The 115,266-nt window shown below is 60.6% G+C and carries 105 protein-coding genes, 1 tRNA gene and 1 pseudogene (1 of these 107 only partly in view); 45 read left to right on the forward strand and 62 right to left on the reverse strand.

Translation table 11 applies throughout. The annotated features are described in order from the left end of the window. Positions 1-1,613, reverse strand: partial view of an aminotransferase gene (locus F475_RS11830; RefSeq protein WP_111453958.1) — the 5' portion only. 1,300 nt of this gene lie to the left of the window's left edge; the window shows 1,613 of its 2,913 coding nt (coding positions 1-1,613); its start codon is at positions 1,611-1,613; its stop codon lies beyond the left edge, outside the window. Positions 1,614-1,793: 180 nt separating this feature from the next. On the opposite strand from F475_RS11830, the gene rfbC reads away from it, so the two are divergent. From rfbC to F475_RS11850, 4 genes are all read left to right on the forward strand, one after another. Next, positions 1,794-2,339: a dTDP-4-dehydrorhamnose 3,5-epimerase gene (gene rfbC, locus F475_RS11835; RefSeq protein ID WP_064615862.1), complete on the forward strand. Its 546-nt coding sequence runs from the start codon at positions 1,794-1,796 to the stop codon at positions 2,337-2,339. A gap of 162 nt (positions 2,340-2,501) precedes the next feature. Continuing rightward, on the forward strand, positions 2,502-4,310 hold the full coding sequence (locus F475_RS11840) for an ATP-binding protein (protein ID WP_018929294.1): 1,809 nt from the start codon (positions 2,502-2,504) through the stop codon (positions 4,308-4,310). Next, positions 4,307-5,701 (forward strand): sigma-54 dependent transcriptional regulator, encoded by a 1,395-nt coding sequence (locus F475_RS11845; RefSeq protein WP_064615860.1) that lies wholly within the window; start codon positions 4,307-4,309, stop codon positions 5,699-5,701. The genes F475_RS11840 and F475_RS11845 overlap by 4 nt, the downstream gene beginning before the upstream one ends. A gap of 40 nt (positions 5,702-5,741) precedes the next feature. Then, positions 5,742-6,197 carry a YiiD C-terminal domain-containing protein gene (locus F475_RS11850; protein ID WP_111453959.1) on the forward strand — a complete coding sequence of 152 codons (456 nt, stop codon included), beginning with the start codon at positions 5,742-5,744 and terminating at the stop codon, positions 6,195-6,197. 109 nt (positions 6,198-6,306) lie between these two features. Here F475_RS11850 and cysQ read toward each other — a convergent pair whose 3' ends face one another. Both cysQ and nudE read right to left on the reverse strand, forming a co-directional pair. Next, positions 6,307-7,134 carry a 3'(2'),5'-bisphosphate nucleotidase CysQ gene (cysQ, locus tag F475_RS11855; protein WP_111453960.1) on the reverse strand — a complete coding sequence of 276 codons (828 nt, stop codon included), beginning with the start codon at positions 7,132-7,134 and terminating at the stop codon, positions 6,307-6,309. A gap of 11 nt (positions 7,135-7,145) precedes the next feature. Then, positions 7,146-7,712 (reverse strand): ADP compounds hydrolase NudE, encoded by a 567-nt coding sequence (gene nudE / locus F475_RS11860; protein WP_111453961.1) that lies wholly within the window; start codon positions 7,710-7,712, stop codon positions 7,146-7,148. A gap of 90 nt (positions 7,713-7,802) precedes the next feature. Here nudE and yrfG point away from each other — a divergent pair, with 90 nt between their 5' ends. Next, entirely contained in the window at positions 7,803-8,465 is a 663-nt protein-coding gene (gene yrfG, locus F475_RS11865) for a GMP/IMP nucleotidase (protein WP_111453962.1), read from the forward strand. A gap of 55 nt (positions 8,466-8,520) precedes the next feature. On the opposite strand, the gene lysM is transcribed toward yrfG, so the two are convergent. Further along, complete coding sequence (gene lysM, locus F475_RS11870; protein WP_111453963.1) at positions 8,521-8,961, reverse strand: peptidoglycan-binding protein LysM; 441 nt, start codon at positions 8,959-8,961, stop codon at positions 8,521-8,523. 138 nt (positions 8,962-9,099) lie between these two features. Here lysM and F475_RS11875 point away from each other — a divergent pair, with 138 nt between their 5' ends. The 4 genes from F475_RS11875 (at position 9,100) to F475_RS11890 (ending at position 14,010) form a co-directional block, all read left to right on the forward strand. Beyond that, positions 9,100-9,987, forward strand: a complete 888-nt coding sequence (locus tag F475_RS11875; RefSeq protein ID WP_111453964.1) for a LysR family transcriptional regulator — start codon at positions 9,100-9,102, stop codon at positions 9,985-9,987. A gap of 94 nt (positions 9,988-10,081) precedes the next feature. Continuing rightward, complete coding sequence (gene fdhD, locus F475_RS11880; protein WP_111453965.1) at positions 10,082-10,921, forward strand: formate dehydrogenase accessory sulfurtransferase FdhD; 840 nt, start codon at positions 10,082-10,084, stop codon at positions 10,919-10,921. Further along, a complete protein-coding gene (locus F475_RS11885) occupies positions 10,918-13,266 on the forward strand; it encodes an FdhF/YdeP family oxidoreductase (RefSeq protein ID WP_111453966.1) in 2,349 nt (782 codons plus the stop codon). The genes fdhD and F475_RS11885 overlap by 4 nt, the downstream gene beginning before the upstream one ends. 249 nt (positions 13,267-13,515) lie before the next feature. Next, positions 13,516-14,010 carry a glycine zipper domain-containing protein gene (locus F475_RS11890; protein WP_018929304.1) on the forward strand — a complete coding sequence of 165 codons (495 nt, stop codon included), beginning with the start codon at positions 13,516-13,518 and terminating at the stop codon, positions 14,008-14,010. A 68-nt stretch (positions 14,011-14,078) separates the two neighbouring features. On the opposite strand, the gene F475_RS11895 is transcribed toward F475_RS11890, so the two are convergent. The 4 genes from F475_RS11895 to F475_RS11910 form a co-directional block, all read right to left on the reverse strand. Next, on the reverse strand, positions 14,079-14,510 hold the full coding sequence (locus F475_RS11895; RefSeq protein ID WP_018929305.1) for a thioesterase family protein: 432 nt from the start codon (positions 14,508-14,510) through the stop codon (positions 14,079-14,081). Positions 14,511-14,584: 74 nt separating this feature from the next. Next, on the reverse strand, positions 14,585-15,811 hold the full coding sequence (locus F475_RS11900) for a 3-hydroxyacyl-CoA dehydrogenase (protein WP_111453967.1): 1,227 nt from the start codon (positions 15,809-15,811) through the stop codon (positions 14,585-14,587). 128 nt (positions 15,812-15,939) lie between these two features. After that, entirely contained in the window at positions 15,940-17,868 is a 1,929-nt protein-coding gene (locus F475_RS11905; RefSeq protein WP_111453968.1) for an ATP-dependent DNA helicase RecQ, read from the reverse strand. Between the two features lie 420 nt (positions 17,869-18,288). After that, a complete protein-coding gene (locus F475_RS11910) occupies positions 18,289-18,792 on the reverse strand; it encodes a polysaccharide deacetylase (RefSeq protein WP_111453969.1) in 504 nt (167 codons plus the stop codon). A gap of 310 nt (positions 18,793-19,102) precedes the next feature. Between F475_RS11910 and F475_RS11915 the strand changes: the two genes are divergently transcribed. The 4 genes from F475_RS11915 (at position 19,103) to F475_RS11925 (ending at position 20,802) form a co-directional block, all read left to right on the forward strand. Further along, a complete protein-coding gene (locus F475_RS11915) occupies positions 19,103-19,396 on the forward strand; it encodes a hypothetical protein (protein ID WP_111453970.1) in 294 nt (97 codons plus the stop codon). 93 nt (positions 19,397-19,489) lie between these two features. Next, positions 19,490-19,645, forward strand: a complete 156-nt coding sequence (locus tag F475_RS30460; RefSeq protein ID WP_168206150.1) for a hypothetical protein — start codon at positions 19,490-19,492, stop codon at positions 19,643-19,645. Between the two features lie 334 nt (positions 19,646-19,979). After that, complete coding sequence (locus F475_RS11920; RefSeq protein ID WP_111453971.1) at positions 19,980-20,279, forward strand: hypothetical protein; 300 nt, start codon at positions 19,980-19,982, stop codon at positions 20,277-20,279. 160 nt (positions 20,280-20,439) lie between these two features. Then, on the forward strand, positions 20,440-20,802 hold the full coding sequence (locus F475_RS11925; protein ID WP_086944160.1) for a DUF1493 family protein: 363 nt from the start codon (positions 20,440-20,442) through the stop codon (positions 20,800-20,802). Positions 20,803-20,940: 138 nt separating this feature from the next. Here F475_RS11925 and F475_RS11930 read toward each other — a convergent pair whose 3' ends face one another. The 3 genes from F475_RS11930 to F475_RS11945 form a co-directional block, all read right to left on the reverse strand. After that, entirely contained in the window at positions 20,941-22,482 is a 1,542-nt protein-coding gene (locus F475_RS11930; protein WP_018929314.1) for a phosphoenolpyruvate carboxykinase, read from the reverse strand. A gap of 179 nt (positions 22,483-22,661) precedes the next feature. Beyond that, positions 22,662-23,564, reverse strand: a complete 903-nt coding sequence (gene hslO / locus F475_RS11940) for an Hsp33 family molecular chaperone HslO (RefSeq protein ID WP_018929315.1) — start codon at positions 23,562-23,564, stop codon at positions 22,662-22,664. Between the two features lie 241 nt (positions 23,565-23,805). Beyond that, a complete protein-coding gene (locus F475_RS11945; RefSeq protein ID WP_018929316.1) occupies positions 23,806-24,213 on the reverse strand; it encodes an RNA-binding S4 domain-containing protein in 408 nt (135 codons plus the stop codon). Between the two features lie 232 nt (positions 24,214-24,445). Between F475_RS11945 and F475_RS11950 the strand changes: the two genes are divergently transcribed. Together F475_RS11950 and rimK are read left to right on the forward strand one after the other, a co-directional pair. Then, positions 24,446-24,907, forward strand: coding sequence for an ATP-dependent zinc protease (locus tag F475_RS11950; RefSeq protein WP_172901254.1), 462 nt, complete (start codon positions 24,446-24,448; stop codon positions 24,905-24,907). After that, positions 24,904-25,809 (forward strand): 30S ribosomal protein S6--L-glutamate ligase, encoded by a 906-nt coding sequence (gene rimK, locus F475_RS11955; protein ID WP_018929318.1) that lies wholly within the window; start codon positions 24,904-24,906, stop codon positions 25,807-25,809. The genes F475_RS11950 and rimK overlap by 4 nt, the downstream gene beginning before the upstream one ends. 181 nt (positions 25,810-25,990) lie before the next feature. On the opposite strand, the gene F475_RS11960 is transcribed toward rimK, so the two are convergent. Then, complete coding sequence (locus F475_RS11960) at positions 25,991-27,304, reverse strand: ATP-binding protein (RefSeq protein ID WP_007939543.1); 1,314 nt, start codon at positions 27,302-27,304, stop codon at positions 25,991-25,993. Positions 27,305-27,419: 115 nt separating this feature from the next. Continuing rightward, entirely contained in the window at positions 27,420-28,160 is a 741-nt protein-coding gene (gene ompR, locus F475_RS11965; protein ID WP_007939544.1) for a two-component system response regulator OmpR, read from the reverse strand. A 362-nt stretch (positions 28,161-28,522) separates the two neighbouring features. Between ompR and F475_RS11970 the strand changes: the two genes are divergently transcribed. The 7 genes from F475_RS11970 (at position 28,523) to tauD (ending at position 36,840) form a co-directional block, all read left to right on the forward strand. Beyond that, positions 28,523-30,847, forward strand: a complete 2,325-nt coding sequence (locus F475_RS11970) for a Tex family protein (protein WP_111453972.1) — start codon at positions 28,523-28,525, stop codon at positions 30,845-30,847. After that, positions 30,847-31,230, forward strand: a complete 384-nt coding sequence (locus F475_RS11975) for a PaaI family thioesterase (RefSeq protein ID WP_018929320.1) — start codon at positions 30,847-30,849, stop codon at positions 31,228-31,230. Before F475_RS11970 ends, F475_RS11975 begins: the two co-directional genes overlap by 1 nt. Positions 31,231-31,444: 214 nt before the next feature. Then, on the forward strand, positions 31,445-33,028 hold the full coding sequence (gshA, locus tag F475_RS11980) for a glutamate--cysteine ligase (RefSeq protein ID WP_019581741.1): 1,584 nt from the start codon (positions 31,445-31,447) through the stop codon (positions 33,026-33,028). A 296-nt stretch (positions 33,029-33,324) separates the two neighbouring features. Further along, positions 33,325-34,302 (forward strand): taurine ABC transporter substrate-binding protein, encoded by a 978-nt coding sequence (tauA, locus tag F475_RS11985; protein ID WP_018929322.1) that lies wholly within the window; start codon positions 33,325-33,327, stop codon positions 34,300-34,302. A gap of 16 nt (positions 34,303-34,318) precedes the next feature. Further along, entirely contained in the window at positions 34,319-35,113 is a 795-nt protein-coding gene (gene tauB, locus F475_RS11990) for a taurine ABC transporter ATP-binding subunit (RefSeq protein WP_018929323.1), read from the forward strand. Then, entirely contained in the window at positions 35,110-35,958 is an 849-nt protein-coding gene (gene tauC, locus F475_RS11995) for a taurine ABC transporter permease TauC (protein WP_018929324.1), read from the forward strand. The genes tauB and tauC overlap by 4 nt, the downstream gene beginning before the upstream one ends. Before the next feature lie 39 nt (positions 35,959-35,997). Beyond that, complete coding sequence (tauD, locus tag F475_RS12000) at positions 35,998-36,840, forward strand: taurine dioxygenase (RefSeq protein WP_111453973.1); 843 nt, start codon at positions 35,998-36,000, stop codon at positions 36,838-36,840. 53 nt (positions 36,841-36,893) lie between these two features. On the opposite strand, the gene mgrA is transcribed toward tauD, so the two are convergent. Continuing rightward, positions 36,894-37,931, reverse strand: a complete 1,038-nt coding sequence (gene mgrA / locus F475_RS12005; RefSeq protein WP_018929326.1) for an L-glyceraldehyde 3-phosphate reductase — start codon at positions 37,929-37,931, stop codon at positions 36,894-36,896. A 180-nt stretch (positions 37,932-38,111) separates the two neighbouring features. Then, entirely contained in the window at positions 38,112-39,002 is an 891-nt protein-coding gene (locus tag F475_RS12010; protein WP_111453974.1) for a LysR family transcriptional regulator, read from the reverse strand. A 125-nt stretch (positions 39,003-39,127) separates the two neighbouring features. Between F475_RS12010 and F475_RS12015 the strand changes: the two genes are divergently transcribed. Both F475_RS12015 and F475_RS12020 read left to right on the forward strand, forming a co-directional pair. After that, positions 39,128-39,868, forward strand: coding sequence for an SDR family oxidoreductase (locus F475_RS12015; protein WP_111453975.1), 741 nt, complete (start codon positions 39,128-39,130; stop codon positions 39,866-39,868). Between the two features lie 56 nt (positions 39,869-39,924). Beyond that, complete coding sequence (locus tag F475_RS12020) at positions 39,925-40,185, forward strand: hypothetical protein (protein ID WP_086944167.1); 261 nt, start codon at positions 39,925-39,927, stop codon at positions 40,183-40,185. Between the two features lie 14 nt (positions 40,186-40,199). Here F475_RS12020 and betT read toward each other — a convergent pair whose 3' ends face one another. After that, positions 40,200-42,155 (reverse strand): choline transporter BetT, encoded by a 1,956-nt coding sequence (gene betT, locus F475_RS12025; RefSeq protein ID WP_018929331.1) that lies wholly within the window; start codon positions 42,153-42,155, stop codon positions 40,200-40,202. A 427-nt stretch (positions 42,156-42,582) separates the two neighbouring features. Then, on the reverse strand, positions 42,583-43,509 hold the full coding sequence (epsC, locus tag F475_RS12030; protein WP_018929332.1) for a serine O-acetyltransferase EpsC: 927 nt from the start codon (positions 43,507-43,509) through the stop codon (positions 42,583-42,585). A 190-nt stretch (positions 43,510-43,699) separates the two neighbouring features. On the opposite strand from epsC, the gene F475_RS12035 reads away from it, so the two are divergent. From F475_RS12035 to F475_RS12095, 12 genes are all read left to right on the forward strand, one after another. Then, entirely contained in the window at positions 43,700-44,692 is a 993-nt protein-coding gene (locus F475_RS12035) for a D-cysteine desulfhydrase (RefSeq protein WP_018929333.1), read from the forward strand. A gap of 342 nt (positions 44,693-45,034) precedes the next feature. Continuing rightward, positions 45,035-45,829, forward strand: coding sequence for a cystine ABC transporter substrate-binding protein (tcyJ, locus tag F475_RS12045; RefSeq protein WP_019581730.1), 795 nt, complete (start codon positions 45,035-45,037; stop codon positions 45,827-45,829). Continuing rightward, complete coding sequence (gene tcyL / locus F475_RS12050) at positions 45,829-46,494, forward strand: cystine ABC transporter permease (protein WP_007939566.1); 666 nt, start codon at positions 45,829-45,831, stop codon at positions 46,492-46,494. The genes tcyJ and tcyL overlap by 1 nt, the downstream gene beginning before the upstream one ends. 4 nt (positions 46,495-46,498) lie before the next feature. Continuing rightward, complete coding sequence (gene tcyN / locus F475_RS12055; protein WP_007939567.1) at positions 46,499-47,248, forward strand: L-cystine ABC transporter ATP-binding protein TcyN; 750 nt, start codon at positions 46,499-46,501, stop codon at positions 47,246-47,248. A 506-nt stretch (positions 47,249-47,754) separates the two neighbouring features. Continuing rightward, positions 47,755-48,519: a hypothetical protein gene (locus F475_RS12060; protein ID WP_111453976.1), complete on the forward strand. Its 765-nt coding sequence runs from the start codon at positions 47,755-47,757 to the stop codon at positions 48,517-48,519. 252 nt (positions 48,520-48,771) lie between these two features. Continuing rightward, positions 48,772-50,013, forward strand: a complete 1,242-nt coding sequence (locus tag F475_RS12065; RefSeq protein WP_111453977.1) for an SfnB family sulfur acquisition oxidoreductase — start codon at positions 48,772-48,774, stop codon at positions 50,011-50,013. Positions 50,014-50,036: 23 nt separating this feature from the next. Next, complete coding sequence (locus F475_RS12070; RefSeq protein WP_111453978.1) at positions 50,037-51,230, forward strand: SfnB family sulfur acquisition oxidoreductase; 1,194 nt, start codon at positions 50,037-50,039, stop codon at positions 51,228-51,230. Then, positions 51,230-52,582: an LLM class flavin-dependent oxidoreductase gene (locus F475_RS12075; protein WP_111453979.1), complete on the forward strand. Its 1,353-nt coding sequence runs from the start codon at positions 51,230-51,232 to the stop codon at positions 52,580-52,582. The genes F475_RS12070 and F475_RS12075 overlap by 1 nt, the downstream gene beginning before the upstream one ends. A gap of 174 nt (positions 52,583-52,756) precedes the next feature. After that, complete coding sequence (locus F475_RS12080; RefSeq protein ID WP_018929340.1) at positions 52,757-53,566, forward strand: MetQ/NlpA family ABC transporter substrate-binding protein; 810 nt, start codon at positions 52,757-52,759, stop codon at positions 53,564-53,566. 2 nt (positions 53,567-53,568) lie between these two features. Beyond that, positions 53,569-54,690, forward strand: coding sequence for a methionine ABC transporter ATP-binding protein (locus F475_RS12085; protein WP_111453980.1), 1,122 nt, complete (start codon positions 53,569-53,571; stop codon positions 54,688-54,690). Beyond that, on the forward strand, positions 54,680-55,324 hold the full coding sequence (locus tag F475_RS12090; RefSeq protein ID WP_019581723.1) for a methionine ABC transporter permease: 645 nt from the start codon (positions 54,680-54,682) through the stop codon (positions 55,322-55,324). Before F475_RS12085 ends, F475_RS12090 begins: the two co-directional genes overlap by 11 nt. A 64-nt stretch (positions 55,325-55,388) precedes the next feature. Next, complete coding sequence (locus tag F475_RS12095) at positions 55,389-56,018, forward strand: bifunctional 2-polyprenyl-6-hydroxyphenol methylase/3-demethylubiquinol 3-O-methyltransferase UbiG (RefSeq protein WP_111453981.1); 630 nt, start codon at positions 55,389-55,391, stop codon at positions 56,016-56,018. A 3-nt stretch (positions 56,019-56,021) separates the two neighbouring features. Here the strand turns inward: F475_RS12095 and F475_RS12100 are convergent, their stop codons facing one another. Genes F475_RS12100 through F475_RS12110 form a run of 3 tightly spaced genes read right to left on the reverse strand, consistent with a single transcriptional unit; the run spans position 56,022 to position 61,239 of the window. Beyond that, a complete protein-coding gene (locus F475_RS12100; RefSeq protein ID WP_018929344.1) occupies positions 56,022-59,075 on the reverse strand; it encodes an efflux RND transporter permease subunit in 3,054 nt (1,017 codons plus the stop codon). Beyond that, positions 59,072-60,139 (reverse strand): efflux RND transporter periplasmic adaptor subunit, encoded by a 1,068-nt coding sequence (locus F475_RS12105; protein ID WP_111453982.1) that lies wholly within the window; start codon positions 60,137-60,139, stop codon positions 59,072-59,074. The genes F475_RS12100 and F475_RS12105 overlap by 4 nt, the downstream gene beginning before the upstream one ends. Next, a complete protein-coding gene (locus F475_RS12110; protein WP_111453983.1) occupies positions 60,136-61,239 on the reverse strand; it encodes an efflux RND transporter periplasmic adaptor subunit in 1,104 nt (367 codons plus the stop codon). The genes F475_RS12105 and F475_RS12110 overlap by 4 nt, the downstream gene beginning before the upstream one ends. Positions 61,240-61,541: 302 nt before the next feature. Between F475_RS12110 and F475_RS12115 the strand changes: the two genes are divergently transcribed. After that, positions 61,542-62,702, forward strand: coding sequence for an AAA family ATPase (locus F475_RS12115; RefSeq protein ID WP_111453984.1), 1,161 nt, complete (start codon positions 61,542-61,544; stop codon positions 62,700-62,702). Positions 62,703-62,781: 79 nt separating this feature from the next. Here the strand turns inward: F475_RS12115 and F475_RS12120 are convergent, their stop codons facing one another. The 8 genes from F475_RS12120 to F475_RS12155 all read right to left on the reverse strand — a co-directional run bounded on the left by F475_RS12120 (position 62,782) and on the right by F475_RS12155 (position 70,291). Beyond that, positions 62,782-63,663: a transporter substrate-binding domain-containing protein gene (locus F475_RS12120; protein WP_086944175.1), complete on the reverse strand. Its 882-nt coding sequence runs from the start codon at positions 63,661-63,663 to the stop codon at positions 62,782-62,784. Beyond that, positions 63,660-64,442: an amino acid ABC transporter ATP-binding protein gene (locus F475_RS12125; RefSeq protein WP_111453985.1), complete on the reverse strand. Its 783-nt coding sequence runs from the start codon at positions 64,440-64,442 to the stop codon at positions 63,660-63,662. Before F475_RS12125 ends, F475_RS12120 begins: the two co-directional genes overlap by 4 nt. Next, positions 64,439-65,098: an amino acid ABC transporter permease gene (locus tag F475_RS12130; RefSeq protein WP_018929350.1), complete on the reverse strand. Its 660-nt coding sequence runs from the start codon at positions 65,096-65,098 to the stop codon at positions 64,439-64,441. The genes F475_RS12125 and F475_RS12130 overlap by 4 nt, the downstream gene beginning before the upstream one ends. Further along, a complete protein-coding gene (locus F475_RS12135; protein ID WP_007941049.1) occupies positions 65,079-65,744 on the reverse strand; it encodes an amino acid ABC transporter permease in 666 nt (221 codons plus the stop codon). Before F475_RS12135 ends, F475_RS12130 begins: the two co-directional genes overlap by 20 nt. Before the next feature lie 466 nt (positions 65,745-66,210). Continuing rightward, positions 66,211-66,993 (reverse strand): MetQ/NlpA family ABC transporter substrate-binding protein, encoded by a 783-nt coding sequence (locus F475_RS12140; RefSeq protein ID WP_007941045.1) that lies wholly within the window; start codon positions 66,991-66,993, stop codon positions 66,211-66,213. 263 nt (positions 66,994-67,256) lie between these two features. Continuing rightward, entirely contained in the window at positions 67,257-68,189 is a 933-nt protein-coding gene (locus tag F475_RS12145) for a sigma 54-interacting transcriptional regulator (protein ID WP_111453986.1), read from the reverse strand. 68 nt (positions 68,190-68,257) lie between these two features. Further along, positions 68,258-68,839, reverse strand: coding sequence for an alpha/beta hydrolase (locus tag F475_RS12150; RefSeq protein WP_064615794.1), 582 nt, complete (start codon positions 68,837-68,839; stop codon positions 68,258-68,260). A 378-nt stretch (positions 68,840-69,217) separates the two neighbouring features. Continuing rightward, positions 69,218-70,291 carry a fatty acid desaturase gene (locus F475_RS12155; RefSeq protein ID WP_086944179.1) on the reverse strand — a complete coding sequence of 358 codons (1,074 nt, stop codon included), beginning with the start codon at positions 70,289-70,291 and terminating at the stop codon, positions 69,218-69,220. A 100-nt stretch (positions 70,292-70,391) separates the two neighbouring features. On the opposite strand from F475_RS12155, the gene F475_RS12160 reads away from it, so the two are divergent. After that, positions 70,392-71,396 (forward strand): AraC family transcriptional regulator, encoded by a 1,005-nt coding sequence (locus F475_RS12160; RefSeq protein ID WP_019581709.1) that lies wholly within the window; start codon positions 70,392-70,394, stop codon positions 71,394-71,396. Between the two features lie 71 nt (positions 71,397-71,467). On the opposite strand, the gene F475_RS12165 is transcribed toward F475_RS12160, so the two are convergent. Continuing rightward, positions 71,468-71,833, reverse strand: a complete 366-nt coding sequence (locus F475_RS12165) for a response regulator (protein ID WP_019581708.1) — start codon at positions 71,831-71,833, stop codon at positions 71,468-71,470. An 86-nt stretch (positions 71,834-71,919) separates the two neighbouring features. Then, the gene (locus tag F475_RS12170; RefSeq protein ID WP_111453987.1) at positions 71,920-72,606 is read right to left on the reverse strand and encodes a Crp/Fnr family transcriptional regulator; all 687 of its coding nucleotides are present in this window, start codon (positions 72,604-72,606) and stop codon (positions 71,920-71,922) included. Positions 72,607-72,690: 84 nt separating this feature from the next. Here F475_RS12170 and F475_RS12175 point away from each other — a divergent pair, with 84 nt between their 5' ends. After that, entirely contained in the window at positions 72,691-73,209 is a 519-nt protein-coding gene (locus F475_RS12175) for a DUF962 domain-containing protein (RefSeq protein ID WP_111453988.1), read from the forward strand. A 112-nt stretch (positions 73,210-73,321) separates the two neighbouring features. Here the strand turns inward: F475_RS12175 and F475_RS12180 are convergent, their stop codons facing one another. From F475_RS12180 to dibA, 6 genes are all read right to left on the reverse strand, one after another. Then, positions 73,322-74,311 (reverse strand): sulfate/molybdate ABC transporter ATP-binding protein, encoded by a 990-nt coding sequence (locus F475_RS12180; RefSeq protein WP_028939547.1) that lies wholly within the window; start codon positions 74,309-74,311, stop codon positions 73,322-73,324. Positions 74,312-74,314: 3 nt separating this feature from the next. Beyond that, positions 74,315-75,184 carry a sulfate ABC transporter permease subunit CysW gene (gene cysW / locus F475_RS12185; protein WP_007941037.1) on the reverse strand — a complete coding sequence of 290 codons (870 nt, stop codon included), beginning with the start codon at positions 75,182-75,184 and terminating at the stop codon, positions 74,315-74,317. A 13-nt stretch (positions 75,185-75,197) separates the two neighbouring features. Further along, positions 75,198-76,016: a sulfate ABC transporter permease subunit CysT gene (gene cysT, locus F475_RS12190; RefSeq protein ID WP_018929362.1), complete on the reverse strand. Its 819-nt coding sequence runs from the start codon at positions 76,014-76,016 to the stop codon at positions 75,198-75,200. Between the two features lie 71 nt (positions 76,017-76,087). Beyond that, on the reverse strand, positions 76,088-77,101 hold the full coding sequence (locus tag F475_RS12195; RefSeq protein ID WP_111453989.1) for a sulfate ABC transporter substrate-binding protein: 1,014 nt from the start codon (positions 77,099-77,101) through the stop codon (positions 76,088-76,090). A gap of 131 nt (positions 77,102-77,232) precedes the next feature. After that, on the reverse strand, positions 77,233-77,415 hold the full coding sequence (gene oscA / locus F475_RS12200) for a sulfur starvation response protein OscA (RefSeq protein ID WP_018929364.1): 183 nt from the start codon (positions 77,413-77,415) through the stop codon (positions 77,233-77,235). Between the two features lie 311 nt (positions 77,416-77,726). Further along, positions 77,727-79,646: a phosphodiesterase DibA gene (dibA, locus tag F475_RS12205; RefSeq protein ID WP_111453990.1), complete on the reverse strand. Its 1,920-nt coding sequence runs from the start codon at positions 79,644-79,646 to the stop codon at positions 77,727-77,729. A gap of 148 nt (positions 79,647-79,794) precedes the next feature. Between dibA and desA the strand changes: the two genes are divergently transcribed. Both desA and F475_RS12215 read left to right on the forward strand, forming a co-directional pair. Next, positions 79,795-80,979 carry a delta-9 fatty acid desaturase DesA gene (gene desA, locus F475_RS12210; RefSeq protein ID WP_018929366.1) on the forward strand — a complete coding sequence of 395 codons (1,185 nt, stop codon included), beginning with the start codon at positions 79,795-79,797 and terminating at the stop codon, positions 80,977-80,979. Positions 80,980-81,228: 249 nt separating this feature from the next. After that, positions 81,229-82,218, forward strand: coding sequence for a sensor domain-containing diguanylate cyclase (locus F475_RS12215; RefSeq protein ID WP_018929367.1), 990 nt, complete (start codon positions 81,229-81,231; stop codon positions 82,216-82,218). Between the two features lie 131 nt (positions 82,219-82,349). On the opposite strand, the gene F475_RS12220 is transcribed toward F475_RS12215, so the two are convergent. From F475_RS12220 to gabD, 3 genes are all read right to left on the reverse strand, one after another. Then, positions 82,350-83,564: a response regulator gene (locus tag F475_RS12220; RefSeq protein ID WP_111453991.1), complete on the reverse strand. Its 1,215-nt coding sequence runs from the start codon at positions 83,562-83,564 to the stop codon at positions 82,350-82,352. A 136-nt stretch (positions 83,565-83,700) separates the two neighbouring features. Further along, positions 83,701-84,978, reverse strand: a complete 1,278-nt coding sequence (gabT, locus tag F475_RS12225) for a 4-aminobutyrate--2-oxoglutarate transaminase (RefSeq protein WP_111453992.1) — start codon at positions 84,976-84,978, stop codon at positions 83,701-83,703. A gap of 197 nt (positions 84,979-85,175) precedes the next feature. After that, on the reverse strand, positions 85,176-86,618 hold the full coding sequence (gene gabD / locus F475_RS12230) for an NADP-dependent succinate-semialdehyde dehydrogenase (protein WP_018929370.1): 1,443 nt from the start codon (positions 86,616-86,618) through the stop codon (positions 85,176-85,178). Between the two features lie 349 nt (positions 86,619-86,967). Between gabD and F475_RS12235 the strand changes: the two genes are divergently transcribed. Further along, a tRNA-Arg gene (locus F475_RS12235) sits at positions 86,968-87,044 on the forward strand. Positions 87,045-87,123: 79 nt separating this feature from the next. Here the strand turns inward: F475_RS12235 and F475_RS12240 are convergent. The 5 genes from F475_RS12240 to F475_RS12260 all read right to left on the reverse strand — a co-directional run bounded on the left by F475_RS12240 (position 87,124) and on the right by F475_RS12260 (position 91,002). Continuing rightward, the gene (locus F475_RS12240) at positions 87,124-87,393 is read right to left on the reverse strand and encodes a hypothetical protein (RefSeq protein ID WP_256597102.1); all 270 of its coding nucleotides are present in this window, start codon (positions 87,391-87,393) and stop codon (positions 87,124-87,126) included. A gap of 20 nt (positions 87,394-87,413) precedes the next feature. Continuing rightward, complete coding sequence (locus F475_RS12245; RefSeq protein WP_111453993.1) at positions 87,414-88,034, reverse strand: hypothetical protein; 621 nt, start codon at positions 88,032-88,034, stop codon at positions 87,414-87,416. Next, positions 88,031-88,612, reverse strand: coding sequence for an RNA polymerase sigma factor (locus F475_RS12250; protein WP_111453994.1), 582 nt, complete (start codon positions 88,610-88,612; stop codon positions 88,031-88,033). The genes F475_RS12245 and F475_RS12250 overlap by 4 nt, the downstream gene beginning before the upstream one ends. Before the next feature lie 8 nt (positions 88,613-88,620). Beyond that, positions 88,621-90,354: a VWA domain-containing protein gene (locus tag F475_RS12255; RefSeq protein ID WP_111453995.1), complete on the reverse strand. Its 1,734-nt coding sequence runs from the start codon at positions 90,352-90,354 to the stop codon at positions 88,621-88,623. An 87-nt stretch (positions 90,355-90,441) separates the two neighbouring features. After that, positions 90,442-91,002: a YbhB/YbcL family Raf kinase inhibitor-like protein gene (locus F475_RS12260; RefSeq protein ID WP_018929375.1), complete on the reverse strand. Its 561-nt coding sequence runs from the start codon at positions 91,000-91,002 to the stop codon at positions 90,442-90,444. Between the two features lie 140 nt (positions 91,003-91,142). Between F475_RS12260 and F475_RS12265 the strand changes: the two genes are divergently transcribed. Beyond that, positions 91,143-92,672 carry an apoptosis inducing factor family protein gene (locus tag F475_RS12265; protein WP_111453996.1) on the forward strand — a complete coding sequence of 510 codons (1,530 nt, stop codon included), beginning with the start codon at positions 91,143-91,145 and terminating at the stop codon, positions 92,670-92,672. 23 nt (positions 92,673-92,695) lie between these two features. Here the strand turns inward: F475_RS12265 and pgaD are convergent, their stop codons facing one another. The 13 genes from pgaD to F475_RS12330 form a co-directional block, all read right to left on the reverse strand. Next, positions 92,696-93,223 (reverse strand): poly-beta-1,6-N-acetyl-D-glucosamine biosynthesis protein PgaD, encoded by a 528-nt coding sequence (gene pgaD, locus F475_RS12270; protein WP_111453997.1) that lies wholly within the window; start codon positions 93,221-93,223, stop codon positions 92,696-92,698. Next, positions 93,220-94,575: a poly-beta-1,6-N-acetyl-D-glucosamine synthase gene (gene pgaC / locus F475_RS12275; RefSeq protein ID WP_018929378.1), complete on the reverse strand. Its 1,356-nt coding sequence runs from the start codon at positions 94,573-94,575 to the stop codon at positions 93,220-93,222. Before pgaC ends, pgaD begins: the two co-directional genes overlap by 4 nt. Before the next feature lies 1 nt (position 94,576). After that, positions 94,577-96,574 carry a poly-beta-1,6-N-acetyl-D-glucosamine N-deacetylase PgaB gene (gene pgaB / locus F475_RS12280; protein ID WP_111453998.1) on the reverse strand — a complete coding sequence of 666 codons (1,998 nt, stop codon included), beginning with the start codon at positions 96,572-96,574 and terminating at the stop codon, positions 94,577-94,579. A gap of 12 nt (positions 96,575-96,586) precedes the next feature. Continuing rightward, the gene (pgaA, locus tag F475_RS12285; protein WP_111453999.1) at positions 96,587-99,067 is read right to left on the reverse strand and encodes a poly-beta-1,6 N-acetyl-D-glucosamine export porin PgaA; all 2,481 of its coding nucleotides are present in this window, start codon (positions 99,065-99,067) and stop codon (positions 96,587-96,589) included. A gap of 250 nt (positions 99,068-99,317) precedes the next feature. Then, complete coding sequence (locus F475_RS12290; protein WP_064615766.1) at positions 99,318-100,829, reverse strand: YdgA family protein; 1,512 nt, start codon at positions 100,827-100,829, stop codon at positions 99,318-99,320. A 236-nt stretch (positions 100,830-101,065) separates the two neighbouring features. Next, positions 101,066-101,701 carry a hypothetical protein gene (locus F475_RS12295; RefSeq protein WP_019651562.1) on the reverse strand — a complete coding sequence of 212 codons (636 nt, stop codon included), beginning with the start codon at positions 101,699-101,701 and terminating at the stop codon, positions 101,066-101,068. 81 nt (positions 101,702-101,782) lie between these two features. Next, on the reverse strand, positions 101,783-103,231 hold the full coding sequence (locus F475_RS12300; protein ID WP_111454000.1) for an efflux transporter outer membrane subunit: 1,449 nt from the start codon (positions 103,229-103,231) through the stop codon (positions 101,783-101,785). Beyond that, positions 103,228-104,115, reverse strand: coding sequence for an HlyD family secretion protein (locus F475_RS12305; protein WP_064615762.1), 888 nt, complete (start codon positions 104,113-104,115; stop codon positions 103,228-103,230). The genes F475_RS12300 and F475_RS12305 overlap by 4 nt, the downstream gene beginning before the upstream one ends. Continuing rightward, complete coding sequence (locus F475_RS12310; RefSeq protein ID WP_018929385.1) at positions 104,112-104,321, reverse strand: DUF1656 domain-containing protein; 210 nt, start codon at positions 104,319-104,321, stop codon at positions 104,112-104,114. Before F475_RS12310 ends, F475_RS12305 begins: the two co-directional genes overlap by 4 nt. Then, the gene (locus F475_RS12315; protein ID WP_111454001.1) at positions 104,318-106,390 is read right to left on the reverse strand and encodes an FUSC family protein; all 2,073 of its coding nucleotides are present in this window, start codon (positions 106,388-106,390) and stop codon (positions 104,318-104,320) included. Before F475_RS12315 ends, F475_RS12310 begins: the two co-directional genes overlap by 4 nt. Further along, a complete protein-coding gene (locus tag F475_RS12320) occupies positions 106,387-106,815 on the reverse strand; it encodes a MarR family winged helix-turn-helix transcriptional regulator (RefSeq protein WP_111454002.1) in 429 nt (142 codons plus the stop codon). The genes F475_RS12315 and F475_RS12320 overlap by 4 nt, the downstream gene beginning before the upstream one ends. 215 nt (positions 106,816-107,030) lie before the next feature. Next, on the reverse strand, positions 107,031-107,276 hold the full coding sequence (locus F475_RS12325) for a DUF2789 domain-containing protein (protein WP_007940999.1): 246 nt from the start codon (positions 107,274-107,276) through the stop codon (positions 107,031-107,033). A gap of 120 nt (positions 107,277-107,396) precedes the next feature. Next, a complete protein-coding gene (locus tag F475_RS12330) occupies positions 107,397-107,864 on the reverse strand; it encodes an aminoacyl-tRNA deacylase (protein ID WP_111454003.1) in 468 nt (155 codons plus the stop codon). Positions 107,865-108,078: 214 nt separating this feature from the next. Between F475_RS12330 and F475_RS12335 the strand changes: the two genes are divergently transcribed. Both F475_RS12335 and F475_RS12340 read left to right on the forward strand, forming a co-directional pair. Beyond that, positions 108,079-108,612 (forward strand): NfeD family protein, encoded by a 534-nt coding sequence (locus F475_RS12335; protein WP_111454004.1) that lies wholly within the window; start codon positions 108,079-108,081, stop codon positions 108,610-108,612. 2 nt (positions 108,613-108,614) lie between these two features. Then, a complete protein-coding gene (locus F475_RS12340) occupies positions 108,615-109,373 on the forward strand; it encodes a slipin family protein (protein WP_111454005.1) in 759 nt (252 codons plus the stop codon). Between the two features lie 113 nt (positions 109,374-109,486). Here the strand turns inward: F475_RS12340 and F475_RS12350 are convergent, their stop codons facing one another. The 5 genes and pseudogenes from F475_RS12350 to F475_RS12370 all read right to left on the reverse strand — a co-directional run. Further along, on the reverse strand, positions 109,487-110,431 hold the full coding sequence (locus F475_RS12350; RefSeq protein ID WP_111454006.1) for a sulfotransferase family protein: 945 nt from the start codon (positions 110,429-110,431) through the stop codon (positions 109,487-109,489). Next, positions 110,419-111,211, reverse strand: a pseudogene (locus F475_RS12355) (aspartyl/asparaginyl beta-hydroxylase domain-containing protein). The gene F475_RS12350 and the pseudogene F475_RS12355 overlap by 13 nt, the downstream one beginning before the upstream one ends. Beyond that, the gene (cysC, locus tag F475_RS12360; RefSeq protein WP_111454007.1) at positions 111,208-111,813 is read right to left on the reverse strand and encodes an adenylyl-sulfate kinase; all 606 of its coding nucleotides are present in this window, start codon (positions 111,811-111,813) and stop codon (positions 111,208-111,210) included. The pseudogene F475_RS12355 and the gene cysC overlap by 4 nt, the downstream one beginning before the upstream one ends. After that, the gene (locus F475_RS12365; protein WP_111454008.1) at positions 111,797-113,314 is read right to left on the reverse strand and encodes a TolC family protein; all 1,518 of its coding nucleotides are present in this window, start codon (positions 113,312-113,314) and stop codon (positions 111,797-111,799) included. Before F475_RS12365 ends, cysC begins: the two co-directional genes overlap by 17 nt. Positions 113,315-113,355: 41 nt before the next feature. Then, positions 113,356-115,266 (reverse strand): Ig-like domain-containing protein (locus F475_RS12370; RefSeq protein WP_256597107.1); only part of this gene is annotated, 1,911 nt, incomplete at its 5' end.

Raw genomic sequence — 115,266 nt, forward strand, 5'->3', positions numbered from 1 at the left:
GCATCGCAGGCCAGCCCCAGCAACGCCGCCGGTGACGGGCACAACGCTTGCCAGGCGGCGGCGCGCGAAGGTGTGCAAAACAACGGCGCGTCGAGCTGAGCGCTTCGACACAATTGCACGATCAACGGCCCGCTGACCGAACCCAGCACCTGACCTTTGACCAATGCTGCGCCCGCGTGCAACGACGGTGTCACACCCCACAGCCGTAAACTCAGTTGTGGACCATCCAGTTGCAGCACACCCACTGCCGGCTGGTGAACCGTTCCGGCAAACGGCGATTCGACCGCCGTGCCATGGGGCACTCGCAACTCGACATGCAGAGGGCAAGTGGCCGGTTCAGTGGCGCTGTCCGGTTGGGTGCGAGACAGACGATATTGCCCATAACGACTGGCCGCCAGACCATGAGCCGCAGCAGCTTCGGTCAACAGACGCTGGTCGATCCCCTCTTGCTCCCAGTTACCCGCTTCGAAATGCGGGCTGAGCACGCCCAGATCGATCAACGCAAACTCACGCCCCACCAGACTCGGCAACAAGGGCGCAAAGCTTTCGCTGCCGATGCTCGGCAGGCCTTGACCAACCTCAGCAAGAATCGCCGCCTCCATCAACGCCAGCGGCACCGATGTGGCCACGCGGAAAATTTCCCACTCATGGGTCAGGTTGTCGCGACTGTACTCATTGCCCGGATCAATGGTGACCTGCTGTTCGCCACTCAGCACCAACACCGCCGAACGCGCAACGATCAGCGGCCAGAGCGCCAGCAGTTCTTCATGTTGCAGCGGATTGATCGCGTGATAGGCCCGAACCGCCGGCAAGATGTAGAACGGATCGCCATCGGCATGGTGCAGCAGCGCGGCACAGGTCACCGACAGATCGGTGATCCGCCAGGTTCGGACCAGGTCGCCGAAATCGATGACACCCTGCAACTGCCATTGGCGCTGCGCATCTCGCTGCCAGACCACGTTGTCGTCGGTGATGTCCATGTGAATCGCCTGCACCGGCAGCTTATCCACCAAGGGCTGCAAATGGCGCTCGGCCTGCTCGGCCGCTTCAGCAATCAGCTTGCGTTGCTGATCATCCTTGATCACCGGCAGCAAATGCGCGATCAACGCGTTGGCGTGGCGGGCGTCCCATTGAAGGGTGCGCTCAAGGCCAGGATGGTCGAAGCCGGCCAGCGCCAGGTCCATCTCGCCGCAGAGCCGACCGAAACCGGCGACCACGGCCTGGCTCAGATGGTCGAGGTGCGTCAGGGACTGGCCGTCGATGTAATCGAGCAGACGTACATGCACTGCTTGACCGCCGACCTCCAGGGAGAGCAGGTCTTTACCATTTTTGGCCGGGATCACTCGCGGCACCTTCACGCCGGGATGTTCGACCAAGCGCTTGAGCCCTGCGTGCTGGGCTTGCAGCTCCAGCACCGAATAATCACCACGGCAGATTTTCAGGACGAAACGCCCCTGCTCGCTGTCGACGCGGTAGTTGAGATCCTGCTGGCTTCCAAGAGCCTGCAACCGTCCGCTCAGCCCGTAATGTTCTTCCAGCAACTCAAGCGCTTGCGCCGCGGACACTTGCGGGCTGGGCAGACTGGCGCGGTGAATCAACGTGGCGAGCGGCATACAACGACCCCTGAAATTTTATTAGGCGCTTATATCGCCACTGCCGGGTGCGATACGCAACCCCCCTTCCCTGATTGGCCCGAATCAATGCGTGAGCAACTCTCTTCACCGTCCCACTCGCGCCTGCCGGCACTTTGCGTAAGAATGTCGCCCATCAACGCCTATTGCTGGAGAAACACCATGAATGTAGTCACCACCGACCTGCCAGGTGTTCTGATCATCGAGCCCAAGGTATTTGGTGATGAGCGCGGCTTCTTCTATGAAAGCTTCAACGCCAAGGCTTTCGAAGAAGCAACCGGCCTGAACACCCGATTCGTGCAGGACAACCATTCCCGCTCGCAAAAAGGCGTACTGCGCGGCTTGCACTACCAGCTGGAAAACACTCAGGGCAAACTGGTCCGCGTCACCGCCGGTGAAGTGCTGGACGTGGCCGTGGACATTCGCCGCAGCTCGCCGCATTTCGGCAAATGGGTCGCGGTGCGCCTGTCCGCCGACAACCATCGCCAGCTCTGGGTACCAGAAGGTTTTGCCCATGGTTTCGTGGTGCTGAGCGATTTCGCTGAATTCCTCTACAAAACCACCGACTACTACACCCCGTCGGCTGAACGCAGCATTCGCTGGGACGACCCGGACTTGGGCATCGACTGGCAGCTGGACGAGGCACCGCAGCTGTCCGCCAAGGATCAGGCCGCCGCGTTCTTCAAGGACGCTGAAGTCTTCTCCTGAATTGCCGTCTGAATTTTCAGCGCCAGCATGCACTTGATCCAGGGTGCGCAGACTGCGCCCGCAAGCCTAGGGTCTGTTGAGGTTTGGTAGCGAACCGCGTTGCTACCAAACGTCAACAGACCCTAGGCATAATGCGTCTGTCCCCACAGGCGCTTGATGCTCATGACACCGACCCTCCCCCGCAGACCCCGCTGGCGCAGCCTGGCACTGCTTGCGTTGTGCCTGGCACCCTTGCTGTGGCCGCTGGAGCATCTGGCCGAGCGTTATTACCGCAGCGAGCTGGCCGGGCAGAACCGTCAGACCCTCGACCTCTACGTCGCCAACCTGTTGGGTACCCTGCACCGCTATGAAGTGCTGCCGCAGATTCTCGGCGACCTGCCCGCCCTGCGTGCGACGTTGGGCGCCCCCGACGAGGGCGTGATTCAAGGCAATGCCAATCGTCTGTTGAAACACATCAGTGCCCAGACCGGCGCCGAAGTCATGTACCTGATGGACACCACCGGCAAGACACTGGCGGCCTCCAACTGGGACAAACACGACAGCTTCGTCGGCCGCAATTTCTCTTTCCGTCCATATTTCAGTGAAGCCATGGCCGGGCGCCTGGGGCGCTTCTTTGGCCTGGGCACCACCTCGGCCAAGCGCGGTTACTTCTTCGCCGCGGCGGTACACGATCGTGAAAAAATCATCGGCGTGTTGGTGGTCAAGGTTGACCTCGATCACACCGAAAGCCTCTGGGGCAAAACCCCGGAACAACTGCTGGTCACCGACCACAACGGTGTGGTCATCCTCACATCGCGGCCAGAATGGCGTTTCCGCTCGACCCGTCCATTGAGTGATGAGGAGAACAAGGCCGTCGCCGCGATTCAACCCTATCCGACCCGCGATCCAAAGCCGTTGAGTCTCGACCCCAATGCCTGGCTGACCCAAACCCGGCAGATCGAAGAAACCGGCTGGAGTGTCAGTATCCTTGCTCCACGCACCCTGATCGACCGCCCCGTGCGCACAGTCGTGGCCATCGGCGGCGCAACGCTGCTGGTATTGATGCTGCTGCTTGGCCTGATGATGCAACGCCGACGCCATTACCTGGAGCGGATCGCCTTCGAAGCCAAGACCCGCCAGGAACTCGAAGGCCGGGTCGCCGAACGGACCAGCGACCTTGAGGGCCTCAACCGTCGACTGAAACAGGAAGTGCTGGAGCGCGAACACGCCCAGCAAGAACTGGTACGCGCTCAGGATGATCTGGTACAGGCCGGCAAGCTCTCGGCGCTGGGAACAATGTCGGCGAGTATCAGCCATGAACTCAACCAACCGCTGGCGGCCATCCGCAGCTACGCGGAAAACGCCGAAGTGCTGCTCGATCATCAGCGCACCGAGGATGCTCGCGGCAACCTCAAGCTGATCAGCGAGCTGACCGGGCGCATGGCGTCGATCATCGCCCACCTGCGCGCCTTCGCCCGACGTGATCGCCATGCCCCGGAAAGCGTGGCCCTGCAACCGGCGCTGGACGACGCCCTGGCGTTACTGGCCAAGCGTCGGCGCAGCATGGAAGTCGAGCTGATCCGCGACTTGCCGGCCGCCACCCTGTGGGTCGAGGCTGGAGAAACCCGTCTGCGCCAGGTACTCGGCAATCTGCTGGCCAATGCGCTCGATGCCCTGACGGAAAAAGGCCCGCCGCGTAAACTCTGGTTGAGTGCCCAATCCACCGCCGACGGCGTCACTCTGTACATTCGCGATAACGGCCCCGGGTTCTGCCTGGAAGCGCTGGGTCGTGCCGGCGAGCCCTTCTACACCACCAAGACCCGCACTCAGGGACTTGGGCTGGGGCTGGCGATCTGCGACACCCTGATGCGCGCCTTCGGTGGTGAACTGTCGTTCTCCAACCATAAGGAAGGCGGCGCCCTGATTACCCTGAAGCTGCGCGCAGGCGCGCCGGGTGTGAGCCTGCAACCGTCCGAGGACCGAAGTGCATGACCATCGACAACCGCATCCAGGTCGTGTTGATCGACGACGATCCCCACCTGCGCCAGGCCCTGAGCCAGACCCTGGACCTGGCCGGCCTGAAGATCCTGCCGCTTGCTGAAGCCAAGGGCCTGGCCGGGCAACTGGAACGCGACTGGCCAGGCGTGGTGGTCAGTGACATCCGCATGCCGGGCATGGACGGCCTCGAACTGCTGACCGAACTCCACGCCCAGGATCCGGAGCTGCCCGTGCTGCTGATCACCGGCCACGGCGATGTCCCCCTGGCGGTGCAAGCCATGCGCGCCGGGGCTTATGACTTTCTGGAAAAACCGTTCGCCAGCGACGCCCTGCTCGACAGCGTACGTCGCGCCCTGGCCCTGCGCCGTCTGGTGCTGGACAACCGCAGCCTGCGGCTGGCCCTGAGCGATCGCAACGAACTGAGCGCCCGACTGGTCGGGCAATCGGCGCCGATGCTGCGCCTGCGCGAGCAGATCGGGGCACTGGCGGCGACCAAGGCTGACGTGCTGATTCTCGGTGAAACCGGTGCAGGCAAAGAAGTGGTGGCCCGCGCGCTGCACGACTTGTCGAGTCGGCGTAACGGCCCGTTCGTGGCAATCAACGCCGGGGCCCTGGCCGAGTCGGTGGTGGAAAGCGAGCTGTTCGGTCACGAACCCGGCGCGTTTACCGGCGCGCAAAAGCGTCGTATCGGCAAGTTCGAATTCGCCAACGGCGGCACGTTGTTCCTCGATGAAATCGAAAGCATGAGCCTGGACGTGCAGGTGAAATTGCTGCGCTTGCTGCAAGAGCGAGTCGTCGAACGCCTGGGCGGCAATCAGTTGATCCCGCTGGACATCCGCATCATCGCCGCGACCAAGGAAGACCTGCGGCAATCCGCCGATCAGGGGCGCTTCCGTGCCGACTTGTATTACCGCCTGAACGTTGCGCCGTTGCGCATTCCGCCGCTGCGCGAACGGGGCGAAGATGCGCTGGTGCTATTCCAGCATTTCGCCGACGAAGCCAGCGCCCGCCACGGCTTGCCGCCCCACGAACTGCAACCGGGGCAACGGGCGCTGCTGCTGCGTCACAGCTGGCCAGGTAACGTGCGGGAACTGCAGAACGCCGCCGAGCGCTTTGCCCTGGGCCTGGAGCTGGCACTGGACAGCAGCGCACCGGATGGCGGTGTCGGCACCACGGTTGAAGTGGTCAGCGGCGGCTTGAGCGAGCAAGTCGAGAACTTCGAGAAGAGCCTGATTGCCGCCGAACTGGCGCGCTCGCACAGCTCCGTGCGCAGCCTCGCCGAAGCGCTCGGCATTCCGCGCAAAACCCTGCACGACAAGCTGCGCAAGCATGGCCTGAACTTCGCCGATGGCGGCACCAGCAGCCATACCGACGACCTCGATTGAGCTACCGTAAAATCATCCCTATCAAACAAAAGGCCCGCGAATGAACCGCGACAGTCGTCACCTGGAATCGATCCTCTATCGCGACATCCCCCTCACGCGGGACATGGGCCTCAAAGTGCTCGACTGGCATGACCAACAACTGCGCCTGCATCTACCGCTGGAGCCCAACGTCAATCACAAGAGCACCATGTTCGGTGGCAGCCTGTATTGCGGCGCGGTGCTCGCCGGCTGGGGCTGGCTGCATTTGCGTTTGCGCGAAGAAGGCATCGAAGACGGGCACATCGTGATTCAGGAAGGGCAGATCAACTACCCGCTGCCGGTCACCATGGACGCGACAGCGATTTGCCAGGCACCGAGTGCGACGGTGTGGAGGAAGTTCCTGGCGATGTATCGACGCTATGGGCGGGCGCGGTTGGCGCTGCATTCGCGGATCGTGAATGCCGGGAGTGATGAGGATGCGGTGAGGTTTACCGGGCAATACGTCCTTCACCGGTAAAGCAAACGATCTTAAAAGATCGCAGCCTCGTTGCACTCGACAGCTCCTACAGAGAAGCGCGCCCCCTGTAGGAGCTGTCGAGTGAAACGAGGCTGCGATCTCTTGATCTTTACGCCCGAGCGAGCGCCAATAGTTTCTCCCGCCAAGCCGCTTTAGCCGGCAGCGCCAGGAAGAACTCATTCAGCAACGATTCCCGCGCCGGATAACAGAACGGCGCGCCGCTCAAATCCAGCACCTCACCGCCGGCGCCTTCCAGCACACCTTGAGCCGCGGCCGTGTCCCACTGCGAAGTCGGCGCCAATCGCGGATAACAATCCGCCGCCCCTTCCGCCAGCAGGCAAAACTTCAGTGAGCTGCCGATATTCGCCAGTTGCAGCTCGCCCAGACTGTCACTCAACCCCGCCAGTAAGCGCTCCTGTTCAGGGCTTGAATGCCGACGACTGGCGACCACCGTGAAGGCTTCACCCGCCGCCGGCACCTCGCGAACCTGAATTGGCAACGGCTCGGCGCCTTTATCGCCACGCCAGGCACCCAGCCCGGCACCGCCTACATAAAAACGCCCGCTGGTCGGCATCGACACCACGCCAAACACCACACGCCCCTGCTCGATCAGCGCAATGTTCACGGTGAACTCTTCGCTGCCGGAGATGAACTCCTTAGTGCCGTCCAGGGGGTCGACCAACCACCAACGCTGCCAGCCGGCACGCACGCTCTGGGGGATGTTGGCATCCTCTTCGGACAGCACCGGAATAGTCGGGTCCAGCGCCGTCAACCCGGCCAGAATCACATGGTGAGCGGCCATGTCGGCAGCTGTGACCGGGGAATCATCGGACTTTGCCGTCACAGCAACGTTGACGCGCCAGAACGGCAGGATCGCCTCGCCAGCCTTCAATGCCAGCTCGACCACCGGCGCCATCAACGGATGGGGGAAACTCATGAACGTCTCACTCATAATTGAAAAATACCGCGCTGGATCAACAAGTCCCGGGCCAGATACAGCGCCGCCAAGGCACGGCCCTCGGTGAATCGCGGGTTTTGCGCCAACGCCGACAATTCCCGCAGGTTGATCTTGTCCATCCCCATCGGCTCGGGCTCGTCACCCTCCAGGCGTTCTTCGTACAAATCGGTGGCCAGCACCACTTGGATCTTCTGGCTCATGTAGCCGGGTGACAACGACAACTCGGTCAGGTGCTCCAGTTGCCGCGCGCCATACCCGGCCTCTTCCTTGAGCTCCCGCTCGGCCGCCGCCAACACGTCTTCGCCCGGCTCGATCAAGCCTTTGGGCAGGGACAATTCGTAGGCATCGGTGCCACCGCAGTATTCCTCCACCAACACGGCGTGGTCCGCGTCGAGCATCGCCACGATCATCACCGCACCATAACCAGCGCCTTTACCGACCAATCGCTCGTAAGTGCGTTCCACGCCATTGGAAAAGCGCAGTTTCAGCTCTTCGACACAGAATAATCGGCTGGTGGCGACGATCTCGCGGGCGAGTATGGTGGGTTTCTGGCGCATGAGAAGCTCCTTGGCGTGAACGCGTTACTATACCCGGCCTATCCTGATTGTTTACCTCGGATATCTTTTTTACCGCTGGAGAAGTTTTTTATGTCCCTGCTGCCCTGGCGCGACATCGATACCGTTCTGCTGGATATGGACGGCACGCTGCTGGACCTGCACTACGACAACCATTTCTGGCTGGAACACCTGCCAAAGCGTTATGCCGAGTTGCACGGGGTGAGCCTGGCCATGGCGGAGCTGGAATTGCAGCCACTGTTCGAGCGCCATGCCGGTCAGTTGCAGTGGTATTGCCTGGACTTCTGGAGCGCCGAACTGAAGTTGTCGGTGCGCGAACTGAAACTGGAAACCGCGCACCTGATCGCCTTGCGTCCGGATGCGGACACTTTTCTGGCCGCGATCAAACAGGCCGGCAAGCGCGTGGTACTGATCACCAACGCCCACCGCGACTCGTTGTCATTGAAACTGGAAAGAATTGAACTGGCGCCGTATTTCGAGCGCTTGATCAGCTCTCACGATTACGGTTTCGCCAAAGAAGACCCGCAGTTCTGGGATGCCTTGCAGGCCGATATCGGCTTCGACCCGGCACGCTGTCTCTTCATCGACGACACCCTGCCGATCCTGCGCAGCGCACGCAATTTCGGGGTGGCGCACTTGCTGGCCGTGAGCGAGCCGGACAGCCGCAAAGGGCCGAAGGACACGGCAGAGTTTGCGGCCGTTGGGGATTATCGGGACTTGATTGCAGGGCTCTAGAGTCTGACGTGGTCGTTGTGGCGAGGGAGCAAGCTCCCTCGCCACAGGTTCTGTGTTATTCAGGAATCCGCAACACCTGCCCCGGATAGATCTTGTCCGGGTGCGAAAGCATTGGTTTGTTGGCTTCAAAGATTTTGTTGTACTTGTTCGCGTCGCCGTATGCCGCCTTGGAAATCGCGCTGAGGGTGTCGCCCTTTTTAACGGTGACGAACTGCGCTGCCTTGGCAACCGGCCCCGTTACGGTGATCTGGTCATCGACACTACCGACACCGGCAATATTGCCCACGGCCAACAGAATTTTCTCCTTCTCTTCCTGGCTTGCCACTTCACCGGTGACGGTGACTTTGTCGCCATCGATGGTCGCCTGAACATTCGGGCTACCCAAGCCGACCTTGCTGATGTGTGCCTTCAGCTGCTCGCTGGCGTTGGCATTGCCGGGTGTCAGCAGATCAATAAGTTTTTCACCTGCTTCTTTCACAAAGCTAAAAATACTCATGGTGCACGCTCCTTAGGGATTTGGGTTCCAGACGCCCAAGACTAGACCAGTCGTTTGAAGACCGGCTCCCAGCCGACCAATGACCCAACCCCGCGCAGGCGGTAGAATCGCAAACCTTGCCGGCGCCCTGGAGCGAAGATGGACATCAAGCAGCTGAAATTCCTCATCGCTCTCGACGAAACCCGACACTTCGGCCAGGCCGCCGCGCGCTGTCACATCACTCAGCCGACCTTGTCCATGCGCCTGCGCAGCCTTGAGGAAGAACTCGAGCTGCCGCTGGTCAATCGCGGCCAACGCTTCGAAGGTTTCACGGCGCCGGGTGAGCGCGTGCTGGCATGGGCGCGTACGGTGCTGGCGGCCTACGACGGTTTGCAGGCCGAAGCGGCGGCCTGTCGCGGCAACCTCGTGGGTACGTTGCGTCTGGGGGTGGTGCCGCTGTCGAGTTTCGACCCGGTGCCGCTGATGCAACGCCTGCATGCCGCACACCCGAACCTGCGCTTCGAACTCTCGGCCCTGAGTTCCGAACAGATCCTTGAACAACTGGCGAATAACCGTCTCGACCTCGGCGTATCCTACCTGGAGCATCTGGACGGCGAGCGCTTCGACTCCCTGGCGTTCAGCGAAACCCGCATGGGCCTGCTCTACGATCAACGCTTCTTCAGTTTCGGCGAGGCGCCGCTGAGCTGGGAGTCGCTGATCGAACTGCCCATGGGCATGCTCACCAGCGGCATGCATTTTCGCCAGTCCATCGACCATAATTTCCACAGCCGTGGCCTGACTCCACAGCCGTTGCTGCAAACCGATGCAGTCCACCAATTGTTACAAGCGGTACACGGTGGCCTGTGCTGCGCGGTGATGCCGCTGAACAGCGGCCTCGAAAACCTCACCGATCACTTGCGCCTGCAACCCATCGAAAGCGCCCAGACCCTCGCCCGGCTGGGGCTGATCATGCGTCGCAGCGCTCCGCGTTCGGCCTTGGCAGAAGCCTGTTTTGCGATCTATCAGAAATCACTGACAGACGATTGATCGACGCCATCTATCGGTAGATCAGTAATAGCGATTAGACGCGACATGTTGACGCGCCTAGGCTTAAAGCTGACCAACCCGTCGGTGATGCCTAATGAACGCCAAGCGCCCCGGCTGCGCGGCGCCCGCTCTCGAAACGCCCGCGCCCGCCGCAAGCCAGACATACAGTTACTGCAACCTTGAAGACTCCGAATCATCCAGCACCGCGCTGGCTGAGGAAGTCGCGCTGGCGATCGCCTACAACGGCATCAGCCAGGCCGTCATGCTGGTGACGCCGACGGACCTTGAAGACTTCATTGTCGGCTTCAGCCTCGGCAGCGGCATCATCGAAGACGCTTCAGACATCTATGACCTGCAACTCAGCGGCTCGGGGTCGGCGCAATACGCACAGGTGACCATCGCCAACCGCGCCTTCTGGAACCTCAAGCAGCAGCGCCGCCAACTGGCCGGCACCAGCGGTTGCGGGCTCTGTGGCGTTGAAGCGGTGGAGCAAGCGCTGCCCGATCTCAAGGTGCTGCCCGGCGCCCCGCTGCCCCCGGCCGAATGGCTGGACGGCCTGCGCCATCGCATCGGTGAATTCCAGCCTTTGGGCCAGCATTGCGGCGCGGTGCATGCGGCGGTGTTCATGAATGGCAAAGGCGAATTGCTGCTGGGCCGTGAAGACATCGGCCGACACAACGCTCTCGACAAGCTGATTGGCGGGTTGATCCGCCAGAAAATCCCGACCACCGATGGTCTGGCGATTGTCACCAGCCGTTGCAGCCTCGAATTGATCCAGAAAGTTTTACGCGCCGGCATCCAGACCCTGGTCAGCCTGTCATCGCCCACGGGCCTGGCCGTGCAATGGGCCCGTCGACACAACCTCAATCTCATCCACCTACCTCAGAAAAGTGCACCAAGGGTCTACAGCCCTGCGTTGGAGAATCAAGCGTGAGTCAACACCAACAAGCCGACCAGAAACCTGTTCCACGTTACAAGCCCTATAAGGGTGCGGCCGGTGGCTGGGGCGCGCTGGCCAGCGTCGCCCGGGCCTGGCTGACCAGCGACAACGCGTTGAAAAATCTGCGCATGATGCTCAAGACCAACAAGAACGGCGGGTTCGACTGCCCCGGTTGCGCCTGGGGCGATTCCCAGGAAGGCGGCATGGTGATGTTCTGCGAGAACGGCGCCAAAGCAGTGAACTGGGAAGCGACCAAACGGCGTGTCGATGGCGCGTTTTTCGCCAAGCACAGCGTTAGCTCGTTGCTGGAACAAAGTGATTATTGGCTCGAGTACCAGGGCCGTCTGACCGAGCCGCTGAGCTACGACGCCGAAACCGATCGTTACAAACCGATCAGCTGGGAAGCCGCATTCGCCCTGATCGGCAAACACCTGCAAGGGCTGTCGAGCCCGAATCAGGCCGAGTTCTACACCTCGGGCCGTGCCAGCAACGAAGCGGCGTTCCTCTATCAATTGTTCGTGCGCGCCTATGGCACCAACAATTTCCCCGACTGCTCGAACATGTGCCACGAAGCCAGCGGTGTGGCATTGGCCCAAAGCGTCGGAGTCGGCAAAGGCACGGTGACCTTCGACGATTTCGAACATGCAGATGCAATTTTTGTCTGGGGCCAAAACCCTGGCACCAACCACCCGCGGATGCTCGAGCCACTGCGCGAAGCGGTGAAACGCGGTGCGCAGGTGGTGTGCATCAACCCGCTGAAAGAGCGCGGCCTGGAACGCTTCCAGCACCCGCAACACCCGATCGAAATGCTCACCAACGGCGACAAACCGACCAACACCGCGTACTTCCGTCCGGCATTGGGCGGCGACATGGCGATCATGCGCGGCATGGCCAAGTTCCTGCTGCAATGGGAGCGCGATGCGCAGAAGGCGGGTGAGCCTGCGGTATTCGACCACGACTTCCTCAATGAACACAGCGTCAATGTTCTGGAATACCTCGGCATCGTCGACGACACCCCGTGGGAGCAGATCGTCGAGCAATCCGGCCTGCCCCTGGTGGAAATCGAGCAAGCGGCGCGCATGTACGCCAAAGGCAAGAACGTGATCATGTGCTGGGCGATGGGCATCACCCAGCATCGCCATTCGGTGGCGACCATCCAGGAAATCGCCAACCTGATGCTGCTGCGCGGCAACATCGGCCGGCCGGGTGCCGGTCTGTGCCCGGTGCGCGGCCACAGTAACGTGCAGGGCGACCGGACAATGGGCATCAACGAACGCCCGCCGGCGGCGTTCCTCGACTCCCTGGAGCGGCGCTTCCAGTTCAAGGTGCCACGCGAAAACGGCCACAACGTGATCGAGGCGATTCACGCGATGGCCGAAGGCCGTTCGAAAGTCTTCATCGGCCTGGGCGGCAACTTTGCCCAAGCCACCCCGGACAGCCCACGGACCTTCCAGGCCCTGAGCAACTGCGACCTGACCGTGCAGATCAGCACCAAGCTCAACCGCAGCCATTTGATCCACGGTAAAGACGCGCTGATCCTGCCGTGCCTGGGCCGCACCGATATCGATATCCAGACCGAAGGCGCCCAAGCGGTGACCGTGGAAGACTCCTTCAGCATGGTCCACGCCTCCAACGGTCAGTTGCAACCGTTGTCGAATCTGATGCGCTCGGAGCCTGCAATCATCGCTGGTATCGCCGCCGCGACCCTGGGCAGCAAACCGGTGGACTGGAACTGGCTGGTGGCTGATTACAGCCGCATCCGCGACCTGATCGCCGACACCATCCCGGGCTTTCGGGACTTCAACGAGAAAGTCCAGAACCCCGGCGGTTTCTACTTGGGCAGCAGTGCCGGCGCACGTCGCTGGAATACTCCATCGGGTCGGGCCAACTTCCGTCCGAACATCCTGCCCAAACACCTGGTGCACGAACGCACCCGCGCCACCGGAGTACTGCCGGACCTGATCATGCAGTCGATGCGCTCCCACGATCAGTACAACACCACCATTTATGGTCTTGATGATCGTTATCGCGGGGTGAAAGGTCAGCGGGATGTGTTGTTCGTCAATGAAGCCGACATCATTCGCCTGGGCTTCAAACCGGGGCAAAAGGCTGACATCGTATCGATCTGGGATGATGGCCGTGAGCGGCGGGTCAAGGGTTTTACCCTGCTGGCGTTTGATATTCCTGCCGGGCAAGCGGCTGCGTACTATCCGGAAGTGAACCCGCTGGTGCCGTTGGAAAGCACTGGCGATGGCAGCCATACGCCGACGTCGAAGTTTGTGGCGATCCGGCTGGAAGCGGCGAGTGAAACCGGGTTGATCATGGCCAAGTCAGCTTGACGCAGCGATGGCGGTAGCCCACTCAACAAATTTTTCCGATCCGTACTTTCCAATCGCCCACAAAAAAGGCCGTTTTCATATGAAAACGGCCTTTGAGAAGTAGCTAAAGACTGGCGAAAAACACTTAAGTTCCGCCCAAAAAACAGCAACTTATAGAAATGTGCTCAAGTCGTGTTATTCGTCGGATTTCTATTGTCACAACCATGACACAGCCTCAGGATCGCGCCGTCATCCCCTTGAGGTTCCTCTATGAAGTTCTCCTCGATTCTCTTGTTGTCCCTTGGCCTGGTCAGTGGCTTCGCGTCTGCTGGCGGCACCACCGAAGCAGGTGTGGGCGGCGCATTGGGCGGGGTTCTTGGCTCGGTCGTCGGTCAATCACTAGGCGGCAGTACAGGTTCAACCATTGGCGCGGCCCTGGGCGGCGCGGGTGGTAGCGCAGTTGGCGCAGACAGACGCAGCCGTGGCGAAGCCGCCATTGGCGGTGCGTTGGGCGCAGCTGGCGGTAACGTGGTCGGCCGCAGCATGGGCGGCACCACCGGTAGCCTGATCGGCTCCGCAGCAGGCGGCGGCCTCGGTGGCGCGCTGGGTAACCATATGGGCAACAGCAGCAATGACGACGATGATCGTCGTTCCTATCGTCGTGGTTATGACGATGATGATCGTCGCTACTACCGTGGTCACCCGGGTCGCGGCCATGCGTACGGGCATCGCAAGCATCACCATCGCTATCACGATGACGACTGAGGCTTGAATCGCCTCGTCGACCGTTAGATCCAAAAATCGCAGCCCTCGGGCTGCGATTTTTTTTGCCCTCAGATCGCCAGTCGCTCCAACGCCCCGCGCAACCCGGCAGGAATCGCCACCGGCTGATTCGACAGCCGATCGACGAATACATGCACGAAGCGCCCTGCCGCGCAGGCCTCATCTTCTCCAGCCTTGAACACCGCCAGCTCATACTGCACCGAACTGCTGCCCAACTTGCCGACCCGCAGGCCAATCTCGATCCGATCCGGGAAGGCGATAGACGCGAAGTAATCGCAGGCCGAACTCACCACAAAACCCACCACCTCACCGTCATGGATATCCAGGCCGCCGACTTCGATCAGGTAGGTGTTCACCGCCGTATCGAAAAAACTGTAGTAGGTGACGTTATTGACATGACCGTAGGCGTCATTGTCATGCCAGCGGGTGGTGATGGGCTGGAAATGGGGGTAGTCGGTGCGATGGGGCATCGGGTTGGACATCAGCGTCGGTTCCTGGAGTTGGATGGCCAGTTTAAGGTGAAACTGCGAAGGCGCTGTCACAGGCACTACCTAAATCACATGTCGGTAAACCCTCTGCCCTGCGCCGCCAACTCCCCAATCAACCGTGCCGGGGCCCAGTGATCCCCCTGTTTGGTCTCAAGCTGCAACAACCGCAGATGAATATCGTCCAGCCCTTGCTGATCCGCCCAGGCCATCGGCCCGCCCTTGTCCGCCGGGAAACCATAACCGTTGAGGTACACCAGATCGATGTCGTGCGCCGACGCCGCAATGCCTTCCTGAAGGATCTTCGCCCCTTCATTGACCAGTGCCAGCAAGCTGCGCTCAAGAATCTCCTCTGGCCCTATCTCACGCCGCTGGAACCCCAACCCTTCGCTGATTTCCAGCACCAGCGCATCGACTTCCACATCGTGCTCAGCCTGACGACTGCCCGGTTCGTAATGGTAATACCCGTCGCCGCTCTTCTGACCGAAACGCCCGAGCTCGCACAAACGATTGTCCACCTGAACCTCCGGCGCATCCTGGCCCTTGCCAGCCAGCTCCCGCGCGCGCCACTCCAGGTCAATGCCGACCACGTCATACATGCGGAACGGCCCCATGGCGAAACCAAAACCTTGCAGCGCTGCATCCACCTGATAAGGCAACGCCCCCTCCAGCAGCATCTTGCGCGCTTCGAACACGTACGGATGCAGCATGCGGTTGCCGATGAAACCGTGACAGTTGCCCGAGACCACGCTGACCTTGTCCATGCGCTGGCCCAGTGCCAGGGCTGCATCAAGCACCGCCGGAGCGGTCTGGGCGCCGCGTACGATCTCCAGCAATTTCATGATGTGCGCCGGGCTGAAGAAGTGCAGGCCCAGGACCTGCTGCGGGCGGCGAGTGGCGGCGGCGATGGCGTCGATATCCAGCGCCGAGGTATTGCTGGCCAGAATCGCTTCAGGCTTGAGCAGGCCGTCGAGTTCGCGGAAGATTTTCTGCTTCAGCTCGAGGTTTTCGTAGACCGCTTCGATCACCAGATCAACATCGCGGATCGCCGCGTAATCGGCAGCCGCCGTTACCCGTGCAATGCGCGCATCCGCCTCGGCCTGATCGATCCGCCCCTGACGCACGCTGTGGGCGTAAGTGTCAGCCACGCTGGTCAGCGCCTGCTCAAGCATCTGCGGATTGTTATCGACCCACTGCACCGGCACCCCGGCGTTGGCCAGGCACATAACAATGCCCCGGCCCATGGTGCCCGCGCCAATCACGGCGGCGCGCTGAATATCGAACGATGTCTGGCTCATGGTTGTTGTTCTCTTATTGGCGATCCAAAGACAGTCCTCACCATAGTCAGCCGATGGGTGTTTTTGAAGTTTATTCCCGTGATGGGTGACATTCAGCTGATGGATGCGCCCCAGAAAATCCCTACAGATTAGAGGTTCGCCTCAGCCCACGTCCGGACCTCGCCATACGGATACTCCTCCAGCGCCGCAAACCCCGGAATCGACCGCGCCTTGAGCTTGGTAAACAACGGCACGCTGATCCCGCACAGAAACCGCGTCACGCGCTCCGCCGATGGAGCACTTCCCGTGTGCTGCTGGTGCCTGTGGATAAAATCACCGCACAGCGCCTCGAAATTTTTATCCACAAGCGCCGGCAATTCCGGTGGTTCGGGTAACCGCGCTACGTGGCCGTGACACACCGAACAATGCCCGCATCGCCGTGGCGCGTTTTCATCGCCGAAGTACTCGGCCAGGCGATATCCCAGGCAGTGGTCGGTGGCGAACAGATCCAGCATGGCGTGAATCCGCGAAATCTCGGTGCGTTCGTGCCGGGTGAAGTAGGTGTGCAATTCGGCGCTCAAGGCCTGGGAATCGAAGTCGGCTTGCAGCAGGCTATAGACCTCCGTCATCTGCTTGCTTTCAAGCTCCACCCAGCCCTTTTCCTGGAAGTAATCCAGCGCCTTGACCACTCGACTGCGCTCGGCGGAATGCTGCTGATACAGTGCGTCGAAATTAACCGTGGCCCAGGTCCGTGCGCGACTGGAAGTCTGGATGATCGCCGAGACGAAGTCCCTGCGCTCACCCTCGAAACGGGCCAGCAACGCTTCCGGCTCCTGCAAATACTTGAAGCGGTATTCGGCGTAATAGGCATAGCGTGGAGCGATCAGCCCGCGCAACTCCAGCTGTACCAGCAAGGTCTTGAGCGGTAACTGGCGAATGTTGCTCTGATCGGCCAAAGGCCCCAGCAGAAACTCCCACTGCCCCTCGGGCGCTGCGGCTTGCAACTCGTCGAGCACACAACGAATGCCGTCCCGCTCCGGTGTGTCGCCGTAGACGAAATTCTCCAGCACGTTGAGGCTGTCGCGGTTGGCCAGCACCAGGCAATCGGACGGCTGCCCGTCACGCCCGGCGCGGCCGATTTCCTGGCTGTAGTTTTCGATGGATTTTGGCAGGTCGAAATGCACCACGTTGCGGATATCGCTTTTGTCGATGCCCATGCCGAAGGCAATGGTGGCGACGATGCAATTGGACTGCCCACCCATGAACCGGCGCTGAATCGCTTCCCGTTGCTCGTGGGGTAAACCGGCGTGATAGGCCTCTGCCTGTATACCGTTGCGCCCCAGGTGTTCGGCGATGTGCTCAGCGGTCTTCTGCAGAGTGACGTAGACAATGCTGGGCTGGCCGGGACGCTGGCTCATCCACTCGACCAGGCGGCGGCGCTTGTCCTGGCCACGCACTGGTTCCACCAACAGATTGAGATTGGGCCGGTAGAAACCGGTGGTCACCACATCCTCAGGCGCAATGGCGAACCGGGCCTCCATGTCGGCGATCACCTTGGGTGTCGCGGTGGCCGTCAGCAGCAACGCCTGGGGGATGTTGAACTGGCGCTGATAGTCCGGGAGCTTGAGGTAGTCGGGGCGGAAGTTGTGGCCCCATTCCGAGATGCAGTGGGCCTCGTCCACCACCAGCAGCGAGATCGGTACCTGCTGCAAAAAATGGCGGAAGCGCTCGTTCTTCAGGCGCTCCACGGAAATCATCAGAATCTTCAATTCGCCGGACTTTGCCCGGGCCATCACATCGCTGGCGTCATCGCGACTCTGGGCCGAATCGATACTGCCCGCCGCAATCCCATGGCGCTGCAAGAACGCTAACTGATCCTGCATCAACGCCAGCAGAGGCGAGACCACCAGCGTCAGGTGCGGCAGCAGGATGGCCGGTAACTGATAGCACAGGGATTTGCCCGATCCGGTAGGGAAAATCGCCGCCGCCGAGCGCCCGGCCAACACCGCGCTGACCGCCGCCTCCTGGCCGGGCCGAAACTGTGGATAACCGAAAACCTGTTCCAGGGTGTTGTGCATAAGCTGTCACTCCGTTGACCGCTGCGAAGCCCAAAGCCTAGCCGGCGAACGCAGCGAGTCGAGAAAAGGTCGGGGGCAAAAACGATACGGGATGATACAGCGTCGGCCCATCGATTCCTTCGCCACAGATTGAAACAAACGAGGCACTTTGCCCCCTGACATCAGCCCCCTGTCAGCCGGTAAGGTGCGCCCCGAGAAAAACCATTATCCGCGAAGTTTTCATCAAGGCAGGACGCCTGCACGCGGATCCTCACAAAGGAACAATCATGCCTGACACTCTGTTTTTTCCAGTCGCTCTTTTCTTTGCATCCCTGCTGCTGAACGGGTGCATGAAGCTCCCTGACGACCCCCTCTACGCTGCGCCCACAACGCTGGACAGTGCCTCACAGACTTAGTCGTCGATCGACTGACCTCGGGTAGCTACGGCACCAATACCGCCACCCGCAACTGCTCATCCAGCGCCTGTTCATGAAATACCCGGCTCTTGCTCGCCCACGCCGCATAAGCCGGGCTTATTTCGCCTGTAAACGCCGCCGCCAGCTGACGCAAATCGGCGACCCTGCGCACACGAGGACAGAAGAGTTGGTCCTCGCAGTTCTGACTGGCACTGCGATAGGTGATCAGCAACCGATCCCACAACCCGTCACGCACTTGCCTGACCGACTTGAGCTTCACAGCCCGCACGCCCAGTCGCTGTTTCAGCCCCTGCTCATCCAGCGCTTCGCTGGCCAGCAATGCCTTGCCCACCATTAACACCTCGGCGCGAGATGCGGTGTCGATGTCCGCTTGGGTGGTCAGCGCACCCGGCCAACCGGTTCGCTCCATGTTGGCCAGGACGAGCGAATGACCGACGTCAGCAGCACCCGCTACCCGACAAACACCGGCCCACAACAATAAAATCGAGGCCACACGCAGCCACTGCATACCTAATTCCCTTTAAGAGTCGACTCAGACGCTTCGAAACGTCCTACACATTCTGGCGCGCACCCTCCAGAGGCTGGATGCGTTAAGCCTGACAATCCCGTAGGAATATCGACCACCAAGGGAAAAGCTTAAAAAATAGTCGAGGGATGCGTAGGCAAAGGGCGATAACACCGCTAAATCCCCTACAAAACCTGTCCACTTGCACCACCTTGCGACGCCTCGCTGCGGCCCTCTATAGTTTTCGACGCGGCTGAAAACACTGTGTCGGCCCGCCGGCGAGACTGCCCGACTTCCCACAGGACTGACTTCGATGAACACGCGCCACTCGTTAACAGACCGCTATCGCCCGCTCAAAACCAGCTACAGCAATACCCCCGTGTTGGTCATCGACACCGAGGCCGATCCCCACGAAATCCTCGATGCCGCCCGACAACGCATCCGCGCCGCTGGCGACCTGCTCGAAACACTCTATTGCCTGTGCTTCAAACAGGCCGACGTGAAAGACATTCCCAATATCGTCAACGCGTTGTACCTGCTGACCCAGGACGGCAACGAACTGCTAGAAATCGCCCGGCAACGCCTGCCGAAAACCACGGCAGTCTGATGGCTGAAACAAATTCAAACTTAAACGAAGATCCCTGCGGGAGCCGGGCTTGCCCGCGATGATCGATAACGCGGTGTACCTGACGAAAACAAAATGCCCGACACTCAACAACGACTCGACAAAGCGGCCTACGACGCATGGTTCAAAGCACAAGTACAAACCAGCCTCGACGCCCCTCGCCCCAGCATTTCAGATGAAGAAGTCAAACACCTGATGGCAATCAAACGAGACAAACTGCAAAAGAGATAAGTCCGTAGGCAACGCCCTATCAACGCTTCGTCCCGGTCCTACAACCGAAGACACCTTGTCGCCTATCGCTGCCCGGCGGCTCAAACCTATAGTCGTGACTGTCGCTGCCAAATCAGCGACTCGGGCTTGGTCACCCGAATGGCTCATATCTACGCGTCCGTTGTATGCTGCCGGCACTTCAAGTGCCTGCACGCTATATGGTGGCTGTGTTTGGGACGCCCTCGGGCGTGCCGGGATGTGAGCCTCATCGGTTGACCAACCCGAACACAGTCCGCCTCCCATCGCTTGGTCACGGTGACGGCGGTTCTTCCTGATGCATTTGAGGCTAAAACCAATGAAGACATGGAATCCGCTCTCCAGCGATCGTTACCTTTCACTCCAATCCAACCTCACCGACACCCCGCCCCTGATCATCGACACAGAGGCCAACCCGCAAGACATCCTCGAAGCCGCCCTCCAGCGCATCCGAGCCTCCAGTGATCTCCTCAAAACCCTGCACTGCGTTTGCTTCAAACACGCTGATGTCGAAGACATCCCCCACATCACTCACGCGCTCTTCTTGCTGACCCAGGATGGCTGCGACCTACTGAAAGTCGCCCAACAACGCATGATGGGCTGGAAAGCGCCAGCCTGACCACGCGCTAACAGGCAAGCCGCGCCCCTGTGGGAGCTGGCTTGCCTGGGTAGTAACCGGAGACATCCTTTACGTTTTAACCGCTGCCATCGGGCTTGCGCCCTTCCCCACGAATCCGACGCCCAATAAGATCCTCCAAAGCCCAACCGGATGCCCCGTAATGATCCTCGCCCCCAACTTCCCCGACGACCACGCCATGCACCTGCTCATGCAGTTGCTGCACGAAGAACTCGGCCTGCCCGAACGCAAAACCATCAGTCTCACCACCTCGATCAACTTTGACCTGGGTTGCGATGGCGCTGATGCGCGGCAGCTGATGGAAGCGCTGGAGGAACAGTTCGCCATCGATTTCGTCGACTACGACGCATATCGGTATTTTCAACCGGAAGGGTTTGATGTGTTTCTCAAGCGCCGAGCGAAGGGTCGTGGCGACAAAGTGCCGCTGACTATTGGGATGCTCTACAAAGCAGTCAAGAAACAACGGTGGGATACGCAGGAAGTGGAAGGGGTCGAGGGGATCTGATCAACAGAAGTGGAATTATTCTGGCTGTTTAGCGTGTTTACTGCGGGAATATTGCCAGTTTTGCTTCAAGGAAAATGAATCAGCGCCCACAAAAAAGCCGCCCCAAAGGGCGGCTTTCTCATTACATCAAACCAACTCTTACAACTTCGGCCCAGCAGCCTTGATCGCGTCGCTCACGTCGAACTTCTTGAAGTTCTCGACAAACAACCCGGCCAGTGCTTTAGCAGCTTCATCGTAAGCAGCCTTGTCAGCCCAGGTGTTACGTGGGTTCAACAGGCCAGTCTCAACGCCCGGCACAGCCAATGGCACGTCAAGGTTGATGGTGTCCAGGTGCTCAGTCTCGGCACCGATCAACGCGCCGCTCTGGATCGCTGCGATCACGCCGCGGGTGGTCGGGATGTTGAAGCGTTTGCCGACGCCGTAGCCGCCGCCGGTCCAGCCGGTGTTGACCAGGTAGACCTTGGAGCCGAAGCCGCGGATGCGTTTGATCAGCAGTTCTGCGTATTCGCCAGCCGGACGCGGGAAGAACGGTGCGCCGAAGCAGGTGGAGAAGGTCGACTTGATGCCGCTGCCGGAACCCATTTCGGTCGAGCCCACCAGTGCGGTGTAGCCGGACAGGAAGTGGTAGGCCGCTTGTTCTTCATTGAGGATCGACACTGGCGGCAGCACGCCGGTCAGGTCGCAGGTCAGGAAGATCACCGCGTTTGGCTCACCACCGAGGTTCTTCTCGGAACGCTTGGCTACGTGCTCCAGCGGGTAGGCGGCGCGGCTGTTCTGGGTCAGGCTGACATCGGTGTAGTCGGCGTGCTTGGCGTCGTCGATAACAACGTTTTCCAGGACTGCGCCGTGTTTGATGGCTTTCCAGATGACCGGCTCGTTCTTCTCGGACAGGTCGATGCACTTGGCATAGCAACCGCCTTCGATGTTGAACACCACGCCTTCGCCCCAGCCGTGTTCGTCGTCACCGATCAGGTAACGGCTTTCGTCGGCGGACAGGGTGGTCTTGCCGGTGCCGGACAGACCGAAGAACAGGGTCACGTCGCCCGCTTCGCCGATGTTGGCGGCGCAGTGCATTGGCAGCACGTCGGCGGCCGGCAGCAGGAAGTTCTGCACCGAGAACATGGCTTTCTTCATTTCACCGGCGTAGCGCATGCCGGCGAGCAGCACTTTTTTCTGCGCGAAGTTGATGATCACGCAACCGTCGGAGTTGGTGCCGTCACGCTCTGGCACGCACTCGAAGTTGGCGACGTTCAGAACTTGCCACTCTTCACGACCGGCCGGGTTGTACTGGGCCGGGTTGATGAACAGGCAACGACCGAACAGGTTCTGCCAGGCAGTCTGGGTAGTCATTTTCACGGCCAGGTAGTGCTCTTCAGCCGAACCTACGTGCACGTGGGAAACGAAATGCTCTTGCGCGTTGTTGAACGCCTCGACGCGAGCCCACAGGGCATCGAACTTGTCGGCCGGGAACTTGCGGTTGATCGGGCCCCAGGCAATGGCGTCCTGAGTAGTCGGCTCTTCAACGATGAAACGATCGACTGGCGAACGGCCGGTACGGTGACCGGTGCGAACAACCAGCGCGCCGGTATCGGCAAGCTCGCCTTCACCGCGATTCAGGGCTTGTTTAACCAGATCATCAACACTCAGATCGGTGTACACGGCGTTATTGGCTTGCGTCATGAGGTTCCCCGTCGGCCAGTGGCCGAGTGCTCCAAACGTTTTGTAGTAGAAAGTCGTGCACTACTACCGCGAAAAAAGTGGGCCGGATTATGCCAGAAAAGCCCAAAAAGTGTAGGGCCCTCCCGTCAGAACGGCGTTATTCCGGCGCTAAGCAGTGAATTTACCTGCGCTGAAGCGTTTTAGTGACGAGTATCTGACGGCGTATCAACCCCTGCACCGGCGAATAATTGGGTGATATCGGCCGCGTCGAACAGGTAGCGCTCGTTGCAAAACTGGCAATCGACCTCGATGCTGCCGCCATGCTCGACGACCAGCTGCTGCGCATCTTCCAGTCCCAGACTGACCAGCGCATTGCCCGAGCGTTCCCGGGAGCAACTGCAATGGAAGCGCAGTTTCTGCACATCGAACAGACGCACTTGTTCTTCGTGGTACAGGCGATGGAGCACGGTTTCGTTGTCCAGGCTCAGCAATTCGTCGGCGGTCAGGGTGCTGGCCAGGGCGGTGATGTGCTGCCAACTGGCGGCGCGATCTTCTTCATCTTTCAGACGGTCGGCAGGCAATTGCTGCAACAGCAGGCCACGGGCACGACGGCCGTCGGCGTACAGCTTGAAGCGGGTGCCAACCTGCTGCGACATGACGAAATAGTTGGTGAAGCAATCGGACAGGGTTTCACCGTCGAGATCGACGATACCCTGATAGCGCTGGCCTTGAGTCGGGTCGACAGTCAGCGCCAACACGCCATTGGGCATCAGGTCGGCGAGCGTCGCATCGGGCGCGATCTGCTCGGCGTCGTAGCGGGCCAGGCCGCGAATTTCGCGCTCGCTGGAGCACTCGATCATCAGCATCGGCACCGGGCCTTCGGAACGGGCCTGAAGAATCAGCAAGCCATCGAACTTCAAGGTGCCTACCAGCAACGCTGCAGCCGCCATCAGCTCGCCCAGCAGTTGCGCGACCGGCTCCGGATAGGTGTGTTTGGCGAGGACTTCGGCATAGCTACGCTCCAATGCCACCAGTTCGCCGCGGGTGTCGCTGTCATCGAAGATGAAGCGTTGGGTGTAGTCGGTATCCGGTAGATCGGTCATAGGTCTGGGTATCTGAAGTGGTGACAAAAAAGGTTACAAAAAATGAAACACGCCGTAGCAGCACTTTTGGGGGTGAGCTTAGCCATAGCGGCATTTTATGAACAATTCGGGGTTGTTCCAAGCAAGGTCAAACCTCGGTTTTCGACGAGCGGTGCTTTCACCTGCGAAATGCGCCGTTGGCGAATATCCCCCATATGGCTGCACAGGCAGGCGATTACAAGTCTGCGCCCGACGGCCGTCACTACTCGTCGTTGCTGCTGCCGCGAAACTTGAACAAATCCCGGCGCTGTTTCTTGCTCGGTTTGCCGTCGGTGCTCACGCCCAACGCCCCGGCCTTGCGCATGGCCGCCGCCGCTTCGCGCTTGGCAATGCTGGCTTCGGTTTCGGCATACAGAGCCTGGGCTTCCGGCGCGCCACGACGCACGATCGACAACGCCTGGACCACCACCGTGCGCTCCTCGAAGCCGGTGCGAATCTGAAACTCGTCGCCGATCCTCGGCTCCTTGCCTGGCTTGCAGCGCTCGCCCCGGCAATGCACCTTGCCGCTTTCAATCGCGGCCTTGGCCAAGGCACGTGTTTTATAAAAACGCGCAGCCCACAACCATTTATCGAGACGGACCTTGTCGTCCTCTTCGCTTTTTTGTGCCATTGGATGTCCTCATTCTGAAATATCGATGAACTGTACTACCGTTTCTGTCGTGCCATGAATCACAACGCCGTGGATTAGAATGCAGGCATTCCCCCCCTGTTTGAGGGATGAAAATCCGGGCCGTAGATATCTGTCGCCTTTTACCCATTATTCTGCGTGAATACCGCGAATTCGGCCGCACACGGCCTGAGCGGTTTTTGCCGGTTGAGCACTTTTGAAGACATTTGACCATTTGACCGTTGTCGGTCTGCGCGAGTGGGTGGCGCTCCCGGATTTGGGAGTCGCGGGCCTTCGGGCAAAAATCGACACCGGCGCCAGTACCTCCAGCCTGCATGCCACCGACATCGAGCCGTTCGAGCGCGACGGCGAACAGTGGGTGCGCTTCACCGCGCACCTGGGCACGGTGGTGCAATTGCGGCACCGGCGCTGCGAAGCACCGCTGGTGACGATGAAAACCATTAAAAGCTCCAACGGCCACGCGCAGATGCGCTATGTGGTCAGTACCACCCTGGCCCTCGGTGATCGGGTCTGGCGGGTCGAGTTCACCCTCGCCTGCCGCAAGTCCATGCGTTATCGCCTGTTACTCGGTTCCAAAGCCCTGATCGACGGCCAGTTGGTGGTCAATCCGGGCATCAAATATGTACAAGACAAGCCGGTGTTCCCGGTATCTACCCTCTCCACAGGTGTTGCATGAAGATCGCTGTGCTGTCGCGGAATCCGCGTCTGTATTCCACCCGTCGTCTGGTCGAAGCCGGTGTAGAGCGTGGCCATGAAATGGTGGTGATCGACACCCTGCGCGCCTACATGAACATTGCCAGCCACAAGCCGCAAATCCACTACCGTGGCAAACCGCTGGAGGGTTTCGATGCGGTGATCCCGCGGATCGGCGCATCGGTCACATTTTATGGCTGCGCGGTGCTGCGCCAGTTCGAAATGATGGGGGTGTTTCCGCTCAACGAGTCGGTGGCCATCGCCCGTTCCCGAGACAAACTGCGTTCCCTGCAATTGCTGTCGCGCCGGGGGATTGGTTTGCCGGTCACCGGTTTTGCGCACTCCCCGGATGACATTCCCGACTTGATCGAGATGGTCAACGGCGCACCGCTGGTGATCAAAGTGCTGGAAGGCACCCAGGGCATCGGCGTGGTGCTGTGTGAAACGGCGACGGCGGCGGAGTCGGTGATCGAGGCCTTCATGGGCTTGAAGCAGAACATCATGGTTCAGGAGTACATCAAGGAAGCCGGCGGCGCGGACATTCGCTGTTTCGTGGTCGGTGACAAGGTGATCGCGGCGATGAAGCGCCAGGCCAAGCCGGGGGAATTTCGCTCCAACCTGCATCGCGGCGGTAGCGCGAGCCTGATCAAGATCACCCCGGAAGAGCGCATGACCGCGTTGCGTGCAGCGAAGGTCATGGGTTTGGCAGTGGCGGGTGTGGATATCCTGCGTTCCAATCACGGCCCGTTGGTGATGGAAGTGAACTCGTCGCCGGGTCTGGAAGGGATTGAAACCACCACCGGGAAGAACGTGGCGGGGATCATCATCGAGCATCTGGAGAAGAATGGCGGGCCAAATATGACGCGGACCAAAGGTAAAGGGTGAAGCTTACTCAGGCCCTGTGGCGAGGGAGCTTGCTCCCGCTGAACCGGGCTGGAGGTCCAGGCCGAAGGACTCCCGAAACCGGCAACCGTGTTTTTTCATTGAAATACGGTTGCCTGATTTCACGGTCGCTGCGCAACCGAGCGGGAGCAAGCTCCCTCGCCACAGAGGTTGTGTACGACGCTTAAACCGCATCCCGCGGCAACATCAACCCAAGCGGCAACCGAACCCGCGCTTCCAGCCCACCACCGGAGCGGTTGCGCAGCTCGACATTCCCGCCATGCATCGAGGCGATCCGTTTCACGATCGCCAGCCCCAACCCCGTCCCCTTTCCGCCCCGGGCCCGATCGCCACGGGTGAACGGGTTGAAAATCGCTTCCAGCTCCGACGGATCAATCCCCGCGCCACGGTCCATGACACTCAGCACCACATACGGCGCGCTGGTATCCCCGGACACATAAGCCGCCACTTCCACTCCACTGCCTGCGTGATGCAGCGCATTGCCGATCAGGTTGTTCAGCAGCCGCTTCATCGACACCCGACGCAACGGGAACGGCTGGATCGGCTCCAGGCGCAAGTGCACTTTTTCTTCGTTCTGGTTGTACGGTGCCGCGACTTCGCGAACCAGATCGCTCAGGTCCACTTCTTCCACCAACTCGTCACGACCGTCGCGAATGAAGGCCAGGAACTGGTCAAGAATCGCGTCCATGTCTTCGATGTCGCGGATCATGTCGTCCGTCAGGTCGCTGTGATCGCCCATCAGTTCCAGGGACAGTCGCAAACGGGTCAGCGGCGTGCGCAGGTCGTGAGACACCCCGGCCAGCATCAGCTCGCGCTCACGCCCCGCCTGTTCGACATCTTCGGCCATCTGATTGAAGGCGCGATAGACCTCGGTCATTTCACTCGGCGTGTCGCTGATCGGCAGACGCACGCTGCGGCCCTGACCGAGTTGCCGCGCGGCATAGACCAGACGTTTCAACGGTTGATTGAGCTGGCTGACGAAAATCCACGCCGAAGCGGTCGACAACAAGCCGATGGCGAGGAACCAGCCGAGCACGTTCCAGATTTTCTGGCCGCGCAACGGATGCGGATACAGCGGCACTTTCAGCCAGCCATCGCCCAGGCTGGGCGCCCGGACCCACAGCGCCGGTGGCGAGTGCATGCGTAATCGTACTTCGGTGTCGGCACCCAGTTCGGCCTGCATCTGTCGCTGGTAGATCTCGCTGTACGGCCAGTGCTGCTCGCCTTCGGGCACACCGGCCCCTACCACCCGGATCAGGGTCGCGGCATCGGCAATCTTCGCGCGGTTCTCTTCATCGGCGGCCCAATAGGCGCGCAGCGTCAGGGCGACGCCGTGGCTGTATTGGCGATCCACCAGCACGTCTTCGTTCATCAACAGATAAACCAGGGTCAGCGCCTTGGAGAACAGGACGACGATCAGCACCAGCCACAGGGTGCGGGAGAAGAAGCTCTGGGGGAACCAAACAGGGGTTTTCATGGGTAACCGCTACACACTTGCAGGAGCGAGCGATGCTCGCATATTGCGGATCGCGAGTCTGCGGGAAAGGTCATCCGACCCGTTGCCCGCAGGACCCGCTCCTACAAATCACCGATCACTTCGTGGCGGCGCCATCCGGAACGAACACGTAGCCCACGCCCCAGACGGTCTGGATGTAGCGCGGTTTGGACGGATCGGGCTCGATCATCCGGCGCAGACGGGATATCTGCACGTCGATGGAACGCTCCAGGGCATCCCACTCGCGGCCACGGGCCAGGTTCATCAGCTTGTCGCGGGTCAGCGGTTGACGGGCGTTCATGACCAGGGCCTTGAGCACCGCGAACTCACCGGTGGTGAGCATATGCACTTTGTCGCCACGCTTGAGTTCGCGAGTGGCCAGGGACAGCTCGTAGTCACCGAAGGTCACGCTTTCGTCTTCGCTGCCCGGCGCACCCGGCACCGGTGCTGCCTGGCGCCGCAGCACCGCTTTGACCCGGGCCATCAGCTCGTCCGGGTTGAACGGCTTGGCCAGGTAATCGTCGGCGCCCAGTTCCAGGCCCTTGATGCGGCTCAGCTCGTCGCCCTTGGCGGTGAGCATGATGATTGGAATCTGATTGTTCGCCGTGCGCAGGCGGCGGCAGGCGGTCAGGCCGTCTTCGCCGGGCAGCATCAGGTCGAGGACGACCAGGTTGAACACTTCACGCGCCAGCAGGCGGTCCATTTGTTCAGTGTTCGGGACGGCGCGGGCACGGTAGCCCTTGCTGACGAAAAAGCGTTCCAGCAGGCTGCTCAGCCCTGGATCGTCGTCAACGATAAGAATTTTTTCGCCTTCAGCAGTTTGTGCAGTGCTGCTCATTAGATGCTCCTTTGATCTCGGCGCGCATTATGGCGTAGCTGCCGTTATACGCACCGAGTGCATTGTTAGCAGATTTTTCCTTCACCGCCAGAAAACCAGTCTTTTCGCCTACAGCCTGCAATGCCCCCGAATGACAGAACGCTGGTTATAATGCGCGGCCTTTTGTGTCAGGCAACGTCTGATCGTTATTGCCGGTAACCACTTTTTATTTTCATGGCGCTGGCAGTAATTGTTCGATTTCACGGGTCAACGGCAATGCCTGTTGATCCAGGTAGCGGCGCTCGCCAGGCCGCTCAACCAGACTCGCGAAGGCCCTATTTCCGCGCCTGCGAGCCTGCTTTCACAATTTGTCAGGTGGTTTTATGGACAGCATCAACAGCCGCATCGCCGAGGAACTCGGCGTCCGCCCACAACAGGTCGAAGCGGCCGTCGCGCTACTCGATGAAGGCTCCACGGTGCCCTTCATCGCCCGCTACCGGAAAGAAGTGACCGGCAGCCTCGATGACACGCAACTGCGTCATCTGGAAGAGCGTCTGCGCTACCTGCGAGAACTCGACGAACGGCGTATCAGCATCCTCGCCAGCATCGAGGAGCAAGGCAAGCTGACCCCTGCACTTGAGCGCGACATCAAGCTCGCCGACACCAAGACCCGCCTCGAAGACTTGTACCTGCCGTACAAGCAGAAGCGCCGCACCAAGGGCCAGATCGCCCTGGAAGCCGGCCTCGGCGAACTGGCCGAAGGCCTGTTCAACGATCCAACCCTGAATCCGGAAACCGAAGCGGCGCGCTTCATCGACGCCGAAAAAGGCGTGGCCGATGTGAAGGCCGCGCTCGAAGGCGCCAAGTACATCCTCATGGAGCGCTTCGCCGAAGACGCCGGTCTGCTGGACAAGCTGCGCAATTACCTCAAGCAGGAAGCCACCCTCAGTGCCCGCGTGATCGCCGGCAAGGAAGAGGAAGGCGCCAAGTTCCGCGACTACTTCGAACACGACGAACCGCTGAAAAGCATGCCGTCCCACCGCGCACTGGCGATTTTCCGTGGCCGCAACGAAGGCATTCTCAGCTCCGCGCTGAAAGTCGGTGACGAACTGCCGGGCACCATGCACCCGTGCGAAGGCATGATCGGCCAGCAATTCGGCATCCAGAACCAGAACCGCGCCGCCGACAAATGGCTGGGCGAAGTGGTGCGCTGGACCTGGAAGGTCAAGCTCTACACCCACCTGGAAACCGATCTGCTGGGCGAGCTGCGCGACGGCGCGGAAACCGAAGCGATCAACGTGTTCGCCCACAACCTGCACGACCTGCTGCTGGCCGCGCCGGCCGGCCCGCGTGCCACCCTGGGCCTCGATCCGGGCCTGCGCACCGGCTGCAAGGTCGCCGTGGTCGACGCCACCGGCAAGCTGCTGGACCACGCCACGGTTTACCCGCACGTGCCGCACAACAAGTGGGACCAGACCCTCGCCGTGCTCGCCGCCCTGTGCGCCAAGCATTCGGTGGACCTGATCGCCATCGGCAACGGCACCGCCAGCCGCGAAACCGACAAGCTGGCGGCTGAACTGATCAAAAAATACCCAGCCATGAAGATGACCAAAGTCATGGTCTCCGAGGCCGGTGCATCGGTGTACTCGGCTTCGGAACTGGCTTCCAAGGAATTCCCGGACCTGGACGTGTCGATCCGTGGCGCGGTGTCCATCGCTCGTCGCTTGCAGGACCCGCTGGCCGAGCTGGTGAAAATCGATCCGAAATCCATCGGCGTTGGCCAATACCAGCACGACGTGTCGCAGCTGAAACTGGCGCGCGGCCTGGACGCAGTGGTCGAAGACTGCGTGAACGCCGTGGGCGTGGACGTGAATACCGCCTCCGTGGCGCTGCTGGCGCGCATCTCCGGCCTCAACGCGACCCTGGCGCAGAACATTGTTGCCCACCGTGACGAACACGGCGCGTTCAAAACCCGTGCGGCATTGAAGAAAGTCGCCCGACTGGGTGAAAAAACCTTCGAACAGGCCGCCGGCTTCCTGCGCGTAATGAATGGCGACAACCCGCTGGATTCGTCGGCGGTTCACCCGGAAGCCTATCCGCTGGTGCAGCGCATTGCCGCTGAAACCGACCGCGACATTCGCTCGCTGATCGGCGACGCCGCGTTCCTCAAGCGCCTGGACCCGAAGAAGTACACCGACGAAACGTTCGGCCTGCCGACGGTCACCGACATTCTGCAAGAGCTGGAAAAACCTGGCCGCGACCCGCGTCCCGAGTTCAAGACCGCTGAGTTCCAGGACGGCGTCGAAGACCTCAAGGACCTGCAACTGGGCATGATCCTCGAAGGCGTGGTCACCAACGTGACCAACTTCGGTGCCTTCGTCGACATCGGCGTGCATCAGGACGGTCTGGTGCACATTTCCGCGCTGTCGGAGAAGTTCATCAAGGATCCACGCGAAGCGGTGAAGGCCGGTGATGTGGTCAAGGTGAAGGTCATGGAAGTCGATATCCCGCGCAAACGCGTCGGCCTGTCGATGCGCATGAGCGACACCCCGGGCGAGAAGATCGACGGTGCCCGTGGTGCACGTCCGGGGTCGGCTCCGCGCCAATCCCAGAACACCGCGCCGCGCAAGGAAACCCCGGCAGCGGCTCCGACCAACAACGCCATGGCGTCGCTGTTCGCCAACGCCAAGCAGTTGAAGAAACGTTGATGGAGATCCCGGCCGGCTTGACCGAAAGCGCATTTTTCAAGCTGCTGGGGTGTCGCTTGCACAGCCTGGACACCGGGGTGGCGCAAGTCGCCCTGGCGCTGGAGCCACAGTTGCGCAATCGCGGCGGCAAGCTGCACGGCGGGGCTTTGTTCAGTCTGGTGGACATTGCCATGGGGCTGGCCTGCTCCAGCACCCACGGCTTTGACCAGCAAAGCGCGACCATCGAGTGCAAGATCAACTACATCCGCGCCGTCGCCGACGGTGAAGTGATGTGCACGGCCAGGGTGATCCACCCGGGCCGTCGCACGCTTGTCGTCGAGGCCGATGTGATGCAAGGCGACAAACTGGTCGCAAAAGCACAAGGCACGTTCGCTGTCCTGTAGCCCCCAATCATCAATTTGAGTTAATTTCGGCGCTGTGACTACAGCGTCGGAGTTTCCTTCGCTCGTGTCTGCCAGATTCAAGGATTGAAGTTGGCCTTTCAATACGGGCCTGTATGGCTCAAGAACCAGGCGAAAACGCCAGTTTCAACTTCACCCTTGTAGACCGTCTTGCCCACCCCCATATTGGGGCGACTGACGCGTGAAGGAATCCAACTTGAGCGAACTTCTCAACCGCCGCCTGGCTCTGCTCGGCGAGCGCGCTAACCTCTCTCTGCTCGAACAGTGCCTTCACGGCATCGAACGTGAATGCCTGCGCGTGACAGGCGAAGGGCGTCTGGCGCAAACGCCGCACCCCGAAGCATTGGGTTCCGCGCTGACCAACGAACAAATCACCACTGACTACTCCGAGTCGCTGCTGGAGTTCATCACGCCGGCCCTGCCAGACCCGGCGGATACGCTGGCGAGCCTGGACAAGATTCACCGGTTTGCCTACAGCAAACTCGGCGACGAGTACCTGTGGAGTCCGTCGATGCCGTGCCCGTTGCCGGCCGAGGAAGACATCCCGATCGCCTATTACGGCACCTCCAACATCGGTCAGCTCAAGTACGTCTATCGCAAGGGCCTGGCCCTGCGTTACGGCAAGACCATGCAGTGCATCGCCGGGATCCACTACAACTTTTCCCTGCCGGAAAAGCTCTGGCCGCTGCTTAAAGAGGCCGAAGGCTTTGTCGGCACCGACCGCGATTATCAGTCGTCAGCCTACATCGCGCTGATCCGCAACTTCCGTCGCTACAGCTGGCTGCTGATGTACCTGTTCGGCGCCTCGCCGGCGCTGGACGCCGGTTTCCTGCGCGGTCGCTCGCATCAACTGGAACAACTGGATCCGGACACCTTGTACCTGCCGTACGCCACCAGCCTGCGCATGAGCGATCTGGGTTACCAGAGCAACGCCCAAGCCGGCCTGACGCCGTGCTACAACGATCTGACCAGCTACACCGACAGCCTGCGCAAAGCGGTAGCTACGCCGTATCCAGCGTACGTCGAGGTGGGTACGCACAAGGACGGTGAGTGGGTTCAGCTCAACACCAACATCCTGCAGATCGAAAACGAGTACTACTCCAACATCCGCCCCAAGCGTGTGACCTACACCGGCGAACGGCCGATTCAGGCGCTGGTGGCCCGTGGCATCCAGTACGTCGAAGTCCGCTGCCTGGACATCAACCCGTTCCTGCCGATGGGCATCGACCTCACCGAATCACGGTTCCTCGACGCATTCCTGCTGTACTGCGCGCTGAACGACAGCCCGCTGTTGACCAGTACCAGCTGCGGTAACGCAACGTCGAACTTCCTCAGCGTGGTCAAGGAAGGTCGTCGTCCGGGCCTACAACTGCAACGCGACGGGCAAGCGGTGGACATGAAGGAATGGGCCGGCGAATTGCTGGAGAAGATTGCGCCACTGGCGGCGCTGCTGGATCAGAGCCATGGCGGCGATGCCCACAGCAAGGCGCTGGACGCCCAAATGGCCAAGGTCCAGGACTCGTCCCTGACGCCATCGGCCCAGGTGCTGGCAGCGATGGCCGAGCACAAGGAAAGCTTCGCCCAGTTCTCCTTGCGCCAAAGCCAGGTGCATGCGGAGTTTTTCCGCAGCGAGCCGCTTTCAGGCGAAGAACAGGCCAGGTTTGAAGAGTTGGCGCGTTCGTCGTTGGCTCAACAGGCTGAACTTGAACAGAATGAAGTCGGCGATTTCGATGTGTTTGTCGGAGCGTATCAGGCGAGCATTCTGGCGATCAGCAATTAGACGTAAACCTCTGTGGCGAGGGAGCTTGCTCCCGCTCGGCTGCGCAGCAGCCGTAAAATCTGCGACGGTGTTTAATCTGGCACAACACCTTCGCTTTTTTTGAGAGTCCTTCGGCCTGGAGCGCCAGCCCGGTCCAGCGGGAGCAAGCTCCCTCGCCACAAGAGCAATACACGACTATTCTCCCTTAGAATTTTCCGCTCATATGCTAATTCTAAAAAGTTATTTATTTTAAGTTTCTTATATCATTTAGTCTCTTTTTCACGCCGACTCCCGGTCGTCTGAAAAGGAGCTTCCCCATGAAACTGATTTCCCCCCTTCGCCTCCTGGTGGCCGCGTCGTTGGCTGCGGCGAGCTTCCTGGCTCAGGCGGCAGACGTGACCGTCGCCTACCAGACCACCGTTGACCCGGCCAAAGTCGCCCAAGCCGACGGCGCCTACGAAAAAGCCACCAAAGCCAGTATCGACTGGCGCAAATTCGATAGCGGCGCCGACATCATCGCCGCCATCGCTTCCGGCGATGTGCAGATCGGCTATCTCGGCTCCAGCCCCCTGACGGCGGCAATCACCCGCAAAGTCCCGGTGGAAACCTTCCTCATCGCCACCCAGATCGGCGCCGCCGAAGCCTTGGTCGCGCGCGACGGGTCCGGGATCAAGACCCCGCAAGACCTGATCGGCAAGAAAGTCGCCGTACCGTTCGTCTCCACCGGCCACTACAGCCTGCTTGCAGCGCTGAAACACTGGAACATCGACCCGTCGAAAGTCACCGTGCTCAACCTCGCGCCGCCAGCGATCATCGCGGCATGGAAACGCGGTGACATCGACGCCACCTACGTGTGGGACCCGGCGCTCGGTGTGGCCAAGGAAAACGGCAAAGTGCTGATCACTTCCGGCGAACTGGCCAAGTTCGGCGCGCCGACCTTCGATGCCTGGATCGTGCGCAAGGACTTCGCCGAGAAGCATCCGGAGATCGTCACCGCATTCGCCAAAGTGACCCTCGATGCCTACGCCGACTACCGCAAGGATCCGCAAGCCTGGCTAGCCAACCAAAGCAACGTCGACAAACTGGTGAAACTCTCCGGTGCCAAGGCCAGCGATATTCCGCTGCTGCTGCAAGGCAACGTGTATCCGCTGGCGGCTGATCAGGTGATCACCCTCGGCGCGCCGACCACCAAGGCCATTACCGACACCGCGGCGTTCCTCAAGGAACAGGGCAAGGTCGAGGCTGTGCTGCCGGACTACGCGCCGTACGTCAGCGCCAAGTACATCACCAACTGATCGGGAGTTAACCGCGATGGCTTTGCTACAGCTGGAGCGCATCAGCGCACAGTACCCCGGTGCAGCGGAACCTGTGCTGGCGGATATTTCCCTGAGCCTTGGGCCCCGGCAGTTGCTGGTCGCCCTCGGCCCTTCCGGCAGTGGCAAGACTTCGCTGTTGAACCTGATTGCCGGTTTCGTCGAGCCCAGCGCCGGGCGCATCACCCTTGACGGCGTGCCGGTCAAAGGCCCGAGCGCCGAGCGCGGCGTGGTGTTTCAGGACGACGCCCTGCTGCCTTGGCAGGACGTGCTGGCCAACGTCGGCTTCGGCCTGGAACTGGCCGGCGCCGCGCGGGAAAAACGTGAACAGCGCGCCCGGGAAATGCTCGCGCTGGTAGACCTTTCCGGTTTCGAAAACCGCCGCATCTGGCAACTCTCGGGCGGGCAGAAACAACGTGTCGGCCTGGCCCGCGCCCTCGCCGCCGACCCTCGGGTGTTGCTGATGGACGAACCCTTCGGCGCCCTGGATGCCTTCACCCGCGAACAGATGCAGGAGCTGCTGCTGCAAGTCTGGCAACGCACCGCCAAACCGGTGTTCCTGATTACCCACGATATTGAAGAAGCGGTGTTCCTCGCCACCGACCTGATTCTGCTGGCGCCGAATCCCGGGCAAATCGTCGAGCGCCTGAGCCTGGATTTTGGCCAACGTTACGCCGCAGGTGAATCGGCGCGCTCGATCAAGTCCGACCCGCGTTTTATCGAAACCCGCGAACACGTGCTCGCCAAAGTGTTCTCCCAACGCAGTGCCGTCCAGCGGCAGGAGCACGCATGAGCAGCTATGGAATTCCCGCCGCAACGGTAAAACCCGGTTCAAAGGTGAAGGGCTCGGCGGTGATCGCGCTACGCCGCCGTATCAGCACCCGCTGGATCAGCGTGCTGACACTGATCGCGCTGTTGGCGATCTGGTGGGCCGTCACCGCCACCGGTTTGATCGAACCACTGTTCCTGCCGCCCCCCTCCGCCGTGCTGCAAAAAGGCTGGTTGCTGGTGACCAGCGGTTACATGGATTCGACCTTGTGGCAGCACTTGGGCGCGAGCCTCAGCCGCATCGGTTTGGGCCTGGGCTTCGCAGTGCTGACCGCAGTGCCGATCGGCATTGCCATCGGCCACAACCGCATTGCTCGCGGCATTCTCGATCCGCTGATCGAGTTTTACCGCCCGATTCCGCCCCTGGCCTATTTGCCGCTGATCGTGATCTGGTGCGGCATCGGTGAGCTGTCGAAAGTGTTGCTGATCTACCTGGCGATCTTCGCCCCGATAGCCATCGCCACCGCCACCGGCGTGCGCACCGTCGACCCGGCGAAATTGCGCGCCGCGCAGTCGTTGGGTGCGACTCGGGCGCAGTTGATTCGCCATGTGATTCTGCCCAGTGCCTTGCCGGACATTTTGACCGGCGTGCGCATTGGCTTGGGGGTAGGTTGGTCGACGCTGGTGGCTGCCGAGTTGATCGCTGCCACCAGCGGTTTGGGCTTCATGGTGCAGTCGGCGGCGCAGTTCCTGGTCACCGATGTGGTGGTGCTGGGGATTCTGGTGATCGCGCTGATCGCCTTCGCCATGGAGATGGGCCTGCGCGCCCTGCAGCGCAAACTGGTGCCGTGGCATGGCCAGGCTCACTGAATATTCATGTGTCGACACCCCGGATTGAAGAGAACCACCATGAGCCACCTGACTATCGTCCCTTTAAGCTGCGCCCTCGGCGCGCAAATCAGCGGCGTCGACATCAGTCAGCCGCTGAACGCGGAACAACGCGCCGCCATCGAGCAGGCGCTGCTCAAGTATCAGGTGCTGTTCTTCCGCAACCAGCCGATCGAGCCACAGCAACAGGCGCGATTCGCCGCCTATTTCGGCGACCTGCATATTCATCCGATCTACCCGAACGTGCCGGAACAACCGGAAGTACTGATCCTCGACACCGCCGTCACCGACGTGCGGGACAACGCGATCTGGCACACCGATGTGACGTTCCTGCCGACCCCGGCGATGGGCGCGGTGCTCAGCGCCAAGTTGCTGCCGGAGTTTGGCGGCGACACCCTGTGGGCCAGCGGCATTGCGGCGTATGAAGCGTTGTCCGCGCCGATGAAAACCTTGCTCGAGGGGCTGACCGCCACTCACGATTTCACCCGCTCGTTTCCACTGGAGCGCTATGGCAACACGCCGGAGGCGCTGGCCCAGTGGGAAGAAGCCCGGCGCAAGAGCCCGCCACTGTCACACCCGGTAATTCGTACACACCCGGTGAGCGGGCGCCGGTCGTTATTCGTCAATGAGGGCTTCACATCGAAGATCAATGAGTTGTCGGAAACCGAGAGCGAAGCAGTTCTGAAGTTCTTGTTCGCCCACACCACACGGCCGGACTTCACCATCCGCTGGCGCTGGCAAAAAGACGACATCGCGTTTTGGGATAACCGCGTGACCCAGCATTACGCGGTGGATGATTACCGCCCGGCACGGCGGGTGATGCAGCGGGCGACGGTGTTGGGGGATGTGCCGTTTTTTCGTTGAGCCGCCAGTTCCCGATCGTTCCCACGCTCTGCATGGGAACGATCAGTACTCAGTTACTCAGCCATCGAAGGCTTCTCCCACAGATTGATCCCGCCCTCCTGGGCAAATCGATCAATCTCCGCCAGTTCTTCCACGCTAAAACTCAGGTTCTTCAGCGCCCCGACGTTCTCGATGATCTGCTCCGGCCGGCTCGCGCCGATCAGCGCCGAGGTCACCCGTGGATCGCGCAGGGTCCAGGCCAACGCCAGTTGCGCCAGGCTCTGACCACGACGCTTGGCGATCTCATTGAGCGCCCGCACTTGGGCGATGTTGGCTTCGGACAGGTGAGAGGACTGCAATGAATCACCGCCCGGGCGATTGACCCGCGCATCCTTCGGAATGCCATTGAGGTATTTGTCGGTCAACAGGCCCTGCGCCAACGGCGTGAAGGCGATCACGCCGGTACCGAGTTCGTCGGTGACATCCAGCAGGTCCTTTTCCACCCAGCGATTGAGCAGGTTGTAGGCCGGCTGGTGGATCAGCAGCGGGACTTTCCACTCCTTGAGCAACGCGGCCATTTCCCGGGTTTTCACCCCGGAGTAAGACGAGATGCCAATGTACAAGGCCTTGCCCTGTTGCACGGCGGTGGCCAGTGCGCTGGCAGTTTCTTCCAGCGGGGTGTCCGGGTCAAAACGGTGGGAATAGAAGATGTCCACGTAATCGAGGCCCAGGCGTTGCAGGCTCTGGTCGAGACTGGCCAGCACATACTTGCGCGATCCGCCGCCCTGGCCGTAAGGGCCGGGCCACATGTCCCAACCGGCCTTGCTGGAGATGATCAGCTCATCGCGGTACTGCTTGAAGTCTTCGCGCAGCAAACGACCGAAGTTGATCTCGGCGCTGCCGTACGGCGGGCCATAGTTGTTGGCCAGGTCGAAGTGGTTGATGCCCAGATCGAACGCCGTGCGCAGCAGCGAGCGCTGGGTGTCGATCGGCGTGCTGTCGCCGAAGTTGTGCCACAGGCCCAGCGACAGTGCCGGCAGCACCAGTCCGCTGCGACCTACGCGGCGGTAAGGGATGGAATCGTAGCGGTTTTCGGCAGCGGTGTAGGTCATCGAATCCTCTCTTGTGGGTCTTGAATGGGGTATCGACTGCTTTGCAAGCTGCCCAGCATACGCCCAGACAAACGCCAGGAAACCCCGGATTCGACTAATTGCTGAAACGTTTCATAGATTTTCGGTCTTGAGAGTGATCGTTCCCACGCAGGAGCGTGGGAACGATCGGTAGGCCGGCAGTTATTGAGCCCCTGCAAACACCTCCCCCAACCAATCCACAAACACCCGAACCCGTGGCGACATGTGTCGGTTATGCGGATACAACACCGAAACCGGCATCGATGGCGGCGGTGTTTCGGTGAGGATTTCCTGCACCAACCCTTGGGCAATCTGCGTTTCCATTCGGTAATGCGGGCACTGAATCAGCCCCAATCCGGCAATTGCCGAGGCCGCATAAATCTCCGCGCCGAACACCGACAACGCGCCATCGATGGCCACTTCTTTCAGCTCGCCATCCACCATGAACTCGAATGGAAACAGCTTGGCCGTGGTGCGCGAAACGTAGTTCACCGCGCGGTGGTTTTTCAGGTCTTCGAGGTTTTTCGGTTCGCCGTACTTACGCAAGTATGCCGGGCTGGCGCAGGTGATCTGGCGCAGGTTGGCGACACGTTTACCGATTAGCGCCGAGTCGCCCAAGGTGCCGGCGCGCAACACGCAATCAACGCCTTCGGCGATCAGGTCGACGAAGCGATCGGCTTCGCTGATGGATAGTTCGATGTCCGGGTAGCGCGCCATGAATTGCGGCAACGCCGGGATGACAAAGTGCTTGGCCAACGTGCCATGCAGATCCACCCGTAATCGGCCTTTCGGCGCAACGCCGCGAAATGCCAGTTCGGCTTCTTCCAGTTCTGCCAACAACTGCACGCAACGCAAGTAGTACGCCTCGCCATCCAGCGTAGGACGGACCTTGCGCGTGCTGCGCTCCAGTAAACGGGTACCGAGCCAGGCTTCGAACTGATTCAGCGTATGGGTCAGGGTGGCACGCGGCAGGTTCAGGTCATCGGCCGCCAGCGTGAAGCTGCTGCGCTCGTAGATCCGCACGAAAACCTTCATCGCCTTGACTTGATCCATACGGCGCTCCTGACGATCGATTGTTGGCGATTATTGAACAGTAAAGGCAACTCTCGTGCATCTATCACCCTGAGTAAACATGTGAATCTGGCTCCACACCCCAGCCACTCCAAGGAATCAACGCCATGACTACTCAAACTTCGAAAGTTGCCATCGTGACCGGCGCCTCCCGCGGCATTGGTGCCGTGATCGCCCAGCAACTGGCCGCCCAGGGTTTCGCCGTCGCCATCAACTACGCTAACAGCGCCACCGTGGCGTCGGCACTGGTGGTAAAACTGCGGCAGGCCGGTCACCGGGCCATAGCGATCAAGGCTGATGTGGGCAACGCCGACGATGTACGCCGGCTGTTCGACGAAGCCGAAACCCAACTGGGCAAGGTCGACGTGCTGGTCAATAACGCCGGCATCCTCAAAGTGCTGCCGCTGGCGCAACACAGCGACGAACTGTTCGACCAGAACTTCAACATCCACGCTCGCGGCACTTTCAACACTCTGCGTGAAGCGGCAACGCGCCTGAACAGTGGTGGCCGGATCATCAACTTCTCCAGCAGCACCGTCGGCATGAACCTGCCGGGCTATGCGGTGTACATCGCCAGCAAGGCGGCAGTGGAATCCCTGACCCAAGTGTTCGCCAAGGAAATGCGCGGTCGCAACATCACCGTCAACGCCGTGGCCCCGGGCCCGGTCGCCACCGACCTGTTCCTGCACGGCAAGAGCGAAGAACAGATCCAGACCTTCGCCAAGATGCCACCGCTGGAACGCCTGGCTCAGCCAGAAGACATCTCCCGCGTCGTGTCCTTCCTGGTCGGCCCGGATTCGGCCTGGGTCAACGGGCAAATCCTGCGCGTTAACGGCGGGTTGGTTTAACTATGCTCGATGTATTGGGCCGTAAGGCAGCACACATCTGAAGGACGGAACGCATCATGCACACCACGATCATCATCTTCTTCGGCCTGATCCTGCTGGCACTGATGCTGTTCATCGGCGAGAAAATCGGTTTCTCTCGTCAGACCCTGGCCTACAGCTTTGTCGTGCTGTGGCTGGCGTTGACCTTGATCAACGGCGCAGTCGGAATGGTCAACGCTGGCCAACCGTTGAGCGCGGAACTGGTGGTGGGCAGCGCGGTGTTCGGCATACCGGTGGCGGCACTGGTGCTGTTCATGGTGTTGAGCAGCGAGACCTGAGCGCCACCGGTCGATCAACGCACCAAATGCAAAAACTGCATGTGCCGTTCGTACTGGTCGAGGATGTCGTTGATCACCTGATCCTTGGTGTAACCCACCAGATCGTAGTCCTGACTGCCCTCGCGCAAATGCACTTCGGCACGGTGGTAGCGACGGTTGTTGAGTTGCTTGGAACCCATGCCGCCACGGGCGAAGGACGGTGTGAAGTAGCCGCGCATTTGCACCTGATAGATGAACGGATGCAGTTCGCCGTGACCGATTTCCAGGCTAACGTTGTCGTTGGCCGGATCGGGCTGAGTGACCACGTGCAATCCCTTCTCGACAAACACGGCGGTCACTTCCTCGATCGCCGGGCGCACCGTCGTATCAAGGAAGCGATAGACCTCATCCCGAGACGGAAAATGCACCGCCTGACTCAAGCGCTGACGCCATCCACCGCGTCGCGAACCGGCCACCGGCGCGAGGGAATGCAATTGCGCGATCTGCTTCTGCGACTCCAGATAAAACGCCTTGTGCAGGCCCCACATCATCAGCAGCAAAATCATCGAGAACGGTAACGAGGTCAGCACCACCGCCGACTTCAAGGCATCGATGCTGCCGGAGAACAGCAGTGCGCTGGTCACCAGTGCCGTCATCGCGCCCCAGAACACTCGCAGCCATTTCGGCCCGTCCTCATCGGGATTGCCACCCTTGGCGGACAAGGTCGACAACACCACGGTGCCGGAGTCGGCGGAGGTGACGAAGAACACAAAGCTGATGAACACCGTGACCGCGATCACAGTTTTGCTCCACGGGTAGGTCTCCAGCAACAGGTAAAGCGTCATCGACGGGTTGTCGATGGCCGACATGCCGAGCGCGCTCATGCCGTGATTGAGAACTTGATCGATGGCGCTGTTGCCGAAGATCGACATCCACGCCAGGGTGAAACCGAGCGGGATCAACAGCACGCCGAAGACGAATTCGCGGATGGTCCGGCCACGGGAAATCCGCGCAATGAACAAGCCCACGAACGGCGACCATGCAATCCACCAGGCCCAGTAGAACACCGTCCAACCGCCCAGCCAGTCGCTGGGTTTGTCATAGGCATAGAGGTCGAAACTCTTCATCGGCAAGGCGCCGAGGTAATCGCCAAGGTTCTGGATCAGGGTATTGAGCAAGTGCTGGGTAGGACCGGCGAACAACACGAACAGCAGCAGCGCACAGGCCAGCAGCATGTTGATGTCGGACATCACCCGCACGCCTTTATCGACGCCAGACACCGCGACGATGATCGCCGCGCCCATCATCAGCGTGATCAGGCCGACCTGAATCCACTGGGTGTGGGCGATGCCGAACAGGTAGTCCAGGCCGGAGTTGAGGTGCAATACGCCAAAGCCCATGTCGGCACCGAGGCCGAACACCGTGGCGATGATGCCGAAGCCGTCCACCGCGTAACCGATGGGCCCGTTGATGCGCTTGCCGATCAGCGGGTACAGCGCCGAACGCAGGGCCAGCGGCAGGTTATGCCGATAGGCGAAATAGGCCAGCGCCATGCCGACGAAGGCGAACACGCCCCAGCCGTGCAGGCCCCAGTGCAGAAACAGAATCTGCATCGCCTGACGCGCCGCCTCCGCCGTACCGGCCTCGCCTTGCGGTGGTTGCACCAAATGCGTAAGTGGTTCGGACACGCAAAAGAAAAACAGCGTGATGCTGATCCCGGCGGCGAACAGCATGCCGGCCCAGGACAAGTAACTGAATTCGGGCTCGTCGTGGTCGGCACCGAGCTTGATCTTGCCGTAGCCGGACAAGGCGGTGACCACCACGAAGACCAGATACAGCGTCATCGCGAGCATGTAGTACCAGCCGACCGTATTGGCCGCCCAGTTTTGCGCTTGCAACAGCCAGGCACCGGCCTGTTCGGGGATTGCCATGACCACGACGGCGAACAACAAAATGAAGGTCGCCGCGAAATAGAACACCGGCGGATTCATGCGGACCTGGCCGCTTGCGGGGATGGACGATGCACTCACGAAAGGTGCACCTCGAGGGGGGAAAACGTGGCTGTAAAAATCGGACTCAGCAAAGGCAAGCCTCCTGTTGTGAGCGGGCGGCGAACCACCGGTTTAACTTGAATGAACGTTCAAGTTAAACATGAATAGGGTGCTAAGGACTAATCGCAGGGCTCGGCGGTAGCTTTTCTGCGCGAGTGCAAGGAAGGGTATGACGCGGGGTTTACGGGATTTGTTCTGTGGAAAATTAGCTGGATGCCATTATCTCGGTTTGGCTTGAAACCATTCGCGGGCAAGCCTCGCTCCTACAGATTTTGTGTCGGTCGCCAAGTCCCCGATCGACACTGATTCTGTAGGAGCGAGGCTTGCCCGCGAAGACTGCATGTCAGTCAGCAAATATCAGGGTGCCTTACTTCTGCGTCCCGTCATCATGCTGCAGATTCGCCTGGGTCAGGTTGCACCCCGCTGGCACGCTGCGGGTCAGCCAGACGTTGCCACCAATTGTCGAGCCCTTGCCGATGGTGATCCGTCCCAGAATCGTCGCGCCGGCATAGATCACCACGTCGTCCTCGACGATCGGATGCCGCGGATGGCCCTTCTGCAACTGGCCGTCTTCGTCCGCCGGGAAGCGCTTGGCGCCCAACGTCACGGCCTGATAAATCCGCACCCGCTCACCAATGATCGCGGTTTCGCCGATCACCACACCCGTACCGTGGTCGATGAAGAAACTGCGACCGATCTGCGCGCCAGGATGGATGTCGATACCGGTGGCCGAGTGGGCGATTTCCGCGCTGATCCGCGCCAGCAACGGCAACCCGGCGCGGTACAAATGGTGGGCCAGGCGATGGTGAATCACCGCCAGGATTCCCGGGTAGCACAGCAACACTTCATCGACACTGCGAGCCGCCGGATCGCCGTGATAGGCCGCCAGCACGTCGGTGTCCAACAGGCTGCGCAATTCCGGCAGAGCGAGGGCGAAGTCCTGAATGATCCGGATGGCCTTGGCTTCGACTTCAGAATCGACCCCGGCACTGTGGCGAGCGACGTAACGCAATTCGAGCCGCGCCTGAGCCAGCAATGCATTCAACGCCACGTCGAGTGTGTGGCCGACGTAGAAGTCCTCACTCTCCTCGCGCAAATCCACCGGCCCCAGACGCATCGGAAACAACGCACCGCACAAGGCTTCGAGAATGTCCGCCATGGCCGCTCGGGACGGCAACTCGCGACCGCCCTGCTCGGTGCTGGCGCGGCCGTTTTGTGCGCGCCATTGGTCGCGCGCCGTACGCAGTTGGCTGACGATGGTCTGCAATTGCCAATGGCTGGAACGCTCGCTCACGGTAAAAACTCCTCACGGGCGGCCGGACTGTCTGGCCGCGCTGACGGCGATTACTTTACGGCAACGACTTGCAGCCGAATTAAGAACCAATAGTGCTGGGATCAATACTTTTGGCTATAAGCGATTGGCAGTTGCCCCGCTAAATACCCGTGCCTATAGTCCTGACATCTTTCTCCGCCAGTACGGACCCATGATCAAACAACAGCTTGCCCGTTTTAACCGCCTCGACCTGCTCGGTCACCCTACCCCGTTGGAAAAACTCGAACGTCTGTCGACCTGGCTGGGCCGCGATGTGTACGTCAAACGCGATGACCTGACGCCATTGGCACTGGGCGGCAACAAGCTGCGCAAACTCGAATACCTCGCCGCCGATGCCCTGGCCCAGGGCGCCGATACACTGATCACCGCTGGCGCGATCCAGTCCAACCACGTGCGCCAAACCGCCGCCATTGCGGCCAAGCTTGGCCTGGGCTGCGTGGCGCTGCTGGAGAACCCGCTCGGCACTGACGATAGCAACTACCTCGGCAATGGCAATCGGCTGTTGCTGGACCTGTTCGATGCCAAGGTCGAACTGGTGGAAAACCTCGACAACGCTGACGAGCAATTGCAAGCGCTGGCCGCACGTCTGCGCAGCAATGGCAAGAAACCCTATCTAGTGCCGATTGGTGGCTCCAATGCGGTGGGCGCTTTGGGTTATGTCCGTGCGGGTCTGGAACTGGCCGAGCAGATCAAGGACACCGGGCTGCAATTCGCCGCCGTAGTCCTGGCTTCCGGCAGTGCCGGCACCCATAGCGGCCTGGCGCTGGCATTGAGCGAAGTACTGCCGGATTTGCCAGTCATCGGCGTGACCGTTTCCCGTAGCGATGAAGCTCAACGACCGAAAGTCCAGGGCCTCGCCGAACGCACTGCCGAGCTGTTGGGCGTGGGCCTGCCGGCGAGTTTCAAAGTCGAACTGTGGGACGAATATTTCGGCCCGCGTTATGGCGAGCCGAATGCCGGGACGCTGGCGGCGGTGAAGCTGTTGGCGAGCCAGGAAGGGTTGTTGCTGGACCCGGTGTATACCGGTAAGGCCATGGCTGGTTTGCTCGACGGCATCGGGCGCCAGCGCTTCGATGCGGGCCCGATCATCTTCCTGCACACCGGTGGAGCGCCGGCGTTGTTTGCCTACAAAGATTTTCTGTAACCGATAGATAGTCCTGTGGCGAGGGGGCTTGCCCCCGTTGGGTCGCGCAGCGGCCCCTTGTGTCCGGCAGTCATATCGAGTCAGCAGACATTACGACTGCTTCGCAGCCGAACGGGGGCAAGCCCCCTCGCCACAGGAATGCATTCTTCCAATATTCAATTAAAGAATAACAAACTTAATATTTATTATTTTCCTATCTAAAGACGACATCATATAGTCGCGCCGCAGGCGAATTTGCAGCGAGACGCATAAGCTGCTTTAGGGCAGGATATCGCAGTCGTTCAAATCCCGAATTTGCCAACTTTCCTTAAGCGTCTTCATAAGAAAACACAGGGGCTTGTCATGAATTTTTCCGCACTACGTAGAAATCTGCTGGTGGGCTCGTTGGGCCTGGCGCTGAGCGCCGGCCTGCTCGGGCAAGCGGTTGCCGGAGAGCAACTGCAAAAGATCAAGGACGCGGGCGTGATCAACGTCGGCCTGGAAGGCACTTATCCACCGTTCAGCTTCGTCGACGAGGCCGGCAAACTGAGCGGCTTCGAAGTCGAGTTCTCCGAAGCCTTGGCCAAAGAGCTGGGCGTGAAGGTCAAACTGCAGCCGACCAAATGGGAAGGCATCCTCGCGGCCCTGGAATCCAAGCGTCTGGACGCGGTGATCAACCAGGTGACCATCACCGAAGAGCGCAAGAAGAAGTACGACTTCTCCGAGCCGTACACCGTTTCCGGGATTCAGGCGCTGACCCTGACCAAAAACAAAGACACCATCAAGACCGCCGCCGATCTGGCCGGCAAGAAAGTCGGCGTAGGCCTGGGCACCAACTACGAGCAGTGGGTGAAAGAGAATGTGCCTAAGGCTGACGTCCGCACCTACGAAGATGACCCGAGCAAGTTCCAGGATCTGCGCGTCGGCCGCATCGACGCCATTCTGATCGACCGCCTGGCCGCGCTGGAATACGCCAGGAAGGCCAAGGACACTGCCGCCGCCGGCGAAGCGTTCTCTCGTCAGGAAGCCGGTATTGCCCTGCGCAAAGGCGAGCCTGAACTGCTGGCCGCGGTAAACAAAGCCATCGACAAGCTGCGTGCCGACGGTACGCTGAAAAAGCTTTCGGAAAAATACTTCAGCGCTGACGTCACTCAATAATGGGAGAAGCTTTCCAACTCGCGCTGGACTCCGCGCCCTTCCTGCTCAAGGGCGCGTATTACACGGTCATCCTGAGCCTGGGCGGAATGTTCTTCGGCCTGCTGATGGGCTTCGGCCTGGCGTTGATGCGCCTGTCGCGCTTCAAACTGGTGAGCTGGATTTCCCGCATCTACGTGTCGTTCTTTCGCGGCACGCCGTTGCTGGTGCAACTGTTCGTGATCTATTACGGCTTGCCGCAATTGGGCATCGAACTTGATCCGCTGCCGGCAGCCCTGATCGGCTTCTCGCTGAACATGGCGGCCTACGCCTGCGAAATCCTGCGTGCCGCGATCAGCTCCATCGAGCGCGGCCAATGGGAAGCTGCGGCCAGTATCGGCATGACCCGCGCGCAAACCCTGCGCCGGGCCATTCTGCCGCAAGCGATGCGCACGGCCCTGCCACCGTTGGGCAACAGCTTCATCTCGCTGGTCAAGGACACCGCGCTGGCGGCCACCATTCAGGTGCCGGAGCTGTTCCGCCAGGCGCAGCTGATCACCGCCCGTACCTTCGAAATTTTCACCATGTATCTTGCCGCCGCGCTGATCTACTGGGTTCTGGCCACGGTGCTTTCGCACCTGCAGAACAAGTTGGAAGAGCGGGTCAATCGGCACGACCAGGAGTCCTGACCCCATGATTGTCGTGGAAAAGCTGACAAAGCAGTTCAAGGGTCAGGTGGTGCTCAACGGCATCGATCTGCAGGTGAAGGAAGGCGAGGTGGTGGCAATCATCGGCCCCAGCGGCTCTGGCAAGACCACGTTCCTGCGTTGCCTGAATTTTCTGGAAGAACCCACCAGCGGCCGGATCAAGGTCGGTGACATCGAGATCGATGGCAGCCGCCCCCTGAACCAGCAGCAGAGCCTGGTACGACGCCTTCGCCAGCACGTGGGTTTTGTGTTCCAGAACTTCAATCTGTTTCCCCATCGCACAGCCTTGGAAAACGTTATCGAAGGCCCGATCGTGGTGAAAAAGATTCCACGAGCCGACGCCGTTGCCTTGGGTAAAAAGCTGTTGGCCAAGGTCGGCCTGGCGGGCAAGGAAGACGCTTACCCGCGACGCCTCTCCGGCGGTCAGCAACAGCGTGTGGCGATTGCCCGGGCGCTGGCGATGGAACCGGAAGTAATCCTGTTCGATGAACCGACCTCGGCGCTGGACCCGGAATTGGTGGGCGAAGTATTGGCGACCATCCGCGGCCTGGCCGAGGAGAAACGCACCATGGTGATCGTCACCCACGAGATGGGTTTTGCTCGGGACGTGGCCAACCGTGTGGTGTTTTTCGACAAGGGTGTGATTGTCGAACAGGGCGAAGCCAAGGCACTCTTTGCCAACCCGAAAGAAGAACGGACGAAGCAGTTTCTCAGTAAATTCCTTAACAACGCTTAGTTGCATCCTTTCAAAAAAACGTCAACTTCCATGGATGGAAGTGACACCCCCCTTCTTCTAAAAACCTCATGCCCCTCCTCCCCCTGACCTCTTTGATTCACCCAAATCATAAACAACTTCCAGCCCTCCCGTGCGGTACATATATATGTCCTGCAACAGATTCACTTCCCTTAAAATCCATGAAATCCCTCACCACCCTCACTCAACGGGCTGCTGCTCCCAAGGCGTAAAACCCACGAAATATTGGACTAAATTCGACACCACGATGCGGTTTACTAACTACACTGCGTAGGAAATTTCTGAATAACCCAAGAACCAACCTTTAGCCAATCAGTTCTATTGACACCTATTCGAACGCACTCTTATCTAGTCTCCAACAGGCGACTACCACCACACTCGATCATTCTTAAAACACACAAACAGTGAATCGTTTTGTTGCCTGGTAATACACGCCTTTCGATCTTTCAGAAACGGACTTCGCGGTAAGGCTTCAAGGAGAGAACCCCATGACAAGCACTTCGAACAAACCCGAGCTTGCAGCCCCGACCCTGGCGCAAACTCACAAGACTGGTATCAACATCACCTCGGCCGCTCACCTGATAATCGACGTGCCTCCCTATCCCCGTATGTACGAAGGCGACCTGATCGAGCTGTTCTGGAACAACTGCTACGTGGCCTCCAGCGTATTGGGAGCGGATCATGGCAACAAAGCGGTGAGCTTGCGGGTGCCGGAAAGCTTCATTGCCAACGGTTCTGCTCGCGTCCATTACAAGGTCATGCAGATCGGGCAAGGGCCAGCGGTATCACCGGCGGCGCGTGTCCAGATCAAACTCGATTGCCCCGGCGGTCAACCCTCGCCCCTTTGCGATGAGGAAAACCAGAGCCTGGCGCCGGTGTTCATCCCCGAGACCATTCGCCGTCAGGGGGTCAATCCGAACCAGGTCAAACGCGGTGTCCCATTGACCATCGAACCGTACCTGAACATGGCCACCGACGACGAAATCACCCTGCGCTGGGGCGATGTGCGCATGGACCTGCCCAAACTCAAGGCCGACGATGTGGGTCAGCCGATTCACGTCTGGGTGCCGCCGGCAATCATTCTCGAAGCCGGCGAAGACCTTCGACTGGAAGTGACCTACTGCATCCTCGACCGGGTGGGTAACAACTCGCGCTGGGCACCGGCCCGCACGCTGAAGATCGGCTGTGCCAATCCTTACCTGAAAGTGCCGCCCAAAGAAACGCTCAAAGCAGCAGAACCCCGCAAACAGTGAGGCCCTGTAGCAGCTGGCTTCGCCAGCTGCTACAGGGATGTGTGACACCTCTTCTATCTATATTCCTAAAAGTTAGTTCATTAATTATTTATACGCGTTTAGGGTATATGCACCGGACCACCGGACATTCGTGTTTTTCGTTCGCCGCAACACCTGCGGCGTTTTCATGAGATGTGAGGTAGGTATGGTCCGGAACACAATCACCCCAGTGCAAATCGCCAGGGCATTGCGTGCAGCCAAGGAGCGGCACTGATGTCCAGTCTGGCAGATGCAATCATCCAGAGTGATCTGGACATCGCCCCATTGTTGTTGCCCGCGCAGGTCTTGCGCAACGACGCACAAGCCATCAAGGCTGCCCAAGAGCTGGCGCAAGTCGCCCGCCTGCACGCCGCCAAACGTGACCAGCAGCGCAAGTTGCCCTGGTCGGAAATCGAACAGTTCACCCGCAGCGGCCTGGGCAGCATTGCCATCCCGCGTGAGTACGGCGGCCCACAGGTTTCATTCGTCACCGTTGCCGAAGTCTTCGCGATCATTTCCGCAGCCGACCCGGCCCTGGGGCAGATCCCGCAGAACCAGTTCGGGATTCTCAACCTGATACTGGGCAGTGCCACCGAGTCGCAGAAAAAACAGCTGTTCAAAAGCGTGCTCGAAGGCTGGCGGATCGGTAACGCGGGGCCGGAGCGCGGTACCAAAAATACCCTGGAGCTCAAGGCGCGAATCACCGCAGACGGCGATGGCTTCGTCATCAACGGGCAGAAGTTCTACTCCACCGGCGCCTTGTTCGCCCATTGGGTGGCAGTCAAGGCGCTGAACGACGACGGCAAGCAAGTGTTGGCCTTCGTTCGTCGTGGCACGCCGGGTTTGCGCATCGTTGACGACTGGTCGGGATTCGGCCAGCGCACCACCGCCAGCGGCACCATTTTGCTCAACAACGTGCGGGTCGACGCCGAGTTGGTGGTGGATAACTGGAGGATCAACGACAGCCCGAACACTCAGGGCGCCGTATCGCAGCTGATTCAAGCAGCCATCGACGCCGGCATCGCCCGGGGCGCTATCGATGACGCCATCGAATTCGTGAAAACCCGTGCCCGGCCCTGGATCGACGCCAAGGTCGAACGGGCCAGCGACGACCTCTACGTGATCGCCGATATCGGCAAGCTGAAAATTGAACTGCACGCCGCCGAAGCGCTGCTGCGCAAGGCCGGGCAAGTGCTCGATCAGGTCAACGCCGCGCCGCTCACCACCGAGTCTGCGGCACGCGCCTCGATTGCCGTTGCCGAGGCCAAAGTGCTGACCACCGAGATCTCGCTGCTGGCCAGCGAAAAACTCTTCGAGCTGGCCGGCAGCCGCGCCACCCTCGCCGAGTTCAACCTCGACCGCCACTGGCGCAATGCCCGGGTGCACACGCTGCACGACCCGGTGCGCTGGAAGTATCACGCGGTTGGCGCTTATCACTTGAACGGCACGTTGCCGGCTCGCCACTCCTGGATTTAACGACCAGATCGCTGGAGAAACACATGTCTCTTTCTCGAAACGTCGCGGTCATTACCAGCGATGAGCAAGCCCTGATCGTCGCCGGTGACCTGGCCGACGACTTCAAACGCGACAGCGCCCTGCGCGACCGCGAACGTCGTTTGCCGCACCCGGAACTGGAAGTGTTTTCCCGTTCGGGTCTTTGGGGCATCAGCGTGCCAAAGGAATACGGCGGCGCCGGGGTTTCCAACGTCACCCTGGCCAAAGTGATCGCGTTGATCGCCCAGGCTGACGGCTCCCTGGGGCAGATCCCGCAGAACCATTTCTACGCCCTCGAAGTGCTCCGTGTGAACGGCAGCCATGAGCAGAAAAAACGCCTGTACGCCGAAGTGCTGGCCGGCCAGCGTTTCGGCAATGCACTGGCGGAACTGGGCACCAAAACCGCCCATGACCGCGTCACCCGCCTGACCCGCGACGGTGATGGCTATCGCATCAACGGCCGCAAATTCTACGCCACCGGCGCCATTTACGCCCAGCGCATACCCACCTCAGTAGTGGATGAAAACGGCGTGCAACAGCTGGCCTTCGTCCCGCACAACAGCAAAGGCCTGACGGTCATCGACGACTGGAGCGGCTTCGGCCAGCGCACCACCGGCAGCGGTTCGGTGGTGTTCGAGGATGTCTACGTTGCCGCCGAGGACGTGATTCCATTTCAAAGCGCGTTCGAGCGCCCGACCACTGTCGGCCCATTGGCGCAGATTCTCCACGCCGCGATCGACACCGGCATTGCCCGCGCAGCCTATGAAGATGCATTGCATTTCGTGCGCACCAAAACCCGACCGTGGATCGACGCCACGCATGAAACAGCCACCGAAGACCCGCTGACCATCAAGAGTTTCGGCCACTTGAGTATTCGTCTGCACGCCACCGAAGCCTTGCTGGAACGCTCCGGCGAATTCCTCGACCGGGCCCAGGCCGACACCAATGCCGAGACCGTCGCCGCCGCGTCGATTGTGGTTGCCGAAGCCCGGGCCATCAGCACCGAGATCTCCCTCGCCGCCGGCAGCACGTTGTTCGAACTGGCTGGTAGCCAGGCGACCCTGATTGAGCACGGCCTCGATCGCCACTGGCGCAACGCCCGGGTGCACACCCTGCACGACCCGGTGCGCTGGAAGTATCACGCGGTGGGCAATTACTACCTCAACGATGAAAACCCGCCGTTGCGGGGGACCATTTGATGAGCAAAAAGAAGATCCTGCTCAACGCGTTCAACATGAACTGCATCGGGCACATCAACCATGGCCTGTGGACCCACCCACGGGACACGTCCACCCAGTACAAGACGATCGAATACTGGACCGAACTGGCGCAACTGCTGGAGCGCGGACTGTTCGACGGTCTGTTCATCGCCGACATCGTCGGCGTGTACGACGTCTACCAGAACTCGATCGACGTGCCGCTCAAAGAGTCGATCCAATTGCCGGTCAACGATCCGCTGCTCCTGGTCTCGGCCATGGCAGCGGTCACCAAGAACCTCGGCTTCGGCCTGACCGCTAACCTGACCTACGAGCCGCCGTATCTGTTCGCCCGACGCCTGTCGACGCTTGATCATCTGAGTCGCGGCCGGGTCGGCTGGAACATCGTCACCGGCTATCTGGACAGCGCCGCCAAAGCCATGGGCCTCAGCGAGCAGGTGGAACACGACCGACGTTACGACCAGGCCGACGAATACCTGCAAGTGCTCTACAAACTCTGGGAAGGCAGCTGGGAAAACAGCGCGGTGCTCAACGACCGCGAGCAACGGATCTACGCCCAGCCAGACAAAGTGCACAAGGTCGAGCACAAGGGCGAATTCTATCAGGTCGAGGGTTATCACCTCTGCGAGCCGTCGCCGCAACGCACGCCGGTGCTGTTCCAGGCCGGCAGCTCCGATCGCGGTTTGCTGTTCGCCGGTCGGCATGCCGAGTGCGTGTTCATCAGCGGCCAGAACAAACCGGCGACCCGGGCTCAAGTGGACAAGGTTCGCGCCAGCGCCGTCGAGGCCGGGCGCAATCCTTGGGACATCAAGGTGTTCATGGGCTTGAACGTGATCGTCGGCGCCACCGAAGCACTGGCCTGGGCCAAGCATGCCGAGTACCTGAGCTACGCCAGCGCCGAGGCCGGCGTGGCGCACTTTTCGGCGTCCACCGGGATCGATTTTTCCGAGTACGAACTCGACGAACCGATCCAGTACGTGAAGAGCAACGCCATCCAGTCCGCCACCAAGAACCTGCAAAACAACGACTGGACCCGCCGCAAACTGCTGGAACAACACGCCCTCGGCGGCCGCTACATCACCGTGGTCGGCTCGCCTGAGCAAGTGGCCGATGAGCTGGAATCATGGATCGCCGAAACCGGCCTCGACGGCTTCAACCTGACAAGGATCGTCACCCCGGAAAGCTATGTGGACTTCATTGAGCTGGTGATTCCCGAGTTGCAACGCAGGGGCTCGTACAAGACCGCTTACGACGGCGGCAGTCTGCGGGAAAAGCTGTTTCAGCGTGACGCACATTTGCCTGAGCAACATACGGGCTCCCACTACCGACACTAAAAACTGTGGCGAGGGAGCTTGCTCCCGCTCGACTGCGCAGCAGTCGCAAAACCTGCTGGCGAGTTTCAACTGACTGACCTCATTGAATGGCTTTGGGGCCGCTTCGCAGCCCAGCGGGAGCAAGCTCCCTCGCCACAAAAGCATGCACATTAAACAATTGACTGGAAAATCATCATGACCAAAAAACTCTTATCCCACCCAGTCAAAGCACTGGCCCTGGCCCTCGGCCTCTTCAGCTCCATCACCTTCGCCGCCGACGCGCCGTTGAAGGTCGGCACCACCGCCGCCTTCGCCATTCCGCTGGAAGCCGCTGTAGAGGAAGCCAGCAAACAAGGCCTGAAAGTCGAACTGGTGGAATTCAGCGACTGGATCGCTCCCAACGTCAGCCTCGCCTCGGGCGACATCGACGTGAACTATTTCCAGCACATCCCGTTCCTGGAAAACGCCAAGGCCGCGGCCGGCTTTGATCTGGTGCCGTTCGCCCCGGGCATCATCAACAACGTCGGCCTCTATTCGAAGAAATACAAAAGCTTCGCCGAGTTGCCAGAAGGCGCCAGCGTGGCCATCGCCAACGACCCGATCAACAGCGGTCGCGGCCTGCAACTGCTAGCCAAGGCAGGCTTGATCACCCTCAAACCGGGCGTCGGCTACAAGGCCACCGAAGAGGACATCATCGCCAACCCGAAGAAAATCAAAATCCTTCAGGTCGAAGCCGTGCAACTGGTACGCGCCTACGACGACGCCGATCTGGTCCAGGGTTATCCGGCCTACATTCGCCTGTCGAAAACCTTCGATGCCAGCTCGGCCCTGCTGTTCGATGGTCTCGATCACAAGGAATACGTGATCCAGTTCGTGATCCAGCCGAAAAGCAAAACCGACCCGCGCCTGATCAAGTTCGTCGACATCTATCAGCACTCGCCAGCCGTTCGCGCGGCACTGGATAAAGCCCACGGCAAGCTCTATCAAGCCGGCTGGGAAAGCTGAGCATGACGGCCGCCATCCAACGGCGACTGGAGACTCCAGAGCCACACAGTGCTGAACGCACCGAGCTCCACCCCGAGCTGAACCGCGCCCACGTGCGCTTCATCGGCCTGGGCAAAACCTACAATGGCCAGCAAGGTCCGGTGGCGGCTCTGCACGGTATCGACCTGGCAATCCAACGCGGCGAAGTGTTCGGCATCATCGGGCGCAGCGGTGCCGGCAAGTCGTCTCTGATCCGTACCATCAACCGCCTCGAACAACCGAGTAGCGGGCGAGTGCTGATCGATCAGGTGGACATCGGCGAGTTCGATGAAGACCGCCTGGTGGCGCTGCGCCGACGCATCGGCATGATCTTCCAGCACTTCAATCTGATGTCGGCCAAGACGGTTTGGCAGAACGTCGAGTTGCCGCTGAAAGTCGCGGGTGTACCCAAGGAAAAACGCGAGCAAAAGGTCCGTGAATTGCTCGAACTGGTGGGTCTGCAAGGTAAACACAAAGCTTATCCGGCGCAGCTTTCCGGCGGCCAGAAACAACGTGTCGGCATCGCCCGTGCGTTGGTGCATGACCCGGAGATTCTGCTGTGCGACGAGGCCACTTCGGCCCTCGATCCGGAGACCACCCAATCGATCCTCGGCCTGTTGCGCGAGATCAATCAGCGCCTGGGCCTGACCATCGTGCTGATCACCCACGAGATGGCGGTGATCCGCGACATCTGTGATCGGGTCGTGGTGTTGGAACACGGGCGAATCGTCGAGCAAGGGCCGGTCTGGGAGGTCTTCGGCAACCCGCAGCATGAAGTGAGCAAGACCTTGCTCGCGCCGCTGCAACACGGCCTGCCGGATGAACTGCAAAGCCGCTTGCGGGCACAGCCGCAGTCTTCGGGCGCTGCCGTGGTCCTGCGCTTGCAATTCACCGGCAATACCCGCGACGAGCCAGACCTGGCGGCGCTTTTCAGCGCCCTCGGTGGCCGCGTGCGTTTGCTGCAAGGGGGCGTGGAACGGATTCAGGGCCATGCGCTGGGGCAATTACTGCTGGCGGTGACCGGTTCGTCCCTTGGCGCAGAGGAATTACGTCAACGCGCCGGGCATTGGGCGCAACAGGTGGAGGTGCTGGGTTATGTGGTTTGATCGATTGCTGCAAGGTTTCATCGACACCTTCCTGATGGTCGGCGTGTCATCGCTGATAGCGCTGCTGGCGGGCATTCCGCTGGCGGTGATCCTGGTCACCAGCACCAAGGGCGGGATCTACGAAGCACCGGCGCTGAACCGCGCACTGGGCGCGTTCGTGAACCTGTTCCGCTCGATTCCGTTTCTGATTTTGATGGTGGCGCTGATTCCGTTCACCCGGTTGATCGTCGGCACCACCTATGGCGTTTGGGCGGCGGTGGTGCCGCTGACCATCGCCGCCACACCGTTCTTCGCACGCATCGCCGAAGTCAGCCTGCGGGAAGTCGACCACGGGTTGATCGAAGCGGCGCAGGCGATGGGGTGCCGACGCTGGCATATCGTCTGGCATGTGCTGCTGCCCGAGGCGCTGCCGGGGATTGTCGGCGGCTTCACCATTACGCTGGTGACCATGATCAACTCGTCGGCCATGGCCGGGGCGATTGGCGCTGGTGGGTTGGGCGACATTGCTTATCGATATGGGTATCAGCGCTTTGACAGCCAGATCATGTTGACGGTGATTGTGTTGCTGGTGGTGTTGGTGGCGGTGATTCAGTTGGGTGGGGATCGGTTGGCGCGGGGGTTGAACAAGCGCTGAATCAAGATCAAAAGTGCGAAAGCGCTTATAGTCAGTGCTTCTTTCTTTTTCTGTGCAGCCGACCATGAAACAGACTCCCGCCGACCTGGAGCAGATCACCTCTACCACCCTGGGCCATTACAACGCGGTGGCCGAGGACTTCCGTGAAGGCACTCGCGATCACGATGTCAGCCAGAACATCGATGCCCTGCTACGGCACATCCAGGGTAAGGCGCCCTTCAGCATTCTCGACTTTGGCTGTGGCCCCGGCCGCGACCTGAAAACCTTCACCCGCCTGGGCCACATCGCCATCGGGCTCGACGGTTCGGAAAAGCTTGCGCAGATGGCCCGGGACGACAGCGGGTGTGAGGTCTGGCAGCAGGACTTCCTGAAGCTCGATCTGCCAGCCGAGCGGTTTGACGGGATTTTTGCCAATGCGGTGCTGTTTCATGTCCCGAGTCAGGAGTTGCCCAGGGTGTTGAAGCAACTGCGCGCGACATTGAAGCCGGGCGGTGTGTTGTTCAGTTCCAATCCCCGTGGCGAGAATCAGGAAGGCTGGAACGGACCGCGTTATGGGGCGTATTACGACCTGGCGGCGTGGCAACAAATGCTGACCGAGGCGGGGTTTGTGGAGCTGGAGCACTACTACCGGCCGGCGGGGCTGCCGCGGGAGCAGCAGCCTTGGTTGGCCAGCGTTTGGCGTCGAGCCGACTGATCGTTACGGCGCTTGTTTCTTCGGCTCGCGTACCTTGTACCAGGCCACATACAGCGCCGGCAAAAACAGCAGCGTCAGCAAGGTGGCGATGATGATCCCGCCAATCATCGCGTAGGCCATCGGCCCCCAGAACACTTCCCGGGCAATCGGGATCATCCCCATGCTCGCCGCCGCTGCCGTCAACAAAATCGGCCGACGCCGATGTTCCGTGGCCTGCACCACCGCGTCCCACGGCGTATAACCGCTCTTCTCGAAAGAATCGATTTGGGTCACCAGAATCACCGAGTTGCGGATGATGATGCCGATCAGCGCCAGAATCCCGAGGATCGCCACGAAGCCCATGGGCGTGCCCGTCGGGATCAGCGCCAGCACCACGCCGATCAAGCCGAGCGGCGCGACGCTGGCCACCAGGAACAGCTTCTGCACGCTGTGCAACTGGATCATCAGGAAGGTCGCCATCAAAAACAGCATCAACGGCACGACCTTGGCAATCGGTCCCTGGGCCTTGCCGCTTTCCTCCACCGTGCCGCCAGTGGCGACTTTGTAGCCCACCGGCAAACCGGCGGCGAACTTGTCGATGTCCGGTTGCAACTGCTTCACCAGGTCGGTCGGCTGAATCTCGTCGCGCACCGCAGCCTTGATGGTGATGGTCGGTTTGCGGTCACGACGCCATACCAGCGGTTGCTCCAGTTCGTAGCGCACCGTGGCAAACGCCAGCAGCGGTATCGAAGTACCGCCGGGGGTGACGATCTGCAAGTTCTGCAAGGTTTCCGGGCTGCCGCGCTCGGCATCTTCAGCGCGGCCGACCACGTCGATCAGGTAGATGTCGTCATCGACCTGCGTCACCGGCGAGCCGACGACGATGCTGTTCATCAGGTTCGCCACGTCTTCCGACGACAGCCCCAGTTGCCGCGCCTTGTCTTGCGCGATGTCGATGCGCAGCACTTTGCCCGGTTCGTTCCAGTCGTAAATGATCTCGCCGATGTGCGGGTTTTTATCCAGTTCAGTGGCCAGGGCAATCGCGTGTTTGCGCACTTGATCGATGTCTTTACCGCTGACCCTGTATTGAATCGGACGCCCCACCGGCGGGCCCATTTCCAGGGCCTGGACGTAACTGCCGATGCCGACGAAGTCTTCACGCAAGCGCTTTTGCAAACGAGCAGTCAGCGCCGTGCGTGACTCCAGGCCTTTGCTGACGATCACCAGTTGCGCGTAGTACGGGTTCTGCAACTGCTGGTCGAGAGGCAGGTAGAAACGGATCGCACCCTCGCCGATGTAGGTGCTCCAGCGCACGATGTCCGGGTCGCCCTTGAGCGTCGCTTCGAGCTTGTCCACGGCTTTGCGGGTTTCGGCGATCGAGGCGTTTTGCGGCAGGTTCAGGTCGACGAGGATTTCCGGGCGGTCCGAGGACGGGAAGAACTGGTTCTGCACGAACTGCATGGAAAACACCGAGAGCACGAACAGCGCCACGGTGATACCGATGGCCCACCAGCGGTTGCGCATGGCCCACAGCAGGCCGCCATTGAACGCCCGACCGATGCGCCCTGGCTCTGCGTCGTGAGGTTTCACATTGCTGCTCAGAATATGCACACCGAGCACCGGGGCGAACAGCACGGCGACGATCCATGACACCAGCATGGCCACCGCGATCACCGCGAACAGCGTGAAGGTGTACTCACCGGCGGAGCTCGCGTTCAAACCGATCGGCACGAAACCGGCGACGGTAACCAGCGTGCCGGTGAGCATCGGGAACGCCGTCGAGGTGTAGGCGAAGGTCGCCGCCTGTTCTTTGGTTTCGCCCATTTCCAGGCGCGTGACCATCATCTCCACCGTGATCATCGCGTCGTCCACCAGCAGGCCGAGAGCGATGATCAGCGCTCCGAGGGAAATCCGCTGCATGGTGATGCCACTGTATTCCATGAAGAGGAAGACCATCGCCAGCACCAACGGAATCGAACACGCCACCACCAGCCCGGCGCGCACGCCAAGGCTGACGAAGCTGACAATCAGCACGATCACCACGGCCTCGAACAATGCACTGGTGAAACCGCCGACGGCTTCTTCCACCACTTCGGCCTGATCGGAAACGTTGTGCACGCCAACGCCCACCGGCAGGTCGGCCGTCAGCTCGTTCATGCGCAGATGCAGCGCCTTGCCAAATGCCTGGATGTTGCCGCCCTTCTTCATGGCGATTGCCAGGCCGATGGCCGGCTGGCCGTTGAAACGAAACTCCGGGGTGGCAGGATCGACATAGCCACGGCTGATGTCGGCGATGTCGGCCAGGCGGTAGAAGCGGTCGTTGAGCTTCAGGTTGACGTTGGCCAGGTCTTTCTCAGAGGCAAACTGCCCCGAGGTCCGCACCGAAATCCGCTCCGGGCCGGCCTCGATCACTCCCGCCGGGGTCACGGCATTCTGTGATTGCAGGCTCTGCACCACCTGGCGCTGATCGATGCCGAGGGCGGCGAGTTTGCGGGTGGAGAAGTTCAGGTACAGCACTTCATCCTGCTCGCCGATCATTTCGACCTTGCCCAACCCTGGCACTTCACGGATTTCGGCACGCACCTGTTCCACGTAATCACGTAGCTGGCGCATCGACAGGCCGTCAGAGGTAAAGGCATACACCGAACCGAACACGTCACCGAACTCATCGTTGAAGCCCGGCCCTTGCAGGCCTTGCGGGAAGTCGCCGCGGATGTCGTTGATCTTCTTGCGCACCTGGTACCAGATTTGCGGAATGTCCTTGGCGCTGGTGGTGTCGAGCAGGTTAACGAAGACCGTCGATTCACCGGGGCGGGTGTAGCTTTTCACGTAATCGAGCGAGTCGAGTTCTTCGAGTTTTTTCTCGATCCGGTCAGTGACCTGCTTGAGGGTTTCTTCCTGGGTCGCGCCGGGCCAGCGGGTCTGGATCACCATGGTTTTGATGGTGAACGACGGGTCTTCTTCGCGGCCCAGGTTCAGGTAGGAGAACACGCCCATCAACAGCGCGACGAACATCAAATACCAGACAAACGACTGATGCTTGAGGGCCCACTCGGATAAGTTGAAACTCCCTTTCATTGCGGGCTGCCCTCATCAATTCTCACTTTCTGCCCCGGCTTGAGGCTATTCACACCGGCACTGACCACCCGCTCGCCGGACTTCACTCCGTTGGCCACGACTACCGTGTCGTCGGTCCGGCTGATCAGGCTGACCTCCCGTGGGGCAACGGTTTGCGTCTGTGGATCGACGATCCAGATCCGTGTTTTCCCATCGACCTCCTGCAATGCGCTCGCCGGCAGTTCGAGGCGTGGTTTGATTTCAGAGCTGAGGGTCACGCTGATCGCCGTGCCGAGGTGAAAACCCGGTGGCGTATCAGTCAGGCTCAGGCGGGCACGACGGGTACGGGTCGCGCTTTGGGCCTGGGGTTCGATTTCACGCACGATGGCGGAGCTGGTGATGCTCGGGTCCAGCTGCGAGGCGACCTGGAACACCACGTCGGCCGGCAAATCATCGACCAGGGTGTCGGGCAAGTCGATCACTGCTTCCTTGATGTCCGGCTGCGCCAGGGTCACCACTTGCTGGCCGGCGGTCACCACTTGCCCGGCTTCGGCATTCCACGCGGTGACAATGGCTTTGTGATCGGTGCGCAGCTCGACGTAGTTGAGTTGGTCCTGCGCCTGGTTGACGGCGGCCCTGGCTTGATCGAGGGACGCCTGGGTGGTTTTCAGTTCGGTCTGGGCGATGTCCAGTTGTGCCTGGGCACCGACCCCGCGATTGAACAACTCCTGCTGACGCCGGGCGTTGGCCTGGGCGTTGATGAGCTGCGCCTGAACACGCGCCAGGTCACCCTGGGCCGAGCGCAACTGGTTCTGCTGATCGGTGGGGTCGAGGGTGGCGAGCAAGGCGCCTTTCTGGACTTCGGCGCCGACATCGACATTGCGGCTGGCGATACGCCCCGGCACCCGGAAACCGACATTGCTTTCGTAACGGGCCTGAATGCTGCCGGCGAACCGGCCGAGATCCTCTTGATGGAGCGCTTTCACTTCCACAGACAACACCGGCCGCACCGGTTCTGGCGGCGCTTCTTCCTTGGAACAGGCGACCAGCAGTACAGCGGCGGACAACAGCAACAGGTGCTTCATGGTTGGGCTCCTGTGGTTGGGGTCTGATCGGTATTTTCGACGACCTCCACCCGTACGCCCGGGTGCAGCAACTGGCCGCCCGCAGTGACGACTTTTTCGCCACCGGTGAGGCCGGCGCTGACAATGACTTTGCCGGTCAGGTAACGGCCAACGGTGACCGTGTGCAACTGCGCCTTGCCCTCGGCGTCCACCAGCCACACGGCCGGGTCGCTGAGGTTTTTGGTCAGGGCCGCCCAGGGCAGTTCCACTGCGGTTTTACCCACTGGCTTGGCCGTGGCGCTCACCACCGAGCCGAGCTGCATGCCTTCAGGGAGACCATCGAGGCTGACTTTGACTTGCACCGTGCCGGTCTGCGCGGACACCGCTGGCGTGACCTCCCGAACGGTGCCCGTGGTCTTGATTTTCGGATTGTCGAGCAGGCTGACCACAATCGATCGGTCCGACGGCGGCTCGGTCAGCAGCGATTCGTAAACGTTGAACACCGCGTCACGCTCGCCATCCCGGGCCAGGCTGAAAATCGGCACCGTGGCCTGCACCACCTGGCCGACTTCGGCCTGGCGCGCGGTAATCACGCCTGGTGCATCGGCAATCAACGCGGTGTAGCTCAGTTGATCGCGGGCGTTGGCCAATTGCGCTTGAGCCGCGCTCAATGCGCTCTGGCTACTGCGCAAGGCCGCTTGGGCGGAGTCGTATTCGCTCTGGCTGGTGTAGCCCTTGGGCAGGAGTTTTTGCTGGCGAACGAAGGCGGCGGCAGACTGTTTGACCCGCGCCTGCTCGGCAACCACCTGGGCCTGGGCCGAATCGACATTGGTTTGCAGGTCTTTGGGGTCAAGCCTGGCCAGCACTTGTTTGGCCGACACCCGGTCACCGACATCGACCATACGCTGGATGATCTTGCCGCCCACGCGGAACGACAACTCGGTCTGGACTCGGGCCTGAACATCACCGGTGAGTGTCACCGCGGCGGCGTAATCGGTTGGCTTGACCTCTTGCACGAAGACTCGCGGACGGTCCTTCTCGACGGGCTTTTTTTCGCCACAGGCGGTCAGCAAGGCGAAGAGGCTCAGGCCAACCATTAATTTCAATCCGGGACCCGCCATGCAGACTCCTTTGCGTTGTACGTACGTGCCAGTGACGATACGACTGTGAGCTTAGAACAGGGTTCAACAGGTGCACGGGTTTGCTACGTACCTTATGGCCTGGGGACTATCCTGTGGCGAGGGAGCTTGCTCCCGCTCGGCTGCGCAACAGACGCAAACCTGCTATCTCGTTTTGCCTGACACACCTCGTTTAACTTTTTTGAGCCGCTTCGTAGCCCAGCAAGAGCAAGCTCCCTCGTCACAGACGATCACAGTCGCCGACGATAAGACAAACTGGCGGACCCTGCAGCAGGAAGCTCCCCATGCTCAAAACCCTCGCGGTGGCCAACTACCGCTCGATCAATAAATTGGTGATTCCGCTCGAACGGCTGAACCTGATCACCGGCCCCAACGGCAGCGGTAAATCCAATCTCTACCGCGCCTTGCGCCTGCTGGCGGAAACTGCTCAGGGTGGAGTGGTCAATGGCTTGGCACGCGAGGGTGGGCTGGATTCGACCTTCTGGGCCGGGCCGGAAACCATCATCCAGCGCATGCGCACTGGTGAAATCCCGGTCCAGGCAACCATGCGACACGGCGTCAAGCGCCTGCGCCTGGGGTTTGCCGGCGAAGACTTCAGCTACTCGATCGCGCTGGGCCTTGCGGAACCGAGTCTTTCCGCGTTTTCTCTGGACCCGGAAATCAAAAGGGAATGCATCTGGTCCGGGCCGTTCTATCGCCCGGCCAGCCTGCTGGTGGATCGCGACGGCCCGATGATTCGCACACGGGCCGGACGCGGCTGGGAGGTGCTGGCCCAGCGCACGCCGAATTTCGACAGCCTGTTCGATCAGGTTGGTAGCTTGCGTACCTCGCCGGAAGTCTTGCAGCTGCGTGAATTCATCCGCCGTTGGCGCTTCTACGATCACTTTCGCAGCGATGCCGAAGCTCCGGCGCGACAACCACAACTGGGCACTCGCACACCGGTGTTGCACCACGACGGTCGCGACCTTGCGGCGGCATTACAGACCATCCGCGAAATCGGCGATCCCGAAGCCTTGCAGGCGGCGATCAGCGATGCGTTCCCTGGCGCGACGCTGAACATCGCATTGCTGCAAGGTGGCCGATTTGCAATCGAGTTTTATCAGGAAGGGTTGTTGCGGCCACTGTCCGCCGCCGAATTGTCGGACGGGACGTTGCGCTATCTGTTGCTGGTCGCGGCATTGCTGACACCCCGGCCGCCGACGCTGATGGTGCTGAATGAGCCGGAAACCAGTCTGCATCCGGACTTGTTGCCGGCGTTGGCGCGGTTGATTATTCGAGCGTCCGAACAGTGCCAGGTGTGGGTGGTGTCCCATGCGCGGCGCTTGATCTCGGCATTGCAGCAAGACCCGGAATGCAATTGCATTGTGCTGGAGAAAGATTTCGGCCAGACCGGGATGGTCGGGCAGCGGATGCTGGATGAGCCGGTGTGGTATTGGCCTGACTGAGACACACTGATCGTTCCCTCGCTCTGTGGCGAGGGAACAAGCTCCCTCACCACAGGTGGGAACGATCAGCTGAAGCAAATCACCCCTGCCACTTCCCACCCTCGACAATCACGCTCTCAGGCCTGGTGTCATCGCTCAGCTCTTTACGCACGTACTGGTCGTACAGCTTGAGCAAAAATTTATCCTCACCCAGCTTCGCCAACTCCGCATTCACCCAATCACGCAGTTCGATGTTGCCCTTCTTTACCGCCGGGGCGATCGGTGCTTCGGCGCCCAACTTCTGCTCCAGTACACGGTAGCCCGGGTTTTGTTTGGCCCAACTGAACAACACCAGATTGTCCTGCGCATAAGCGTCGCCGCGACCATTGGCCAGGGCTTGCAGGGACTCGGAGTTTTTCTCGAACTTCAGCAGTTTCCAGTCCGGGTGATTTTTGGTCAGCCAGACATCGGCTGTGGTGCCCGTGGTCACGATAGTCGTGCGGGTCGCCAGGTCATCAAGGTTCTTCACTGAACTGGCCTGCGGCACCAGCGCCTGCACCGCCACCTTGAGGTTCGGGTTGGTGAAGTCCACCGCTTCCTTGCGCTCCGGGGTGACGGTCATGTTGGCCAGGATCAGGTCGACCTTGTCGCTTTGCAGGAATGGAATCCGGCTCGCCGGCTCCACCGCCACGAACTCGACTTTGTTTTCATCGCCCAACAGATCCTTGGCGAATTGGCGGCCAATGTCGGTATCGAACCCCACGTAGCGCCCGGCTTCATCGACAAAACCGAACGGCGGTTTGTCGGTGAACACGCCGACAATCAGCTTGTCCCGGGCTTTGATCTTTTCCAGGTAACCGGCCGGTGCGCTGCTGACGCTGGCGACTTTCGGCTTGGCCGGCTCTTCGGTTTTGTTGCAACCGGCCAGCAGCGCCAGGCCGAACAGCGGGAGTAGCAGCAGAGAAGACTTGGCAGTTTTCATGGCAGTTCCAATTCCTTTATTTGAGTCGTTTTGGGTAGTGCGGCGACGAAGGAGAACTTCTCCAGGAACTGCTGCGCTCGTGCGGTTTGCGGGTTCGTAAAGAAAATCTCGGGGGGGTGTTGCTCAAGGATGCGCCCGGCGTCCATGAACACGATGCGGTCGGCCACGGCGCGGGCGAAGGCCATTTCGTGGGTGACAATCAATAAGGTCATGCCCTCGCGGGCCAGGCCCTGAATCACTTCGAGTACCTCCTTGACCATCTCCGGGTCGAGGGCGGCGGTGACTTCGTCAAAGAGCATGACTTGGGGGTTCATGCACAGCGAACGGACGATGGCGATGCGCTGCTGCTGACCACCGGAGAGCTGACGCGGGAACGCGTCGCGCTTGTCCAACAGGCCTACGCGCTCCAGCAAGGCTTCGGCCTGGGCACGGGCTTCGCGGCGGTCGCGCTTCTGCACTTTCACCGGGCCAAGCAGCACGTTATCGAGCACGCTCATGTGCGGAAACAGGTGATAACTCTGGAATACCATGCCGATCTGCTGACGCACTTCGCGCCAGTCGGTGCCCTTGTCCAGCAACTCCCGCCCGGCAAAATTCAAGCTGCCGCTGTGAGCGACTTCCAGGCCGTTGAGGCAGCGCAGCAAGGTGCTTTTGCCACAGCCGCTGGGGCCGAGGATGACGATCACTTCGCCCGTTCTCACCTTCAGGTCGATGCCGTTGAGCACCTGCTGCTCGCCGAAAAACTTGTTGAAACCCTTGAACTCGATCAATGCGCTCATGCTTGCGTCCAGCGCCGCTCCAGCACGCGGGAAGCGGCTGACAGCGGGTAGCAGATGAAAAAGAAAAACAGAAACAGCGCGCCGTAGATCAGTACCGATTCGTAGGTGCGCTCGATGATCTGCTGGCCGACCTTGATCACGTCCACCACGCCGATCAGCACCGCCAGGGAGCTGGTCTTGATGATCCGCGTGTAGACGTTGATGGTCGGCGGCGTCATGCGTTTCAGCGCCTGGGGCAGCAGCACGTAGCCATAGAGTTGCGGGCCGTTCAAGCCAATCGACAATCCCGCTTCTCGCTGGCCGCGCGGTAACGAATGCAAGGCGCCGCGCACCACTTCCCCGACTTCGCTGGCGCCCCACAGCGACAGCACCAGCACCGCGCACCAGAAGCTCGGAATGCTCAGGCCGAAAAAAATCGGCAGGCCGAAGAACAACAAATACAACCAGACCAGCACCGGGATCGCCCGGAACAATTCCAGATAAACCCGCAGCATTGCGTTGAGCCATGTCGAATTCAGCGTGCGCAACACGCCGTAGAGCACCCCGCCGACGGTGCTGAAGGCGATGCTCAGGAATGAAATCGACAAGGTTTGTGCAGCGCCCTTGCCCAATTGCGGCAACGACACCATGAGCAACTCAAGACCCGAACTGGCCATGCTGGAGCCTCCTTTCCAGACGGCTGAGCAGCAGCGACAACGGCAAAAACAACAGCACGCAGATCAACGTCAGCACGGCGAGCATTTCGTAGGTTTTGTAATAGAGCGCAATGTAGCTCTTGGTGGTGTAGAGAATCTCCGGCACCGCCACCGCCGAGACCACCGTGGTTTCCTTGAGCAGGAATATGAAATTGGCGAACAGCGACGGCAGGCTGAGGATGCCGGCCTGCGGCAAGATCACATAGCGCAGCAATTGCCCGTGGGACAAGCCAATTGAACGACCGGACTCAAGTTGCGCCTGGGGCACGGCATCCACGCCGGCACGCAGGACTTCGGTGAGGTAGGCTCCACCGAGAAAGGTCATGGTGATGATCGCTGCGGCGAAGCCCGAGACTTTGATGCCCAGGGCCGGCAAGGCGAAGTAGACGAAGAACAACTGGATCAGCAATGGCGTGTTACGCGCCAACTCCACATACAGCCCGACCAGGCGCTGCAGGTAAGGCGTGCGAAACACCAGAATCGTCGCGTTGATCAGCGCCACCAGCAACGAAGTGCCGATAGCGATGAAACCGACCTGCAGCGTCACGCCAACGGCTTTGAGAAACGCCGGCAGGGTGCTGAGGATAAACGCGTAATCGAAGGTCATTGAACATCCTGTACGCCGCTCGGTAAGCGGCGATGGCGCAGTCCATGGGCAGTGGATAACCACCCGGCAGGCGCCAACTTTAAAGGTATAAAAAGAGGAATTTAAATACCGTTAAAGCATATTGATATCACGCAAAAAACTATTCTGCGGATTTGCGACGGCAGCGGGGGGCGGTTATTTTCCTTTGCGCTGTAGGAGGGATCTTTTTTTCAAAATGCCCCTCCAAGGACGTGCAGCTTTTGGCCAGACTCCCCCGGCCGAACCATCACAAGGAAGAGAACATGGCTGACGTAAAAGTGCCGCCGCGGCTGGATCCGCAGGACATCGTGAAATTGCTGGTGGCGCTGCGCAGGGCGTTGAAGACGCGGGTGGCCTGAAATCTTTTGATCTTGGCGCAATAAAAAACGCCGACGCTGTAGTAGCCGTCGACGTTTGAAACCTTGAAGGGGTTCGAGACGGCGGTGAATCAGAACGCCGGCAGTACCGCGCCGCTGTATTTCTTGTCGATGAACGCCTTCACTTCCGGGCTGGTCAGGGCCTTGGCCAGTTTCTGGATGGCAACGCTGTCCTTGTTGTCCGGACGTGCCACCAGGAAGTTCACGTAAGGCGAATCGGCACCTTCGATCACCAGCGCGTCTTTAGCCGGGTTGAGGCCCGCGTCCAGCGCGTAGTTGGTGTTGATCATGTCCAGATCGACCTGGTCCAGAACACGCGGCAGCATGGCCGACTCCAGTTCCTTGAACTTGAAATTGTGCGGGTTCTTGGCGATGTCTTTCGGGGTGGCCAAAGCGTTTTTCGGGTCTTTCAACTCGATCAGGCCAGCCTTCTGCAGCAGGATCAGGGCACGGCCGCTGTTGCTGCCTTCGTTCGGGATGGCGATGGTTGCGCCGTCCTTCAGCTCAGCCAGGGTTTTGACTTTCTTCGAGTAGCCGCCGAACGGTTCGACGTGCACGCCGATCACAGTCACTAGGTTCGTGCCTTTGCCTTCGTTGAAGCTTTTCAGGTACGGCAGGGTCTGGAAGTAGTTGGCGTCCAGACGCTTCTGATCGACCTGCACGTTCGGCTGAACGTAGTCGGTGAAGACTTTGATTTCCAGGTCCACGCCTTCTTTGGCGAGGGTAGGCTTGATCAGTTCAAGAATCTCGGCATGTGGAATCGGCGTCGCCGCAACCACCAGTTTCTCGCCAGCCTGGGCCAGACCCGCGGTCAGGGCAGCCGCCAATGCGGTGAACAACAGAACCTTTTTCATGCAGTGTCCTTATCGAAAATCACGGTCGTCATCGACGACGGCTAAATGTTTAGGTGCCAGTGAAGTGCTATCGCTGGCGTGACGCGGACGATACCGGGATTTTTTATTCCCGAACAATATCTTTTATTCACTTTCATATTCCATTTTGTTCATACAGTCCAATCCACGAACGACCCTGTAGGAGCGAGGCTTGCCCGCGAAGAGGGAGTGTCAGCCGACATCAATATTGCCTGGCACACCGCTGTCGCGAGCAAGCTTCGCTCCTACAGAAGCCCCGTCGCTTTGAGCAGGTCTTTCAAGGCCTCTTTTTCGGCGGCGGAGCCGCTGCCGAGGATTTTTTTCAGTTGCTGCTCGATCTGTAGCAACGATGCAGACGCCTCGGGCAGATTCAAATGCTCCGGCAAAATCTCATCGCCCGTACTCACCAGCAGCGCAAAGTGAATGACGTTCTCCAGCTCTCGGGTGTTGCCCGGCCAACTGTGTTGCTCCAGCAGATGCTGCGCCGCTTCGCTGATCAGTGGCACCGGCAGGTCGAGGCGCTGGCTGTAGATGCCGAGGAAGTATTCGGCCAGCGATAAAATATCGCCCACCCGCTCACGCAAGGCCGGCAGTTCGAGCTGGCCCTCGCTGAGGTAGTGATAAAGCCGCTCATGGAATTTTCCGGCCGCCACTGCCTGGGCCAGATCGATGCTGGTGGCCGCCACCAGACGCACGTCCACCGGGCTCGGCTGGTGCGCACCGACGCGGGTGACTTCGTGGTTTTCCAGGGCTGCGAGCAACTTGATCTGGATCGGCAGCGGCAGGTCGCCGATCTCGTCCAGGTACAAGGTGCCGCCGTTGGCCGAGCCGAACCAGCCGGCACGACTGCTGGCCGAACCGCTGTAACTGCCGGCGGCATAGCCGAACAGTTCAGCATCGGCGTAAGTCGGGCTGATCGCGCCGCAATTGACGGACACGAACAACCCGCCACGATCACTGGCGCGATGGATGTGCCGCGCCAGCAGTTCTTTACCGCTGCCGGTTTCACCGCGAATCAACACTGAGATCGAACGTGGCGCCAGCTGTTCCAGCTCCTGGCGCAACTGCCGGGAACGCGGATCGACAAACACCAGCGCCTTGGCACGGATGCTCAGCGGGCTTTTCTCCGCATCGGGAAAGGTCAGCAATGGCTGACCGAAGGTTTCATGCAAACTCATGGCAGACTCCCGCCCAAAACCGCCGGGAGACGGGGGCCGATTCAAAAAAAAGAAAAAAAGGAAAGGGTTCAAGCGCGACGCAGGGCGTGCTGCTCCATGCGGTTCTGCAGCCGATAAAGGTAGGCAAAACCCTGCTCCCAGCGCCGGTGACCGGACTTCACGTTGATGTGCCCGGCCCCCGATAAAATTCCCGCCTCGGCGCCCCACTGACGCGCCAGTTCAAGCGCACGTGGCGCGCTCACGGCAGCGTCGTTGTCAGAGCTGACGACCTGGCTCGGGAAAGGCAATAAATGGGTCGGGATCGGCGCAAAGTTGCGCAGCGCCGGCGCACAGGCCGGGCGCTCGACGTCCGCCGGCGCGACCAGCAAGGCGCCGCGCACTTGACGCAAGAATTGCAGCGGCGCGGTGGCTGCCCAATGGGCAACGGTGATGCAACCCAGGCTATGGGCGATCAGGATCACAGGCGTGCTGTCGGCGGCAATCGCCTCGGCCAACGCCGCGACCCAGTCTTCACGACGAGGCGTCAGCCAATCGGCCTGCTCCACCCGCGCGCTGTTTGGCAGACTGTTCTGCCAGTGGGTTTGCCAATGATCTTCTGGCGATCCTTGCCAGCCCGGCACAATCAGGTAGCGAATTGATTCGTTGCGCATGGGGGAGCTCTCCTGCTGCGTGTCTGTTCCTGATCGAGTATAGGGAGGAGAGTTATATTCGTTAAGGAATAAGAAGCTATTAATTAAGACCAATATCGAATATGTGTTTGCCCGAAATAAAAAAGGGGCCGCACCCTGCCAAGGAGACGGCCCCGGAAACTCAAAATCTGTTTGCGCTGATCAACAATCCTGAAGCCGATGATTGGCGAAATCGGTTATCCAATAAAGGAATATTTAATTACTTTATTAGACCTAAATCACATATACGAATCATCTTCGGCAATCGCCGACCCCTCGCTGCTTGCGTCACAACTTAGCGTCCCTTTGGGTCAAATTGATGACGAGCGTTTTTCGCCTTTGAGTTTCCGGGTGCCTTGCTCAAACCTGGGCGGCATGCACTTGACGGGGTTCTGTGGTCGCCTTGTGCGCAAATCGGTTCGCCCGTGCAAACGTCCCGAAATCATTGAACCGAACCCCCATCTCACGCATCACCTCATGCGCCACCGGCACCGTCATCTGGCGGATGTAAAACGGCTCCTTCACCACAAAATGATGGATCCCGTGGCTGCTGCCGAAGTTGAAGCAGAACGCCTGCAACGGCCACAGCCACCAAGGGTTCAAGACCTGAGTCTGCTGAATCACATTCCCCGGCTCGACGTCACCGTAGTAGTGCATGTTCGAGCTGACAAAGTGCAGGCAGAACGTGCGCAACACGTTCGGACCGATGATCACCACGACAGCGATGTCGATCACTTGCATCACCGCCAATGTCGTCGCCGACCATTCGATGGGCGCCCCCGATAGATGCGCGATGCCGTTGGCGGCGTGAAAACCGAGGAACACATACCACGCCCCCCAATGCATCAGCGCCAGCGGTGCGTAAACTTTCAGGGAGCGCTTGAGGATGCTGAACTTGTGCGCCCAGGTCTTGGCCCGCAGCATGCGGATAAGCGCCGACATCACGTTGTCGCCAACCATCAACAGCCGCGCAAAACCCCAGGGCTCACCGTTGGTGATCGCCCGCTCTTCCATGTCGGCTTCAGTGCCGGACACCTTGTGGTGGTTGAGGTGCAAATGGCGGCGGATCCACGGATTGATGGTGCTCGGCCGCGCCAGCCACACCAGGCCCATCATCAGGTTATGCGGCACCCGCTGTTTGCGAAAATACATGCTGTGGATCAGGTCATGCTCAAGTTCATGGGTCAACGAGGCGAAAAACGCGTTGACCAACAAGCATGCCCACCAGTCCATGTATCCGTTGATATAGAGCACTGCCGAACCGATCATCCCGGCCAGGGCGAAGGCCAGGATGCCCGCACCCAAGGCGTCCTGATGGTTGAGAATCGGGTAGCGCCGACGCAACTCGACGCCCTTGGCCAATACCACCTGGCGAATATGCGCTGATCGTTGTGCTGCATTCAGTCGCTGGGGACTTGCAGAAGTACCGTCCATGCTTCCATCCTCTGGTTATTGATGTTCGCATCCTGCCCTGTGATGCTTCACACAGCGGTAGCCGTGAACGCCAACCTGTTGACCGGACGCGCCAATCGACATGACTGAACCGACCTCCCTCGCCAGCTGGACCCGCGCCCTGCGCAAGCAGCTCGATGCGCTGGGCCTCGACAGCACCGCCCTGTGCCGACAGGCGGGGCTCGATCCGCAGTTGATGGACGACCCGAACGCCCGTTACCCGTTGTCCGGCACCACACGCCTGTGGGAAATCGCGGTGCAGGTCAGTGGCGACCCGGCGATTGGCTTGCGGGTGTCGCGGTTTGTCAGCCCGACCACGTTCCATGCGCTCGGGTATGCGTTGGTGGCCAGCGGCAGCTTGCGGGAAGTGTTCGAGCGCATCGTGCGTTATCACCAGGTGGTCAGCGATGCGCTGGACCTGGAGTTGACCCGCGCCGAGGATCGCTACCGCTTCCGCCTGAAAATCCCCCAAGGCAACCCCGCGCCAGCCTTCGAAGCCATCGACGCCTTCGCGGCGATTTACGTGCGCACCTGCCGTAACCGGCTGGGCCGCGACTACGCGCCGCTGGCGGTTTATCTGCGCCGTCCGGAACCTGCCGACCCGCATCAATGGCACAAAGTGTTCCGTTCGCCGGTGTATTTCGCCGCCGAGGAAGACCGACTGGAATTCGCCCTGGTGGATTTCGACAGCCACCTGGACGACGCCAACCCGGAACTGGCCGAACACAACGAAACCGTGCTCAAACGCACCCTGGCGCAACTCAAGCCCCTGACCTGGGAGCGCAAGGTTCGCGACGCCATTGAAGAGCAACTGCCTGAGGGCGAACCTTCGGCCGATCGCATCGCCGAAGCACTGCACTTGAGCTTGCGCAGCCTGCAACGGCACCTGGCGGACGAAGGTTGTCGGTTCGATACGCTGCTCAACGAAAGTCGGGAAAACCTGGCGCTGCTGCACCTGCGCGATCCGCAGTGCTCGTTGAGCGAGGTCAGTTACCTATTGGGATTCGCCGACACCAGCAGCTTCAGCCGCGCGTTCAAGCGCTGGACGGGGATGACGCCGGGGCAGTTTCGGGATGGGTTGCGGTAATAGATCCGCAAGGCGTGTTGCGATTTCCGGCCCCCATCGCAATTTCTCAAGCACCACTGAAACCGCTACTGCTACCGCCCCCGATCTCGCCGCAATAGCTTGCGCACCCGCTTCACCAGCTCACTGACGGTAAACGGCTTGAGCAGGTAATCATCCTCATGCAGCTCCAACCCGCGCAGCCGGTCCTCGATGCCGTCCGTGGTGGTGAGCAACAGCACCGGCGTATCGCCGAGCTTGCGGATCTGCTGCAGCAACTGCCAGCCGTTGAGCCCCGGCAGCATCACGTCGAGGATGATCAATTCATATTCGCCAGACTCGATGAAGCGCCGGCCGTCCATGCCATTGAGCGCTACATCCACCGCATAACTCGCTTCGCTCAGGCCTTTGGCCAGGAGGCTGGCGGTCTCGGGTTCGTCTTCCACTAACAGCACACGCATGGCACACCTCGATTGTCGTCTTCACAGGCTAGGCGCGTTCGTGGACAAAGCCCATCAATAAAATCGACAGCGCCTGCAAGTGCACATCAAACCACCGCCAATGCCCGCAACCGCTGCGCATCCAGAATCTCGATCTCGCCATACCTGAGATTCAGAATCCCCTGCCCCTGCAAGTCCTTGAGGATCTGGTTGGTGGTCTGGCGCGACAGCGACAGCATCGACGCCAATTGCTCTTGCGGCAATTGCAGAACGCGGCGCGGCAGGTCGATTTCACCATAGCCCTCGGCGATCATCAGCAAGCGATGGGCCAGGCGCGCCGGGGCCGGCATCAGGCTCAGCTGTTCGAGGTTGATGAAGGTCAGGCGCAGTTTGTGGCTCATCAGCAATGCCAGTTGCCGCCAGTACACCGGGTGTTCGTCGAGCAATGCCAGCAGCGCTGTTTGCGGGATGTGCAACAGAATGCACTGGCCCACGGCGTAGGCATCATGGGTTCGCGGCTGGCCATCGAACAGGCAGATTTCGCCGAACCAGTGCGGCGGTTCCACCAGGCTTAGCAGCGCTTCCTTGCCCTGCTCATTCACCGCGCCAATGCGCACCGAACCTTCAAGCACCGCATACAACCCGCACGGGGGATCACCGCGTTTGAACAGCAGTTGCCCAGGCGATAGGCGCCGAATCCGGGCGATTGCCAGCAGACTATCCTGTAAGGAAACAGGCAAGTGACTGAACCATTGCCCCGTCATCAGGCGTGAACGCCAAACCTGCATGTCCATGAAAACTCCTGGAGATTGTCGCCTGGCTGACAGAGCGAGAGATGAACCCGGGGCATCATCAATCACTCTACAGGAGGAATAACAATGAAAAGCCTCGTTGACCATCTCAGTCAATACGCCGCCTACCACCGTGATCCGCGCAATATCGCCAGCCACTTCGTGGGCATTCCCCTGATCGTCGTGGCGGTCGCGGTGTTGCTGTCGCGTCCGCAATGGGCCGGGGGCTGGCTGTCACCGGCAGTGCTGGTGTCACTGATGTCGGCGTGGTTTTACCTGCGCCTGGAACTACGGCTGGGGGTGCTGATGACGGTATTGCTGGGTCTGTCGGTCTGGCTGGGGCATGTGCTTGCGCGGCAAAGCACATTTGCCTGGCTTGGCGCCGGCATCGGGATGTTTGTGGTGGGCTGGGCGATACAGTTTGTCGGCCATCATTACGAGGGGCGCAAACCGGCGTTTGTCGATGATGTGACGGGGTTGATTGTCGGGCCGTTGTTTGTGGCGGCTGAGTTGGCGTTTTTGCTCGGGATGCGGCATGAGCTCAAAGAGCAGATCGAGGCGCGAGTGGGTGGTGTGCGAATCAATCCGAAAAATGCGGCGGCTTAGGCCGCTTTAAAAGATCGCAGCCTGCGGCAGCTACGGGGTTTTGGGTTGGCCACAGATGTGTGCTCGACCCAAATCCACTGTAGGAGCTGGCGCAGCCTGCGATCTTTTGATCTTAAATGTTGGCGACTTTCTGCCAGACCTTGGGTTTGAAGAACAACGTCTCACCCTTCGTCAATCCAACCAGGCTGTCGTGATCCTTCACCACTTCAGCTTCAATCAACTCGCTCTGGCCTTCGACCTTCAGCGTCACCCGCGTGGTGGCGCCCAACGGACGAATATCCCGCACTTCAGCGGCGTGGTGGTCTTCCAGTTCATGCCGCGACAGCGACACTTCATGTGGACGGAACAGTACGTGCCGGTCTTCGCCCAAATGCAGACGGTTCGAATCGCCGAGGAAGTGATAGACGAAATCGCTGGCCGGATTTTCGTAGACGTCGCCCGGTGAACCGATCTGCTCGATCACCCCCTTGTTCATCACCACGATCCGGTCGGCAACTTCCATCGCCTCTTCCTGGTCGTGGGTCACGAATACCGAGGTCAGGTTGATGTCCTCGTGCAACCGCGCGAGCCAGCGACGCAGTTCTTTACGGACCTTGGCGTCGAGTGCGCCAAAAGGCTCGTCGAGCAGCAGCACTTTCGGCTCCACCGCCAGGGCGCGGGCCAACGCGATGCGCTGACGCTGGCCGCCGGAGAGTTGTTCCGGGTAGCGATCGGCCAACCAGTCCAGTTGCACCATGTTCAGCAATTCGTGGACTTTCGCCGCGATCTGGCTTTCGTTCGGACGCTGGTTTTTCGGCTTCATACGCAGGCCGAACGCAACGTTGTCGAACACCGTCATGTGACGGAACAAGGCGTAGTGCTGGAACACGAAACCGACGTTGCGATCACGCACGTCGTGGCCGGAAACGTCTTCGCCATGGAACACGATGTTGCCCTGATCCGGGGTTTCCAGACCGGCGATGATTCGCAGCAACGTGGTCTTGCCGCAGCCGGACGGCCCCAGCAGCGCCACAAGTTCGCCGCTTTGAATGTCCAGGCTGATGTTGTCCAGCGCCTTGAACGCGTGGAAGTTCTTGCTGACGTTACGCACTTCGATCGACATGACTTATTCCTCCGCGGCGCTGGCGCGCAGGCGGTTAATACGGTTTTCGCTCCACTGCTTGAGCAGCAGGATGAAGAGCGCCAGGATCAGCAACAGGCTCGCCACGGCGAACGCGGCCACGTGGTTGTATTCGTTGTAGAGAATCTCGACGTGCAGCGGCAAGGTGTTGGTCACCCCGCGAATGTGCCCGGACACCACCGACACCGCCCCGAACTCACCCATGGCCCGCGCGGTACACAGCACCACGCCATAGATCAGGCCCCATTTGATGTTCGGCACGGTGACGTGCCAGAACATCTGCCAGCCATTGGCGCCAAGCAAACGCGCGGCCTCTTCCTCCTGGGTACCTTGTTCCTGCATCAGCGGGATCAGCTCACGGGCCACGAACGGCACGGTGACGAAAATCGTCGCCAGCACGATGCCCGGCAAGGCGAAGACGATCTGGATGTCGTGATCCTGCAACCATGGGCCGAACAAGCCCTGGGCGCCGAACATCAGCACGTAGACCAGACCTGCGATCACCGGCGACACCGAGAACGGCAAGTCGATCAGGGTCACCAGCATGCTCTTGCCGCGGAACGAATATTTGCTCACGCACCATGCGGCGCTGACCCCGAACACCAGGTTCAGCGGCACCGAAATCAACACCGCAATCACCGTGAGTTTCAGGGCCGACAACGCGTCCGGTTCGAAGATCGCGGTGAAGAACGCACCCAGGCCCAGCTTCAGGCCCTGGGACACCACGATGAACAACGGCAACAACAGAAACAGCGCAAAGATCAGCCAGCCGAGGCCGATGAGGATTCGCCGCGAAGCTGCACTGCCACGGCGGGCGGCGTTCGAGGAGGCCGCTGCAATAGACGATTGGGACATTTTTCGCGCCTCCTTATGGGGTTTCGATGCGCCGCTGCAACAAGTTGATCAGCAGCAACAGGACAAAGGAAACCACCAGCATCAGTACACCAATGGAGGTGGCGCCGGTGTAATCGTACTGGTCGAGTTTGACCATGATCAGCAGCGGCAGAATTTCGGTTTTCATCGGCATGTTGCCAGCGATGAAAATCACCGAACCGTACTCGCCGACCCCACGGGCAAAGGCCAAGGCGAAACCGGTCAGCCAGGCCGGGAGCAGCGCCGGCATCAGAATATGGCGGAAAACCTGCAACGGATTTGCCCCCAGGCACGCCGCCGCCTCCTCCACTTCACGGGGGATATCGGCCAGTACAGGCTGTACCGTACGTACTACGAATGGAAGTGTTACAAAAGTCAGCGCCAGGGTGATGCCGAGGGGGGTATACGCGATCTTGAAACCCAGGTCCGCCGCGAACTGACCCACCAGGCCGGTGGGGGTGTACAGCGCGGTCAACGCGATACCGGCCACGGCAGTGGGCAATGCGAAGGGCAGATCGATCATCGCATCGATGACTTTGCGCCCCGGGAAGGTGTAGCGCACCAGCACCCAGGCCAGCAGCGTGCCGATCACGCCGTTGATGATCGCGGCGTACAACGCGGTGCCGAAGCTCAGCTTCAACGCGGCCAGCACCCGAGGTGCCGAGATGATTGCCCAGAACTGGTCCCAGGTCAGTTGAGCGGCATGCACGAACATCGCCGCCAGTGGAATGAGCACAATCAGGCTGAGGTACACCAAGGTGTAGCCCAGCGTCAGCCCGAAGCCGGGTATGACGGGGGAGATACGACGCGACATAAAAGTCCTTGGTTGAAAACGCACTAAGCCCCGACGGCAAGATCGGGGCCCGTTGGCAGATCTATTTCAGGCTACTGCGCCTGGTAAATCTGGTCGAACACGCCACCGTCATTGAAGAATTTCGGCTGGGCGGTTTTCCAGCCGCCGAAGTCCTTGTCGATGGTCACCAGTTCCAGGGTCGGGAACTGTTTGGCGTACTTGGCAGCTACGTCCTTGTCACGTGGACGATAGAAGTTTTTCGCCGCAATTTCCTGGCCGGCCGGGCTGTACAGGTGCTTGAGGTACGCTTCGGCGATTTCGGTGTTGCCCTTTTTCTCGGCGTTCTTGTCGACCACGGCCACCGGTGGCTCGGCAAGGATCGACAGCGAAGGCACGACGATGTCGAACTTGTCGGCGCCGCCGTCTTCTTTCAAGGCCAGGAAAGCTTCGTTTTCCCAGGCCAGCAACACGTCGCCCTGGCCGTTGTTGACGAAGGTGATGGTCGAACCGCGAGCACCGGTATCCAGCACAGGCACGTGCTTGAACAGGGTCTGTACGTACTCTTTGGCCTTGGCTTCGTTACCGCCATTGGCTTTCAGGCCATAGGCCCAGGCCGCGAGGAAGTTCCAGCGTGCACCGCCGGAGGTTTTCGGGTTCGGGGTGATGACTTCCACACCGTTCTTGGTCAGGTCACCCCAGTCCTTGATGCCTTTCGGGTTGCCCTTGCGCACCAGGAACACGATGGTCGAGGTGTAAGGCGTGCTCGCTTCCGGCAGACGCTTCTGCCAGTCAGCCGGCAGGCTCTTGCCGAGCTTGGCGATTTCGTCGATGTCGCCGGCCAGGGCCAGGGTCACCACGTCGGCCCGCAGACCGTCGATCACCGCCCGGCCCTGCTTGCCTGAGCCACCGTGGGACTGCTGGATCTTCACGTTGTCGCCAGCGTGGTCTTTCTTCCAGAAGTTGATGAACTCGGCGTTGTAGTCCTGATACAGCTCACGGGTCGGGTCATACGACACGTTGAGCAGTTCGTAATCCTTGGCAACCGCGGAACCAGCAAAAAGGGCACTGGCCAGGGCGGCCAACGCAAAATAGCGAATCGACGACATGGTGAAAGCTCCTGGAATTCTTGGTGTGGTGGCTTTTTCTTATGGTCTGGAACGGGTTGCCTGACTCAAGGATCGAAGCCTTCGACGCTCCCGCAGGGGCCGCCGAAGGCTGCGATCTTTTGATCTTTGCTTCAGCTCGACTTGTTGCCCGGATGCTGCAAACGGAATTTCTCTTTGCGTTCGATCTGTACCACCTGGGCGTTGTGCACGGTGATTTCCACCGCGCCAAAACGCAGATCGCGCAAGGCGCTCTGGATTTCACGCAAAATGGTGGCTTCGTCCTGCCCGTCAACACTGCGTAGGGATGCGCTCATGGTGCTGCTCCTTTAATGAGATATGCCTGGCAGTGGCGGGCACTGCGTACGGCGTGAGAGCAATAGTAGATAGGCGCAGATATTCTTAAAAATACTATTTAAGAATGTTTATATAACCATAATGAATTATTTGATGGGACAAGGGATTGCGGGGGATCTACTATTTTCAGGGCCACACAAAACCCTGTGGCGAGGGGGCTTGCCCCCGTTGGGTCGCGTAGCGGCCCCAATTTATTGCGTCTGCTACGCAGCCGAACGGGGCGGTGCGGCGTTCCGACAAGCCCCCTCGCCACAAGAAGCAGTTCAGGCACTCATCCAATCACCGGCGCCCGAACCCAATCCAAGGAAGCCGCCGGTACAGGTCGCCCAAACCAGTACCCCTGCCCCAGATCGCAATCGTGCTCGAGCAGGAAAGCGGCCTGCTCGACCTGCTCGATCCCCTCGGCATGCACCTGCATTCCCATGCTTTGCGCCAACGCAACGATCACCCGCGTGATCGCCGCGTCATCCTCATCACCCGGCAAGCCTGCGACGAATCCCTGATCGATCTTGAGTTTTTGCACCGGTAAACGCTTGAGTCGCAGCAACGACGAATAGCCCGTGCCGAAGTCATCGATGGCCAGCCGCACGCCTAACTCACGCAAGCGATGCATCTGCTCCAGCGCCACTTCCGGATCCTCCATCACCGCGCTTTCGGTGACTTCCAGCTCCAGATATGCCGGATCCAGGCCGGTGTCGTGCAGCACCTGAGCCACCTGCTGGTACAACTCACGGCGAGCGAACAGGCGCGAAGAAACATTCACAGCAATAAACGACAACACCACGCCCCCGGATTGCCATTGGCACATTTGCTGACAGGCCTGGCGCATGACCCAGGCATCGATCTCGGCAATCAACCCGGTACGTTCGGCAATGGGGATGAACTCAGCCGGTGACACCAGCCCGCGCTGTGGATGCTCCCAGCGCACCAGGGCTTCGACGCCGATCAGACGGCTGGTTTTGAGGTCGTGCACGGGTTGGTAATAAACCCGCAACTCTTGCTGCTCCAGTGCTCGGCGCAATTCGAACGCAATCTCGACACGTTGCTGGGCATGCGCGGTCAGCTCTTCGGTATAAAGGGCATAACCGTCTCGACCCGCGCTCTTGGCCTTGAACAGTGCCGAGTCGGCGTTGCGCAACAATTGCTCGGCACTCAAGGCATCACTGGGGAACAGGCTGATGCCGACACTGGCGTTGATGAACAACGAATGCCCGTCGATCTGGAACGGCTCCTTGAGCCCATCGACGACCTGCTGAGCCAACGCTGCGGCGTGCCCCGGTTGCGGGCAATTTTCAGCCAATAGAGCAAATTCGTCGCCACTGAGCCGCGCCAGGGTGATGCCCGGGCCGAACAAGGTGTTCAGACGCTCAGCCACGCCCTTGAGCAATTGATCACCAACACTGTGACCGAGGCTGTCGTTGATCAATTTGAAGTGATCGAGGTCGATCATCAGCAACGCACAACCGCGCTTATGGGCCTGCGCCGAGGCCACAGCCTGCCCGGCACGGTCGGTAAACAGCAGGCGATTGGGCAGATTGGTCAGCGGATCGTGGTGGGCCAGGTGCGTCAGTTCATGCTCGGAATTCTTGATCGCACTGATGTCGGAAAACACCGCAACGTACTGGCTGAGCCGCCCCTGATCGTCATGAACGAGGCGGATCGTCTGCCATTGCGGGTAAATCTCGCCGCTTTTGCGACGATTCCAGATTTCCCCGCTCCACTCACCCAGGCTTTCGAGTGTCGCGAACATCGCCTGGTAGAAACTCGGCGGGTGATGGCCCGACTTGAACATGCTCGGTCGCTGACCCAGCACTTCCTCACACTGGTAGCCGGTGATTTCCATAAACGCCCGGTTCACATGGACGATCAGCCCGTTGCTGTTGGTGACCAGTACCCCTTCGCGGGTGCAATCGAACACCGCAGCCGCCTGTCGCAAACGCTCCCGGTCGGCATTACGTTCCCGCAATTTGGCGCCGACGCCCAGGCAGCGAAACAAACGTGCGCGCGCGATGAAAATCAGCCCGGCACTGAAGGCCACCCAGGCATAACCGTTGATCAGTTGCCAGCGCAGCAGGTCGGTGGAGTTATCGAAGAAACTGTTCAATAAATAACCACTGAATTGAAGCCAGACTACGGAAAGCACCAGGTAAAGTAGCGCTGCACGCAAGGCATCGCGATATGTGGCTGACATTCGAGCGTCCATGTCCCTACAAAAAAGACTGGAATTATAGATTAAAGAAACATCCGGCCACTCTTATCTGAAAGGGCGACTGGTTTTATCTGTGGGCTAAGTGATAATGCGACGGCTGTTTTTTTCTTTATCGAGGGTCCTATAGGCTATGTGGTACGAAGGTTTTCTTGGCTTATCGCCCTGGTCACTGGTGGCAGTCACCCTGCTGATGACCCACGTCACGATCGTCGGCGTCACGGTCTATCTGCATCGCTATTCAGCCCATCGCTCGCTTGAGCTCAATGCCGGCCTGAAACATTTCTTCCGCTTCTGGCTGTGGTTGACCACGGCGCAGAACACCCGCGAGTGGACCGCTATCCACCGCAAGCATCACGCCAAATGCGAAACCGTCGATGACCCGCACAGCCCGGTCATCAAGGGCTTGTCCACCGTTCTGCGCAAAGGTGCCGAGCTGTACCGCGCCGAAGCGGAAAACCCCGAGACCCTGCGCATCTACGGCAAGAACTGCCCCGAAGACTGGATCGAACGCAACCTCTACAGCCGTTTCCCACTGCTGGGCGTGGCGATCATGGGCGTCATCGACCTGCTGCTGTTCGGCACCATTGGCATCACCATCTGGGCCATCCAGATGATGTGGATCCCGGTCTGGGCCGCCGGCGTGGTCAATGGCCTGGGCCATGCCATCGGCTACCGCAACTTCGAATGCCGCGATGCGGCGACCAATCTGGTGCCCTGGGGCATCCTGATCGGCGGCGAAGAACTGCATAACAACCATCACACCTACCCTAACTCGGCCAAACTGTCGGTGAAGAAGTGGGAATTCGACCTCGGCTGGGCCTGGATCCAGGTCTTCAGCTTCCTGCGCCTGGCCAAGGTCCAGCGGGTTGCGCCGATCGCCCACCGTGTCGAAGGCAAAGGCAACCTGGACATGGACACCGCCATGGCGATCCTCAACAACCGCTTCCAGATCATGGCCCAGTACCGCAAGCTGGTGATCGCGCCTCTGGTCAAGCAAGAGCTGGAAAAGGTCGATCACTCGGTCCGCCACCAGTTCCACCGGGCCAAACGCCTGCTCTCGCGGGAAACCAGCCTGCTGGACGACAAGCACCACCTGCGCATCCAGACCATGCTCGAGCACAGCCAGGCGCTGAAGGTAATTTACGAGAAACGCCTGGCCCTGCAGCAGATCTGGGTCAAGACCAGCTCAAATGGTCACGACATGCTGGCCGCCATCAAGGATTGGGTACACGAGGCCGAGGCCAGCGGGATTCAATCCCTGCGCGACTTCGCCGACCAACTGAAAACCTACTCCCTGCGCCCCGCCACTGCCTGACCCTGAATCAGGGGCGCACCTGTGGCGAGGGAGCTTGCTCCCGCTCGGCTGCGCAGCAGCCGCAATACCTGACGACGCGTTTTAACTGAAAAAACGCGTCGCCAATACCGCCCGGCGGGAGCAAGCTCCCTCGCCACGAAAGGCGGGAACTTCGCTCCAAATCCCCTATCTCAAAGACACTTCGCCACCCCGGCGGGCTTTGTGTTGGCCGCTGTCGAAATAGCGGCACGCCCTTTGAGACTTGTGCCGATGGTCAATAAAAACCTACAAGACACATCCCTTCCACAGTGGCCCGAGGCCGCGCAAACGCTGATGGCGCTGATGCATGCGCAGGGCGAAGTGGCGCGCCTGAGCGAACGCGAACAGCTGTTCAGCTCGCTGCTGGTCAGCGTCAACGCCGTGCTTTGGGCATTCAACTGGGAAACCCGTCAGGTGCTCTACGTCAGCCCGGCCTATGACCGGATCTTCGGCCGCCCCGCCGGCCTGTTGCTGTCCGACTACAACCACTGGCGCGACAGTGTTTATCCCGACGATCTGGACTACGCCGAGCGCAGCCTGGCGCAAGTGCTGGTCAACGGCGCCGTTGAAGACCGCGAGTACCGCATCATCGCCGCCGACGGCCAAGTGCGCTGGCTCAGCGACAAGTGCTTCATCAACCGCCAGGCCGAACCGGGCCAGCCAGTGATCATCGTCGGCATTGCCGAAGACATCACCGAAAAGAAGCAGATGGAAACCGAGCTCCACCGCCTGGCCACCACCGACGTGCTGACCCAAAGCAGCAACCGCCGACACTTCTTCGAATGTGCCAATCACGAATTCGAGCAGGCACGCCAGCAAGGCAAGCCGCTGGCCTTCCTGCTGCTGGACATCGATGACTTTAAAGTGATCAACGACACCTACGGCCATCCGGAAGGCGACAAGGTGCTGCAACGCATCGCTGAGAGCGGTCGCGCGGCCCTGCGGCGTGGTGATCTGTTCGGGCGGATCGGCGGTGAGGAATTCGCCGCGGTGTTCCCCGGATGTGCACCGGACATGGCCATGCAAGTGGCCGAGCGCCTGCAACGGGAGATTCAACGGTTGAGTTTCAGCCATGACGACCAGACGTTCGGCATCACCGTCAGCCAGGGCCTGACCAGCCTCACGCCCGAGGATGAAAACCTCGACAGCCTGTTCGCCCGCGCCGATGCGGCGATGTACCAGGCCAAGCGCCAGGGCAAGAACCGGATAATCTCTGGCTGATGATCGCTCCCACGCTCTGCGTGGGAATGCATCCAGTGACGCTCTGCGTCACGACTTGCGAAGGGACGCGGAGCGTCCCGGGCGGCATTCCCACGCAGAGCGTGGGAACGATCTACAACGATCTACAAAGCCTATTTTTTGCGCAAGCGCATCAGCTCCGGCAATCCGATCTTGAGCAACCGCGCCGTGCGGCTCTTGGCCAATGCCTCGATCCCCTCATGCTCGGTCAGGCGCGCCAGTTGTGCGGCCATGTTCATCACCAGCGCTTCGCGGGAGTAAACCCCGCCACCGAGCTGATAAACCGCCGCAATCAGCTCACGCAGCTCCAGCGGCAGGCGCCAGCGGGTACGCAGCGCCGAACCGTAGGCCGCGCCGAATTCGGCCAGGGCATCGCCGACTTCCTCCCATTCATCCAGCTCACCACCGGCCTGCTTCCACTCCTGCAAACAGCGCAGCAACGCCAGGTCGCCGAGGCGGTGCAGCATGCCCGCGCAATAACAGCGCTCCTGATCCAGATCCAGCAAGCGCGCCAGCGTTCGCGCGTATTCCGCGGTGTGCAGGGACAATTCCCAATAGCGCTCGGCATAGTCCGCCAGTTGCGGATCACTGAGCCGGGCACTGCGTTTGAGGGCAAGTCCCAGAATCAGGTTCATGCTTTGCCCGGTACCCAAGCGATGCAGCGCCTGGGACAGGGTTTGCACGGCGGCGCCATGATGCTGGGCCGCGCTGTTGGCGGCGGCGATCAGCACGGCGGTGACTTGCGGATCCGTGCGGATCTCGTCTTCAAGCCGCACCAGATCGAGGCCATCGGGATTGAGGCTACGTTTGATCGCCACCTGCACATCGGTCATCAGCGGCGCGCCGTCGGCCAGTTCGCGCCGCCGCTCCAGATACACCGACAAGGTCATGCCCGGCGCCAATGACGGCACCTCGCAAGACACCTCTTCACCGGCGTTCAACAGAAAATCCTGCAAACGCTGGGTCAGGTTTTCCATGTCCAGGGGTTTGGTCAGGTACGCCGTGGGCGCCAGGGGCAAGGCTTCACGCACGCTGGCGCTGTCGTTGCGGCTGCTCATCAGAATGAACGGCAACGGCGGATTACGTTTGCGCTGACGAACGCTGCGCAAGACACTCAGGCCATCGACGCCGGGCAACTCCCAGTCGACGATCACCAGGTCATAAGGGTTCTCTGCCAACAGCTGCAGGGTTTCCTGGCCATCGGCACACAGGTCCAGCCGCGCATCGCAGCGCACATTCAACAACACCTGCTTGAGCAGGTCGCGGGACCAGGGGTCCGCCTCGGCAATCAACACTCGCGGTACAGCGGGTAACACCACAGCAGTCATCTGCACACTCCAACGGCAATGCTTGCACCTTAGTCAATGCTGGCCATTCGATACAGCCCAATTGCCCCTGATGTGTTTCAAGGGGCATAAAAAAACCCGCCGAAGCGGGTTTTTTGTCGATCAGTTCACAAACGGATCAGAGCTCGGCGAAGCACTCTTCGATGATCGCCAGGCCTTTGTCCAGTTGCTCGTCCAGCGCGGTCAGCGGTACCAGCACGCGCAGAACGTTGCCGTAGGTGCCGCACGACAGCAGGATCAGGCCCTTGTCGCGAGCCTTGGCCACAACGGCGGCTACAGCAGCCGGGTTCGGCTTGTGGCTGTCGCCGTTTTCGAACAGCTCGACAGCGATCATCGCACCCAGGGCACGCACGTCGCCGATCACCGGGTATTTGGCCTGAATGGCTTTCAGACCAGTCACCAGACGCTCGCCAACCGCTTTGCAACGGTCCAGCAGGTGCTCTTCTTCGAACACTTCCATCACGGCCAGGGCCGCGGCGCAAGCGATCGGGCTACCGGCATAAGTGCCGCCCAGGCCGCCTGGAGCGATGGCGTCCATGTATTCGGCCTTGCCGCACACACCGGCTAGCGGGAAGCCGCCAGCGATGGATTTGGCGAAGGTGGTCAGGTCGGCGGCGACGCCCATCTGTTCCATGGCGAAGAAGGTGCCGGTACGGCCAGCGCCCGTTTGCACTTCGTCAGCGATCAACAGAATGCCGTGCTGGTCGCACAGGGCGCGCAGACGCTTCATGAACTCTTTAGGCGCGACGTAGAAACCGCCTTCGCCCTGCACCGGCTCGATGATGATCGCGGCGATATCACGCGGCTCGGCGTCGTTCTTGAAGATGCGCTCGATGCTGGCGATCGAATCGTCGATGCTCACACCGTGCAGTTCGTTCGGGTACAGCGCGCGGAAGATGCCGCCTGGCATCAGGCCCATGCCGGCCGAGTAAGGCACGACTTTACCGGTCAGGCCCAGGGTCATCATGGTGCGACCGTGGTAAGCGCCGGTGAACGCGATCACACCGGCACGGCCAGTGGCGGCGCGGGCGATCTTGATGGAGTTTTCCACAGCTTCGGAGCCGGTGGTCACCAGCAGGGTTTTCTTGGCGAAATCACCCGGCACCTTGGCGTTGATTTTTTCGCACACTTCCACGTACGGCTCGTAGGCCAACACCTGGAAGCAGGTGTGGGTCAGCTTGTTCAGCTGCTCGGTAACGGCGGCGATGACTTTCGGGTGCAAGTGACCGGTGTTCAGCACGGCGATACCGCCGGCGAAGTCGATGAACTCACGACCTTCAACGTCGGTCACGGTGGCGTTCTTCGCGTGGTCGGCGAAGATCGGGTGAATCTGGCCAACACCACGGGGTACAGCAGCGGTGCGGCGGGCCATCAACTCAGCGTTAGTCTTGCTCATACATTCCTCATTCGCCGCTCATCGGTCGGCGTGGTTCAAGGATTAAGCGGCGGGGAAGCAACTACGGCAGCATGCGATGATCGACTGCCACAGCGTTCCCGGCCACAGAGAAAATTCCGTTTGAAGCGCGCAAAGGGACAGCGCTCTCGTGCCCTTTGCGTTTGAAGCAATGCCTTGCCGGGCCTATCCCTTCGGGCTTAGATGCCCAGGCAGAGGTATTTGATTTCCAGGTAATCTTCGATGCCGTACTTGGAGCCTTCACGGCCCAGGCCCGACGCCTTGATGCCGCCGAACGGCGCGACTTCGTTGGAGATCAACCCGGTGTTGACGCCGACCATGCCGTATTCCAGGGCTTCAGCCACACGGAACACACGGCCCAGGTCACGCGCATAGAAGTACGAGGCCAGACCGAACTCGGTGTCGTTGGACATCGCGATCACGTCGGCTTCGTCTTTGAAGCGGAACAGTGGCGCCAATGGACCGAAGGTTTCTTCCTTGGCCACGGCAGCGTTGTTCGGCACGTTGGTCAGGATGGTCGGCTCGAAGAAGTTGCCTTGCATGCTTTTGCCACCCGCCAGCACGGTGGCGCCTTTGCCGACGGCGTCAGCAATGTGCTCTTGCACCTTGGCCACGGCCTTTTCGTCGATCAGCGGGCCAGTGGTGGTGCCGTCTTCCAGACCGTTGCCGATCTTGAGTTTGGCCACAGCCACTTTCAGTTTTTCGGCGAACGCGTCGTAGACCGAATCCTGAATGTACAGGCGGTTGGCGCAGACGCAGGTCTGGCCGTTGTTGCGGTACTTGGAAATGATCGCGCCTTCGACGGCCTTATCCAGGTCCGCGTCGTCGAACACGATGAACGGCGCGTTGCCGCCCAGTTCCAGCGAGACTTTCTTGATGTCCTTGGCGCACTCGGTCATCAGCTGACGACCGATTTCGGTCGAACCGGTGAACGACAGTTTGCGCACGATCGGGTTGCCGGTCAGCTCGCTGCCAATGTCGCCGGCGCTGCCGGTCACCACACTGAACACGCCGTTCGGAATACCGGCACGCTGGGCCAGTTCAGCCAGGGCGAATGCAGAGAACGGAGTTTGCGATGCAGGCTTGAGCACCATGGTGCAACCGGCGGCCAGGGCCGGGCCTGCTTTACGGGTGATCATTGCAGCCGGGAAGTTCCACGGAGTAATCGCAGCGGTCACGCCGATCGGCTGCTTGATCACGATCAGGCGCTTGTCTGGCTGGTGGCCCGGAATCACGTCACCGTAGACGCGCTTGGCCTCTTCAGCGAACCACTCGATAAAGGAAGCGGCGTAAACGATCTCGCCCTTGGCTTCAGCCAATGGCTTGCCCTGTTCCAGGGTCATCAGGCGAGCCAGGTCATCCTGGTTCTCGATGATCAGCTCGAACCAGCGACGCAGCTTGTTCGCGCGCTCCTTGGCGGTCAGTGAACGCCAGGCCGGCAGCGCTTTATCAGCAGCTTCAATCGCACGGCGGGTTTCGGCAGCGCCCATTTTCGGCACAGTACCCAGAATTTCGCCCGTTGCCGGGTTGTTGACCTTGATCGTCTGACCGTTGTCCGCATCGACCCAAGCGCCATCGATAAAGGCTTGCTGGCGGAACAACTGGGTGTCTTTAAGCTGCATGTCGGCTTTCCTTAACAGCACCGCGGCCAGCGCGGAGCGAATTATGATTGTAGAAAGGCGCCTTATAGGCTGCCGTCAGGGAAATCATTCACCGGGCTGAAGCACATAAATAGCGCACTGATCGAACTCGTGCGGTTCAGCACCCAGACAAGAGCGTTTGAAATCTCAAACGAATCCTAGGATCAAAGGGGGTAAAGGACAATAGGCTGTTCGAAAAAAAGAACGAAAACGCCGCATTTGCTTATTTTTTCTGATCAACGTAGCAAACGCAGGTTACGCTTTGGAAAAACGCAGACGATTCAGCAGCATGGACGCCCGCAGCGCATATGAGTATCATGGCGCCCGCATTGCACCAGTAGCTCAGCTGGATAGAGTACTGCCCTCCGAAGGCAGGGGTCGTGGGTTCGAATCCCGCCTGGTGCACCATATGTAGAAACGAGAAAGCCTCAGGTCTTAGGGTCTGGGGCTTTTTTGTGGGCACAAAAAAACCGCCAAAGCGGTTTTTTCATTCTGTCGTCCAGTCAAACTCGTCGTATTCATCATCGTCTTCTTCGTCCTCGATCAACTCATCATCAAGAACGTCTTCCTCAAGATCCTCTTCTGCCTGCTTCGCCAGAAGAAACTCCTTACGACTCTCAGTCACCGCTCGCCGCAGTTCCTCACCCTTCACCGGGCAGTTGAGCATTTGGGCGATGCGGTCGATTTTTTGGGCCACGGCATCCTCCAACGCATCGGCTATGGGCTGATAGTGCGCGCTTTCGGGTGTCGATGCCAAATCGGCGACCGCTGTTCAGCTCATTTTTTCTGCATTTCCTTGAGTTTGGCCGCCAGGTTTTCCTTGGGAAAGCGCTTGTGCAATGTCGTCATCAGCGCTTCGGCGGCTTGGGTCTGACCGGCGTCTTGCAGGCGCATCACTTCACGTAATTGATCATCCAGTGACTTGGCCGGCGCGGCGGCGCGTTTGCTGAGTTTGGCTTCGTCGGCCATTTCGCTGTTGATCGACTCGCGCTGCATCGGTGCAGCAAAATCCGCCATCGGCGCAGCCGGTGCGGGCGCGGACAAAGCCTCGGCCGGTGCGGCCTGGGAGCGGGCAGCGGCTTCCTGTTTGGCGGCCGGTGCGGACGCTTTCGGCGCAGGAGCGAAGTCGTAACTCGGCAATTGCTCGGGCGTGCGTTGCACCAGCGCCAGCATCAGCGCAACCCCGACCAGGCTTGCGAACGCGACTTGCCAACGGGGCTGTTGGCAGGTGCGGAGCCAGCGTTGCCACAGGTTCGGCTTCGGCGCGGGGGCTTCGCGGTGGGCAGTGGCGAGGATGAAGGCGTCGAGGTGCGCCGGTGGTTCGCCGCTGCTGTGATCGCGAAAATGCTTGAGCATTTCATCGTCGGGCGATGACGGTGTTTGTTTGGCGTCAGTCATGTCAGTACCTCCTCGGCCAGCAGCCGACGCAGTTTTTGCTGGGCGTAGCGCAAGCGGCTTTTCACGGTTTCCAGCGGTGTTTCGGTGAGGGTGGCGATCTGCGGCAGGTCGAGGTCGCCGTGGGCGCGCAGCAGGAACACTTCGCGCTGGTCGGCGGGCAGGGTTTGCAGGGCGGTTTCGAGGCGTTGACCGTCGCGGCTCAGGCTCAGCAGTTGTTCAGGGTCGGCTGCGTCGTCGATCAGGGCGTGGGCCTGTTCGTCATAGCTGTCGAGCAAGGGGTTGTGGACACCATGTTTGCGCCAGTGATCGATCAGGCGGTTGCGGGCGATCTGGTAGAGCCAGGTACGAAAGTTCGCCCGGCCTTGTGGCTGACTGGTGCTGCGGATCAGGCTCAGCCAGGTTTCCTGGTACACCTCTTCGGCCAGTTCAGGTTTACCGCTGAGGCCGAGAAGGAATCGATACAGGCCCTGGCGGTGGCGGGCGTACAAAACTTCGAACGCCGGTCCGTCGCCAGAGCGGTAGCGCGCCAGCAGCGATTCATCGCTGCAGGCGGTTGAGCTGATTGCAGGATCGGACATGTCAGCCTTCACTCTATCCGGTTGTCGTTGGGCGGTTGATTCGAGGCGGTGGAGGTTCGCAGGCTCTGCGCCAATTCCACCAATTGCACGAACTCACCACGCAGGCCAAACGGGTCATCACCCCGTGCGCCACGGGCCAGGGCTTCGGTGTCTTTCAGGCTGAAATCACCGGTGTAGCGCCCGTCCTTGAGCTGCTGGGAAAAGGCAGCGACGGAGGCGGCAAAGCGCAGGTCATCGCTGGCGGCCGAGAGTTTACCGGCCTCCCCCTTCAGGATTGGCCGCTCGATCAAGCGACTGTTCCCACCTTCCGGCAACTGATAACGCACCCGCAGCATCGCCAATTCTCCGGTTTTTGCGGAAACTTCTGCCCCGGAATTGCCGTAGCGCAGCGGTTCCAGCCAGCCCTTCTCGCCCTTGGGCACAATTTCATACAGCGCCGTCACCGTGTGCCCTGCGCCGATTTCTCCGGCGTCGACTTTGTCGTTGCTGAAATCCTCACGCTTCAAGGCGCGGTTCTCATAACCCAACAGCCGATATTCGCTGACCTGAGCAGGGTTGAACTCCACCTGCAGCTTCACGTTTTTCGCCACCACCGCCAGGGTTGAGCCGAGTTGATCCACCAGCACTTTGCGCGCTTCGCGCAGGTTGTCGATGTAGGCGTAGTTACCGTCGCCGGCGTCGGCCAGTTGTTCCATCAGGTGTTCATTGTAGTTATCCACACCAAAACCCAGGGTGGTCAGGGACACGCCGGTCTTGCGTTTATCCACAGCCATTTGCTTGAGGCTGTCGAAGTCGCTGATACCGACGTTGAAGTCACCGTCAGTGGCCAGCAGGATGCGGTTAATGCCTTTGGGGATAAACGCCTGTTGCGCCATTTGGTAAGCCAGTTCGATACCCGATGCGCCGGCGGTCGAGCCGCCCGCCGTCAATTGATCGATGGCGGTACGAATTTTCGCTTTTTCCCGTCCGGAAGTCGGCTCCAGCACCACACGGGATTCTCCGGCGTAGACCACCAGCGAAACCCGGTCCTGCTCGCGCAATTGATCGACCAGCAATTTCAGGGTGCTTTTGACCAGAGGCAGGCCTTCGCGACGGTCCATGGAGCCGGACACGTCCACCAGAAATACCAGGTTCGCCGGGGCCAATTCCGCCACCGCGCGATCGGATGCCTTGATGCCGATACGCAGCAATCGGGTATGCGGGTTCCAGGGTGACGGCGCCAGTTCGGTGGTCACGCCAAATGGCGAGCCGTCGGTGGGCAAGGCGTAATCGTAGGGGAAGTAATTGACCATCTCTTCCAGCCGCACCGCCCCTTCCGGCGGTAAACGCCCCTGATTGAGCAAGCGCCGGACATTGGCGTACGCGCCGGTATCGACATCGGCGCTGAAGGTCGAGACCGGCGCTTCGGCCACGCTGTGAATCGGGTTATCGGCCAGCGCCTGATATTGCTCGCGCTGTTCATCCCGATAGCCCTGTGGATAAGCCTCACCGGCCGGCACTGGCGCGAAAGCGACCAACGGGCCAGGTCGTGCGCTGCGCTTGGCCATCGCGGTGTCCGCCATGGCCGCTTCGCGCACCAATGCTTCGGTTTTCGGCGCATTTTGAGCCGGAGGCGCAACCGCTGCCGGGTTGCCCGTCTCAGAGGGTGGTGTGGATGAACCGCCGCAACCGGCAACGGCCAGCAGCAACCCGGCGGCGAAACCCTGGGCGGCCGGGCGGAGGACATGCAGAGGAAGGGACATGGGGGCTGACCTCAGGAGGAAATTGACTCATTCATCCTCTGAGACGGACAGCCCGCCGGGTTCGGGTTAAGCCGACGTGAAAAATCTTCAGCGGTGATAACGCCGCACCACGCTGCTGTTTTTCAACACATGGCCTTTGATCTGCTCCAGCAGCTGCGCGCGGGTCAGGCCGGCGGGCAAGGCTTCTGGCGCCAGGTCCAGGGCGTAGATCTGGATGATGTAGTGATGGGTGCTGTCACCGATGGGCGGGCACGGGCCGATGTAGGTGGTGGTGCCTTTGATGTTGGTGCCACCCACGCCTTCGAGGGTGGATTTAGTGCCGACACCGGCCGGGATCTGCCGCGTCGTGGCCTTGATGCCGTAACGAATCCAGTGATCGACGCCCAGGCCTTTCTGGCCGTCCGGGTCGTGCATGACGATGGCGTAGCTGAGGGTGCCCTGGGGGCCGGCGCTCCAGCTCAGGGCCGGAGACTGATTCTTGCCGCCGCAACCGCTGGCATCGCTGGCCTCCGCCGACGTGAACAGCCGATTGTCCGAAACGCCGGGGATGCTGAGGGTGAAACGCTCCTGGGCCTGCGCCGGCAATTGCACGCAAAGGGCGACTGCAACGGCCGCCAGCCAAGGGTTCAAAGAGGTCAATCGGGTCATACCGGAGCACCTTGTGCGGGGTGGGGCCGTCGTCGGCACGCAAACTATAGCCGGACCGTTCGTGCGGTGGCAGTGGGAATTGGCTGAACCTGGGAATAAGCGCCAAACTCCTAAGTGAAATACCTGCCTGGAGATCGATCATGGCACTGCACCGCGTCGCCCGTTTCGCCGATGTGCCCCTCGAGCGTGGCCTTGAAGTCCGGATCGACAAGATGAAAATCGTCTTGCTGCGGGTCGGCGATCAATTGCGCGCCTATCAGGGCAGATGCCCCCACGCCGGGGCTCCCTTGGCCAAAGGTGCGCTGTGTGAGGGCCGACTGATCTGCCCGTGGCACAAGGCGGCTTATCGGCTCGAAGACGGCGCGCTGTGCGAGCCACCTTCCCTGGACAGTCTGCGGCGCTATCCGCTGGAGTTGCGCGACGATGAGGTCTGGGTCGACGACCAGCCGATGCCCGGCCCCAGCACACCGCCGGAGGATGATAAGCGGACCTTTGCGATCATCGGCGCCGGTGCAGCGGGGACGGCCTGCGCGGCGGCGCTGCGGGAGAAAGGCTTCGGCGGTCGGGTGCTACTGATCGACCGTGAGCCCGAAGCCGGATACGACCGTACGGCATTGAGCAAATTCGTGATTGCCGGGGAAATGCCACCGGACGAAGTTCCGCCGCTGCGCGATGAAGACTTTTATCGGGAACAGCGCATCGAACGGATAAACAGCGATGTGATGGGCCTGGATGCACCGAACCGGACCCTGCGCCTGGCCGATGGTCAATCGTTGAGCTATGACGCCGCGGTGATTGCCACCGGCGGCATACCAAAATCCCTGTCGCTGCCAGGCGCCGATCTGCCGCAGGTGTTCGTGTTGCGCTCGAAGGCGCAGGCGCAGCAGATTCTGACCACCGCAAAACCGGGTCAAAGGGCAGTGATTGTCGGCGGCAGCTTCATTGGTCTGGAATCCGCTTCATCCCTGCGTCAGTACGGCTTGGATGTCACCGTCCTGACCCGCCATGCCATCCCTTTCGAGGCGCAATTCGGCGAGGCCGTCGGCAAGGCGATTCGTGCCCTGCACGAGGCCAATGGTGTGGTGTTTCATACCGATGGCGAAGCGGCGAAGATCGAAGGCACAGGCAAAGTCGAAGCGGTGCTGCTGGACAACGGCCAGCGCTTGCCGGCGGATCTGGTGCTGGTCGGCATTGGCGTCACCCCGGCGACCACCCCGTTTACCGATCTGCCGAAGGAAAAAGATCAGTCATTGAAGGTCGACGGCGGCATGCGCGTGACCGACGGGCTCTGGGCCGTCGGCGATATCGCGACCTTCCCGCTCAATGGCCAGCCCCAACGGATCGAACACTGGCGCCTGGCCCAGCAACAGGCGCGGATTGCAGCGGCGAATATGCTCGGCGGCGACGAACGCTACCTCGACGTGCCGTATTTCTGGACCTGGCACTTCGGCAAAAACTACGACTACCTCGGACACGCCGAGGCCTGGGACGAGGTTGAATTCAAAGGCGACCCAGAGCATCCACCGTTTATTGGCCTGTTCGCCAAAAACGGCGTGGTAGCGGCGGCCGTTGCCTGCGATCAGGAACGGGCCATGGCGATGCTCGCCGAACGGATGAAACAACCGCTGTCGATGGACGAGGCGTGGCGCCTGGTTCGGGATTTTGCCTGACGCACGTCCGCAACGCGTCAGGCTCAGATGTGGCTTATCGGCTCGCGGTTGTCATCATCTTCGGCCGGCAGGCGGATCACCAGTGGATGCTCCAATGGCGCCAAGGGCGGCGGCAGTTGAGACGGGTCGACCGGGGTGAAGTGCGTAACGACATGGCTGACATCGCCTTCCTGATCGTTGTGAATAGTCATCGAGCCCGGTGCGCGCAGTTTCGCCAGCCGGTCGCCGGTGAGCTTGAAGCTTTTGCTCAGCCCCTGATCGTCCACCACCGGCGCCGGCAAACGGCGCTGGGCGAAGCTCTTGCTTTTGCGTTGTTGATAACGCGCCCAGCCAATCAGGATCACCGCGTTCGCCAGCGCCACCCACAGGTAAATCTGCAACGTGCCGAGGGCGTCGAAAAACGACCCATCGATGCGCGGGCCGTCATGGGTATCGATCAGCGGCCACAAACCCCGCGCCAGCAAATACAGCAGCCCGATCCAGGCCAGCACGGTGAAGAAAACATCGAGAACGACCAAAAATGGCCGCTGCCGGGTTCTGATGATTTTCATTTGATGACCTCCTCTTCATCGTCATCCAGCGGCTTGATGCCCCGGTCCGGACTGACCCACCGCGCGCGCTTCTGATGTTGGCCAAACAGCACTTTGGGGAAGCTGACCAGGGTGGTGAGCAGGCTGATGAACCAGAACACCAGCGGGTACCAGACCACCCAGAACATGGTCCTGCCGAGCCCTTTTTCGTAACGGCGATCGATCATGATGCTGACCGCGAATTGCACCAGGCAAACCACCGCCAATAGCAGCCCGGTAAAGGCCGGCGGCATCAGGTGATGGACGGCAATGGCGGGCGGCATTTCGACGAAGTTGCCGACACCCCAGAAAATCACCGACAACAGGAAGGTGAAGGCCCAACCGGTGGACAGGCAGTATTCGAACAGCAGCGGCCACAGGTAACGATGGCGGTATTGCCAGATGCCCCGGATGTTCTTGAACAACACCTCGGCGCCGCCCTGGGCCCAGCGCAAGCGCTGCTTCCACAGGCCGCCGAGGGTTTCCGGCATGAGGATCCAGCACAACGCGCGGGGCTCGTAGAAAATGCTCCAGTGATCCAGTTGCAGCTTCCAACTGATGTCGATGTCTTCGGTGATCATGTCCGGGCTCCAGTAGCCGACCCGGTTCAGGGCCGTACGACGGAAGGCGACGATCACCCCAGAGACGGTAAAGATCCGCCCGAACACCCGCTGGGTACGCTTGATCAGGCCGATGATCGAGGAGAACTCGCCGACCTGTACCCGGCCGATCAGGGTCGAACGGGTGCGGATTCGCGGGTTGCCGGTCACGGCGCCCAGTCGCGCGTTGTCGAGCATCGGCGCCACCAGATAGGCCGCGGTGTTCGGCGCCAGCAGCGCGTCACCGTCGATGCACACCAGGTACTCGCTGCGCGCCGCGATGGCGCCCATGCGCAGGGCAACGGCCTTGCCCTGGTTCTCCGCCAGGTGCAGCACCCGCAAACGCGGATCCTGCGCCGCCAGTGCGTCGAGCACCGCGGCGGTGTTGTCCTTGGAGCCGTCGTTGATCGCGATCACTTCGATGTTCGGGTAATGCTGGGCCAGCGCCGCGTGGATGGTATCGGCGGCGTTGTCGCCTTCGTTGTAGCAAGGGATCAGGATCGAGATCAGCGGTTCGCCGGCCAATGGTGGCGGCAAGGTGTCGTCCTGCCACGGCCAGTGCCGCTCCCAGTGCAGCCAGAAATACAGGCCGCCGGCGATCCACAGCCCCGACATGAACAGTGGGTAGAAGAACACGAAGTCCATCAGGAATTGCCCGGTGACCAGAAAGATCAGCCCGAGGGGAACCCCCAGGACGATCGCCAGAACCAATAGGGCCAGAAGTCTGTCCAGCATGTTATGGATTCCACTTGTTGGAGAGCGCCGGCCGCACGGCTTTCAGGTCCGGCTGGTTCTCGAGGAAGTTGTCTGGGTAGTAGCCGAAACTGGTGGCGCCCTGACGCTTGAGGCGGCCCATCCAGTCAGCCAGCTGCCCGCCGTCGATGTCGGCGTGTTTATTTTTCGTCCAGTCGCGGGCCTGCAATTCGAACACCGTGCGGTCGAGGGCGCCGGGGCGCGATTTGACCGTCGCCACCAGTGCTTCAAGCCAGGGGCCGGATTGCTGATGGCTCTGTTTTTCCATCAGTGGCATGGCCATCGGTGCCGTCCAGTCGTAGGCGCCCAGGAAGTCGTCGAGATTCTGCGCAAACCAGGCTTCGCTCTCGGGGTTGAGCATCGGCTCGGCGAAAATATTGCGCGCCGTTTTCACTTGCGGGCCGCGAATGGCGCGAACCTTGGCGGTCAGCTCATGGGTGAAATCGATCAGGTAGCGGCTCTTGAACCGCGTCCAGCGTTGCAGGGTGGCCGGATCCTCGCGCAGGGCGGCAATCGAACCGGGCAGACCGTTGGCGGCATAGATTTTCAGGGCTTCGGGGCCGGCGTCTTCGAAGTCCGACAGCACCGCGTCATCGTGATAGAGGATGCCGTCGACCGAGGTCAGGCGGGCCACGTCTTCGTAGATTTCACCGATGATGCGCCGCACGTTCGGATCGAACGGTGACAAGCGCTTGTACTGGTCCGGATCGATCGACGTGGTGCCGGTTTTCGGGTCCCAGCGAGTGACTCGCGGCAGCTTCGAATCCAGGGCAAAACTCAGCACCGGCATCCACGCGAAAACTTTGACGTGAGCCCGGGTGCGCAGCTGCCAGGCCACACGGTCAAAGATATCGGCACGCATCGGCAGGTGGCGGTTGGGGAAGTACAGCGAATGCACCAGGCCATCGCCCGCAGGGTCGGCGAAGGCTTGCAGGAACACCGTGTTGGCGCCCATGTCGGCCATGCGCTGGATCAGTTTGCCGAGGTTGATTTCCTGTTGGGCCGGGTCCGGGTCGTAGACGTTGTCCAGGTCCACATGCACCACGCGCATCGGCGATTCGGCCTGCACCGCGACGACGCTGTTGGCGAAGTGTTCGCCATCCGGGTCCGAGGCCACCAGAAAGCGCGGGCTGCTCATCAGGTTGTCGAGGGCATCGAGGCCGTCGTCCAGTGTCAGAGCCATCTTATAACCCTGGTCGTTGATCACTTGCAGCGAGGTGCCATCCGCCACGCCGTACGGCCAGACCCAGACTCGCGGTTTGTAACCAGTGACCTTGCGGATCTTCTCCGAGATGGCCGCTACGTCGGCGCGCATCCGGGCCTGGAATTGGGCTTCGGTTTCATAGCGACCGGTGGCGGCGTCATAGCGCCGGGTCGCGGCCGCCGGCTGCAGGTTGCCTTGCGGGTTGGCCAACACGCCTTTGTGGCTGGCGTCGGTGTGGGCGGCGATTTCCACCAGGCCAGACCGGGAAATCTCGCGGATCTGCTCCCAGGTCAGGAAATCCGAACGCTTGCGCGGTGTGCCGGCGAAGTCGACTGGCTGGTTCGGCGGCGTGTCGATCCACACCCCGACCGGCGCCAGCAAGGCGTGCCAGTTATAGGCACGCAGCACCGGCAACACGCGGGTGTAGAAACTCGAATAACCGTCGTCGAAACTCAGCAGGATCGCCCGTGGCGGCAATTCAGGGCCGCCATTGCGAGCGGCGATGATCTGGTCAACGGTGACCGGTTGGTAGTTGTTCTCCCGCAACCATGCCAGTTGCTCGATCATGCGCTCGGTGCGCACGGCCACCACCGCCTGATCGGGGTCGCGGTCTTCGACATCGTGGTAAGCGATCCCCAATACATGGTTTTTCGGCCACGGCTTTTCATTGGCCGACACCGGGCGTTCGGACGGCGGTGCGAAGGCTGGGGCTTGCTGGGCACAGGCGCTGATCAACAGCACTCCCAGCAGGAGGATGAAACGCGAAATAAAAGGCATCTTCAAACTCTTCTAGAAGCGGTAAGTAAGGTCGACGAGCAGGCGCAGATCGGTTTCCCGGTCACCGTCAAATGGCCGGTTGATCACGCTCAGCAGGCCGCCCACCTCGAACACGTCGTTCCAGCTGTAGCGCTGGCCGTAGCCCAGCAGGGCGATACCGCCGGTGCCGTGATCGCGCTGGCTGTAAGTGCCTGCACCGGCCTGGAACTGCTGGCTCCAGGAGGTTTCGTAGCGGTGGTAGAGCACGTGATTGACGTTCACCGTCGGCAGCACGCTTAAGTCGGATTTGGGGTTGAAGTACGGCACGTCGTCGGACTTGGAGTTATGGCTGCTGCCGACTTCCAGACCGAGGTCGACTTGCAGCCCCGGCGCGCGATAAATGCCCTCGCGACCAGTGAGCACAGCTTCGATACGGTTGTTGCCGTCGCTGAAGTGCGAGGGGCTGACCGCCAGTCTCCACTCACGGCTTTCATTGGCGCGCCAGCGGATAAAACCGCTGCCGCCGTTGGCCGTGATGTCGCTGTTCAACGCTCGCAACGGCGTTTGTGCCGACAGGTATTCGAGGCTGCCGCCGTACTGCCAGTGATCGTCGATGTCTCGGGCAATCGCCAGGCGCGCGCCCTGTTTATCGCCAAAGCCGTAGGAATGGTTGGAAACTTCCGCTTCCAGGGACATGTCGCGGGTCCGGCGTTCGAGCCCGACACGCTGGAAGCGATGGTGACCAGTGCCTTCCTGGAAATCGCCAGTGGCGTAGCCGGCACCGGCGAACAGGCGCCAGTCTTCATCGATGGGCGGGCTGTACAGCGTGGTTTCGATGCCGAAATCGCGGCTGCCGTTGACCGCCCCGACATCGCCGTTGCCGCCGCCATAACTCTTGCCGCCGTAGGCCTGCACTCGCAGCTCGGCCATATCATGGACCGCACGCTGACGCTGCAAACGCTGCACCTGACGGTTGTCCGGAAAACGCGCGACCACATCGTCGGTCAGCGCATCCATCTGCCGCCATTCCTGCAGGTCCATGGCAGTGTGGCCCTGAGCGACTTCCAGCCCGATATCCCGCGGGGCCATGCTCTCGGTTTCCTTGAGCTGATTCTCGGCGCGTCGTGGCCAGTCCCGGGCCAGGTACAGATCGGCCTGGGCCAGGCGCAGGCCGATGTTGCCCGGCGCCTGATCCACCAACGCCTGTAAACGCTGCTCGCCCGATGGCAGGTCGGCGCCGTAGGTGCCGGCCTGGGCGGCGAGTTGCTGCGCGTCCATCCATTCATCGTTGGGGTTGCCCACCGGCAAGCCCTTGAGCTCGACCCGTGGCTTTTGGGTCTTGGCCAGGTCCTCGGCGACCTTGCGCGCATCATCGGCCTTGTCGCTTTCGAGCAGGGCGTAATAGAGCGCGGTGCTGTCTTCCAGGCGATCGCCGACATCGGCATCCGGCGCTACCAGCACCTGGCGATACAAATCGGTGGCGATTTCCGGCTGACGCTGATCCAGATAGGACGACGCCACCCAACGCAGGGCATAGGTCGGAATCTTCACGCCTTCGGCGAGCAGCTTCTGGTATTCGGTGATCACATCGGCGGTGCGCGCTCGGGCCTTGAGGGCGCCCATGCGGTCGATTCGCCAGCGGATGACGTCATCGTGGGCCGCAGGGTCCGGCGTCCAGGTCGCCAGTAACTGGTCGTAGTCGGCCAGGGCCCGATCGGCGATCACATAACGTTCTTTTTCGCTGCGGGTGGCGAGTTCGGCCAGGCGCACGCGTTCGGCGGCCAGGTCACCTTCGAGACGGCGTTGCGTGACCGGATCAATCAACCCCGGCCGCTGACGCGCCAGGCGCAAGGCCGGCTCCGGCAAACGAGCGCGTTGCAGGGCAATCACGTATTCCCGAGCGACTTCGGGTTTGCTGCCGGCGCGGGTGAAGGCCTGGTCGTATTCAAACAACGCATCGTAAGTGGCACCGGCGCGAGTCAAGGCGTAGGCCAAAGCCAGACGGCGGCCAGGATCATCCGGTTTCGCCGCCACCAGAGCCCTGGCGCGGGCAACCGCCTCGTCAGGTTTACCGGCGTCGGCCTGGGTCATCGCCAGGCCCAGCTGCAGGTCGGCATTTTGCGGTTCAAGAGCCAGGGCCTTGTTGTACACCTGGGTCGCCGAGTCCCAACGCTTGAGGTTGCGATAGGCCCGCGCGGTGGCAGTCAGGGCCTGGACCGGCAACGCTCGATCACGTCCCTGGGTTTCATAGACCTGTACCACTTCGGCATCCAGACCGGCCCAACTGGCGATCTGCAAGTGATCGCTGATCTGGCCAGTGGAGGCCTGGCTTACCGGCACCTGGCGCAACACCGTCAGCGCAGGCGTGTAGTTGCCGGCCCGCGCATCGCGAACCATTTGATCGTAAGGGGTATCGGCGAGCGCCAGCACCGGCCACAACAATTGGCCGCACAGCGCAACGCGAAACAAGGGGCGCAGCCCACGGTGAATAAAGGGACCAGCAATACGCGGCATTCGTCAGCATCCTTACATGGCCAGCCGGGTCGCAATGCCCCTTGCCCACTTGTGACGGAAAGCCGGATCGAAAGACCCGGCCAAGCTTTATCGAAGCAGTCTTGCATGCAAGCGTAGTCAATAATTCAAGACACAATATTTCTTCAGATTCGTGACGGGCCTCCCCTCACCCCGTTTCGGAACCCCAGACAGCAAAACGCCCGGCGTCTGCGTGTTGCAGAGGCCGGGCGTTGCGCTGAAGCCTGCGGTTTTACTGGATGGTGACGTCGCCAGTGCCACCGAGCTTACTCATCACAAAACCGACAAACTCTTCGAGGGTCATTTTCTGGCCGTTGAAGTCCACCTGATTGTTGGCGTAATGCAACTTGGTGACGACGTTGTTACCGTCCAGTTTTGCCAGTTGCGTACCGACCGCCATGCTGCTGAACATGTCGGCGGTTGCGCTCGCCTGATCGGCGATGAGCTTGGCATCGGTCTGACCGTCGATTTGCGACTGCACGGTGAGCAAATCAATGAGCATTGGCTTGGACACCAGTACGTTGAGTTCCAGCAACGCGATCAACTGCTTGACCAATTGGTCCGGCGGCAGGTCCATGGATTGCGGTTTGGTCAGGTCCAGCACCAGGTTGGCGCGGCTTTCGCCGTTGCTGGTGTTGAACGACAGGTTTTCCAGGGCCACCTGGGGACCTGCGGCCAGCAGTTTCTCCAGACCGGTCTTGACCTGTGCCTCTTCGGCCGGGGTCAGGTTCAGCGGCGGCGCCGGCAGGCCGGCGGCAGTGGCTTCGGCGGCGGCCCGCTCGTACGGTTGCAGTTTGGTCTGATAGATCTGCATCAGCGACATCGTCGACGGGATGTCGAGGTTTTTCAGGCTCATGGCCATCTGCGCAGAGCCGATAACCTTGCCGTTCAAGGACACTTCACCGACCTTGTAATCGGCACGCCCCGAAGCGTTGGTGCCTGATTCCCCAGTCTGATTCTTCATTTCAAAGTTCTTGAAACCGAGTACCGATTGCTTGGGGCCAAAGGTGGTTTTGCTGTTTGTCAGCTCGAGGGTGTTGTCACCGACGTAATAGCCGTAGGTGCTTTTGTTCAGGTTACTGGCCAGGGTCAAGCCGTTGAGCTCGACCTGAACCGGGGTCTGGTCTTCAGCCACAGTGGTCAGCTTCAGGCTGTCCATGTAACCGTCGGCCTTGACCTTTTGCGCCTGGGCGCTGGCGGCCACGTCGAGTTTCAACCCGGAGAACGTCAGGTTGGACTTGTCATCCAGTGCCGCTTCCAGCGGCAGGAATTCGAGCGAGCCCTTGGTGGAGTTGTCGTAGCCGATGTTGACCACACCCTTGACCGGGGATTTGTCCTTGGCGGCGGCGAACCACTTTTCGGTCAGCGGGGTTTTTTCCAGCTCATAGTGACTGGTGGCCAGGACTGGCAACCACTTGAACGATACCAGGCGCGAGAACGGCAGCGGGCCGTGTTCGATGCGGTCGACGAACAGCATCTCCATCGGTGCTTCACCAAACATCTCGCCCTCGCCCTTGAGGCGGTAGTGCGCGGTACTACTGAACACATGACGCTCCAGCGACACCAGCTCCAGCGACGCCGTGCCGTTGGAACCTGCCAGCGCGGCATGCAGTTCTTTGTTGGCGTCGGCGATCGAGCTGTTCAGCACCCCATCAAGTTTGCTGCCGGTGTACCAGGCGCCGCCCGCGCTGATTGCACCGATGGCCACGACAATTCCTAGAAGCACGCCTGCTGATTTATTCATGAAGTACCCGATCAATGTCCATTGTTGAAAGTGTGGTCGTCTTCCCTGAACCCATAACGGGTCGCGGTCACGACTGCGCTGAAAGTGGCGAGGAGATTAGCATTTGCGCCGCAGGGCGGCCCAATGATTAAAGGTGAAAGAGTGTCCATGGGATGCGGCGGCCTGTGGACAACTGGCAGGGGGAGAGTTTCGGCGATCGTTCAATCGCCTTCGCGAGCAGCCCTGCCAATACAACCTTACGAATACTGAACCTCGATCTCATCAAGCTGATGATCAAAACTTTTTAGCCGCGCGGTCCACGTATACACCAGCACTTCAAAATCCCGATTGATCACCGCCCCGCCAGTCACTTCCGCGCGTGGGTCACAGAAATCCAGTTGATAGCGTTCGCGGGCCATGGCGTTGGCGACATCGGACAGTTCTCGGGCATTGTTGAGCCAGTGCCAGCCCTCGTCGGCCACTTGCTTGTCCAGCGCCTGGCATTGCTTCTTCAAGGTTTCGAGGCTTTTTTCCAGTGGTGTGCCGGTCAGTTCGCCCATGACTTCCTGAAACGTGCGACCCGGTTGCCAGTAACTGCCCCAGAAATATCGGTCGAACACCGTTTCTACCCGACGCAACGCCACCTTGGTGTCCCAGATCAGTACCAGGGTTTTGCCTTGTTCGAGTTGTCGTTTCTTGATGCGCTGGTTCTGGAGGGAAGCCCAGGCGACCACCACGATGGCCATCACGGCGATCAGTGCCGCCGCGCTGTCGAGGAATATCAGCGCCTTGTCGATCTGGTGGGCCAGCATGACGCCATAGAAATAGGTGGCCGACAGCAAAACCAATGCCGCAATGGCGCACCAGAAGCCGGGAGCGTAAGGGTTTTTCATTATTAGATCCCCATGACCAACGCAAGCCTTGATCGACGGGTTCGCCGCGCGACCCCATCAAATCAAAGCATAGCAACGGCCTCAGGGTTTGCCGGGTTGTGAGCCTTGCGTTCGTCCGCTTTCCCAGCCGCCGCCCAAGGCGAGGAACAGATCGATCTGGCTCATGGCGACCTGGGTGTTGGCCGAGGCCAGTTGCGCCCGTGCATCGGTGTAGGTGCGGGTGGCTTGCAAGTCCGCCAGGAACGACGCGCGACCGGCCTGGAAGAAGCGGTGGGTCTGGTCCGCCGCCAATTGCGCCGACTGTTCGGCGTCCGCCAACGCATCGCGGCGCTGAAGTTGCGCGGAGTATTGCGCCAGGCCGGTCTGAGTCTCGCGGATGGCGTTGAGTACCACGCCATCGAAATGCGCCAGCGCGCCTTGGGTTGCGAACTCGGCCTCACGGATTCGCGCGCGGGAGCCGTTGGACGGTACGGTCCAGGTCAGCAACGGACCGAAGCCCCAGCGATTGGTCGACGGTTTGCCAAGGTTTTCCAGGGTGCCGACCGTGCCCACGGTCGCGCCGATGCTGATGTCCGGGTACAACTCGCCGGTGGCAATGCCGATGCCGGCGGTGGCCGCCGCCAACTTGCGCTCGGCCTGGCGCACGTCTGGTCGGCGTTTGAGCAGAGTGGCGCCGTCACCCACCGGCAACAATTGGGTAACTTTCGGCAGCTCGGCGCAGTCGCTGGTGCCCGCCGGCAGTTGCTCGACCGGTTTGGCCAGCAGCATCGACAAGCGGAACAACCCGGCCTGACGTGCGGCTTCATAACGCGGCAATTCGGCGCGCAAGGATTTGAATTGGGTTTGCGAACGGGTGACCTGGGTTTCATCGCCGCGCCCGGCATCGCGCAAGCGCTGGGTCAGGGAGGTGCTCTGGGCTTGCAGGTCGAGGGAATGCTGCGCGATCTCCCGCTCTTCGTTGGCCGCGCAGACCTGGGTGTAAGCCCGCACCACATCGGCCACCAGGGTGATGCGCGCGATGTCCGCTGCCGCCTGGGTCGCATCGGCATTGGCCTTGGCCGCTTCGATGCCGCGCTGCAAGGTGCCGAACAAGTCGAACTGATACGAGGTCGTGATGCCGATATCGCCGACGTTGGCCACGGGCACTTTTTCCGGTATCAAGAATGCTTCGCCGGACTCCTGCAAACGCTGGGCGCCGACCTTCACGCCGCCGCTCCAACCGCCCGCCGCCTGCGCTTCGTCGACCTGAGCGCGAGCCCGCGAAAGATTCGCCGCCGCCACCCGCAAATCGGTGTTGGAGGCCATGGCCTGCTGCACCAATTGGTTCAGACGCGGATCCTGATACAACCGCCACCAATCGGCGGGCACCGGTGCCGAGACGACATGTTTGCCGTTCACCGCCAGGTCGCCCTGAAAGTCTTCACGGTGCACGGCGGCCTCGTCCGGCAAGTGATAATCCGGCCCCACTACCTGACAGGCCGACAGCAACAAGCCCAATCCGGCAACCGCCAAACCCGAGGCCCTGCTCATTTCGCCGGCCCCCCGATTTGATCGTCGATGATCGACACGGTGGCCGTACGCCCGGCAATCATGCGGAAATCTTCCGGCACCTCATCGAAAGCGATTCGCACCGGAATCCGCTGGGCCAGCCGCACCCAACTGAACGCCGGGTTGACGTTGGGCAACAGGTTGCTGCCGCTGCTGCGGTCACGGTCTTCGATGCCGGCGACGATGCTTTCGACATGCCCGCGCAGGCGCGCACGGTCGCCGATCACTCGAATGTCGACGCTCTGGCCGACATGAATGCCGTCCAGTTTGGTTTCTTCGAAATAGCCGTCGATGTGGAAGGAATTGCTGTCGACCACCGACAACACCGGGCGCCCGGCGCTGACGAACTCCTGAGAGCGCGGCGCCCGGTCGTTGACGTAGCCATCCACCGGGCTGCGGATCACCGAGCGGTCGAGGTTGAGCTGGGCGCTGTCCACCGTCACTTGCGCTTCCATCAACGCCACTTCGGCGCGCGCCACCCGGGATTGGCTTTCTTCCAGTTGCTCGGCCGGGACCAGATTGCCCAAGCCACGGTTACGCTTGGCCTCGCGCTGGGCTTGGGCCAAGGTTTCCTGACGGTCGGCGACCGCCGCTTTGGCTTGGCGCAGGGCCAGCTTGAAGCGGTCCTGATCGATGCTGAACAGCACCTGGCCGCGTTTCACCCACTGGTTGTCGCGCACCTCCACTTGCTGGATCAGCCCCGATACATCCGGGGCAATCTGCACGATATCGGCACGGATGTGCCCGTCCCGGGTCCAGGGCGCGAACATGTAATACATGACCATGCGCCAGACCACGACAATCGCGAAGGTCACGATCAACAACGTCAGGACCACACGGCCGAGGGTCAATAAAGGTTTTTTCATGTCATCAGGTATCGACTGAGTGAGTCCACGGCGCCGAGCAGCACAGCGTAGAGAGCCACGTTGAACAATGCCCGGTGCCAGACCAGACGGTAAAAGTGCAGGCGCGTCAGCACCCCGTGCACCAATAGGAACAACACATAGGTAATGCCCATCAGCACCAGCAGCGTGGGCAGGAACACCCCGCTGATATCCAGATCACCGATCATAAAGGCGCTCCATCGATGCCATGGGGAAGCGGTTCTTCGAGTTCGCCCGTGCCGACAAACTCGACGCCCGGCAACAGCGCCAGACGCAGGCCGCTCAAGGCGTGCAGCAAATGCAGACGGGTTTCGTCATCACCTTGGCCGCCGAGGGCGCGGCGGGTGCGATCGAGGGTCATCAGCAACGGACTCGGCGCCGGCAGACGTTCGCCAGCCTCGAGGCACGCCTTGAAGTACTCGCCGACTTCAGCCACCACCTGGCGCAGCAGCGCTTGCGGCGCACCCGGCACTCGCGGCGAATAGGCGAGCAGGTCCAGCAGATTCAGGGCCACGCGCACTTCGCGCAGGGCGATGCCGGTGTCCTGGCCGGTCATGGCCAGTCGCGGCAAATGCTGCATCAGGCGATCGAGCATCTGCACGCCCATGTGCCGGTGTTCGGCCAGCGTGGCCGGCTCGGTCAGGCCGACGATGTCGCGCCAGCTGAAACGGGTCAGGCGCTTGGCCGCCAGTTCCGCACCGAATGGCCGGGCGATCAGGGTCCAGATGAACGCGAACAGTAACCCTATGGGCCCGGCCAGGTTGGAGTTGGTGAAACTGAGAAAATCCGCGTCGTAGGCGCCCTGAATGCTGATGAAGGACGAGGTGTTGACGATGGTCAGCAACATCCCCAGATAAAAACGCGGCTGCACTGTCAGGGTGCCGACGCAAATGAACGGGATGGCGAACGCCAGCACCAGCATCGGGAAGTCATGCAGGTTCGGCAGGATCAGAAACAGATAAAGGCCGGCGAACAGCACCGACATCGCGGTCCAGAAAAAGAACCGGTAGATCTGCGGCGCCGGGTCGTCCATCGACGCAAAGAAACTGCACGCCACCGCCGCCAGGATCACCGCGCTGCCGCCGTCGGTCCAGCCGAGCAGAATCCACAACACCGAGGCAACGATGATCGCGGTGACCGTAGAAGCCGCCGAATAGAGCATCAAACCACGGTCGAGAAACGGTGACAGTCGCCCCAGCCGCCAGTGCCGATACACCGCGCGCCAGTTGTCCTGACTCTCACACTGAATGGCGTATTGCAGGCTGCGACAGTCTTGCCACAGGTCGATCCACTCGCCGAGGCGATACAGCGCGTTGGAAAACAGCAACTGCTTGCGATCGTCCAGCGCCTCGGCACTTGGTTGCAACGCTTCGAGCCGGTTTTTCAGGGCCTGCCAACGGTCGAGATCAGCGTCTTTGTGGTCAAGCCATTCGGTGGTTGCGGTCAGCAGTGGCGCGAACTTATCCACAAGCTCCGGCGTGCGCCGCTCGAGGGCATAAAGCGCATCGTCGAGGGCGTCGATCACCGGCAACAGATGAATCATCCGACCGCGCAGCTCCTTGGTGTTGCGCACCGTTTGCGCTCGCGCGCCCTCGTGCGGCAGCTGACCGATCATCAATTCCAGACTGTTGAAGTTCGCCACCATCGATGAACGCAAGGCGCTGACTTCCTCCGGCTGCACATTGCGGCTGAGGAAGCGCAGGCTGTAGGTCGAAGCATCGGCAAACCATTTGTTCACCGAGTCGTTGAACACCGGCGCCAGCCGCCGTGGCCAGAACATGGCGCCGACGACCGCCGCGCAGGCGATGCCGAGAAAGATCTCTTCGGTCCGCGCCTCGGCCACGTCCCACACCGCCAAAGGGTTAGCCACCACCGGCAAGGCGATCAGCGGCAAGGTGTAACCGGCGAGCATCAAGGCGTAGTTGTTGGCGGTACGCAGGTGCAAGGACAGGAACAGCAAAATCCCGGTCCACAGCGCGATGACCACCACCAGCACATAAGGGCTCTGAACGAACATCGGCACAAAAAACACCGCCGCCGCCGCACCGAGCAAGGTACCCGCCGCGCGATACAACGCCTTGGAGCTGGTAGGGCCGAGGAACGGGCTGGAAACGATGTACACCGTGGCCATCGCCCAATACGGACGTGGCATTTGCATGAGCATGGCGATGTACAGCGCAATCATCGAGGCCGCAAACGTGCGCACACCGTAGAACCAGTCTCGCGCCGGGGGCACGCCGGTGAAAAAACCGCTCAAGGCTGAACCACCGGCAGATGATTGGCCGCTTCGAAGGCTTTGAGTACCCGCAGTGCCGCTTCCAGATCACTCTGGTCGATGCCTTCGAGCACGTCCTGGCGCAAACGCACCAACTCAGCTTCGACCGCCTGCACCAACTCGCGACCGGTCGCGGTCAGGCTCAGGCATTTGGCGCGTCGGTCATGAATGTCTTCGGTACGGCAGACGTAACCGGCATGGCACAGCTGATCCAGCAAGCGCACCATCGACGGACTCTCCATCCCCGCCGCCTGCGCGACCGTCACCTGCCGCACACCCTCGCCCAAACGCCCGATCATCAACAGCGGGACGGCGCAGGCTTCGGAGATTCCATAGTTGACCAGCGTGGTCTGGCAGATCTTCCGCCAATGCCTGGCGGCCACCACCATGGAGCTGCTGATGTTCATCTGGAGAGCGGCGAGGTTCTTTGGCACGAGGGAATGCACACAATGTTAGTTTGCTAACTATCAATATGGCATTCGAGGGGAAAGTTGGTCAAGTTTTGAAACAAATTGGCGAGCAACGGCCAGACGCGGAAAAAGCTAACAAACTCAGTTTCTGCCCAGTTTTTTTTACCACTCACCAGTTTTTTTTACATTTCGCCATTTTTCTCCAGATTTTTTTACACCCCCCGCCCCTTCCTCAGCATTACATCCAACTGATCCACCACCTCCGCCCAATCCGCGTCATCCAGAATTTCCTCACGCAGTAACTCTGCCTGGCTCTCGCTCCAGAAGAACGCGTCCGCGAGGTGTAGTTCGGGTTTGAGCGGTGAATGGGTGGCGATGAATTTATCAATGCTTTCGGCGTCGTCAGGCAGGCCGAGTTGTTTGAACAGGGCCGGGAGGCTGTGGGTGGGGGATTCCATGTGGGGCTCCTTCGTGATGGCTGAATGAGGGTGACCGCGACGCGGCCATTCGCGGGCACGCCCGCTCCCACAGGTTTTTTGCAATTCCTGTGGAGGTGGGCTTGCCCGCGATGACGGCGGTTACGCCGACTGACTCAACTCGCAGACCTCGGCATGCGGCACCATTTTCAGATATTCAGGCACGCTCATGTGTACCAGGTTGTTGTGGTTGCCGGCTTCGAGGTAGATGTCTTGCTGCCGGGTCAGCAATGGGTCGATGACCATGTCCAGGCCATAGGATTCGCCCAATGCAGGCACGGCGCCGCGTTCGCAATCGTCGAACAGGTGCGGCAGGTTGCTTTCCCGGGTGACTTGCCATTCGCTGCTGCCACGGACTTTGCTCAGGTCCAGGTGACGGCTGGCGGGCAGCACGGCCATCAAGTAATGCCCGTGGCGATCGTCGAGGATCACCGATTTGGCCACCCGTTCAGCAGGAATGCCTGCGAGCCGCGCCGTTTCAAGGCTGCTGGCCGAGTGCGGATGGGAAACGATGTCATATTCGCAGTGCGCCTTGTCCAGGCTGGTCTGCACGGTTTTTGCCATACGCATGATGCACCTCGGTGTCCGCAACAACGAATGGCGGACGATGGTTAGAATTTTTTCTCTCCATTAAAAGTCTAGGCCCGCGGGTGGAATCCGGCGGGAAATCCGCCCGTCGGAGGCGGTCAACAACTGGTCAAAATTCATACAGTCACAGGCTCAACTAGACTTGTACACAGAGCCACGAACGGCTCGCGGACGGATGACTCTCCCGGAGGGTCAAGTGAACATTCGTTGCTGTGTAATTGCGCTGCTGTTGGCCCTGAGCGGACCGGTTTTCGCAGCGGACACCGTTGTAGTGCTGGTTCCCGACCCGATCGGGATCTGGCTGATCACCTTTGGCATCGCGTTTATGATCGCCGAGGCGGCATTGCCCAATTTCGGCGTGGTCGGTTTTGGCGGCATTGTGATGTTCGTGATCGGCGCACTGATTCTGACCGATGCCGAAGTGCCTGTTCCCTTGATCATCGTCCTGGGGCTGATCAGCGCACTGCTGCTGATTTTCCTGCTGATTCGCGCCTTGAAAACCCGACCGCGCCGCAACTTCAGTGGCGACGCCGAATTGCTGGGCAGCGTGACGCCGATAACGTCGTTGCAGGCTGGCAACGCTTATGTCGGCTGGGTGCACCTGCAAGGCGAACAATGGCAAGTCATGAGTGCCACACCGCTGAAACCGGGACAACAGGTCCGGGTGGTGGCACGCAAGGGTCTACTGCTGCAAGTGGCCGCGACTGACGCGGCACCGGGTGGAGAATAGTCATGGGTCTGCAATTGGGTTTTGCCGCGCTGCTGTTATTGCTGATTGCACTGGCGGGGTCGACTTTCCGCATTCTGCGCGAATACGAACGCGGCGTGGTGTTCCAGCTCGGACGCTTCTGGCAGGTCAAGGGCCCGGGTCTGATCCTGCTGATTCCGGCGGTTCAACAAATGGTTCGTGTCGACCTGCGGACCGTGGTGCTCGACATACCGCCACAAGACGTGATCACCCGCGACAACGTCTCGGTCAAGGTCAATGCAGTGCTGTATTTTCGCGTGCTCGATCCGCAAAAGGCGATCATTCAGGTCGAAGACTTTCTCATGGCCACCAGCCAACTGGCTCAAACCACGTTGCGGGCGGTGCTCGGTAAACATGAACTCGATGAATTGCTGGCCGAACGGGAACGGCTGAACGTCGACGTCCAGCAAGTGCTCGATGCCCAGACCGATGCCTGGGGCATCAAGGTGGCCACCGTCGAGATCAAGCACGTAGACCTCAACGAATCGATGATTCGCGCCATCGCCAAACAGGCCGAAGCGGAACGGGAACGCCGGGCCAAGGTGATCCACGCCGAAGGCGAATTGCAGGCCTCGGAAAAACTCATGCAGGCTGCCGAAATGCTCGGGCGCCAGCCGGGAGCCATGCAGCTGCGTTACATGCAGACGCTGAGTTCGATTGCCGGTGACAAGAGTTCGACCATCGTCTTCCCGCTGCCGATCGAATTGCTCAAGGGGATGGCGGATTTGTCGTCAAAATCCTGATCCACCGATAACCTGTGGCGAGGGAGCTTGCTCCCGCTGGGTCGCGAAGCGGCCCCAACATCTGCGACTGCTACGCAGCCCCAGCGGGAGCAAGCTCCCTCGCCACAATAAGATTATATTTTGCGCAATTGTTCCAACGCCTCATACGGCTCCCGCGCCCAGCGCTCCACCCGTTCATGAAGCAACGCCGAGGCTTCGCGACGCTTGTCATCGCCGTCGCCGACAAACACCTGCGACGGCTGCTTGGCATGTTGCCCCACCGCTGCAAACACTTGCCGGCGCTGCTCGATGTCCAACGCAAAGAACGCCGCCAACCGCCCCGCCATCGCCTGCGGCAGTTCGCTGTAATTCACCGCCCAGCCTCCAAATGCCTGGCATTGCGCCAACCCCGACGCCAGCAATTGCCCCAACCGCCGAGCGATGTAATCCTCACGGCCGCTGAATGGAGATTCGTCATCCAGCACACTGGCGCCGATCATCCCCGGCACCATGTGCACGCCCGGGCGACGCAGATGCGAGACAGCAATCTCCAGCGGATCGCGATAAAGAAACAGCCACGGTGCTTCAGGGAAGCACTCGCACAGCAACGGCAGCTCACCGATGTTCCAGGCGTCGAGTTTGATCACCAACCGTTGCTCCACGCCACGTCGACATTGCCCGTAGGCCGACAGTAACCCTTTGATCGCCGCACGGCGCTCGACAGCAGGCAAATCGCTGCGTAGCAACGCGTCCAGTGGCGGGGGTTCGCTGATGACAATGTGGTTGTCGAGTCGCGCCAGCATCTGGCTGACCAGGGTCGAGCCACAGCGGGAGGAGTGAAAGATAAAGGCGCTCGGCGTCAGACCGGGGCTGCAAACCTGCCAGTCCGTGAGGGTCGACAGTGCCGTTTTTCGACGAAACGCCTGATTGAACGGCAACCGCAGCGCATCCTCCACGGCGTCACGAAAAAACGGCTGATGCAGCCGCGTGTCACCGAACCAGCACCAATCGACTTGCCATTGCCCGGCCTCTTGCCACACGCGAATTGGCAACCAGCCTTCGAGGTTCAGGCGCTCCATTGTTCAGTCCACTGGCGGCGACCATCGCGCATCGCGCATCGCCGCGCGCAGCTCTTCACGGGTAAACACAAGGCCACGCTCGGCGGCCAGCTCCAGAGTGCGGGCGACAAAGGCTTCGTTGTCCCGCAATCCCTGCAAGGACTTGCACAGCTGCGGATCGCCGGCCAGCAGTGCGTTGAATTGCTCTAAAGCTTGATCACCGACCAGCGGCGACGGCGTGGTTGCCACCCCATCGATAATCGCCTGCTCCAGCCAGGCACCGGGCCGGCAATCGAGCACCAGATGAATTCGTGTCTGGGTATCGCGATTGTCTACGCGATGAGGTCGCGCCAGGTCGAGGTACCAGCACTCGCCAGCGGCCATCGGCATGCGCTGGCCGTCCAGCATGAAGTCCACTTGAGAGGGGCTGAGCAGCGGGATGTGCAGGCGCAAGTCCGCATCTGGTTCGCCCAGGTCATAGTCGCGATGCTCATGGATACGCCCGCCCGGACCGAGTCGCAACAGGCGCGCGCAGACGATCTGCAGCGGCAGATCCCGCAACCCTTGCTGCCATCGAACATCCCGTCGCCAGAGTTCGCGCAATCGAGGTTCACCGCGACCGGGTGCCAGCTCGGTCAAGGCATCGGCCGCGGAAATCAGCGCCACGCCGCTCCAGTCGCCGGTGTAGTAAGCGCTGTTGAAGTGACCGTGCCAGTTGTCCTCAACGATCGCCGCCAGCGCCTGCAACAGCAACGGCAAATCCACCGTCACCGGCAATCGGGAGAATGCCGGCCGGCTCATCGTTTTGGCAGCACCGCGCATTCGCCGAGCCAGGTCAGCAAACGGTCAAGACAGGCCTCGACCGATTGCGCGCCCGTATCGAGCACCAGCGACGCACACGGCGGTGGTTCGTAAGGCGCGGAAACACCGGTGAACCCCGCCAACTCACCCCGTCGAGCCCGGGCGTAATGACCTTTGGGATCACGCTGCTCACACACCGCCAAAGAGGCGCTGCACCAGACTTCGCGGTAATCCTCGCCCAGCCGTCGGGCAAACAGTTCGCGCAACTCCACCAAGGGCGCGATCATCGCGAGGATGACAATCTGCCCGTTCTCGACCAACAGCGCCGCCAGTTCGCTGGCGCGGCGGATGTTTTCCAGGCGATCACTGTCGGTGAACCCCAGATCGCGATTGAGCCCGACCCGCAGTCCATCGCCATCGAGCACCACACTCTGCACGCCATGTTCGAACAGCTCGGCGTGCAGTGCCTGGGCCAATGTCGACTTGCCCGCCGCCGGCAAACCAGTCAGCAGAATCGCCGTGCCGCGATGGCCGTTGCGGGCCTCCCGTTGGGCACGGCTGATGCTCGCCGTCGGCGCCAGCAGGTTAGTGGACCGGGGCATGGGCCACCGGCGGTACTGAGATGTTGCCCGCCGCCCATGCCGCTTCGCGATTGGCCAGTGCGGTGGCGATGGACTGGACTTCGGTAGATTGCACCTCGTCCGGCAGCGGATCGAGACCGGCGCTGGCGAAGATTTGCCCGTAAGCGTTGCGCAGGTCAGCGTAGGACAGGTCGCGACGCAGATCGGCCTGCAACGTGTTCAGTTCGCCCTGGATCAGATCCAGTTCGCCCAGCCCGGCCGCCTGATAGCGGTTGCGCAGCTGGCCGATGATTTGCCCGTCGATGTTCGACAATTGCTGATTGGTCTGGAACTGCCGCAGTGCTTCGCGGTAGTTGGCGTTGGCCACGTAAAGCTGGGCCAACACTGCGATGGACATTGCCTGACGACGTGCCGCGGCGACTTCTTCGCCGGCCTTGGCGACATCGATCGCGGCGGGTGCGGAAATCACATTGAACAGGTTCCAGGTGACTTTCACCCCGTAATCCGCCCAGCTCTGTTCCACCAAAAACGAGTTGCTGTCGTAATGCCCGCCAGCGGAGAACTCCAGCCCTGGTAACAGGCGCAGCATAGCTTTGCGGGTTTCGGCCGCGCTGATGCGGGTCTGGTAATCCTGCTCGCGCAACTCCGGCCGACTGGTCAGGGCTTCCTGCTCCAGGCTGGCGAGGTCGACCTTGAGTTCCGGAATGTCGTAATCGTCCTGGGTCGCCAGCGTCAGCTCGGTATTCAGTGGCAGGTTGATCAGGGTCGCCAACTCGGTTTTTGCCAGCGACAGCGCGCGGCGTTGCTCTTCCAGTTGCCGGGTGGCTTCGATCAGCGAGCGCTGATAAGCCAACGACTGGATCGGATCGCCGATACGCTGTTGGCTCATGCTCTGGCTATTCTCACGGGCGGTATCGACCCGGGCCATCAGGCTGTCGATTTGCTTGAGCAAACGTTCGGCGGCCACGGCTCGCCAATAGGCCGAGCGCACGTCCTGGACGATGGTGTTGATCACCTTGCGCCGACGTTCCTGCACGATCAGCCGCTGATCGCCCTGCTGCTTGGCGCTGATGTAGCTGACGCCGAAGTCGAGCACGTTCCAGACCATGGTCAGGTCCGCCACGTCACGGTCGCGGTCCTGGGAGGTCGACGGTTCCAGAGACTGGGTGCCGGTACGCACGCTCTGGCTGCTGGAGGCGTTGACGTTGTTGCGCCCCACGTAACCGGCATCCAGCGCCATGCGCGGCAGCATGTCGAAACTGGCGAGGTCGAGTTGGCGCTTGGCCAGGGCTTCTTCCATGATCTTGAGCCGGCCTTCGAGGTTGTATTTCACCGCGCGGGCCATGGCCTGGTGCAGGGTCAGCGGGCCGCTGAGGGGCTCCTGACCCTTGTACATGTTTTGCAGATCGCTTTTGGCGCGCTGTTGGCTGACGCTGCGTTCGATCGGTTGACTGGTGACTGCACATCCGCTGATCGCCAGCGCCAGCAGGCTGGCGCCGAACAACTTATGACTTCTTTTCATCCTTGTATTGCCCCCGGTGCCGCACTGCTTTAATGATTTTTTCAGGCCTGCATTTCACTGATGCCGACCTGTTGCAAAGCCGCGGCCAGGCTGTCGACCTGCCGTTGCTCGGTGTCTTTGAGCTGTTGTAATTGCTGGCCAAGACTCGGTGCGCCAAACACGCCGCGCAGCCCTTGGGAAACATCCCCCGCCCTGATTGACTGATTACCAAAGGTGTTCAGCGAATCCCCCTCGCTACTGGTGGCCTGATTGAAAAGGCTCGACAGCGTGCTGCTGCCGAAGACCCCGCCATCGCCCCCGCCAAAGCCGAGGAAGCCGTGGCCTGAGCCATCGCCGCCGTTGTCGCTGCTGGTGAATACCTGGGCAATAAAACTCGGCGTCAGCGCCCCGTGGTTTATGAAAATGTCGCCCAGAGGCCGAATGCCATTGCCCATCACCCGTTGTTCAAACAACGGGGCAAAGGTCAGCGGCGAGCCGAGATCGCCAGTGGGTGGGGTGAAGATGATCGGTTGCAATGGCACGTTCGGCGGATCGGCGACGACCACCGGTGTCAACACCAAGGGGGGTGGCGTCGGTACGGTGTCGATCACGTAGTTATTGGATACCGCGACGCTGGCGCCCAGGTTGCCCGCCAGGTCCGTCACATTGCTGGTGTCCAGCGCAATGAAGTTGCTCGGGTCGGTAATGTTCGCGGTGGGCGTGAAGGTCCCGGTCCAGGTCTTGCCGCCATCGCTGCTGGCCAGATTGGTCAGTTCACCGTTGGTCACGCTCAAGTCCGACAAATCGAAGTTGCTGACCGCTTCGCTGAACGTGAAGGTCACCAGTGTCGTCTGGCCAATTCCCAACACCGGATTGGCAACCACGATGCTGACGGTCGGACGGGTCGCATCAAGTGCGTAGTTGTTGGAGATGGCGATGCTGGCGCCGGCATTGCCCGCGGCGTCGAGCACATTGCCGGTGTCGAGCAGGATCAGGTTGGTCGCATCGTTGACGCTCGCGGTCGGCGTGAGTGTGGCGGTCCAGGTCACTCCGCCGTCGCTGCTGGCCAGGTTGGACAACACGCCATTGGCCACGCTGAGGTCGGACAGGTCGAAACCGGACACCGCTTCGCTGAAGGTAAAGGTCACCGTGGTGGTTTCGCCGATACCCAGTTTATTGTCCGCGACCACAATGGTCGCGGTCGGACGCACGGTGTCGATGGCGTAGTTGTTGGAGTCGGTCACGCCGACGCCGCTATTGCCCGACACGTTGGTCACACCGCTGTTGTCCAGGCGGATCAGGTTAGTGGTGTCCGTGACACTGGCGGCAGGCGTGAAAGTCGCCGTCCAGGTCACGCCGCCATCGCTGGAAGAAACACTGCTGAGGGTGCCGTTGGCGACCGTCAGGTCAGCATTGGTGAAACCGCTCACCGCTTCGCTGAAGGTAATGGTCACCAGCGATGTTTCACCGGCCTTGAGGGCACTGTCGGCAACGACGATGGTGGCGGTCGGCACCTGGGTTTCCACCACATAGTTGGCCGAGTTGGTGGTGCCCGCTCCAGTGTTGCCGGCCACGTCCGACACGCCGCTGTTGTTCAGGGTAATGATGTTGCTGGCGTCGGTAACCCCGGCAGTCGGGGTGAAGGTCGCGGTCCAGGTGATGCCGCCGTCGCTGCTGCTGACCGCGCTCAAGGTACCGTTGGCGACGCTCAAGTCACTGTTGTCGAAACCCGTCACCGCTTCGCTGAAGGTGATGGTCACCAGGGCGGTTTCCCCCGGTTTCAGGGTCGAATCACTCAACACGATGGTGGCCGTCGGACGCTGGCTGTCGATGGCGTAGTTGTTGGAGTCAGTGGTGCCGCTGCCGGCGTTGCCCGCCAGGTCGCTGATCCCGGTGTTGTCCAGGGTGATCAGGTTGGTGGTGTCGTTGATGCCCGCCGAAGGCGTGAAGGTCGCCGTCCAGGTGATGCCGCC

Source organism: Pseudomonas sp. URMO17WK12:I6, from assembly GCF_003253625.1.
Classification (GTDB): domain Bacteria; phylum Pseudomonadota; class Gammaproteobacteria; order Pseudomonadales; family Pseudomonadaceae; genus Aquipseudomonas.

Excerpts from the sequence above, each read along its gene's own strand:
- rfbC (WP_064615862.1), top strand. The coding sequence starts at position 1,794 with ATGAATGTAGTCACCACCGACCTGCCAGGTGTTCTGATCATCGAGCCC.
- F475_RS11840 (WP_018929294.1), top strand. The coding sequence starts at position 2,502 with ATGACACCGACCCTCCCCCGCAGACCCCGCTGGCGCAGCCTGGCACTG.
- F475_RS11845 (WP_064615860.1), top strand. The coding sequence starts at position 4,307 with ATGACCATCGACAACCGCATCCAGGTCGTGTTGATCGACGACGATCCC.
- F475_RS11850 (WP_111453959.1), top strand. The coding sequence starts at position 5,742 with ATGAACCGCGACAGTCGTCACCTGGAATCGATCCTCTATCGCGACATC.
- cysQ (WP_111453960.1), bottom strand. The coding sequence starts at position 7,134 with ATGAGTTTCCCCCATCCGTTGATGGCGCCGGTGGTCGAGCTGGCATTG.
- nudE (WP_111453961.1), bottom strand. The coding sequence starts at position 7,712 with ATGCGCCAGAAACCCACCATACTCGCCCGCGAGATCGTCGCCACCAGC.
- yrfG (WP_111453962.1), top strand. The coding sequence starts at position 7,803 with ATGTCCCTGCTGCCCTGGCGCGACATCGATACCGTTCTGCTGGATATG.
- lysM (WP_111453963.1), bottom strand. The coding sequence starts at position 8,961 with ATGAGTATTTTTAGCTTTGTGAAAGAAGCAGGTGAAAAACTTATTGAT.
- F475_RS11875 (WP_111453964.1), top strand. The coding sequence starts at position 9,100 with ATGGACATCAAGCAGCTGAAATTCCTCATCGCTCTCGACGAAACCCGA.
- fdhD (WP_111453965.1), top strand. The coding sequence starts at position 10,082 with ATGAACGCCAAGCGCCCCGGCTGCGCGGCGCCCGCTCTCGAAACGCCC.
- F475_RS11890 (WP_018929304.1), top strand. The coding sequence starts at position 13,516 with ATGAAGTTCTCCTCGATTCTCTTGTTGTCCCTTGGCCTGGTCAGTGGC.
- F475_RS11895 (WP_018929305.1), bottom strand. The coding sequence starts at position 14,510 with ATGTCCAACCCGATGCCCCATCGCACCGACTACCCCCATTTCCAGCCC.
- F475_RS11900 (WP_111453967.1), bottom strand. The coding sequence starts at position 15,811 with ATGAGCCAGACATCGTTCGATATTCAGCGCGCCGCCGTGATTGGCGCG.
- F475_RS11905 (WP_111453968.1), bottom strand. The coding sequence starts at position 17,868 with ATGCACAACACCCTGGAACAGGTTTTCGGTTATCCACAGTTTCGGCCC.
- F475_RS11910 (WP_111453969.1), bottom strand. The coding sequence starts at position 18,792 with ATGCAGTGGCTGCGTGTGGCCTCGATTTTATTGTTGTGGGCCGGTGTT.
- F475_RS11915 (WP_111453970.1), top strand. The coding sequence starts at position 19,103 with ATGAACACGCGCCACTCGTTAACAGACCGCTATCGCCCGCTCAAAACC.
- F475_RS30460 (WP_168206150.1), top strand. The coding sequence starts at position 19,490 with ATGCCCGACACTCAACAACGACTCGACAAAGCGGCCTACGACGCATGG.
- F475_RS11920 (WP_111453971.1), top strand. The coding sequence starts at position 19,980 with ATGAAGACATGGAATCCGCTCTCCAGCGATCGTTACCTTTCACTCCAA.
- F475_RS11925 (WP_086944160.1), top strand. The coding sequence starts at position 20,440 with ATGATCCTCGCCCCCAACTTCCCCGACGACCACGCCATGCACCTGCTC.
- F475_RS11930 (WP_018929314.1), bottom strand. The coding sequence starts at position 22,482 with ATGACGCAAGCCAATAACGCCGTGTACACCGATCTGAGTGTTGATGAT.
- hslO (WP_018929315.1), bottom strand. The coding sequence starts at position 23,564 with ATGACCGATCTACCGGATACCGACTACACCCAACGCTTCATCTTCGAT.
- F475_RS11945 (WP_018929316.1), bottom strand. The coding sequence starts at position 24,213 with ATGGCACAAAAAAGCGAAGAGGACGACAAGGTCCGTCTCGATAAATGG.
- rimK (WP_018929318.1), top strand. The coding sequence starts at position 24,904 with ATGAAGATCGCTGTGCTGTCGCGGAATCCGCGTCTGTATTCCACCCGT.
- F475_RS11960 (WP_007939543.1), bottom strand. The coding sequence starts at position 27,304 with ATGAAAACCCCTGTTTGGTTCCCCCAGAGCTTCTTCTCCCGCACCCTG.
- ompR (WP_007939544.1), bottom strand. The coding sequence starts at position 28,160 with ATGAGCAGCACTGCACAAACTGCTGAAGGCGAAAAAATTCTTATCGTT.
- F475_RS11970 (WP_111453972.1), top strand. The coding sequence starts at position 28,523 with ATGGACAGCATCAACAGCCGCATCGCCGAGGAACTCGGCGTCCGCCCA.
- F475_RS11975 (WP_018929320.1), top strand. The coding sequence starts at position 30,847 with ATGGAGATCCCGGCCGGCTTGACCGAAAGCGCATTTTTCAAGCTGCTG.
- tauA (WP_018929322.1), top strand. The coding sequence starts at position 33,325 with ATGAAACTGATTTCCCCCCTTCGCCTCCTGGTGGCCGCGTCGTTGGCT.
- tauB (WP_018929323.1), top strand. The coding sequence starts at position 34,319 with ATGGCTTTGCTACAGCTGGAGCGCATCAGCGCACAGTACCCCGGTGCA.
- tauC (WP_018929324.1), top strand. The coding sequence starts at position 35,110 with ATGAGCAGCTATGGAATTCCCGCCGCAACGGTAAAACCCGGTTCAAAG.
- tauD (WP_111453973.1), top strand. The coding sequence starts at position 35,998 with ATGAGCCACCTGACTATCGTCCCTTTAAGCTGCGCCCTCGGCGCGCAA.
- mgrA (WP_018929326.1), bottom strand. The coding sequence starts at position 37,931 with ATGACCTACACCGCTGCCGAAAACCGCTACGATTCCATCCCTTACCGC.
- F475_RS12010 (WP_111453974.1), bottom strand. The coding sequence starts at position 39,002 with ATGGATCAAGTCAAGGCGATGAAGGTTTTCGTGCGGATCTACGAGCGC.
- F475_RS12015 (WP_111453975.1), top strand. The coding sequence starts at position 39,128 with ATGACTACTCAAACTTCGAAAGTTGCCATCGTGACCGGCGCCTCCCGC.
- F475_RS12020 (WP_086944167.1), top strand. The coding sequence starts at position 39,925 with ATGCACACCACGATCATCATCTTCTTCGGCCTGATCCTGCTGGCACTG.
- betT (WP_018929331.1), bottom strand. The coding sequence starts at position 42,155 with ATGAATCCGCCGGTGTTCTATTTCGCGGCGACCTTCATTTTGTTGTTC.
- F475_RS12035 (WP_018929333.1), top strand. The coding sequence starts at position 43,700 with ATGATCAAACAACAGCTTGCCCGTTTTAACCGCCTCGACCTGCTCGGT.
- tcyJ (WP_019581730.1), top strand. The coding sequence starts at position 45,035 with ATGAATTTTTCCGCACTACGTAGAAATCTGCTGGTGGGCTCGTTGGGC.
- tcyL (WP_007939566.1), top strand. The coding sequence starts at position 45,829 with ATGGGAGAAGCTTTCCAACTCGCGCTGGACTCCGCGCCCTTCCTGCTC.
- tcyN (WP_007939567.1), top strand. The coding sequence starts at position 46,499 with ATGATTGTCGTGGAAAAGCTGACAAAGCAGTTCAAGGGTCAGGTGGTG.
- F475_RS12060 (WP_111453976.1), top strand. The coding sequence starts at position 47,755 with ATGACAAGCACTTCGAACAAACCCGAGCTTGCAGCCCCGACCCTGGCG.
- F475_RS12065 (WP_111453977.1), top strand. The coding sequence starts at position 48,772 with ATGTCCAGTCTGGCAGATGCAATCATCCAGAGTGATCTGGACATCGCC.
- F475_RS12070 (WP_111453978.1), top strand. The coding sequence starts at position 50,037 with ATGTCTCTTTCTCGAAACGTCGCGGTCATTACCAGCGATGAGCAAGCC.
- F475_RS12075 (WP_111453979.1), top strand. The coding sequence starts at position 51,230 with ATGAGCAAAAAGAAGATCCTGCTCAACGCGTTCAACATGAACTGCATC.
- F475_RS12080 (WP_018929340.1), top strand. The coding sequence starts at position 52,757 with ATGACCAAAAAACTCTTATCCCACCCAGTCAAAGCACTGGCCCTGGCC.
- F475_RS12085 (WP_111453980.1), top strand. The coding sequence starts at position 53,569 with ATGACGGCCGCCATCCAACGGCGACTGGAGACTCCAGAGCCACACAGT.
- F475_RS12090 (WP_019581723.1), top strand. The coding sequence starts at position 54,680 with ATGTGGTTTGATCGATTGCTGCAAGGTTTCATCGACACCTTCCTGATG.
- F475_RS12095 (WP_111453981.1), top strand. The coding sequence starts at position 55,389 with ATGAAACAGACTCCCGCCGACCTGGAGCAGATCACCTCTACCACCCTG.
- F475_RS12100 (WP_018929344.1), bottom strand. The coding sequence starts at position 59,075 with ATGAAAGGGAGTTTCAACTTATCCGAGTGGGCCCTCAAGCATCAGTCG.
- F475_RS12105 (WP_111453982.1), bottom strand. The coding sequence starts at position 60,139 with ATGAAGCACCTGTTGCTGTTGTCCGCCGCTGTACTGCTGGTCGCCTGT.
- F475_RS12110 (WP_111453983.1), bottom strand. The coding sequence starts at position 61,239 with ATGGCGGGTCCCGGATTGAAATTAATGGTTGGCCTGAGCCTCTTCGCC.
- F475_RS12115 (WP_111453984.1), top strand. The coding sequence starts at position 61,542 with ATGCTCAAAACCCTCGCGGTGGCCAACTACCGCTCGATCAATAAATTG.
- F475_RS12120 (WP_086944175.1), bottom strand. The coding sequence starts at position 63,663 with ATGAAAACTGCCAAGTCTTCTCTGCTGCTACTCCCGCTGTTCGGCCTG.
- F475_RS12125 (WP_111453985.1), bottom strand. The coding sequence starts at position 64,442 with ATGAGCGCATTGATCGAGTTCAAGGGTTTCAACAAGTTTTTCGGCGAG.
- F475_RS12130 (WP_018929350.1), bottom strand. The coding sequence starts at position 65,098 with ATGGCCAGTTCGGGTCTTGAGTTGCTCATGGTGTCGTTGCCGCAATTG.
- F475_RS12135 (WP_007941049.1), bottom strand. The coding sequence starts at position 65,744 with ATGACCTTCGATTACGCGTTTATCCTCAGCACCCTGCCGGCGTTTCTC.
- F475_RS12140 (WP_007941045.1), bottom strand. The coding sequence starts at position 66,993 with ATGAAAAAGGTTCTGTTGTTCACCGCATTGGCGGCTGCCCTGACCGCG.
- F475_RS12145 (WP_111453986.1), bottom strand. The coding sequence starts at position 68,189 with ATGAGTTTGCATGAAACCTTCGGTCAGCCATTGCTGACCTTTCCCGAT.
- F475_RS12150 (WP_064615794.1), bottom strand. The coding sequence starts at position 68,839 with ATGCGCAACGAATCAATTCGCTACCTGATTGTGCCGGGCTGGCAAGGA.
- F475_RS12155 (WP_086944179.1), bottom strand. The coding sequence starts at position 70,291 with ATGGACGGTACTTCTGCAAGTCCCCAGCGACTGAATGCAGCACAACGA.
- F475_RS12160 (WP_019581709.1), top strand. The coding sequence starts at position 70,392 with ATGACTGAACCGACCTCCCTCGCCAGCTGGACCCGCGCCCTGCGCAAG.
- F475_RS12165 (WP_019581708.1), bottom strand. The coding sequence starts at position 71,833 with ATGCGTGTGCTGTTAGTGGAAGACGAACCCGAGACCGCCAGCCTCCTG.
- F475_RS12170 (WP_111453987.1), bottom strand. The coding sequence starts at position 72,606 with ATGGACATGCAGGTTTGGCGTTCACGCCTGATGACGGGGCAATGGTTC.
- F475_RS12175 (WP_111453988.1), top strand. The coding sequence starts at position 72,691 with ATGAAAAGCCTCGTTGACCATCTCAGTCAATACGCCGCCTACCACCGT.
- F475_RS12180 (WP_028939547.1), bottom strand. The coding sequence starts at position 74,311 with ATGTCGATCGAAGTGCGTAACGTCAGCAAGAACTTCCACGCGTTCAAG.
- cysW (WP_007941037.1), bottom strand. The coding sequence starts at position 75,184 with ATGTCCCAATCGTCTATTGCAGCGGCCTCCTCGAACGCCGCCCGCCGT.
- cysT (WP_018929362.1), bottom strand. The coding sequence starts at position 76,016 with ATGTCGCGTCGTATCTCCCCCGTCATACCCGGCTTCGGGCTGACGCTG.
- F475_RS12195 (WP_111453989.1), bottom strand. The coding sequence starts at position 77,101 with ATGTCGTCGATTCGCTATTTTGCGTTGGCCGCCCTGGCCAGTGCCCTT.
- oscA (WP_018929364.1), bottom strand. The coding sequence starts at position 77,415 with ATGAGCGCATCCCTACGCAGTGTTGACGGGCAGGACGAAGCCACCATT.
- dibA (WP_111453990.1), bottom strand. The coding sequence starts at position 79,646 with ATGTCAGCCACATATCGCGATGCCTTGCGTGCAGCGCTACTTTACCTG.
- desA (WP_018929366.1), top strand. The coding sequence starts at position 79,795 with ATGTGGTACGAAGGTTTTCTTGGCTTATCGCCCTGGTCACTGGTGGCA.
- F475_RS12215 (WP_018929367.1), top strand. The coding sequence starts at position 81,229 with ATGGTCAATAAAAACCTACAAGACACATCCCTTCCACAGTGGCCCGAG.
- F475_RS12220 (WP_111453991.1), bottom strand. The coding sequence starts at position 83,564 with ATGACTGCTGTGGTGTTACCCGCTGTACCGCGAGTGTTGATTGCCGAG.
- gabT (WP_111453992.1), bottom strand. The coding sequence starts at position 84,978 with ATGAGCAAGACTAACGCTGAGTTGATGGCCCGCCGCACCGCTGCTGTA.
- gabD (WP_018929370.1), bottom strand. The coding sequence starts at position 86,618 with ATGCAGCTTAAAGACACCCAGTTGTTCCGCCAGCAAGCCTTTATCGAT.
- F475_RS12245 (WP_111453993.1), bottom strand. The coding sequence starts at position 88,034 with ATGACTGACGCCAAACAAACACCGTCATCGCCCGACGATGAAATGCTC.
- F475_RS12250 (WP_111453994.1), bottom strand. The coding sequence starts at position 88,612 with ATGTCCGATCCTGCAATCAGCTCAACCGCCTGCAGCGATGAATCGCTG.
- F475_RS12255 (WP_111453995.1), bottom strand. The coding sequence starts at position 90,354 with ATGTCCCTTCCTCTGCATGTCCTCCGCCCGGCCGCCCAGGGTTTCGCC.
- F475_RS12260 (WP_018929375.1), bottom strand. The coding sequence starts at position 91,002 with ATGACCCGATTGACCTCTTTGAACCCTTGGCTGGCGGCCGTTGCAGTC.
- F475_RS12265 (WP_111453996.1), top strand. The coding sequence starts at position 91,143 with ATGGCACTGCACCGCGTCGCCCGTTTCGCCGATGTGCCCCTCGAGCGT.
- pgaD (WP_111453997.1), bottom strand. The coding sequence starts at position 93,223 with ATGAAAATCATCAGAACCCGGCAGCGGCCATTTTTGGTCGTTCTCGAT.
- pgaC (WP_018929378.1), bottom strand. The coding sequence starts at position 94,575 with ATGCTGGACAGACTTCTGGCCCTATTGGTTCTGGCGATCGTCCTGGGG.
- pgaB (WP_111453998.1), bottom strand. The coding sequence starts at position 96,574 with ATGCCTTTTATTTCGCGTTTCATCCTCCTGCTGGGAGTGCTGTTGATC.
- pgaA (WP_111453999.1), bottom strand. The coding sequence starts at position 99,067 with ATGCCGCGTATTGCTGGTCCCTTTATTCACCGTGGGCTGCGCCCCTTG.
- F475_RS12290 (WP_064615766.1), bottom strand. The coding sequence starts at position 100,829 with ATGAATAAATCAGCAGGCGTGCTTCTAGGAATTGTCGTGGCCATCGGT.
- F475_RS12295 (WP_019651562.1), bottom strand. The coding sequence starts at position 101,701 with ATGAAAAACCCTTACGCTCCCGGCTTCTGGTGCGCCATTGCGGCATTG.
- F475_RS12300 (WP_111454000.1), bottom strand. The coding sequence starts at position 103,231 with ATGAGCAGGGCCTCGGGTTTGGCGGTTGCCGGATTGGGCTTGTTGCTG.
- F475_RS12305 (WP_064615762.1), bottom strand. The coding sequence starts at position 104,115 with ATGAAAAAACCTTTATTGACCCTCGGCCGTGTGGTCCTGACGTTGTTG.
- F475_RS12310 (WP_018929385.1), bottom strand. The coding sequence starts at position 104,321 with ATGATCGGTGATCTGGATATCAGCGGGGTGTTCCTGCCCACGCTGCTG.
- F475_RS12320 (WP_111454002.1), bottom strand. The coding sequence starts at position 106,815 with ATGAACATCAGCAGCTCCATGGTGGTGGCCGCCAGGCATTGGCGGAAG.
- F475_RS12325 (WP_007940999.1), bottom strand. The coding sequence starts at position 107,276 with ATGGAATCCCCCACCCACAGCCTCCCGGCCCTGTTCAAACAACTCGGC.
- F475_RS12330 (WP_111454003.1), bottom strand. The coding sequence starts at position 107,864 with ATGCGTATGGCAAAAACCGTGCAGACCAGCCTGGACAAGGCGCACTGC.
- F475_RS12340 (WP_111454005.1), top strand. The coding sequence starts at position 108,615 with ATGGGTCTGCAATTGGGTTTTGCCGCGCTGCTGTTATTGCTGATTGCA.
- F475_RS12350 (WP_111454006.1), bottom strand. The coding sequence starts at position 110,431 with ATGGAGCGCCTGAACCTCGAAGGCTGGTTGCCAATTCGCGTGTGGCAA.
- cysC (WP_111454007.1), bottom strand. The coding sequence starts at position 111,813 with ATGCCCCGGTCCACTAACCTGCTGGCGCCGACGGCGAGCATCAGCCGT.
- F475_RS12365 (WP_111454008.1), bottom strand. The coding sequence starts at position 113,314 with ATGAAAAGAAGTCATAAGTTGTTCGGCGCCAGCCTGCTGGCGCTGGCG.